Origin of the sequence: Mycobacterium hainanense, from assembly GCF_041890355.1 — a bacterium.
Classification (GTDB): Bacteria; Actinomycetota; Actinomycetes; order Mycobacteriales; family Mycobacteriaceae; genus Mycobacterium; species Mycobacterium hainanense.
Map to the genome: position 1 here is coordinate 968567 of NZ_CP169059.1, position 111287 is coordinate 1079853.

Below are 111287 nucleotides of genomic sequence, written 5' to 3' on the forward strand. Positions count from 1 at the left end.
GCACCGCCGCCGGCCCCGCCCGTTCCTTCCGATCCGGCACCGGCAGACACAGCCGGCGGCGGAGGACCCCAGGCTGCGCCAAGCTCGTTCGGAGCCAACGCATCTAAACCCGCGCCCTCGGTCGTGGTGGCAAAGTACGATCCGCGCACCGGTCGTTATGTCGGCCCGGACGGCAAGCTGTATCAGCAGTCGGACCTAGTTGCCCCGAAAGCACCCAGGACGTGGAAGGACATGCTGCCCACCTGAATTCGCCCCGACATGAAGCGGCCCGCGGGACGGGCATGCGGCTACGGCCGCAGGGTCACGACAGCTGGTCCAGGCGCAACGGCATCGTGATATCAAGCCAATTGTTCTGCCCGCATGCGCCGCTTGGGCCTACCGTCTTGTCCTTGCCGGCGAAGACGCGCGACCCGATTTGGAATCCACCATTGTCGTTCACCGGGTAGAAAAAGAAGGCCTGCATCCCGGGGAACGCGGTACCGTCCTCACACCGTTCCCAGTTCGGCACTTCGTGTTTCACCTTCCACATCTCGCCATCGTTCATATACATGGGCGCGCTCCAACCCTGGTCGCTGGTCACCGTGCCGTGGCACTCCTGGGTCGTCTCGCAAGACGAGCTGATGGTCCATACCTGGTAGACCGTCGGTTCGCCGAAGTACTGATCGTTTCTCTGGGCCCAGTCGCCGATGGACGTGGCACGGTAAGTCCCGTTGATCGCCACGTCTTCCTTGGTTATAGCTTTGGCCGGGGGTCCGGTGCTCACACCGCCGAAGGCGGTGAGAGCCACCAGCGTTGCGGTGCTGAGTGTTTTGACTGGACGCATCGGCTGCTCCTCGAACCGCGTAATCCGAGAGTGTCTATGGCACCTTTTCGCCGTCGGTTGCGGCACTCTCGAGCGATGACGTTACACCGCTTCGGGCCGCCGGTTAACGGTTAGTGCAAGATCGGCAGCGCTCACCCGGAGGGGTCGAATTTCGCGATCAGCCAGGACCCGTTGACTTTCGACAACGTGACCAAGACGCTGCTCTGCGTGATTTCAGGATCCTTCTTGTGCTCACTTTTCGTCGTCTGGTCGACGAAAACCAGCACCACGGCCGAATCGGGATGCAATTCCGAGACTGCGGCCCGAACCACCTTGGCCGACGCCGTCAGTTGTCCCTTCTGCGCCGTCGGCGCGACGACATCGTCGCTGAACTTGCTGTAATACGCCAGAAGGTCGCCGGTGAGATGTGACTTCGCGTTACTGAAATCGCGGTTCAAATGGTCATAGGAGTACGACAACACCGCGACGGCACCATCTGACGCTGCCTGGATCGCCCGGTGCGCTGCCACATCGCCGACCTGCTGATCCGGCCGGTACAGGATGAAGTACACGCCGGCGGCGACTCCCAGCGCGGCGATAACCAACGTTGTCGCAACGATCGAACGCCACCTTGCCGAGTACCGGCGGGCCCGGCGCCGGACCTCCGCCAGCCGGTGAGAGCGCGCCGGTCGCACTCCAGCGGTCGCCAGTCCGTCCTCCTCGGCGGGTGAAGTACCTGCGCCGTCAATCGCCTTTTCGGTCCCGTCCTGCGGTGAGCCGGGTTCGACAGTCATCGCACGAATTCGACTTTCGACATCTTGAGCTGGCCGCCGTCGCGGTCCATATTGACGCTGAGCCGAAACAAGGCGGGCGGCGGTTTGGCGTTGTCCGGCCCAATGGGATCGGTCTTCGCCGCCACAAGCACGACTCCCGAATTGTCGCTCAACGACTGGACAGCGACGGCTTCGATGGTGACCTTGGTGCCGACCTTAGTCTCCTCGGCCTTCTTGACCATCAGGGGCGACAGCACGGAGAGCTGATCCTTCTGGTCGCCCGTGGAGGCATCGATGGTGCGCTGGACACTCTCCTTGGCGTGATCGGGGTCAATCGACATGAAGGCCGTAATCCCTTGCCGTGCGGCCGCACTGAACTCCGCGGCGAGTTGGCGATTATGCACCGCGGTGTGGTGCTGCTGCAGCATGTAGCCGCTCGCGGCGAGAGAAGTGGAGAAAAGAACGATGCCGACGCCGGCGGCTACGGTCTTCCGCCCTGGGCGCCGCAGCCACCGCGGCCGCCTGGGTCGTCGCGGCACACGGAGCCGTTTCCGGGTCTGCGCCGCGGACCGCGGCTCGACGTCGTGGGCGTCGTCCTGCGCATCCCCGGTTTCGGCTGCCCCGCGCAGCCTTTCCAGGCGCGCCCGAGCCGCCTCGGCGCGCGCTTCGGCCTTGGCAACTTCGTCGTCTTCCGGGTTCCCTCCTGATGCGGCCGCTTCGTCGCCACTCTCAGCCCCTGCGTTTGACTGTGGTTCGCCGGGATCGGTCGCATTCCTCGGGTCGCCACAATCGTCGGTGTTGGGTCCCACCGGATCGTGCACGGGGAGGAAGCTTATCACTTTGACCTGGGCTCAACGCCGTCATGGGACCGCTGCCTTGTGCCTCTCAGATGCGGAACTGATCCTCCCGGGACGGGACGGAGTGGCGTTCGAGACGGCCCGGTGTCCACCACCGGTCGGCCCAGGTAAGGTTCTCCAACTAGGAGAATTTTCCTTTCGGGTGTGGCAAAGTAATTGGGTGCGATCAATCGTGGCTCTGGTTGCCGCGTTGCTCGGCGCCGGTGTGATGGCGGCGCCGCCAGCCATGGCCGGGCCGACCGTCTGCGACTACCCCGCCTGCACACCGGGCATCATGCCCCACCAGGTGCTGGGTGCGCCTTGTGAAAACACCACCTACTACGCCTTCGGTGTCGCCGACGGATACGTGTCGTTCGCCTCGGAGCCCGGACGGCTGATGTTCTGTGGTTCACCCAGGAGGTACCAGCCCCGATGGTTCCGCTCACCTCCGATGGCGGGGGTCAAGGAGGAAAACGCAGAGTGCCAGAACTATCTGAACTACGTCGCGCAGGCACCTGACGGTCTCTTCCTGATTTGTATTGCGCACGACGGCATAGCGAGTTGGGTCCGCGCCGACACGTAGCACTCATTCGGGGGACTGCCGGGGCAGTCCGAGCAGCCGCCGGCTCAAGTCGGTGACCCTGGCGAGCAACGTCTCGTCATCGATGTCGGCAACGAGCGGATGCATGACGGCGGTGCTGAGCGCGCCGGAGAACATGGCCGCCTCGATCCGCCCGTCCAGGCCCGCATCGCTCAGCAGCACCCGGTAAAGCCGGTCCATGAAGGCTTGAAAAGGCTTGTGCTCGGCCAGCAACCGGACCACGACCGGATCGAATTGCAGCGTGCGCACCAACCGCCGGTCGCGAACGGCCATCTCAATCACGCTTACCAACAAGGCATCTCGTGCTCGCGGGCCATCGTCGTACGCTTCGGCCTCCTCGAGTGCCGGCTCCAGCCGGCCGAGTTCGCGCTCCGTCACCGCGATGACGATCTGCTCTTTGGTCCGGAACTGGTGATAGACAGCAGCTTTGGTGATACCGACCGCGTCGGCGATCATCTGCAGCGACGTACCGCTGACACCGTGCGTGGCGAACAGGTCCAACGCGGCATCGAGGACCCGCGTCCGGGCCGGGCTGTGTTCGATCAGCCAGAAGTGCTCAGCGGTCACCGGTCGCCGTGCTGCTCCCACGCACCGAGACTAGACGACTCTCTTGACCGAAGCTAGCCGATCGGCTAGCTTCGCAGATTAATCGCGTCCAGTAGGTGATCTCGCAGGGGAGGGGCCGATGTCCGACGTCGAGGTTGGCGACGCCCGGCGCCCGGGGTTGAGGGGGACCGCGCCGCGGCGGATCGACGGCGAGTTGATCCTGCTCTGGACGTTGCCGGTCGCCTTGATCCTCTGGATCGCCGCATTCTTCCTGTTTCCGGGGTTCAATCCGCCGATGTCGCCGACGATGCCGGCGGAGCAGGTGGCCGCGTTCTATCGCGATCCTGCCCACCTCCCGGAGATCCGCTACAGCATGATCTTGTTCAACTGGTTCGGCGTGTGCCTGGTGCCGATCCTGGCGCTGATCGTCTTGCAGATCCGCAGGATGGCGCACCGGACGCCGATCTTTTCCTACGCGATGCTGGGCTGCGTCGCAGGCGGTCCGACGCTTTTCCTCGTTGCTAACGTGTGCTGGCTCCTGGCCGCCTTCCGCCCCGAACGCAGCCCCGAGCTGACGCAGCTGCTCAACGATTTTGCCTGGATCACCTTCACCATCCTGGTGCCATTCCTGATTGGGCAGAGCGTAATCCTGGCGCTGGCAATTTATTTCGACTCCCAGCCGCGTCCGGTCTTCAGCCGCTGGGTGGCGCACTTCAACCTGCTGGTGGCCGCCGCGCTGGTGCCGGCGGCGTTCGTAGGTGTGTCCTTGACGGGCCCGCTCGCCTGGAACGGCATGTTGTCGTTCTGGGTGAAGAACGTCGCGATCGCGGTCTGGATCGTCGTGATGGGCGTCGTGTTGGGCCGGGCGATCTATCGCGAGCGGGCCAAAAACCCAAGAACTGCTGAGAAATTGGTGGATGCATGAGCGCGGTTGTCGCGCCGCAGGCATCCCCGGACACGCCTCCTTCGGGACCCCTGCATCAACGAATCGGCTGGCATCTGCGGCGCGACCCCAAGCGAGAACTGTGGTTGGCGTGGGCGATCCTCATGGTGTTCTACGGCCTGTTCTTCCCGATGTTCTTCATCGTGGCGCAAGTCCAGCCGCCGCCGGCGCCGACTTGGGACCTCGCGACGCAGGCCCACTGGTTTTCCGAACGCCACCTCGGCATACCCGTCGGGTTCGGCGTCATCTTCGCCATCAGCGGCATGATCGCGGTTAACAACGCTCTCATCGCGTATTCGATGCGGCGCATGTCGGTCAGCCGTGCGTTCGGGTATTCGTATCTCATCATCTACTCGCTCAGTGCGGTTCCCGGCATGCTGCTGCTGAACATCGCCCTGATCGTGGGCACGCTGCGTCCGCAGCGAAATCCCGAAGCCCTCGGCTGGCTCTACGATTTCGCGTTTCTGTCTTTCGACGGCACCATGGGCGTCTTCCTGATCGGTTCCCTGATCTGGATGGTCGCGATCCTGCTCGACCGGAATCGGGTCTTCCCCAAATGGTTCGGCTATCTCAACCTATGCAACGCGCTCACCGAGGTTGTGGTGGCGCCGTGCTGGATCTTCCGGCGCGGCGTGCTGGCATGGAACGGTCAGATTGCGTGGTGGCTGGACATGGTCGTGTTCGGCGTCTACCAAGTCACTTTCATCGTCATGCTGTTCCGGATGATCCAGCGCGAGGACTTCGGCACCGGGCCCCTCCCAGAACACAATCGGGAAAAGGTGCCCGCGTGATGACCGACATGGCCGAGAAGCAACGGTCCAGATTCGTGCCCGGACAGCCGGACATGTGGGCGTTCGTGCTGTTCGAAACATTGCTCTTCACCGGCTATTTCGGCTTCTATCTGTTCTACCGCGCCCGAAACCCCGAGCTGTTCCTGCATGCGCAGTCGCAGCTCGACCTGAGGGTCGGCGTGTTCAACACGCTGGTCTTGCTGCTGAGCTCCTGGTCGGTGGCGCGGTGCGTCCAATCGGCTCGGGCGGGCGCCTACCGTGCCGCCCTGCGGGACGTGTTCATCACCGCCGCGCTCGCCGCGGTCTTCCTCTTCTTCAAGGTGTTCGAGTGGGCCCGCTTGGTGCGCCTGGGCAATGGACTGGACAGCAACGACTTCTTCACCTACTACTTCTTCCTCACCGGCATCCACTTCGTGCACCTTCTGATCGGCTTCGTCGCCCTCGGCGTCATCGTCTACCAACTGCGCGCGACGGCACGGAATGCCCACGACACACAAGAAACCCAGCGGCTCGTCGAAACCTGCGCCACCTACTGGCACACGGTCGACTTCCTGTGGGTGCTCATCTTCGCGCTGCTCTACGTGGTGAGGTGATCTCCGATCAAGTTCAACAAACGACTGCTGGTGGTGTGGACGGTCTTGGCGGCTCTGACCCTCGGCTACCTATGGCTGGACCACTCCGCAGGCCATGCCGGGACGCTGAAATCCAACGCGGTGGTCACATCCAGCGTCATCGTGATCGCACTTGTCAAGGTGCGCATCATCTTTCGCGAATTCATGGAGGTACGAAACGCCCCCGTGCTGCTGTGCAGGCTCACCGACGCGTGGGTGCTGCTGATGGGCGTCGCCCTGCTCAGCTGCTACTTCACCGGAATGGCGATCTGACTCAACCCACCGACGCGACGGCGTCCGCAGTCGTGAAGGTGAGGTGGAGTTCGCTCAGGCCGCGCAGAATGTACGTCGGCTCGTAGGTGTAGCGACGCTCGGCGGCGGGCCCGTGATGGGCCTCGTCGATCTCGATGTGGGGCATCCGGTCCAGGATCCGCTCGATCGAGACGCGGCCCTCGACGCGGGCGAGCGGACCGCCCGGGCAGGAGTGGACACCCCGGGCGAAGGCCATGTGCTCGCGAACGTTCTTGCGGCGCAGGTCGAATTCGTGCGGGTTGTCGAACCGCCGAGGGTCGCGGTTCGCGGCGCCGGGCAGGACCATCACCACGGTGCCGGCGGGGATGTCGACGCCCCCGATGGTGGTGGCCTTGCGCGCCAGCCGCGAGTCGCTCTTGACCGGGCTGTCCATCCGCAGCGATTCCTCGATGAACCCGGGGATCAGGCTGCGGTCCTCGCGCAGCTGCTGCTGGATGTCCGGCCGGTCGCCGAGCACCTGCAGCGCGGCGCTGAGCAGCTTGGCGGTGGTCTCCTGGCCGGCGGCGAAGAGGAACGTCGCCGAACGGACCACCTCGATGACCGGGGGCGTCGAGCCGTCCGGATACTTCGCCGACGCAAGCGACGTCAGCACGTCGTTGCGGGGCTCCCGCCGCCGGTCCTCGATGTAATTGCAGAACTTATCGTCCAGCCACTCCAATGGGTTGATGCCGACCGACTGGTGGTCGAGCGCGCCCACTCGCGCTTCGGGGCGGTCGGCGCCCAGGACGGTGCGGAACTCCTTGTGGTCCTCCTCCGGGACGCCGAGTAGGTCGGCGATCACCAGCGTGGCGAACGGCTTCGAGTATTCGGCGATGAACTCGCACTCGCCGTTTTGTAGGAACTCATCGAGCTGCCGGTCGGCCAGGCGCCACATGAACTCCTCGTTCTGCTTCAGCCGGCTCGGGGTCAACAGCTTGGCGAGCACCGACCGGGCCTTGGTGTGATCCGGCGGATCCATGGTGACCATGTGCTCGAACATGGGGAAGGAGCTGCGGTGCGCGTCGATCTGGTGGCTGATGTCGTCGCCTTCGGGCGTGAAGGGCAACGGCGGGAAGGGGCCGCCGAGCGCGACGATGTTCGAGAACGTGTCGGGGTCCTTGTAGATCTCGCAGGCTTCGTCGTAGCCCGTCACCGCGACGACGCCATAGTGAGGCAGCCGCAGCACCGGGTTCTGACTGCGCAGGTAATCGAAGTAGGGGTGGGGATCGGGTACCAGAGACGGGTCGGTGAAGAAGTCGATTGACTCGTAGTCGCTCATCGGATTGCGTCTCCCTGGGCTTGGATTGCCGGCTGTGTTCGGCGGCAGGCTGTGGCGCCGCGCGATTTCCGAACCGAAATATGCTGAGCACCTGCTTAGCATGGCGGTAATGTCAGGGTCAAGGTCGCAACGCCCGGGCGCCGCGCTGACCTGGCTACGATTTGATTGGGTCGACACCGGAGTCTCGAGAGCATGGAGGGACGGCATGACATCTGCTTCTGCGGTCCGCCGGATAGGAGCGCCGGACGCGAAGAATCGCGGCCTGTTGCTCGACGCGGCCGAGCAGCTGATGCTCGAAGAGGGCTATGCCGCCGTGACGTCGCGCCGTCTCGCGAACAAGGCCGGGCTGAAACCGCAATTGGTGCACTACTACTTCCGCACCATGGAGGAGCTGTTTCTGGAGGTCTTCCGCCGCCGCGCCGACGAAGGACTGCAGGCGCAGGCCCAGCTGCTGCAATCGCCGCAACCATTGTGGGCGCTCTGGCGGTTCGGCACCGACCCGGCGTTCACCCGGATCTCGATGGAATTCATGGCGTTGGCCAACCATCGCAAAGACATGCGTCGCGAAATCGCTTACTACGCCGAGCGTTTTCGCGAGGAGGAGCGCAAAGCGGTAGCCGCGGCGTTGCAGCGCTACGGCGCCGAGAACGACGACGTGCCCGCGGTGGTCTGGACGGTGCTGATGAGCAGCTTGTCGCGGATGCTGGTGCTCGAGCAGGCGATCGGCATGTCCGGCGGTCACGCCGAGACCGTGGAGTTGGTCGAGAAATACCTGCGTCGCCTAGAAGGCGAGCCGCAACCCATCGAAGGTATCCCGCCGACCTGGGTGGTTCACCAGTTGCGCAGCGAGCAGAGCACGCCTTTCGGGCCGTCTTTGGATACGACGACGGCGCCGTCTACCGCCAAGTCGCAATGAAGGTTCGGCGTCCCGGGTTCCGTACCGGTGCTCGCGACGACCATCGCATAGACGTCGGGTTTCGATAGGTCCAGCTCGTAGCTCCACGGCTTGCCCGGCGCGATGTCGACGTCGACGTGCGGTGTGAACGAGTAGGGGTTGTGGCTGTAGTCGGCGAACTTAGCCGGTTCGTGGTCCAGGTAGAAGATATCGGTGTAGATCGGATTCTGCGCGGTGACGGTGTACTTGACGTGGTGCATCACCGGGTCGGCCAGGGCGTGACCGGCGCCCACGAATGAACCTGTCGCACCGATCAGCACTGCCGACAGGGCCGCGCCTCCGAGGCCCAACCGTCTGCCCGTCATCTCACTCCTCCGGCTGCCCGTCCCGCACTCGTGGTGCGGTTCATGACCCGCTCCGCGGCCCGCCAGTGTGCATCGGCGACCCATAGCCGCGCAAAGGATGCTATCGCTTCGTCGGCCGAAACCCCCCTGATTACGCGCTTTATCTCGCTCGCCGGGTGCCGGGCCAGCGACCTGGCAACCGATTGCCACCCTGCGTCGAACTCCGCGCGCGGCACCACCCGATCGACCAGGCCGATTCGTTCCGCCTCGGCCGCCGTGAGGGCGGTTCCGGTGCCGGCCAGTAACAGCGCCCTGCTCTTTCCAACGAGCGCGGCCAGCCGCTCGGCGCCGCCCCAGGCCGGCATGATCTCGAGCTCCACCTGGTTGAACGCGATCTTGATGTCGTCGGCGGCCAGCCGGATGTCGGCGGCGACCGCGACCTCGGCGCCGCCGCCGAAGGCGTGGCCGTTCAGCGCTGCGATCACAGGCGCCGGGAAGCTGGCCAATTGGTCGCATATCGCCCGCATCCGCTTGGCCATCGCCGCGGCGTCCTCTTCGGTCCGCAGTGCGCGCAGCTCCTTGAGGTCGCCACCCGATACGAAGGCCCGATCACCCGCGCCCTTGATCACCAGGGCTTTGGCGCCCGCCGCCGCGTCGAGCGCCTTCTCCAGCTGCTGCATGGTGTCCAGGGCGATGGCATTGCGCGCTTGCGGGCGATCGATGGTCAGCACCGCCAACCCGTCGTCGATCTCCAGGTCCACCATGCGTTGTTCGCTCCTCGGATGAGAACGCACGATATTGGCATCCTCTCGGTGCGACAATAACATCGTCGTCGCAGGCCGAAGGGCTATCGTCAACGAAGACAGGGGTGCTCGGTGCTGGATCGAAGCGTAGCCAGGGTCGCGGCGGCGCTGGCCGTCGCCGTACTTGCGGGTTGCGCGTCGCGACCGCCGACCCAGATCGCCAGCACGGCGTCGGTGACTGTCGACGGTAACGACCGGACCTTCCACATCGTGGAGTGCGGCCAGTTGCAGTGGACCCGGACGATCGAGATCGGCGGCAATTTCGCCGGAGCCAAGGTCGTCATCGACGAAAACGCGCAACCCGCCACGGCGGAGTCCGTGCGCATCCAGAACTTGGGCGGGTTCAGCGGAATGTACTCCCGCGGCGACGGCGGCAACGCCGACCTGAGCGTGACCGGTGACAAGTTCACCCTCAGTGGCACGGCCAACGGCTACAAGACCGACAAACCCGGTGAGCCGGCCACCGCGACCTTCAAAATCGTCGTTACGTGCTGACCGCTTGAAAGCGCGTCGGCGGGCAACGTTGCGATTCGGCGCCCGTAGAGAATAGTATTCTCGTAAATCAAGAAGGAGGATTCCATGGGCCAGTTGTCGCATCGTGAAGACGTCCCGTTTCCGATCTTTGACGCGGACAACCACCTCTACGAGCCGCCGGAGGCGCTGACCAAGTACCTGCCCAAGGCCTATAAGGATTACGTCCAGTACGTGCAGATCAACGGTCGGACGAAGATCGCCATCCGCGGCCACATCAGCAACTACATCCCCAACCCGACCTTCGAGGTCGTCGCCCGGCCGGGCGCCTGGGAGGAGTACTTCAAGTACGGGAACCCGGACGGCAAAAGCAAGCGCGAGCTGTTCGGTGAGCCGATGCGCGCGATCCCGGCGTTCTTCGAGCCCGGCCCGCGGCTGGAGAAGATGGACGAGCTGGGCCTGGACCGCACCCTGATGTTTCCGACGCTGGCCAGTCTGCTCGAGGAGCGATTGCGCGACGACCCGGTCGCCATCCACGTCCTGATCCACGCGCTGAATGAGTGGCTCGACGACGTCTGGGGCTTCAACTACCAGAACCGGATCTTCACCACCCCGGTCATCACCTTGCCGATCGTCGAGAAGGCGATCGAGGAGCTGGAGTGGGCGGTCAAGCGCGGTGCCCGCGCCATCCTGATCCGCCCGGCTCCGGTGCCCGGCTTCCGCGGCCCCCGGTCGTTCGCCTTGCCCGAGTTCGATCCGTTCTGGGAGCGGGTTGTCGAGCACGACGTGCTGGTCGGCATGCACTCGTCCGACAGCGGCTACTCCCGCTACACCTCCGAGTGGGACGGCGCCGAACAGGAAATGCTGCCGTTCCAGACCAACGCCATGGGCATTCTCAACGAGTGGCGGCCGATCCAGGACGCGGTGGGTTCGTGGGTCATCCACGGTGCGCTCTACCGCCACCCCAAGCTGAAGGTCGCGATCGTCGAGGCCGGTTCGAAGTGGATGACCCCGTTGCTTGACGGCCTGGCCGAGGTCTTCCGCAAGGCCCCGGAGGCTTTCCCGAGCGACCCGGTCGAGGTAGTCAAGAACCGGATCCACGTCAGCCCGTTCTTCGAGGACGGCATCGACGACCTGATCAGCCTCGTCGGTGTGGATCAGGTCTTGTACGGCTCTGACTGGCCGCACCCGGAGGGGCTGGCGGAGCCGACGTTCTACGTCAACGCGCTGTCACACCTGTCCGTCGACGACCAGGCGAAGATCATGGGTGGCAACCTCGGTCGACTCGTCACGGTGTGACATACCGGCCAATCGAACGCGGCCGGCGACAATGCAGAGCGCGAAGCGCGATGAGGAGGAGTCGGCCAATCGAACCTCAGTGGGAGACCATCCCCGAGATGGTCTTGAGCGCGGCGGACCGCTTCGGCGACGCGGAAGCGGTCGTCGACGGTCCGCTGCGCTTCACCTTCACCGACATTGTCCACCGGATTCGTTGTGCGGCAGGCGCTTTTGCCGAGCTGGGCGTCGACAAGGGTGATCGCATCGCGGTTTGGGCGCCGAATTCCGCGGAGTGGATCATCGCGGCCTTCGGGCTGCTCACCGCGGGCGGTGTGCTGGTGCCGGTCAACACTCGGTTCAAGGCAGAGGAAGCGGGCGACATCATCACCCGCAGCAAAGTCAAGGCCGTCCTGGTCCAGAAGGGCTTTTTGGGCCAGGACTACACGGCGCCCGCTGGCACGCCCGTCATCGATCTGAAGTCCGACTTCCTTTCCAGCGGTTCACCGTTCGAGCGAGCGGTGAGCGGCGGCGACATCGCCGACATCATCTTCACCTCGGGCACGACCGGCCGCCCGAAGGGCGCGATGATGAACCATCGCCAAACGCTGCGGATGTACCAGGAATGGGCGACGCTCGCCGACCTGCGCCAGGGTGACCGCTACCTCCAGATCAACCCGTATTTCCACACCTTCGGCCTCAAGGCCGGGCTGATCACCTCGTTTCTGCGTGGCGCGACAATGCTGCCGGTCTCGGTGTTCGATGTCGACACAGTGGTGGAACTTATTGCGCGCGAACGCGTCACGATGCTTCCCGGACCGCCGACGCTCTACCACTCCCTGCTGACCGTTGCCGACAAGTCCAAGCTGGCGACCCTACGGGCCGGCGTGACCGGTGCCGCCGACATCCCTGTCGAACTGGTCCGTCGCATCCACGACGAATTGCCGTTCCAGACGCTGATGACCGGATACGGGCTCACTGAGGCGGGCAACGTCACGCTGTCGCTGCCCGGGGATTCGTTCGAAGACGTCGCCACCACCGCGGGCGTGCCCTGCGAAGGAGTCGAGGTGCGCATCGCCGACGATGGCGAGGTGCTGGTCCGCGGCTACGGCGTCATGCAGGGCTACCTCGACGACCCGGAGGCCACCGCCGCGGCGATCGATACCGACGGGTGGTTGCACACCGGCGACCTGGGCCGCCTCGATGCGACGGGCCGGCTGCGGATCGACGGCCGCAAGAAGGACATGTTCATCGTGGGCGGGTTCAACGCCTACCCGGCGGAGATCGAGGGTTATCTGATGGAGCACCCGGCTGTGGCACAGGCCGCCGTGATCGGGGTTCCCGACGACCGCCTCGGGCAGGTCGGCAAGGCCTTCGTGGTTGCGAAATCCCAGGTTTCCGAGGATGACCTGTTGGTATGGTGCCGGGAGCGGATGGCTGGTTTCAAAGCGCCGAGATCCATCGCGTTCCTCGACGAGCTGCCGCTCAATGCGACCGGGAAAGTGATGAAGGATCAACTCCGTTGAGCGACGGCGACATTCATTCGATGGTCATCGCATCGGACTATCGTGTCCCCGACCCCAGCCGGGTATGGCCGTTGCTCGAGCGCAGAAAGGCGGCCCTGGCCGACATCGGCGCCCACCACGTGCTGGTCTACACCTCGACGCATGACCACGGCCGGGTGCTGGTGATGATCGGCGTGCACAGTCGCGAGCCGATCGTCGAGCTGCTGCGCTCGCGCGTGTTCTTCGAATGGTTCGATGCGGCCGGCGTCGACGACATTCCCGCGGTGTTCGCCGGCGAGATCGTCGACAGGTTCGTCCCGGAGCCACCGGCGAGTCCGCAGGCGCCCGGCGTCGTCGTCGTCGCCATCGCGTCGGTCCACGATGTGTCGACGCTCACCGCCGAAATGGCCTCGGCCGCGGACAGATTCGTCGCGGCGGGCATCCGCAAGATGTGGATCTTCCAGGCCTTCGACGACGAGCACGAGGTGCTCATCATGTCGGAGCTGCCCGACGAAGAGAGCGCGCGACGCTGGATCGACCATCCCGATGTCGCGGCCGAGTGGATGGCCGGCGCGGGAATGGGTGCCTACCCTCCGCTATTCGTCGGCCGATTCACGAACATGATGCGCATCGAGGCGGACTGAGCGGCCCGCTGGAATGTTCGTGTGCCTGTGTAACGGAGTCACCAGCCAAACGGTGACCGAGGCGGTGCAGGCCGGGGCATGCACCACCAAGGACGTCGCCCAGGCCTGCGGGGCCGGCGCCGACTGTGGGCGCTGCCGGCGAACCGTCCAGGCGATGCTGCGCTCAGCGGATCCGAACGGCGCCCCGAGCCGGTCCTGACGCGCCTTATCGGCGAACGCTGCCGTCCGGTGACATCGGCTGGACGAGTTCCTCCAGCAGCGGCGGGATTTCGAGCCGCGGCAGCACCACCTCGACGAGCACCATGCTGTCCCGGTGCTGTGCTGCGGCGGTCAGTGCGTCGTCGAGCTCACCGTAGGTCCGCACCCGAAACGCCAGGTGATCGGCGACCCCTAGCGCGTTGGGGATCTCGGTCCACTTCCAGTTCACGATGTCGTTGTAGGGCGCGGTTTCTCCGTGGATGGCCCGTTCGACGGTGTAGCCATCGTTGTTGACCACCACGATGACCGGGGACAGCCCTTCCCGCGAGAAGTTGCCGAGCTCTTGGACGGTCAACTGCGCGGCGCCGTCACCGATCAGCAACACCGTGCGCCGGTCCGGATGTGCCACCCCAGCCCCCAGCGCCGCGGGCAGCGTGTATCCGATTGAGCCCCAGAGCGGTTGGCCGATGAACGTCACACCCTGGGGCAGGCGGTGGTCGGCCATGCCATAGAACGAGGTGCCCTGGTCGGCGAGGACGACGTTGCCCGGTGTGAGGGCCACGCAGAGGCGGTCCCACAGCATCTCCTGCGTCAGCGGTTGATCATGCGGCGGGGGCGGGGGCAAGGCCTCGGCGGGCGGCGAGGCCACGGCCGGCGACGTGATCGCGCGCCGGGTCAGGATGGTGGCCAACGCCTCGAGTGCGGCGCCCATCTCCAGCGGGGCGAAGACCTCGCCGGCCACGGTGCTCTGATACTGACCGACGTCGACGGTGCGCGCCGGGTCGATGCGCTGGCTGAAGAAGCCGCTGACCATGTCGGTGAACACCACGCCGGCGGTCACCAACACCGGCGCCTCTTCGATCGCGGTGCGCACCGCGGGGGCGCTGGCCGACCCGGCGTAGATCCCCAGGTAGTGGGGTGAGCTTTCGTCGAGCAGGCTCTTACCCCACATCAGCGTCGCGTAGGGCACCACGTCGGCCGCCAGCAACGCCTCGAGTTCTTTGACCACCTGCAACCGGTGCACCAGCAAGTCGGCCAGCACGGTCAGCTGGTGGTCATCGATGAGCTCGGAGGCGGCCTCGACGAACATCGACAGCGCGCGCGGACTGGTGCCGCCGGTGTAGCGGGGCAGTGGGGCGCCGGGCGGTTCGGTGGGGAAGCGGGCCACGTCGGTGGACAGCAGGATGTAGCCGGGCCGCTTCTGCTCGCGCACCTCGGACAGCACCCGGTCGATCTCGCGGCGGGCGGTCGCGGGCATCAGGTTGGCCTGGGCACAGGTGATCTCGCGACTCACGCGAAGGAAATGTTCGAAGTCGCCGTCGCCGAGCGAGTGGTGCAGCGCGCGCCGGGTGCCCTGTGCGTCCTTGGACGGGCCGCCGACGATATGCACGACGGGCACCTGCTCGGCATAGCTGCCCGCGATCGCGTTGGCCGCCGACAGTTCACCCACGCCGAAAGTCGTTACGACCGCGGACATTCCGCGCAGCCGACCGTAGCCGTCTGCGGCGTAGCCGGCGTTCAGCTCGTTGGCGTTGCCCACCCAGCGGATCCTGCGGTGGGCGACGATGTGGTCGAGGAACTCCAGGTTGTAGTCACCGGGAACGCCGAAGATCTCGGTGACGCCGAGTTCGGCGAGGCGGTCCAACAGGTAGTCACCGACGGTGTAGACGGGCTGGTGGTCAGGCACAAGCACGACGGTACCTCGGTCGAATTCATTCCGGGGGGCACGCCGCTTCAGTATCGTGCGGGCCATGGCACTCAAAGAATCCCGCGACATCGTCATCGAAGCCAGTCCGGCGGAGATCCTGGACGTCATTGCCGATTTCGAGGCGATGCCCGAGTGGTCGGAACCACACCAGAGCGCGGAGATCCTGTCGACCGCTGACGACGGGCGGCCCAGCCAAGTGAGGATGAAGGTCAGGGTCGCCGGGATCACCGACGAACAGGTGGTTGCCTACACCTGGGCGGCCGACGCGGTGAGCTGGACGCTGGTGAGCTCCTCGCAGCAGAAGGCGCAGGACGGCAAGTACACCCTGATACCGCAGGGGGACGCGACGCTGGTCAAGTTCGAGCTGCTCGCGGACCCGAATGTGCCACTGCCCGGCTTCGTCCTGAAACGGGCAGTGAAGGGGACGATCGATTCCGCCACCAAGGCGCTGCGCGAGCGGGTGCTGAAAGTGAAGAAGGGGCGCTAGTCGCGGTGGGCGGCGGCGGCCCCCTGGCCGGGGTGAAGGTTATCGAGCTCGGCGGAATCGGCCCGGGCCCACACGCGGGGATGATGCTTGCCGACCTAGGCGCCGATGTGGTGCGGGTGCGGCGGCGGCGTGGCGATCGCGAGCGCGGCGAAGCCGGGCGAAGCGGGTCGCCACCAAGCAGGCGTGGCGATCGCGAGTGCGGCGAAGCCGGGCGAAGCGGGTCGCCACCAAGCAGTCGCGACGATGCCGGCCGAGGACCGGGATCTGCTGCACCGCGGTAAACGCATCGTCGACCTGGACGTCAAGACGCAGCCGGCGGCGCTGCTCGATCTCGCCGCGAAGGCCGACGTGCTGCTGGACTGTTTCCGGCCGGGAACCTGCGAGCGACTCGGCATCGGTCCCGACGAGTGCGCGGCGGTCAATCCGCGCCTGATTTTCGCGCGGATCACCGGCTGGGGGCAGGACGGGCCGCTGGCCCGGACCGCGGGCCACGACATCAACTACCTGTCGCGGACCGGCGCGCTCTCCGCGCTGGGTTACGCCGACCGGCCCCCGATGCCGCCGCTGAACCTGGTCGCCGACTTCGGGGGCGGCTCGATGCTGGCGCTGCTCGGAATTGCCGTCGCGCTCTACGAACGCGAGCGTTCGGGCCGGGGGCAGGTCATCGACGCGGCGATGGTGGACGGCGTCAGCCTGCTCGCCCAGATGATGTGGACCATGAAGTCGACTGGGGCGCTGCGGGACCGGCGCGAGTCGTTTCTGCTCGACGGGGGCGCCCCCTTCTACCGCTGCTACGAGACCGCCGACGGCAAGTACATGGCCGTCGGCGCCATCGAGCCACAGTTCTTCGCGGCGTTGCTGGCCGGGCTCGGCCTGTCGGCCGACGAGGTTCCCGGCCAGCTCGACGTCGCCTCCTACCCGCAGATGTACGACGTCTTCGCGAAACGTTTCGCCGGCCGGACCCGTGACGAGTGGACGGCCACCTTCGCCGGCACGGATGCGTGCGTCACCCCGGTGCTGACGTGGAGCGAGGCCGCAGCCGACGAGCACCTGAGGGCACGCTCCACGCTGATCACCGCCGACGGCGTCGACCAGGCCGCGCCCGGCCCCCGCTTCTCGCGCACCCCGGCGGCACCGGTCGGGCGGCCGCCGGCGGCCACTACGCTCCTGACCGAAATAGATTGGTAAGCCGCGTTTTACGCCGAACCGATCCGCCTGCGGGCCGACGTTGCTAGGTTGAACTCAGTGGCCGTAAAAGCATCACGCGAATTTGTCGTTGACGCGCCGCCCGAAGTGGTCATGGAGGCGCTGACCGATGTCGGCGTCCTGTCATCGTGGTCGCCGCTGCACAAGAACATTGAAGTGATCGACCGTTATCCCGACGGTCGGCCCCACCACGTCAAAACCACCATCAAGATTTTGGGGCTCGTCGACAAAGAGATTCTGGAATATCACTGGGGACCCGACTGGGTTGTTTACGACGCCAAAGGGACTTCCCAGCAGCACGGTCAGCACGTCGAGTACAACCTGACGCCCGAGGGTGTCGACAAGACGCGGGTGCGCTTCGACGTGACCGTGGAACCCGGTAGACCGATGCCCGCCTTCGTCGTCCGCCGGGCCAGCGAAAGCGTCCTCGACTCGGCGGTAAAGGGATTATGCGAATTGGTAAAGCGCGTCAATGGTGCAGCCGAGTCGGAATAGTCGGCGGCTCGCATTTTGCTTTCGGGACCGCCTGAGCGCTTGCTAACTTATTCGCAGTGGCCGTTCAAGCATCGTCGGAAATTGTGATCGACGCGCCCCCGGAGGTGATCCTCGAGGCGCTGGCCGACATGGACGCCGTGCCGTCATGGTCGTCGGTGCACAAGCGGGTGGAGGTCGTCGACAAATATCCCGACGGGCGCCCCCACCATGTGAAGGTCACCATCGCGGTGACCGGCATCCACGACACCGAATTGCTCGAATACCACTGGGGTCCGGACTGGATGGTGTGGGACGCCGCCAGGACCGCCCAGCAACGCGGTCAGCACGGGGAATACAACCTGAGCCGCGTGAGCGACGACAAGACGCGGGTCCGGTTCACCATCACGGTCGAACCCTGGGCGCCGCTGCCCGAGTTCTGGGTCAACCGGGCGCGCAAGAAGATCCTGCACGCCGCGCTGGAGGGCCTGCGAAAGCGGGTGACCGAGGGCTACGGCCCGGCCGAGTAGCCGGCCGGTCACCGCAGGACGGCCAACCGCCTGATCGCCTCGTCGAGGGTGTCCTCGCGCTTGCAGAAGGTGAAGCGCACCAAGTGATTCCACACTTTGGCTTGGGCCGAGGCGTGCGCGGCGGCGGGGTCGCAGAACGGCGACAGCGGAATGGCGGCCACCCCCGCCTGCTGCGGAAGTGCCGCGCAGAACGCGGCGCTGTCGTCGTAGCCCAGGGGCCGCGGGTCGGCGCACAGGAAGTACGTGCCCGCGCTGTCGTGCACCTCGAAGCCGATCTCGGACAGCCCCGCGGCCAGCCGGTCGCGGCGGGCCTGCAACGAGGCGCGCAGCTCGGCGACCCACGCGTCCTCGGTGTCGAGCGCCAGGGCGACGGCCGGCTGGAACGGCGCGCCGCCGACGTAGCTCAGATATTGTTTGGCCGCCCGCACCCCGGCGATGAGTTGTGCTGGGCCGCAAGCCCATCCGATCTTCCAGCCGGTGCAGTTGAACATCTTGGCCGCGCTGGAGATGGTGACGGTGCGCTCGGCCATGCCTTCGAAGCCGGCCAGCGGCAGGTGCCGGTGGTGGTCGAACACCAGGTGTTCGTACACCTCGTCGGTGATCACCAAGAGGTCGGCGGCGACCGCGACCTCCGCGATGGCGGTCAGCTCGGCGGCGCTGAGCACCGTGCCGGTCGGGTTGTGCGGCGAGTTGATGATCAGCGCGCGGGTGCGTGGCGTCACGGCCCGGCGCAGCGCGTCGGCGTCCAGGGCGAAGCCGCGGCCGTGGGGGACCAGGGGGACGGCCACCCGGTGCGCGCCGGCCATCGCCAGCACGGGCGAGTAGGAATCGTAGAACGGTTCGACGAGGAGGACCTCCGAGCCGGGCTCGATCAGGCCCAGCACCGCGGACGCGATGGCCTCGGTCGCCCCGACCGTCACCAGCACCTCGCTGTCGGGGTCGTACTCGATGCCGAAGTGCCGTCGCCGCTGGGCGGCGATGGCGTGCCGCAGCGACTCCACGCCGATGCCCGGGGGGTACTGGTTGTTCCCCTCGGCGATGGCATCTTGGGCGGCCTTCAACATGGCCGCGGGGCCGTCCTCGTCGGGGAAGCCCTGGCCCAGGTTGACCGCACCGACGCGCGCGGCCAGCGCCGACATCTCGGCGAACACCGTGGTCGCGTATGGACGCAGCCGCGACACCGTCATGCTGGTCGAGCTTAGGGTGCCGTCCTGCTCGAGCGTCACGCCAGTGTGACGCCCGCGGGCCGCGGCCACGCTGGCGTGACGCTCGCGAGCGGGAGATCGCCGGGCTCGGCGGACGGGACCAGCGGCGATCGGCCCAACCAACAGGTTGGCCGGGCACTTTGTTAGGGTGCGGTATCCGGACCTACCTTTGATACGGATCCGAAACCCACTTGTGAAGAGGAACTCGACATGTCCGAAGAAGCCTTCATCTACGAGGCCATCCGCACGCCGCGCGGCAAGCAGCGCAACGGTTCGCTCAACGAGGTCAAGCCGGTCAACCTCGTGGTTGGCCTGGTCGACGAGCTGCGCAGGCGTAACCCCGACCTCGACGAGAACCTGATCAGCGACCTGATCCTGGGCGTGGTGTCGCCGGTCGGCGACCAGGGCGGCGACATCGCCCGCACCGCGGCCCTGGTGGCGGGGCTGCCCGAGACCACCGGCGGCGTGCAGCTCAACCGCTTCTGCGCCTCCGGCCTGGAAGCCGTGAACACCGCGGCACAGAAGGTGCGGTCCGGCTGGGACGACCTGGTGCTGGCCGGCGGTGTCGAGTCGATGAGCCGCGTTCCGATGGGCTCCGACGGCGGCGCGTGGGCGACCGACCCCGAGACCAACTACCGGATCGGCTTCGTGCCGCAGGGCATCGGCGCCGACCTGATCGCGACCATCGAGGGCTTCTCCCGCGAGGACGTCGACGCCTACGCGCTGCGGTCGCAGCAGAAGGCCGCCGAGGCCTGGTCGGGCGGCTACTTCGCCAAGTCGGTGGTGCCGGTGCGTGACCAGAACGGTCTGGTCATCCTGGACCACGACGAGCACATGCGGCCCGACACCACCATGGAGGGCCTGGCCAAGCTGAAGACCGCGTTCGACGGCATCGGCGAGATGGGCGGCTTCGACGACGTGGCGCTGCAGAAGTACCACTGGGTGGAGAAGATCAACCACGTCCACACCGGCGGCAACAGTTCCGGCATCGTCGACGGCGCCGCGCTGGTGCTGGTCGGCTCCGAGGCCGCGGGCAAGTCGCAGGGCCTGACCCCAAGGGCGCGCATCGTCGCCACCGCGACCAGTGGTGCCGACCCGGTCATCATGCTGACCGGCCCGACCCCGGCCACCCGGAAGGTGCTCGACCGCGCCGGGCTGACCGTCGACGACATCGACCTGTTCGAGCTGAACGAGGCGTTCGCATCGGTGGTGCTGAAGTTCCAGAAGGACCTCAACATCCCCGACGAGAAGCTGAACGTCAACGGCGGCGCCATCGCGATGGGCCACCCGCTGGGCGCCACCGGCGCCATGATCACCGGCACCATGGTCGACGAGCTCGAGCGCCGCAACGCGCGTCGCGCGCTGATCACGCTGTGCATCGGCGGCGGCATGGGTGTCGCCACCATCATCGAGAGGGTTTAAGACCATGGCAGAGAACACCATCGTTTGGGACAAGGACGACGACGGCATCGTCACGCTGACGCTCGACGACCCCACCGGGTCGGCGAACGTGATGAACGAGCACTACAAGGAATCGATGCACAAAGCCGTCGAACGCCTTGTGGCGGAGAAGGATTCGGTCACCGGCGTGGTGATCACCAGCGCCAAGAAGACGTTCTTCGCCGGCGGCGACCTCAAGAGCATGATCACCGCCGGACCCGAGGACGCCGGTGACGTCTTCACCGAGGTCGAGGACATCAAGCGCGACCTGCGCACCCTGGAGACCTTGGGCAAGCCGGTCGTGGCCGCCATCAACGGCGCCGCGCTCGGCGGCGGCCTGGAGATCGCGCTGGCCTGTCACCACCGCATCGCCGCCGACGTCAAGGGCAGCCAGCTGGGCCTGCCCGAGGTGACGCTGGGCCTGCTGCCCGGCGGCGGCGGGGTGACGCGCACCGTGCGGATGTTCGGCATCCAGAACGCGTTCATGAACATCCTGTCGCAGGGCACCCGCTTCAAGCCCGCAAAGGCGAAGGAGATGGGGCTGGTCGACGAGCTCGTCGGCTCCGTCGAGGAACTGGTGCCCGCCGCCAAGGCGTGGATCAAGGCGAACCCCGACTCGCACGAACAGCCCTGGGACAAAAAGGGTTACAAGATGCCCGGCGGCACCCCGTCCAGCCCCGCGCTGGCCGGCATCCTGCCGTCGTTCCCGGCGCTGCTGAAAAAGCAGCTCAAGGGCGCGCCGATGCCCGCGCCGCGGGCCATCCTGGACGCGGCCGTCGAGGGCGCGCAGGTGGACTTCGACACCGCCACCCGCATCGAGAGCCGCTACTTCACCCAGCTGGTCACCGGCCAGGTCGCCAAGAACATGATCCAAGCGTTCTTCTTCGACCTGCAGCACATCAACGGCGGCGGGTCGCGGCCCGAGGGCATCGAGCCCGTCAAGATCAACAAGATCGGCGTGCTGGGCGCCGGCATGATGGGCGCGGGCATCGCGTACGTGTCGGCCAAGGCCGGCTTCGACGTGGTGCTCAAGGACGTCAGCATCGAGGCCGCCCAGAAGGGCAAGGGCTACTCGGAAAAGCTTGAGGCCAAGGCGCTTGAGCGGGGCAAGACCACCGAGGAGAAGTCCAAGGCGCTGCTGGACCGCATCACGCCGTCCGCCGACCCCGCCGACTTCAAGGGTGTCGACTTCGTCATCGAGGCGGTTTTCGAGAACCAGGAACTCAAGCACAAGGTGTTCCAGGAAATCGAGGACATCGTCGAGCCGAACGCGCTCCTTGGATCGAACACCTCGACGCTGCCGATCACCGGTCTGGCGACCGGGGTCAAGCGTCAGGAGGACTTCATCGGGATCCACTTCTTCTCACCGGTGGACAAGATGCCGTTGGTCGAAATCATCAAGGGCGAGAAGACTTCCGACGAGGCGCTGGCCCGCGTGTTCGACTACACGCTGGCCATCGGCAAGACCCCGATCGTGGTCAACGACAGCCGCGGTTTCTTCACCAGCCGCGTCATCGGCACCTTCGTGAACGAGGCGCTGGCGATGCTGGGCGAGGGCGTGGAGCCCGCGAGCATCGAGCACGCCGGCTCGCAGGCCGGCTACCCGGCGCCGCCGCTGCAGCTTTCCGACGAGCTCAACCTGGAGCTGATGCACAAGATCGCCGCGGCCACCCGCAAGGGTGTCGAGGACGCCGGCGGCACCTACGAGCCGCATCCAGCGGAGGCGGTCGTTGAGAAGATGATCGAAATCGGCCGCCCGTCGCGGCTGAAGGGCGCGGGCTTCTACGAGTACGTCGACGGCAAGCGCACGCGCCTGTGGCCGGGCCTACGGGAGACGTTCAACTCCGGCAGCGCTGAGATCCCGTTGCAGGACATGATCGACCGCATGCTGTTCGCCGAGGCGCTGGAAACCCAGAAGTGCCTCGACGAGGGCGTGTTGACCTCGACCGCCGACGCCAACATCGGCTCGATCATGGGCATCGGCTTCCCGCCGTACACCGGTGGCAGCGCGCAGTTCATCGTCGGTTACCAGGGTCCGGGCGGTATCGGCAAGGAGGCCTTCGTGGCGCGGGCGCGCGAGTTGGCCGCCAAGTACGGCGACCGGTTCACCCCGCCGGACTCGCTGACGTAGGGTCACTGGTCGCGAAAGCCCCCGAAGCGCTTGTCTTCGGGGGCTTTTGCGTTGCCGTCGCAACTGGTTATGTGTCGCGGCGTTGGAAGAGGTAGTAACGCGCCGGCGTCTTCTCGGCGCGATCCAGCTCGCGCTCGTCGCCGGCCGACAGCATTGTCCACGTGGGCGCGAAGCGTCGTTCCATCTCGGTGTGGTCGACGCCCCGCACCCCCACCCGACCGCCCGGAACAAAAGCGACGATCAGCAGCCGCGCTCCGGGGGCTGCCACGGCGCTGATCTCCCGGACATACGCGTCGCGATCGGCGTCGCTCATGTTGTGCAGGCAACCGTTGTCGACGATCAGCTCAAAGTTCGCGCCGATGCCGATCCGGCTCAACTGTGTGACGTCGGCCTGGACGAAGTCGACCGCCGCGCCGGCGGCGCCGGCCTTGGCGCGTGCCTGCTCGAGGGGCTTTGCGACGAAGTCGACCGCGGTGACCGTCCAGCCGTGCTGGGCGAGATAGATCGAGCAGTCACCGGTTCCGCACCCGACTTCCAGGGCCGCGCCCGGGGCGAGCGCCGGCGTGTCGGCCGTTCCCTCGACCAGGTTCCGCAGGCTCTGCGCGAGCGGGTGACCGTCCCAGGGGGTGAAGCCGATGCGATAGAAAATCCGAAACAGGGTGTGCTTGGAAGCCATGGCCTTACAGTAGGCGTCGGCTAGAGGGCGGCGGCGATTCGGCGCCATTGCTCGCGTGGAAGCGCGTTCGGATCCTCCAACAGCACTTGCACGCACACGTGGTCGGCGGATTCGAGCGGATCACCGTATCGCAGCTGACTGCTCCAGATCCCCACACCGGCTAGTTCCATCGGCGGTTGTTTCTTTCGTTCGCTTGGAGGTCGGTCGCGCTGTAGTCGGGTACCCGCATCGAGTCGTGCATTCGGACGCCTTTGGCATTCAGTTTGGCCAGCGACCGTGACAACGAACCGGGCATCGCCGAAGCCAGTTGCGCTCCCCGGGTCAACGCCCACACCCCGAGCCGCGACCCGGGGATGATTCCCTTGGCGGCGCCGCGGGCGAACGCGCGGCTCTGATGCACCGGCTGGCGCATCTGCAATTCATAGGCGGAGAACGCGCGCAGGAGGTCGCCGTCCGCCTGGGCGAGTTCGCCGGCCAGCACGTAGGCGCCGAGCACCGCGAGGCTGGTGCTGCCGCCCACCGCGGGGCCCGGGCAGTATCCGGCGTCGCCGACGAGGGTGACGCGCCTGCGTGACCACCGGTCCAGTCGCAACTGGCTGATGGAATCGAAGTAGAAGGCGGGCGTGCGGTCGACTTCGGCCACCCATCCGTCCACCTGCTCGTGCATGTTCGCAAACGCCGCGCGCAACAAGTCCTTCTGCCGCAACGCATCCCGGTGGTCGTAGTCGAGCTCACGGTCGCTGCGGAACAGGAATACGGCGCGCGCGTCGTCGAGGTGCTCGGCGGTGTAGATGGCGGCGAGGCGCCCGACGCCGACGTGGCAGGTCATCTCGCCGCGGCCGGCGAGAGCCTTGGGTGCCGACACCACCGCCAGATAGCCACCGAGGAACCGGGTGAGGGCGGCTTCGTCGCCGAAGGTCAGCTGCCGGACGTTGGAGTGCAGCCCGTCGGCACCGACGACGACGTCGAACCGCCGAACGGGGGCATGCTGGAACGTCACCTCCCCGTCGTGGTCGATCGAGGTGATCGTGTCACCGAACAGGTACTCGACGTCGTCGCGACCGGCGGCGTAATAGATTTCGCTGAGGTCGTCGCGCATGATCTCCACGTGCCGGTCCGACGTGGCGGCGTAGATCTTGCTGAGGTCGATCTGAAGGGGCCGCGCGCGGCCTTCCCGGTGCATGACCATGCGGTTCGTTCCGGTGGCGAGCGCTTCGATCCGGGGCAACACGCCCATCTCGGCCGAGATCTCCATCGCGGGACGGAACAGGTCGACGGCGTGGCCGCCGGTCTTGCGCAGCGTGGACGCGCGCTCGACGACGGTGACGTCGAAGCCATGACGGGTCAGCCAGTAGGCCAGCACGGGGCCGGCGATGCTGGCACCGGAGACCAGTACACGCATGCCGACCTCCCGCTAGCTTGACGATGGGTAAGCCTAGCGGGCGGTTGGGCCTTTGCCGATCGCTCGGGACGGCGTCAGGCCGTGCTCTGGTCTTGGGCGTTCTGCGTGAAGATGTCGCCGGAGGTCTGACCGTTGTCGTTGACGAAATTGGTGTCATCCGTGGCGAAGGCGAGGGCGGCGACGATCGCGGCGCACGCGAAGATGGCCCGGAAGGTGGGCCCGACGGTTGTCATGCATCAGGTCTACGGCTGCAATCTCAGCGGCCGCTGGGCGTGACTTATCGATCCGTTGTGAACAGTTGCGGCTAAAGTCCAGTGCTATGCGCTTCGGTCTCTTCATCCCGCAAGGCTGGCGAATGGATCTGGTCGACATCGAACCGGACCGGCACTGGGCGGTGATGCGGGACCTGGCGACCTATGCCGACCACAGCGCGTGGGATTCGCTATGGGTCTACGACCACTTCCACACCGTCCCGCTGCCGACCAGTGAAGCCACCCACGAGGCGTGGTCGCTGATGGCCGCGTACGCGGCGGTCACCTCGCGGATCAAGCTCGGTCAGATGTGTACCGCGATGAGCTACCGCAATCCGGTGTACCTGGCCAAGGTCGCTGCGACCGCCGACATCATCTCCGGCGGGCGCATCCAGATGGGCATCGGCGGCGGCTGGTACGAACACGAATGGCGCGCTTACGGTTACGGGTTTCCGTCGGCGGGCGTCCGGCTGGGCCGGCTGGACGAGGGCGTGCAAATCATGCGGGACGCCTGGCGCGACGGCAAGGTCAGCTTCGACGGTAAGCACTACCAGGTCGACGGCGCGATCGTGTCCCCCAAACCCCTGCAGGACAACGGGATTCCGCTGTGGATTGCCGGCGGAGGCGAGAAGGTCACGCTGCGCATCGCCGCGGAATACGCGCAGTACACCAACTTCACCTCTGAACCCGAGGCATTCGCGCACAAGTCCGAAGTCCTGGCCCAGCATTGTCAGCGGCTGGGTACCGACTTCGATGCCATCGTGCGTTCGGCCAACTTCAACGCCGTTGTCGGAACGTCGGACGCCGATGTGAAGGACCGGCTCCTGCGGGTCCGCGACCGCCTTGCTCGCTATGTGCCCGAGGCGGCCGCGAATGCGATGCTCGCCCCCGGCGGCGGACCCGATTCGGCGACGGGCACGCCGGAGCAGGTGATCGAGCGGTTGGCCGAGCTGCGCGACCTCGGCTGCGAATACGCGATCTGCTATTTCCCCGAGGCCGCTTACGACCGCTCCGGCATCGAGTTGTTCGAGCGCGAGGTGATTCCCGCCCTGAGTTAGCGCGTCAGACGTCGGAAGTGGCGTACCGCTTCTTGACGGGGGGCGCGGCGAGCAGCGGCGGCAACTCGGTCAGTCGGCCGTCGCCGGCGCGGAAGGCGCGGTAGGCCTCGTCGTGTTCGACCGTGTCCCACAGCTCGTAGATCAGCCAGTGGGCCGCGTCGTCCTCGTCGACCAGCACGTCGGTGCGAAGGTTTCCGGCGAAGGCCCGGGTGTCCCGCAACGCCCGGCCCATAACGTCGCGCGCCTGCGGCACCGAGTCAGGCTTGAACTGCAGTTCGAGTATCACGGTGACTGGCATGGTCGTCTCCTTGGTCGCGACGGCGATCCCAACATATCTGCCGGGCCGGCACCCGGGCCGGCCACCAAACATGAGAATGCGGTTTCCAGTTTTCGGAACGCTGTTATACCGTTCAGTGAGCAGCATTCTGTTGGCGCTTCCGGAGGATTCCCTGATGCAAAAGGCACTCGCCCCCGAGATCTCTACCTGGCCCGATGAGAGCCCACAGCTGATCGGCAGCCGGTGCGGCAGTTGCGGGGCCACCACCTTCCCGGTCCAGCAGTGGTGCCCGCGCTGCAGCCTGGGGGAGATGACCGACGTGCTGCTGCCGCGCCGCGGAACACTGGTCGCGTGGACCACCCAGGGCTTTCCGCCGGGGGCCCCGTACGCCGGCCCGACGGGCAAGGACTTCGTCCCGTTCGGCGTCGGGCTGGTCCAGCTCGACGACGTGATTCGAGTCGAGGGTCGGTTGACCGAGAACGACCCGGCCAAGCTGCAGTTCGGTCAGGAGGTCGAGCTGACCATGGTCCCTCTCACCACCGATGAAGAGGGCAGCGAAATCATGACCTTCGCTTTCCAGCCGGTCGCCACCACCTAGCAAGAGGGAGTCTGAGATGACCAACGATGTCGCCATTATCGGCGTGGGCTTGCACCCGTTCGGCCGGTTCGATAAGACCGCGATGCAGATGGGTGCGGAGGCCATCCAAGCCGCGCTGGCCGACGCCCGGGTGGACTGGAAGGACATCCAGTTCGGCTTCGGCGGCAGCCACGAGGTGTCCAACCCGGACGCCGTCACCCGCCTGGTCGGGTTGACCGGCATCACGTTCACCAACGTGTTCAACGCGTGCGCCACGGCCGCCAGCGCCATCCAGCAGACGGCCGACACCATCCGGCTGGGCAAGTACGACATCGGCATCGCCATCGGCCTGGACAAGCACCCCCGCGGCGCGTTCACCGACGACCCGGCCAAGCTGGCGCTGCCGCAGTGGTATGCCCAGAACGGGCAGTTCGTCACCACCAAATTCTTCGGGATGAAGGCCAACAAATACCTGCACGACCACAACATCTCGCAGGCCACCCTGGCCAAGGTGGCCGCGAAGAATTTCCGCAATGGTGCGCTGAACCCGAATGCCTTCCGGCGCAAGCCGATTTCCGAGGAGGAGATCCTCAACTCACCGGTCCTTAACTACCCGCTCACGCAGTACATGTTCTGCGCGCCCGACGAAGGGGCCGCCGCGGTCGTCATGTGCCGGGCCGACATCGCGCACAAGTACACCGACAAGCCGGTGTATGTGCGCGCCTGCGAAATCCGTACGCGCCGCTACGGCGCCTACGAGGTGCACGCCACCTTCGCCCCGCTCGACGGCGACGTCTCCCCGACGGTGTACGCGGCCAAGGCGGCCTACGAGGCCGCCGGGATCGGGCCCGAGGATGTCGACGTGGCCCAACTGCAGGACACCGACGCCGGCAACGAGGTGATCCACATGGCGGAGACGGGCCTGTGCGCCGACGGCGAGCAGGAGAAACTGCTGGCCGACGGCGCGACCGAGATCCACGGCTCGATGCCGGTCAACACCGACGGCGGGTTGATCGCGAACGGCGAGCCGATCGGGGCGTCGGGGCTGCGGCAGATGCACGAGCTGGTGCGGCAGCTGCGTGGCGAGGCGGGGGAGCGTCAGGTGCCCGGCAATCCGCGCGTCGGCCTGGCGCAGGTCTACGGCGCACCGGGCACCGCGTCGGCGACCATCCTGTCGCTGTAGTTCACCGCTTCGCCGCCGGTCCGGGACCATGCGTGCGTCCCGGAATTTGATATCGCCGGTGATATCAAATCCGGCGAGCGTCATATCGTCGAGAGCGCTGGGCACACGGCTATGCGGCGTATTCGGGCAATGCGATGTCGTCGCGGAACTCGCTCCGGACGATCCGGTCGGCCAACCGCGGAATGTTCAACAGCCTTGACCCCTGATTGCGGATCCATAGGCCCGGCAACGTTTTCGGCGCGAACATCGAGGCGAATGCGCGCGCCGACCGCTGTCTTGCCTCGACGATCGGACGCAGCCGTCGCTCGTAGCGACGAAACGCCGCCGCGTGATCTGCTCCGGCGCGGTTTAGTTCGCCCGCCAATATGTAGGCCTCTACCATCGCCAGCCCCGTCCCTTCGCCCGCCAGCAAGGAAACCGCGGCCGCGGCGTCACCGATGAGCGCCACTCGACCGTCCGACCAGCGATCCATGACAATTTGGCTGGTGCGATCGAAGTAGACGTCGGAGGCGCCGTCGAGTTGGCGCAGGATCTCCGCGCATTCCCAGCCCGCGTTGCCGAAGACCTGATGCAGGATTGCCTTGGCTTGCGGTACATCTCGTGGATCGGGGCCGCGCATGTGATCGGAGGTGAAAACGAAAAGGAACATGGTCTTCTCGCCGCGCATCGCGAATCGGGCGATCATCCGGCCCGGCATCGTATAGGCGATGTAGACGAGCTCGTCTCGCGGCAGATAACCCTCGGCTTCGAATGCGGCGACTCGGTAGCCGAGGTCGGTCTCGAATCGGGATTGGGAGCCGAATACCAAGCCCCGCACGGGCGAATGGATGCCACCCGCACCGATGAGCAGATCGAACTGCCGTAACCCGCCGCCGTCGAGTGTGACCCGTATCCCGCGGTCGTTTTGCTCGATCGCCGAAACGCTTTCACCGAACAACGTTTCGGCCCGGCTGTCGATGGAGCGATAGATCATGGCCGACAGATCACCGCGGGCCACCGTGACGAACCGGCCGCCGACGTTCCGCCGGAACGATTCGGCCGCAAAGCCGCCCACACGCCGCGAATGCCGGTCCACGAGTCGCACCTCGCGCACCGCATAACCCGCGGCGTGCAACTCGGCGGTCAGTCCCATGCGTTCGGCGACGGTATACCCGCCGCCCCAGAAGTCCACGACATAGCCGCCGGTGCGCAGTCGCGGCGCCTTCTCGATCAAGGTTGGCTCGTGGCCGTACCGGGAGAGCCAGTACGCGAGCGTGGGGCCGGCGATGCCGGCGCCGACAATGCCGATTCTCATGGGCCCATCTCTCAGCAGCGAGCTGGACCTACTATAGCACTAGGAAACAGTTGCACTAAGCAACCTTGAGTGCGTTGTTCCCGGCGATATCAAATTTGGGCGACCGGCCCATGGGGCCGGAGAGTTGAGGGCTAAATCGCCGGGCCCAGCAGGTCGTCCGCGTCGCGGATGATGTAGCCGTAGCCCTGCTCGGCGAGGAAGCGCTGCCGGTGCGCGGCGTACTCCGCGTCCAGGCTGTCGCGCGCCACCACGGAGTAGAAGATGGCGCCACCGCCGTCGGCCTTGGGCCGCAGTAGCCGGCCCAGCCGCTGGGCTTCCTCCTGGCGCGAGCCGAAGGTTCCCGAAACCTGCACCGCCACAGAGGCTTCCGGCAGATCGATGGAGAAGTTGGCGACCTTGGACACCACCAGTGTGTTCACCTCGCCCCGGCGGAACGCGTCGAACAGCTCCTCGCGTTCCTTGGTCCGGGTCGACCCCTGGATCACCGGGGCGTTCAGCTCGGCGCCCAACTCGTCGAGCTGGTCGAGGTAGGCGCCGATCACCAGCGTCTGCTCGTCGGGGTGCCGGCTGAGCACCGACTTCACCACCGCGATCTTCGAATGCGCCGTCGAGCAAAGCTTGTAACGCTCTTCGGGTTCGGCGGTGGCGTACATCATCCGCTCGTTGTCGGTCATGGTCACCCGCACCTCGACGCACTCCGCGGGCGCGATCCACCCCTGGGCCTCGATGTCCTTCCACGGCGCGTCATAGCGCTTCGGGCCGATCAGGGAGAACACGTCACCCTCACGGCCGTCCTCGCGGACCAGCGTGGCGGTCAGGCCAAGGCGTCGCTTGGATTGCAGGTCGGCGGTCATCCGGAACACGGGCGCGGGCAGCAGGTGGACCTCGTCGTAGATGATCAGCCCCCAGTCGCGGCTGTCGAAAAGCTCCAGATGCCGGTACTCACCCTTGGTGCGGCGGGTGATCATTTGATACGTCGAGATCGTGACGGGCCGAATCTCCTTGCGCTCTCCCGAATACTCGCCGATCTCGTCCTCGGTCAGCGAGGTGCGCGCCACCAGTTCGCGCTTCCATTGCCGTGCCGCGACGATGTTGGTGACCAGGATCAGCGTTGTCGCGCTGGCCTTGGCCATCGCGGCCGCGCCCACCAGCGTCTTGCCCGCCCCGCACGGAAGGACCACCACCCCGGACCCGCCGGCCCAGAACGATTCGGTAGCCATCTGCTGGTAGTCGCGCAGATGCCAACCGTCCTGCGCCAGGCTGATCGGGTGCGCCTCGCCGTCCACGTAGCCCGCGAGATCCTCTGCGGGCCAACCGATCTTGAGCAACATCTGCTTGACCCGGCCGCGCTCGCTGGGGTGTACGACGACGGTGTCGTCGTCGATGCGGGCGCCGAGCATGGGAGCGATCTTCTTGTTGCGCAGCACCTCCTCGAGCACCGCGCGGTCCAGGCTGACCAGCGTCAGGCCGTGCGCCGGGTGTTTGACCAATTGCAGGCGGCCGTAGCGGGCCATGGTGTCGACGATGTCGACCAGCAGCGGCTGCGGCACCGCGTAGCGCGAGAAGCTGACCAGCGCGTCGACGACCTGTTCGGCGTCGTGGCCCGCGGCGCGGGCGTTCCACAGCGCCAACGGCGTGATGCGGTAGGTGTGCACGTGCTCAGGCGCGCGCTCCAGCTCCGCGAACGGCGCGATGGCGGCGCGCGCCGCGCCGGCCTGCTCGTGGTCCACTTCGAGCAGCACCGTCTTGTCGGACTGCACGATCAACGGGCCGTCAGTCAATGGCCCAACTCCTTCTCATCGTCTCGCGGGCGGCTGCCGCAACCCATTATCGGCCGTTGGCCGACACCACCGACGTGATGCGGTGGATGGCGAAGTCGCGCAGCCGCCCCGACGCCGAGTCGAACGCGGTCAGCTGACCGCCCCGAACGGTGATCGGCGACACAACCCGCTGGGTGGCGACACCCGCGGCATCCAGATAACCGATCACCAGGGTGTCTTGTTCCCTGGCCGCGCGCTGCAACAACGACATGGTGACCGCCGGGTCGGCGCGATTGTTGCCGAACGGTGCGGCGGTCACCTTGCGTAGCACTGCGACCACCGCGTTGAGGCTCTCGCTGTTGGGGCGCGGCATCGGGCGGTAGGGCCGGCGCTGCTGGGGCGTGGGGACCCGGGCGCCGCGGGGGCGGACGTCGACGATGGCGCCGGTGGAGTCCTCGGCCGCCGGGGCGAAGCCCGCCGCGCGCAGCGCGATCAACACCTCGGCGATCGGCGCCGGAGACACCGCGACGGTCGGGGCCAGGGCGCGCAGTTGCACCCCTTCCGTCGCGGGCGCGGCGACGGCCTGGGCCAACAGCGCGGGATCCTCGCACCGCACGAACGAAGCGGCCATGCCGATCCGCAGTTGACCATGCCGTCGCGCGACGTCGTCGATCAGATAGGTGAGCCCCTGCGGGACAGGCGTTTTGGAATGCCTGGTAAACAGGCCATGCATCCAGTCGCGGGTCTTTCCCACGTCGAGCGCGTGCCGGATCGACTGTTCGCTGATGCGGTACACCATCGCGGTGCCGGCCGATTCGACCGTGGCCACCGCGGCCAGGTCCTCGGCGAGATCGCGTTCCAGTGGCCCCGGCACGACGACGGTCAGGTCAGCCTGAACCAGGAAGTAATCGATCGGTTTCGGCAGCGCCCGCGCCATGGCGTCGACCGCGGCTTTCGAATCGGCGTCGTCATCGAGCAGCGCGCGGCCGGGGCTGCTGAGCGCCCCGCGACCTACCAGGCCCAGCGCGTGGCTCTCGGCCAGCAGATCACCCACGGGTCCGGGCTGGAGCCGCTTGGCCCAGCGGGGGCGTCGCCAGATCAGTGCCGCCGACGCGGAGACCGCGTTGACACCGGCGCCCGGGGGCAATTGGGCCAGTGTGCCCAGCAGCAGTCGGCGATCCAGCGGCGCGGCCGTCGAATACAGCGCATCGTTAAGGGCGCCATAGGGTTTGGCGTCGGGACCGCGGCTGCCGATCAGGGCCGGACGGCTCGGCAGGTCCAGCCAACTGCTGGCCAGCAGCTGCCAGCGCTCGGCGGTGGGCAGCGCCGTGAACCGGTCGGTGGCCACCGTTGGCGCCCAGAAAGGTCCATCAAGGTTGGGGCCGGTGGCCGGTGGTGGGTCGGGCATCCCGCTGGCGATCAAACCGGCCGCGGCCGCCAACTCGAGGATCAAGCCCAGCCGCGATTCCTCGATGCCCGTCGTCTTGCTGAGCCGCTTGACGTCACGGATCCCCAATCCGCCGCTGCGCAGCTCGGGTACCGGTGCGGCCGCCAGCGTTTCGATCAGGACCTCGAGTTCTCGCAGCAGGTCGATGGTGGCCCCCGCCGCCGCCGCGTCGGCGTCGTCGGCGGTGGTGGTCGACACCACCGGATCGGGTGCGGTCAGCTGCATCGGGCCGGGTCGTTCGCCGCGCAGCACCTGCGCGACGTGGCGGGGCAGGATCACGGTCTCGGCGTCGATGCGCCGCAGCAGTCCCATCGCCAACAGCTGAGGCACCGGTCGGTCCGCGGGGGCCCCGGGTGCGGCGTCACGGGTGCGGCCCATCGGGGAACCCTCGAGGAGCTTCTCCAGCACGTCGAGCTGGGCCTGGTTCAGGTCGTCGATGAGGCCTGCGATCTCTTCGCCCGTGCGGGAGGCGTCCTCGAGGGTGACTTGGCCCGGGTACCAGGGCAGCGCCGTGCCGGCGTCCGGCGCGATGCGGAGCGCCGCATCGCCCCAGACCAACGCCCGGTCGCGGAGGTCGTCCAGCGCGCCTACCACGTCGGCCTGGCGAGCGCGCTCACCGATCAATGCCAACAGTTTCGTCGTCGGGACCGGCGTGGTGTCGGCCTGGAGCACCAGCAACGCGTCGAGCACCGCGAGGCGCAGAAAGTCGAGCTCGTCGGTGGCGGCCTTGACCGACTGGCGGGCCTGAGCGCGCGCGGCCAGTGCGGCGATGCTGCCGGGCGGGGGCTGGGCGAGGTCCGGCCTCAGCTCTAGCAGTCGGATCAGCCGCTCGTCGGGCAAGTCGGCCAGCCACGACCCCAGCGGGATGTCCGGGGTGTTGTCGGTCATTGCTGACCAGCGTAAAACAGTCGGCGGGTCGCACGTAGGCAACGATGTCGGCGGCTCCTCGGCCGAACTGCCGGTCTTGCACGACACGCGCAACAGCGACCTGTCAGAATGGACGGCGTGGCTGACACTGCTGAGGGCAAAGCCCGCAAAACGAGGTATGTCGACAACGGGTGGCCGACGACGGACCCGGACGACCATGCGGTGAGCGAACTCGTCACAGACCGGACGGGCGCGTTGTCGCCGTTCGGCGAGCTGGTGTTCCCGCTGCCCTCCACTGAGCTGCCCTACCTGCACCCGGTCACGGTCGTTAACCGGTAGGCGCCAGGATGGCTAAGGCCTCTGAGGCCGCCAAGCCCCCGGCGACCTGGGCATCGGGAGAATCCGGCCCGGGCGCGCTGTCACACCTGGACGACCGCGGCGCGGCGCACATGGTCGATGTCAGCGGCAAGGGAACCACGAAACGGACCGCCGTGGCCGCGGGTGCCTTGCACACTTCCCCGCACGTGGTGGAGCTGATCTCGGCCGGGGGTCTGCCCAAGGGCGACGCGCTGGCCACCGCCCGCGTGGCGGGCATCCTCGCGGCCAAGCGCACCAGTGAGCTGATCCCGCTCTGCCATCAGTTGGCGCTCACCGGAGTCGACGTGGATTTCACCGTGGGGGCCGCCGACATCGAGATCACCGCGACGGTGCGCAGCACCGACCGCACGGGGGTGGAGATGGAGGCCCTGACCGCCGTCAGTGTGGCCGGCCTGACGCTCTACGACATGATCAAAGCCGTGGATCCCGCCGCACGCCTCGACGACATCCGGGTGCTGCGCAAGGAAGGCGGCAAGACGGGGACGTGGGTGCGGTGATGAGCACCCGATCCGCGCGCGTCATCATCGCCTCGACCCGCGCGTCGGCGGGAGTTTATGACGATCGCTGCGGGCCGATCGTCGCGGAATGGCTTACAGAGCGCGAGTTTTCGTTCGCCGATCCGGAGGTGGTCGCCGACGGGGAGCCGGTCGGCGAGGCCCTGCGCAAGGCGGTCGATGACGGCGTCGACGTCGTCATCACATCGGGCGGTACCGGCATCTCGCCCAGTGACAGCACACCGGACCAGACCGTCGCGGTGCTGGACTACATGATCCCGGGTCTGGCCGACGCTATCCGCCGGGCGGGCCTGCCGAAGGTGCCGACCTCGGTGCTGTCGCGCGGGGTGTGTGGTGTGGCGGGGCGGACCCTGATCGTCAACCTGCCGGGTTCGCCCGGCGGGGTGCGCGACGGCCTGGGCGTGCTCGACGACGTGCTCGATCACGCGCTCGATCAGCTCGCCGGTGGAGACCACCAGCGATGACGCTCGTCGTCCGCGCGGCCATGACCGATCACCCGATCTTTTTGGCCGAGCACGAAGAGCTCGTGGCCCATCAGTCGGCCGGGGCCGTCGTCGGCTTCGTCGGCATGATCCGCGACCACGACGGCGGGCGGCGGGTGGTTCGGCTGGAGTACTCCGCGCATCCGTCGGCTGAACAAGTCTTGGCCGAGGTCGTCTCCGACGTCGCGGAGCAGTCGAGCGGGGTGCGTGCCGTCGCGGCCAGTCACCGGATCGGGGTGCTGCGCATCGGGGAGGCCGCGCTGGTGGCCGCCGTCGCGGCCGACCACCGTCAGGCGGCGTTTGCCACCTGTGCCCTGCTGGTCGACGAGATCAAGGCGCGGCTACCGGTATGGAAGCACCAGTTCTTCGACGACGGAACCGAAGAATGGGTGGGCTCGGCGTAACGGCGTAGCGATTGGAATGCCGGCACGCCCCGAAGCGCAAACGTTCGAGGCGTGCCGGGCAGTCTGGTGGGGGCGCCTCAGGTGGCCGGCGACGGCTGGGCGATCGCGTCGAGCGCGTCGTTGCCCCGGATGTCCTGAGCCCGGATGGCGTCCCAGAGCTGCTTGGTGTAGCCGGCCGAGGAAACATCCTGCGGCATGTTGGCCGGGACGAAGCCGTGGAAATCGGTGTCCACGGCCGGCGCGTCGGCCGGGGGTGCCGGGGGCAGGTCCGCCGGGGGTGCCGGGGGCAGGTCCGCCGGAGGCGCCGGGGGCACGTCGGCGGGCGGCGCCGGCGGCATGGCGTCGGCGGGCGGTGCCGGGGGCAGATCCGCCGGAGGAGCCGGCTGGTCGAAGCCGGTCAGCTGCACGGGCGGCGCAGGCGGCGGCGGGGCGTCTGGCGGGGGTGCGTCGGCGGGCGGGGGAGCCAGGGGCGCCGGCTGCCCGTTGATACCGGGCGCATCCAGCGGCGCGTCCAGGCCGGCCGGCGCCGGAACCTCGCGCGGGGACGGGCCGGAAAGCGGGCCACCACACACCGGCCACGCTCCGCGGCCCTGGGTGGCCAGCACGCGCTCGGCGACGGCGATCTGTTGTTCCTTGGTGGCCAGTTCGGCCGACGGCGCGTACTGGCCGCCGCCGTGGGAAGCCCAAGTGCTCGAGCTGAACTGCACGCCACCGTGGTAGCCGTTGCCGGTATTGATTGCCCAGTTGCCGCCGGACTCGCAACGGGCTACTTGATCCCATTCGCCGTCGGTGGCCGCGGCCGCCTGGCCGGCCAGGGCGATGCTGCCGCCACCGAGGACCGCGCCGGTGACGGCGATCTTGGCGACGCTGATGTTTGACGTGCTGGGCTTACGGTGACGTCCACTCATAGGCCGAAAAAAATCCTCTCTCGTCACGCGCCTGCGAGGTCAGCTGTCGGGTTCGGGTTGGAGAGGCCACCCGGCCGTTGTCGCGTCCGCTCGGGAGCGACCTCGGCTTCACCCCTAGGGGCCGCACGCGGCCCCAATCCGATCACGGTGGACCGGTGGGTCCCCCGTCTCCATCCACGTTGGTCAGAGGGCCCCGCCTATTGGATGGAGCTCGGCGCGATAGGAGGGGAGGTCCGCCAATTCGGTTGTCTTGGCGAGCCTTCCGAGAAAGGTAGCGGGTTCTGTCGGCCCCGTCACGTTGCGCGAAACCCGGCGTTTCCCTCTCGGCCATCTGGGAAAACGTTCCGGACATTCGGTATCCGCGCAGGTCATAGCGCTCGATATCCGAGCGTGATTACGCCGTTATCTTTCCGTTACGTGAGATATTTCACAGTTTCACCCGCCGGCGAAGGGGGGTAGGACGTCGATCGTGTTTCCGGCGCGTAACGGTGTGGTCTCGTCGCGCACGGCGACCCCATCGCACAGGTAAGAACATCTGCCCAACACCGCGGCGAGTTGGGAGCCCCGCACGGCGAGGCGCTCGACCAGCTCGGCCACCGTGGTGCCGGGCCGCACGACCACCGTTTCCGACTCGGCTCCCGCCGCCGCCCGTGCGGCCGCGAAATAGCGCACCGTCACCTGGATCCCGTCTTGCTGGACGGCATGACCCATGGGGCTAGCCACCGATCGCGCTCATCGGACGGTCGGGCTGGACGAAGCTCGGGTCGTTGATCCCGTGACCGGCCGGCTTGCCCCACATCGCGACCCGCCACGCCGCTTCGATCGCGTCGTCGGAAGCGCCGGTGCGCAGCAGGCTCCGAAGATCGGTCTCCTCGGTCGAAAACAGGCAGCTGCGGACCTGACCGTCGGCGGTCAGGCGGGTGCGATCGCACGCCGAACAGAAGGCGTGGGAAACCGACGCGATGACGCCGAACTTTCCGCTCGGCGTGCCCGGACCCGTGTCGACCAGCCAGAGCTCGGCGGGCGCCGAACCGCGCGGCGCCGGGTCGGGACGGAGCCGGAAGTGGGGGCGCAGCGTGTCGAGCACGTCGTCGGCGCTGAGCGCGGCGCCCGGACGCCATTGGTGCCCCGCGTCCAGCGGCATCTGCTCGATGACCCGCAGTTGGTGGCCGCGCTCGAGACAGAATCGCAGCAATTCGACGACGTCCTCCCGCCCGGTGAGCGGGTCGAGCACGGCGTTGACCTTGACCGGTGTCAGGCCGGCGGCGTGGGCCGCGGCCAGGCCGTCGAGCACGTCTCCGAGCCGATCCCGGCGGGTGATTGCCGCGAAGTGTCCGCGATCCACGCTGTCCATCGATACGTTGACGCGGTCCAGGCCCGCCCGGGCGAGCCCGGCCGCCCGTCGCGCCAAGCCGACGCCATTGGTGGTCAACGAGATCTCCGGGCGGGGGCGCAGGCCCGCCACCGCGGCGACGACCTCTTCGAGGTGCCGCGCCAACAGGGGCTCACCACCGGTGAACCGCACGCTGGTGATGCCCAACCGGCTGACGGCGATCTGCATCAGCCGGGCCAGCTCCTCGGGCCGCAGCAGTTGCTCGCCGGGCAACCAATCCAGGCCTTCTGCCGGCATGCAGTAGTTGCACCGAAGATTGCAGCGGTCGGTCAGCGAGACCCGCAGGTCGGTGGCGACCCGCCCGTAGGTGTCCACCAGCGGGCCCGTGGTCGGGGCGTTCCGCGCGGCTGCGGCGGCGCGGCCCGGCACCGTCGGCACACCCAGCGCGGTCAGCGTCATGCGGCCATTACCTGGGAGGGCGAACTGGCGGGAACGATCTGCTTGCCCAGCGGCATCAACGACACGGGGATCAGTTTGAGGTTGGCCAGCGCCAGCGGAATGCCGACGATCGTGGCGGCCATCGCCAGCGCGCTGACCACGTGGCCGATCGCCAGCCACAATCCGAACAGCAGCACCCAGATGACGTTTCCGATCAGCGCCCCCGTGCCTGCGGTCGGCTTGTCGACGATGGTGCGGCCGAACGGCCACAACGCGTACGAGGCGATGCGCAGCGACGCGAAGCCGAAGGGAATGGTGATGATCAGCAAGAAGCTGACGAGCGCCGCGAGCAGGTATCCGGCGGCCATCCACAGGCCGCCGAACACGAGCCAGATGATGTTCAGGATTAGGCGCATCTCTCCTCCACCGGTACCGCCCAGCGTACCCAGTGGGCGATAACGGGGGTGCTCGTTAGGCAAGCATCCGAGTAGGATCAAGGACCAAACGGCGTCCTGCGCAGGCGGGACGCTTATTGTGTTGGCCATTCTATTGATCCGTTAGACAAGCAGGTGAGACCAGTGCCGACCGGCAAGGTTAAGTGGTACGACGCCGACAAGGGGTTTGGCTTCCTGTCGCAAGAGGACGGCGAGGACGTGTACGTCCGCTCGTCGGCGTTGCCCGCTGGGGTCGAGGGGCTCAAAGCGGGCCAGCGCGTGGAGTTCGGCATCGCCTCCGGGCGGCGTGGGCCTCAGGCGCTGAGCCTCAAGCTGATTGAGCCGCCGCCCAGCCTCACCAAGGCTCAGGGGCGCCGCGAGACGACCGCCGAGCACAAGCACAGCCCCGACGAACTGCACGGCATGGTCGAGGACATGATCACGTTGCTGGAGAGCGCCGTGCAGCCCGAGCTACGCAAGGGCCGCTACCCGGACCGCAAGACGGCTCGACGGGTTTCCGAGGTGGTTCGCGCGGTCGCCCGCGAGCTCGACGCCTAGCTCGCGGGCGCCGTTCGTCGGCGCGGGGCTGGGGCAGAATTGTGGCCATGGCCGCCTACGTCGCCGGAAAAGGTGACTTCAACCGAGACACCAACTACATCACCACCCGCGTCACCGCCGACGGGCGCGACGGCTACCCCGTGGAGCCCGGCAGGTACCGGCTGGTCGTCGCCCGCGCGTGCCCGTGGGCCAACCGCGCGATCATCGTCCGTCGGTTGCTGGGCCTGGAAAGCGTTCTGTCGATTGGCTTTTGCGGACCCACGCACGACGAACGCAGCTGGACGTTCGATCTGGACCCCGGGGGCGTGGACCCCGTCTTGAAGATCCCTCGGCTGCAGGACGCCTACTTCAAGCGCTTCCCCGGCTACCCCAAGGGCATCACGGTGCCCGCGATCGTCGACGTTCCCAGCGGCGCGGTCGTCACCAATGACTTCGCGCAGATGACCCTGGACTTCTCGACGGAATGGACCGCCTACCACCGCGACGGGGCACCGGAGTTGTACCCCGAGCGCCTGCGCGCGGAGATCGATGAGGTGAACAAGCGGGTCTACACCGAGATCAACAACGGGGTGTACCGCTGCGGTTTCGCCGGCTCGCAACAGGCCTACGACGCGGCCTACGACCGGCTGTTCGCCGCGTTGGATTGGGTCAGCGATCGCCTGGCCGACCAACGATATCTGGTGGGCGACACCATAACCGAGGCCGACGTGCGGTTGTTCACCACGCTGGCCCGCTTCGACCCGGTCTACCATGGCCATTTCAAGTGCAACCGAAGCAAGCTGAGCGAGCTGCCGGTGTTGTGGGCGTACGCGCGCGACCTGTTCCAGACACCCGGGTTCGGCGACACCGTCGACTTCGTGCAGATCAAGCAGCACTACTACATCGTGCACACCGACATCAATCCCACCGGCATCGTGCCCACGGGGCCGGACCTGTCGAGCTGGCTGTCACCGCACGGCCGGGAAGCGCTGGGCGGCAAGCCCTTCGGCGACGGGACCCCTCCCGGGCCACCCGTCGAAGGGGAGCGGGTACCCGCCGGGCATGGCGCGTGAGTCGAAGTGCTTTTCCTGGCCCACCGTGAACTCGTTGGGCCGTGAAAGCATTGTTTCGCCCAACAACCCGACGTTCGGCGATCCAATGCTCAATACGTAAGGCGCACCGACCATTCCGCGTGGGGGACATCGCGCAACTCACCGGAGGGATCCATGACGAGCGTCAGCAACTGCACCACTATCCCGACCACGCGCCCGCGGTGGGGGTCGACCGGCGGGATGGTGACGGCGAACCGGGTGCCCGGCCGAAAGATGGTGCTGGTGGTGTTGGTTGGGTCCTCGTAGACCTGCAGCAGCCGCCACGGTGCCCGGTAAATCGCGTCGGGCACCGAGAGTTGCACCGGGTAGCGCTCGCTGACCTTCAGCTCACCCTGCGCCTGGGGCGTGTCGCAGTCTTCGAGGTTGAGCACGCTGCAGTAGAGGTACGGCCCCACCCTCGCGAGGTGACCGTGCGAATACGCGCTGATCTCGGGGCGCTGCGGGCCGGACGGGCGCACCAGCAGCCAGGTACCCACACCGACGGCCACGCACGCCAGAGTCATCAGGCCGGCCAGCAGCACGGCCACACTGCGTTTCACTCGGGCACCACCGCCGGGCGGCCGGGACGGACGCCTTCCTGCTCCACCATGACGGGCCGGTTACCTCCGAGTCCGGGGATCAGCGAGTTCCCTTGGTAGCTAACGAGTGTCTGCGCCAATCCGAGGATCAGCAGGGCGGTGACGGCGGTGAAGCCGACCCACAACTCGGTGTACACCAGGACGCCCACGGCGCCGCCGAGCACCCAGGCCAGCTGCAGCGTCGACTCCGAACGCCCGAATCCCGAGGCGCGCGATTCCTCGGGCAGATCGTTTTGCAGTGAGGCGTCCAGCGAAGCTTTCGCGATGGCGCTCGAGCCCGAGGTGACCAGCGTGGCGATCACGGCCGCCACGAGCGTGCCCGCCACCGCGGCCGCCAGCGCGACCGCCGAGACCGCCAGCGTGCAGCGCACCACCAACACGGCAGGCCGGCCCAGCTGCAGGCGCGCGGCGGCGAAGTTGCCGGCGAAATTACCGATGCCTGCCGCCGCGCCGATCATCCCGAGCATGCCCAGCTGAACCCAGCCGTTGGCTTGATGCGCCTTGGCGACGAACGCCGGGTACAGGAACAGGAAGCCGACCATGACCTTGATGGTGCAGTTTCCCCACAAGGAGGTAATGATGTTGCGGCCCAGCGGTTGCCGGAGCGTCCCCCTGACCTTCTTGACTTCGTGGTGCCAGCTGCGCCGCTGCGGTTCGCCGTCCTGGCGGTAGCTCAACGTGGCGGGCACCTCACCGGCCGTCACCTCGACCCAGCGCGGGATCCGCATCGACAGCGAGGCGCCGACGACCGTGACCGCGATAACGACGAACAACGCGCCGGGCAACTTGAACAGGTGGGTGCAGACGAACTCCACGCCCGCGGCGATCGCCCCGCCGGCGATGGTGCCGCCGAGCAGACCGAACACGGTCAGCCGCGAGTTCACCCGCACCAGGTCGATGGTCGGCGGCATGACGCGTGGCGTGACGGCGCTGCGCAGCACGCTGAACGATTTGGAGAACACCATCATGGCCAGGGCGCACGGATAAAGCACCCACGACGGGTAGCTTCCGGTGGCGCCGTCGTAATTCATGATCAGCACCAGCGCCAGCGCCGTTCGCAGGACGAACGACCCGGCGAGCGCGACTCGCCGGCCGTGCTGCAAACGGTCCAGCGCCGGGCCGATGAGCGGCGCGATGACCGCGAACGGGGCGATGGTGATCAGCAGATACAACGCAACCCGGCCCTTGCTCTCCCCGGTGGCCGCCGCGAAGAACAGCGTGTTGGCGAGCGCGACGGCCATCGCGGCGTCCACCGCGAAGTTGGCCACCACCGGCCACGTCAGCGCCGTCAGGCCGGACTTGTCGGCGCCGTCGGCGGTGGCGGCGCGTTGCACCATCCAGTACATCCGCGACCCCATCTCGCGGCTGCGCAGGGCGGCGGCGCGAGTGACGGTGATCCGTTCACCGGGGGCGGCAGGGCGGGGGGCCGGTGTGTCGTGTTGGTCGGGCTCCGAATGCTGGCCGATCGGCGGCAGATAGCGATTGGCGCTCGGCATCGGCGGTGGCCGGCGCCTACGCCGATCGGCGGCATCGTCGGCGGGGTAATTTGCCGTGCCCGGATGCTGATTGCCGGCCCCGTTGCGGGGCCGGTGACCCGGGGTAGAGGCCACGCGGCCCGGATCATCACGCCGCCGTCCAGACACGTTGGAGATTCTCCCCTATGCCGACGGCAAGCGTCTGCAGGTAACGGGGTGTGGCTCGCCAACCTAGTATTGGAACCGCAATGGAGAAAGAGGACACCTTGACCGGACCCAGCGAGCACTCCGCCGGGGCGACCGTGGCCGACTGGCCCGAAGGGTTGGCCGCGGTGCTGAAGGGTGCGGTGGACCAGGCCAGGGCCGCCGTCGTCGAGTTCAGCGGCGCCGAGACCGTGGGCGATTACCTGGGCGTCAGCTACGAGGACCCGGCCGCCGCCACACACCGGTTCCTTGCGCATCTGCCTGGCTATCAGGGCTGGCAGTGGGCCGTCGTGGTCGCCGCCTATCCCGGTGCCGACCACGCCACCGTGAGTGAGGTGGTGCTGATTCCGGGCCCGACGGCGTTGCTGGCACCCGAGTGGGTCCCGTGGGATCAGCGGGTGCGGCCCGGGGACTTGAGCCCCGGGGACCTGCTGGCGCCCGCGGCCGACGATCCGCGGCTGGTTCCCGGCTACACGGCCAGCGGCGACCCCGAGGTGGACGAGACCGCCGCCGAGATCGGTCTGGGCCGGCGCTGGGTCATGAGTGCGTTCGGCCGCGCGGAGGCGGCCGAACGATGGCACACCGGAGAGCACGGTCCCGACTCGCCGATGGCGCGCTCGACCAAACGGGTGTGCCGCGACTGCGGCTTCTACCTGCCGTTGGCGGGATCGCTCGGTTCGATGTTCGGCGTGTGCGGCAACGAGCTGTCGGCCGACGGGCAGATCGTCGACAAGCAGTACGGTTGCGGCGCGCACTCGGACACGCCGGCTCCCGCGGGCACCGGTTCACCGATGTACGAGCCCTACGACGATGGCGTGCTCGACGTCCTGGAGCCGCCGGCAGAGCCGGCCGAGGCTTCGGAGCCGGCGGCCGCGGACGCGCCGACAGAGGAAGCGGAATCCGAGCCCGCAGAGTCCGAGCCCCACGATGGCCCGCAGGCGGAACCGGACTCGGTGACACCAACTTCGGAGACGCCCGAACCCCGGGCCGAAGCGCCGGATCCGGAGGCCGAAGCACCGGATCAGGAGACCCAAGCCGAGGCGCCGGAGTCGGGGCCCGAGGCGGACTAGGCCTTTTCGGCGGCGGCCTTGATCTTGGCCAGCGACGCGTTCATGCCGTCGACCAATTCGCGTTCGAAGTTGGTGGTCCCGCCGAACAGTGCGTTCACCGACAGGTTGGAAAACGCGGTCACGCCGTTCTCGGCATGGCGGCTCTCGATCACCCGGGTGCCCGTTTCGGTGGGCTGGAGTTCGTAGCTCCAGATCGTGTTGTTGGTGTTGACGCGAAACGCCAGCTTGGTCTCGGGGATGACCTCGACGACCGTCGAAGTGGTCGGCCAGAACATTGCGTTACGGCGATTGATGTTGAGCGTGCGGGTGCCCTGCCGCAATGGACCGAACGTCTTCATCCAACGACATTGCGGGCTCCACTCCGGCATCCGCCGGAGATCGGATATCAGCTCCCACACCGTGGAAACCGGTGCGTCGATGTCGATTTGGGCTTGCAGTAGCGGGGCTACCATCGATCCCTCCCGTGTCCCTGGTTGCGAAAACTAGCCGTGGTCGAAATAGTTTTCGAGTCCGACCTGTGCACCACGTGCGCCCCGACGGGCTTCCGCGAGTTGTAACACGAAGATGCTCGTGCCCAGCACTGTCACCCCGAGCCCGGCCAGCGTCAGCGGACGCCAGCTCTGCAGGGACGGCACAAGGAAGGCGGCGGCCGCCGCGACCACCCAACCCAGCGCGCCGACGGCGAGGAACGGCCACGCGTTGAGCAGCGCAGGCGGCAGCGGCGGAGGCTCGCGGTGTGGGCCGGGTTCAGCAGGCATCGCGATTAACATAGCCGCCGCCGCGCGGCGCCAAAACACCCACATGCGCGGCGGGGCGGACCCAAAACGCCTGCGCCGCGCCGGTTGAGCGCCCGCCCAGCGGTTCGGCGCTATCCGGCGCGCCCAGCGGTGAGGATCAGAGCCCGTCGTTCACCGTTTCGTATCCCGATTTCCTGAGGTTCCGTGTAACCTCGCGCCATGCCTGACAGCGATGCGCGGCTGGCCAGCGACCTGTCGCTGGCGGTCATGCGGCTCGCCCGCCAACTGCGGTTCCGAAACCCGTCGTCGCCAGTGTCGTTGTCCCAGCTGTCGGCGTTGGCGACGCTGGCCAACGAGGGCCCGATGACGCCGGGCGCGCTGGCGATTCGCGAACGCGTCCGGCCGCCGTCGATGACCCGCGTGATCGCTTCGCTGGCCGACATGGGCCTGGTGGACCGCGCCCCGCATCCCATCGACGGACGGCAGGTGCTGGTCTCGGTCTCCCAGTCCGGCGCCGAGCTGGTCAAGGCGACCCGGCGCGCGCGTCAGGAGTGGTTGGCCAAACGGTTGGCGACGCTGGACAGCGAACAGCGCGACACCCTGCGCAACGCGGCCGACCTGATGCTGGCCTTGGTCGACGAAGGCCCGTGAGCCGCGGGATCGATGGTCTGAACGTTCAGGACGTCGCCGATCCCGACGACCCCCGGCTCGACGATTTCCGCGACCTGAACAGCGTCGACCGCCGTCCCGACCTGCCGTCGGGCAAGGGTTTGGTGATCGCCGAAGGCGTGCTCGTCGTTCAGCGCATGCTGGCGTCCCGGTTCACCCCGCACGCCCTGCTCGGGACCGACCGACGGCTGGGCGAGCTCGCCGACGACCTCGCGGGCAGCGCCGTGCCGTTCTACCGAGCCTCCGCCGACGTCATGGCCCGGGTGGTGGGCTTTCACCTGAATCGGGGTGTGCTGGCGGCCGCCCGCAGGGTGCCGGAGCCCGGCCTCACCGAGCTGGTCGAGCGCGCCCGGACCGTTGCGGTGCTCGAGGGCGTCAATGACCACGAGAACCTGGGCTCGATCTTTCGCAACGCGGCCGGCCTGGGCGTGGACGCGGTGGTGTTCGGCAGCGGTTGCGCCGACCCGCTTTACCGTCGCGCCGTGCGGGTCTCCATGGGCCACGCCTTGTTGGTCCCATACGCGCGGGCGCCCGACTGGCCCGCGGACTTGGGGACGCTGAAAGACAACGGATTTCGGCTGCTGGCCATGACTCCGCACGGCAAGGCCTGCGCTCTGCCCGAGGCCATGGCGGCCGTCGGCGACGAACGCGTCGCGGTGCTGGTGGGCGCCGAGGGGCCGGGGCTCACGCCGGCCGCCTTGCGCTTGAGCGACGTGCACGCGCGCATCCCGATGTCTCGCGGCACCGACTCGCTCAACGTCGCCACTGCGGCCGCTTTGGCGTTCTACGAGCGGGCTAGGCTCGGGTCGTGAGCGACGATTCCGTGCCCTGGGCAACGGGTTTGACGGTTGCCGGGTTCGTCGCCGCAGTCACCGGGGCCGCCATCGTGGTGTTGAGCCTGGGACTGGTCCGGATCCATCCGCTGCTGGCGGTCGGGCTCAACGTCGTCGCGGCGGGCGGGCTGGCGCCCACGCTATGGGGTTGGCGGCACAAGCTGGTGCTGCGCTGGTTCCTGCTGGGCGCGGGGATCGGGGTGGCGGGAGCCTGGCTGACGCTGCTCGCGCTGACGCTGGCGCGGTAGCGCCACCATCGGTCTAGCGCTGTCCCCCCGAGCGCACGCCGAGCAGCACGTCCTCCCAGGCGGGGATGACCGGCTTACCCCGGCGGGTGTGCACCGGCTGCTCCGGGGGAGCGGGCTGCTCTTCCGGAGCAGCGGCGGCCGGCTTCGCCGGCTCCTCGAAGTCGACGTGGGACACCCGCGCGAGCGGCCGCAGCGGACGGTCGAAGTTCGGGTCGATCAGCTCCTTGGCCGCGTCGTCGATGGCGGTGACGGTTCCGCCGTGCGCGCCGGGGGCATAGGAGAAGTGTGCGATGTTGTCGGACCGGCCGGCCTTCCAGGCCAGCTGCACGGTCCAGCGGCTGTCCTCGTTGCGCCAGGCGTCCCAGCTGAGCCTGTCGGGCTCCAAGCCGCGGGTCACCAGGGCGGAGCTCACCGTCTCCAGCAGGGTGAGGACCGCGGGGCCGTCGGCGAGCACCGGATGAGCGGCCGTTGCCAACTCCGCGGCGCGCGCGCGTTCCAGCAACACCGGATGCGCGAACCGGCGGACCCGTGAGATGTCGGAGCCCGACGCCGCGGCCACCTGCTCGACCGACGCGCCGGCCCGGATTCTGGCTTGAATCTCTTTAGGGCTCAACATGTTTGTGACCTGTATGTCGAGTTGCGGTTGCTCCGGCGACGCGGTCTCGCCGCGCACGGCGGCTTTCAGCTGATCGTCGATCGCGAGCTTGAACGGTCCCCCCCGGTCGCCGGCTTCACAGATGATGTGTTTGCCGTCGGCATCGACCCCGACCATTTTGAGTTCCCGCATGGTTTCTCCTCGCAGGCTCCGTGCAGGTCGACGGACCCGTCTCGTGCGCACTCTAGTTCAGCTAACGCCCACAACCGGTGCTGACACGCTGGGCGGTTGCGTGCCGATTGCGAGGTGGACGGTGCCGGGCTAGAGCCTCTCGACCACCCAGTCGATGCACTGGGTCAGGGCGCTGACGTCGTCGGGGTCGACGGCCGGGAACATTCCGACCCGCAACTGGTTGCGGCCGAGCTTGCGGTACGGCTCGACGTCGACGATGCCGTTCGCCCGCAAAATCTTCGCGACCGCCGCGGCGTCGACGTCGTCGACGAAATCGATGGTGCCCACCACCTGGGAACGCAGGGCGGGATCGGCGACGAACGGCGTGGTGTAGGGCCGCTCCTGGGCCCAGGAATACAACCGTTGGGACGAGTCGGCCGTGCGCTTGACGGCCCACTCCAGTCCGCCGTTGCCCAGCATCCAGTCGATCTGCTCGGCCATCAGCGCCAGGGTGCCGATCGCCGGGGTGTTGTACGTCTGGTTCTTCAGGCTGTTGTCCACTGCGATCGGCAGCGACAGGAAGTCGGGGACCCAGCGACCGGATCCGGCAATGGACTCCACCCGCGCCAGGGCGGCCGGGCTCATGATGGCCAGCCACAGGCCCCCGTCGCTGGCGAAATTCTTCTGCGGCGAGAAGTAGTAGGCATCGGTCTCGGCGATGTCCACCGGCAGGCCGCCCGCGCCGGAGGTCGCGTCGATGGCGACCAGGGCGTCGCCCGAGCCGGCGGGGCGGCGGATCGGCACCGCCACACCGGTCGACGTCTCGTTGTGCGCCCAGGCGATCACGTCGACCGAGGGGTCGCTTTGCGGCTCGGGTGCGCTGCCGGCATCCGCCTTGATGACGACGGGGTCCCCGACGAAGGGATTGCCCGCGACCGCAGAGGCGAACTTCGAGCTGAACTCGCCGAAGGACAGGTGCAGCGAGCGCTTGTCGATCAGCCCGAACGCCGCCGCGTCCCAGAACGCCGTCGCGCCGCCGTTGCCGAGGATGACCTCATAACCGTCCGGCACGGAGAATAGCTCGGCCAGCCCCGACCGGACCCGCCCCACCAGGTTCTTGACTGGCGACTGCCGGTGCGATGTGCCGAAAAGCGGGGCCGCCGTGGTCGTCAACGCGTGCAATTGTTCGGGCCGCACCTTGGAAGGGCCGCATCCGAAGCGGCCGTCGCGGGGTTTGATGTCGGAGGGAACCTCGAGCTGGTCAGCCATGCCCTTCAGGGTAGTGAGCGCAGACGACCGGTCACGCAGCGGTCCGAGCGTCGGCCGCCGCTGCCGGGGCAAAACGCCTGGCCGCGTGAGGTGAGGGGTTTCGTGCCGTGTGAGGCAGGGCACACTCAAACCCTGACCACTGGTCAGGCCACAGTGTCCGCAGGGGGTCTGGAAGATATGCGGTACCTGCGGTACTGTCTGGACATAGCACGTCCAAATGTAAACCTCGCTGGGGAGGGTTGGATATGGCCAGGACACGCATGGTTCGGCGTTGGCGCCGCAATATGGAGGTGCGCGACGACACCGAGTACGTCAACACGCTCGCCACACTGTCCGAGGGGTCGGTGCGACGGAACTTCAACCCCTACACCGACATCGACTGGGACTCGCCGGAATTCGCCGTCACAGAGAACGATCCCCGGTGGATCCTGCCGGCGACCGACCCGTTGGGTCGTCATCCCTGGTACCAGGCGCAGTCCGACGAGCGCAAGATCAAGATCGGCATGTGGCGCCAGGCCAACGTCGCCAAGGTGGGGTTGCACTTCGAGTCGATCCTGATCCGCGGCCTGATGAACTACACGTTCTGGGTGCCGAACGGGTCCCCGGAATACCGGTACTGCCTGCACGAATCGGTCGAAGAGTGCAACCACACCATGATGTTCCAGGAGATGGTCAACCGCGTCGGCGCCGACGTCCCGGGCATGCCGCGCGTGCTCAAGTGGCTCTCGCCGTTGGTTCCGCTGGTGGCCGGTCCGTTGCCGGTGGCGTTCTTCATCGGCGTGCTCGCCGGCGAGGAGCCGATCGACCACACGCAGAAAAACGTTCTGCGCGAGGGTAAGTCGCTGCACCCGATCATGGAGCGGGTGATGGCCATCCACGTGGCCGAGGAGGCGCGGCACATCTCCTTCGCCCACGAGTTCCTGCGCAAGCGGGTGCCGCAACTGACGCGCCGACAGCGATTCTGGACGGCGCTGTACCTGCCGCTGACGATGAAGGTGCTGTGCCGCGCGATCGTGGTGCCGCCCAAAGCATTCTGGCAGGAGTTCGACATCCCGCGCGAGGTGAAGCGGGAGCTGTTCTTCCGTTCGCCGGAATCGCGCAAATGGCTGAGCGACATGTTCGGTGATGTCCGGATGCTGGCCCACGACACAGGGCTGATGGAGACGCGTTCCGCGCGGCTCATGTGGCGGCTGTGCAAGATCGACGGCAAGCCGTCGCGTTACCGCAGCGAGCCGCAGCGTCAGCACCTGGCCGCGGCGCCGGCCGCCTAGGCCCCGCTCAGGTAATCGCCTATGCCGCACGTCATCACCCAGTCGTGCTGTAACGACGGGTCCTGTGTTTTCGCCTGCCCGGTGAACTGCATTCACCCCACGCCCGATGAGCCCGGCTTCGCCACCGCGGAGATGCTCTACATCGATCCGGTGGCGTGTGTGGACTGCGGCGCGTGCGTGAGCGCCTGTCCCGTCGGCGCGATCGCGCCGGACACCCGGCTGGACACCAAGCAGTTGCCGTTCGTCGAGATCAACGCATCCTTCTACCCGGAGCGACCCGAGGGCGAGAAATTGCCCCCGACGTCGAAGCTGGCCCCGGTGATCCCGGCCGCCCAGGTGCGTGCTCGCCGCCGGCCGCTGACCGTGGCCATCGTCGGGTCGGGGCCCGCGGCCATGTACGCCGCCGATGAACTGCTCACCCAGCCTGGCGTGCGGGTCAACGTCTTTGAGAAGCTGCCGACGCCCTACGGTCTGGTGCGCGCCGGGGTGGCGCCCGATCACCAGAACACCAAGCGAGTCACGCGGCTATTCGATCGAGTCGCCGGTCACCGCCGCTTCCGGTTCTACCTCAACGTCGAAGTCGGCAAGCACCTGAGCCACGCCGATCTGCTCGCCCACCACCACGCCGTGGTGTACGCCGTCGGGGCCCCCGACGACCGTCGCCTGGCCATCGAGGGCATGGGTCTGCCGGGCACCGGAACCGCTACCGAATTGGTTGCGTGGATCAACGGGCATCCCGAGTTCGCCGGTCTGCCAGTCGATCTCAGCCACGAGCGGGCGGTGATCGTCGGCAATGGAAACGTCGCACTAGACGTGGCCCGTGTGCTGACGGCGGACCCCGACGACCTGGCCCGCACCGACATCTCCGATCGTGCGCTGGCGACGCTGCGCGCTTCGGCGGTCCGCGAAGTGGTGGTCGCCGCGCGGCGCGGCCCCGCCCAGTCGGCGTTCACGCTGCCCGAACTGATCGGCCTCACGGGCTCGTCCCATGTTGTGCTCAGCGCGGCCGACCACGAACTGGTGGCGGCCGACCTCGCTGCCACGACGGACGGCCTGACGAAACGCAAGCTGGAGATCCTGACCGCGCTGGGCGACGACTCGTCGCCGGCCCAGGGAAACGGGCGACCGCGGATCCGGCTGGCCTACCAGCTCACCCCGAAGCGGGTCCTGGGTGGGCAACGCGCCACCGGGGTGGAGTTCGAAGTCACCGGCGGCGAGGAGTTGCGCCGGCTGGACGCGGGCCTGGTGCTGACGTCAATTGGCTACCGCGGCAAGCCGATTGCGGGTCTGCCGTTCGACGAGTCGGCGGCTGTCGTTCCCAACGACGGTGGGCGGGTGGTCGACCCCGCCTCCGGGGAGCCGGTGTCCGGCGCCTACGTCGCGGGTTGGATCAAGCGCGGCCCGAGCGGATTCATCGGCACGAACAAATCGTGTTCGCTGCAGACCGTCCACGCCCTGGTCGCCGACTTCAATGCCGGCAGGCTCGGCGACCCGGTCGGGGAGCCCGAGGCGCTGGCCGAGCTGATGCGCGACCGCCAGCCCGACGCCGTCGATGCCCGTGGCTGGCGCGCCATCGACGCCGCCGAGATCGCCCGCGGCGGCGCCGACGGCCGGCCGCGCGCCAAATTCACCGAGGTGGCCGACATGCTTGCCGCCGCTGCCACCGCCGGGCCGCCGCCGCGGCGCCGGCTGCTGGACCGCCTGCTCGGCTAGCCGGCGCCCTGCCCGGCCATCGCCGCCTGGATCTCGTCGTAGCCGACCTCGCGGACCGGCTGTCCCATCGACCAGTGGTGGCCGAACGGGTCCGCGACCACGCCGTAGCGGTCACCCCAGAACTGATCGTCCAACGGAGCGACCACGGTGGCGCCCGCGTCGAGCGCCCGCTGGAACTTGGCGTCGACGTCGGTGACCGTCAGGTGGATGGTGACCGGGGTGCCGCCCAACGACTTGGGCGTCATCGACTTGCCGCCACACACCTCGGGGAAGTCGTCGTTGAGCATGACCAGAAAGCCGTTGATGCGCACCGCGGCGTGGACCAGCTTTCCGTCCGGACGAGGCACACGCCCGATCTCCTCGGCGCCAAAGGCCTTGACGTAGAAGTCGATCGCCGCGGCCGCGTCGCCGACCACCAGGTGCGGGGACAGGGCGGGTTCGATGTTGATCGCCATTGTGGTTCTCCTTGCTGTCGGTTCCCAGGCCGGCCTCGGGCGGGCAGGCCCGCGAGTTATGACTGCGCCCGCGACACAAACTCATCGCGGCGACACTCATTTAATCGCGGGGCACCGACAACAGGGCGCGCCTCAGGCGTGGGTAAGGCTGCGGTCCCAACCCTCGACGGATTCCGGGCTGCGCGGTCCGGGTCCCACATAGATGGCCGACGGGCGAACCAGCTTGCCCAGCCGCTTCTGCTCGAGGATGTGCGCGCACCAGCCCGCGGTGCGCCCGCAGGTGAACATCGCGGGCATCATGTTGGCGGGGACCTGGGCGAAGTCCAGGATCACCGCCGCCCAGAACTCGACGTTGGTCTCGATGGCGCGGTCCGGACGGCGCTCGCGCAGCTCGGCCAGGGCCGCCTGCTCCAGCGCGACCGCGACCTCGTGGCGCGGCGCGCCGAGCCGCTCGGCGGTCGCGCGCAGCACCCGCGCCCGCGGGTCCTCCGCGCGGTAGACGCGGTGTCCGAAACCCATCAGCTTGTCGCCGCTGTCCAGGATCCTCTTGACCAGGCCGCGGGCGTCGCCGGTGCGCTCGACCTCTTCGATCATCGGCAGCACGCGGGCCGGCGCGCCACCGTGCAACGGTCCGCTCATGGCCCCGATCGCCCCAGACAACGCAGCCGCGACGTCGGCCCCGGTCGAGGCGATCACGCGCGCGGTGAAGGTCGAGGCGTTCATGCCGTGTTCGGCGGCCGACACCCAATAGGCGTCGATCGCCTCGACGTGCCGCGGGTCCGGCTCGCCCTGCCAACGCGTCATGAAACGCGCTGTGACGGTTGAGCATTCGTCGATCACCCGCTGGGGAACCGCCGGCTGGTAGATGCCGCGGGCGGACTGCGCGACGTAGGACAGCGCCATCACCGACGCCCGGGCCAGCTGATCGCGCGCCGTGGTGTCGTCGGTGTCGAGCAGGGGCCGGTAGCCCCAGATCGGCGCCAGCATCGCCAGGCCCGCCTGCACGTCGACGCGCACGTCGCCGGTGTGGATGGGGAGCGGGAACGGCTCGGCGGGCGGCAATCCGTGGCCGAACTTGCCGTCGACCAGCAGGGCCCACACGTCACCGAAGGTGACCTGCTGGTTCACCAAGTCTTGGATGTCGACGCCGCGGTAGCGCAGGGCACCGCCGTCTTTGTCCGGTTCTGCGATCTCGGTCGTGAAGGCGACCACGCCTTCCAGGCCGGGGACAAAATCTTCGGGGACCACAGTCATAGGCAAAATTCTCGCACCCCACCCTCGGGCCGACGCTACCGGCCGGTAGCAAGCCCCGGTAGCGTTGGCGCGATGGCAGGACCAGACCCCGACCACCTGCAAAGGATGCGCGTGGAGTACGGATCGGTGGAAAAGGACGGCAGTCCCGATCTCGACGCGGATTGGCTCGACGACGGCTGGGTTGCCTTGTTGCGCAAATGGATCGACGAAGCCGAGCGGTCCGGCGTTGCCGAACCCAACGCGATGGTGCTGGCCACCGTCGCCGACGGCAAGCCGGCGAGCCGATCGGTGCTGTGCAAGAGTGTGGACGAGTCCGGGATCACATTTTTCACCAACTATGACTCGGCCAAGGGCGCCGACCTGGCCGCGACGCCGTACGCGGCGGTGACCTTTCCCTGGTACCAACTGGGACGGCAGGTGCACCTTCGCGGTCCGGTGAGTAAGGTCACGCCGCAGGACACCCTGGACTACTGGTCCAAGCGGCCGCGTGGCTCTCAACTGGGCGCTTGGGCCTCGCAGCAGTCCCGGCCGATCGCGTCGCGCGCGGCGCTGCTCGACCAGCTGGCGGAGGTGACCGCGCGGTTCGCCGACCAGGATCAGATCCCGGTTCCGCCCGGCTGGGGCGGTTATCTGCTCGCTCCGGAGTCGGTCGAATTCTGGCAGGGGCGGGAGAACCGGTTGCATAACCGGATCCGGGTCACCGGCGATCGGGTCGAACGCCTCCAGCCCTAGCCCGAGCCCAGGGTCGGTGCGACGCCGCAGACTCGACCCCGGGCAGGCGCGCGAACGCGACAACGACTACCTTCACCTATAAGCACCTAGTCAGGGCAGCCATACCAGCCAGAGCGCAAAGGGGTTCTCGTGGCCGACACCGACGACACCGCAACTCTGAAGTACCCGGGGGGCGAGATCGATCTCGAAATCGTTCACGCCACCGAAGGTGCTGACGGCATTGCGCTCGGTCCCCTGTTGTCCAAGACCGGGCACACCACCTTCGACAACGGCTTCGTCAACACCGCCGCCTGCAAGAGCGCCATCACCTATATCGACGGCGACGCCGGGATTCTGCGGTACCGCGGCTACCCGATCGAGCAGCTCGCCGAGAAGTCGACCTTCATCGAGGTCAGCTACCTGCTGATCTACGGCGAGCTGCCCGACTCCGACCAACTCGCCGAGTTCACCAAGCGGATCCAGCTGCACACCATGCTGCACGAGGACCTCAAGCGCTTCTTCGACGGCTTCCCCCGTAACGCCCACCCCATGCCGGTGCTGTCCAGCGTGGTGAACGCGCTGAGCGCGTACTACCCCGACGCGCTCGACCCGATGGATAACAACCAGGTCGAGCTGTCGACGATCCGGCTGCTCGCGAAGCTGCCCACCATCGCGGCGTACGCCTACAAGAAGTCCGTCGGTCAGCCGTTCCTCTACCCGGACAACAACCTGTCGCTGGTGGAGAACTTCCTGCGGATGACGTTCGGGCTGCCGGCCGAGCCGTATCAGGCCGATCCCGAAGTGGTGCGGGCGCTGGACATGCTGCTCATCCTGCACGCCGACCACGAGCAGAACTGTTCGACGTCGACGGTGCGGCTGGTGGGGTCGTCGCGGGCCAACCTGTTCACCTCGATCTCCGGTGGCATCAACGCCCTGTGGGGGCCGCTGCACGGCGGCGCCAACCAGGCGGTGCTCGAGATGCTCGAGCAGATCCGCGAAAGTGGCGACGACGTCAGCGAGTTCGTCCGCAAGGTGAAGAACCGCGAAGAGGGCGTGAAGCTGATGGGCTTCGGCCACCGGGTCTACAAGAACTACGACCCCCGCGCCCGCATCGTCAAGGAACAGGCCGACAAGATCCTGGCCAAGCTCGGCGGCGACCCGCTGCTGGACATCGCCAAGGAACTGGAAGAGGCGGCGCTGACCGACGACTACTTCGTCGAGCGCAAGCTGTACCCGAACGTCGACTTCTACACCGGGCTGATCTACCGGGCCCTGGGCTTTCCGGTCCGGATGTTCACCGTGCTGTTCGCGTTGGGCCGGCTGCCCGGCTGGATCGCGCACTGGCGTGAGATGCACGACGAGGGCGACAGCAAGATCGGCCGTCCACGCCAGATCTACACCGGCTACACCGAGCGCGACTACAAGACCATCGACGCGCGCTAGTCAGAGCGCGTCGAGTCACAGCGAGGCCAGCACCGACATGGCGGCGTTGTGCCCGCCGATGCCCGAGACCGCACCCCCGCGGCGGGTGCCCGAGCCGCACAGCATGATCCGCTCGTGCGCGGTGGCCACTCCCCACTGCCGCGCCGGCGTGTCCAGCGGGTCGTCATCGTCGGCGAACGGCCACGCCAGGCCGCCGTGGAAGATGTTGCCGGCAGTCATCCGCAGCGTGCGATGCAGGTCGAGGGTGGTCGTCGTCTCGATGCAGGGGCGTCCGTGCGCGTCGGGCAGCAACAGTTCCTGAATGGGTTCGGCCAGAACGGAATTCAGGGACGCCAGCACCGACTCGGTCAGCCGGTCGCGCAGCGCGCCGGAATAGGTGCCGTCGAACAGCGAGTGCGGGGTGTGCAGGCCGAACACCGTCATCGTGTGGGCGCCCGACTCGCGCAGGTCGGCTGACAAGATGCTCGGGTCGGTCAGCGAATGGCAATAGGCTTCGCAGGGCAGCGGATCCGGAACATGCCCGGCGGCAGCCCGCGCGTACGCCGTGTCCAGTTGTGTCCATGCCTCGTTGACGTGAAAGGTCCCGGTGAACGCCTGCTCGGCCGTCACCGCGTCGTCCCGCAACCGGGGCAGCCGCCGCAGCACCATGTTGACCTTGACCTGCGCTCCCTGGGCGGGGGCGGGCGGTCGTTCCCCGAGCAGGCCGGCCAGCACCGTCGGCGTCACTCCCGCGAGGACGAACCGGGCCCGGATGACCTGCTCCTCGTCGCGGGCACGGAACCGGACCAGACCGTCCGGTTCGACGGCGTAAACCTCGACGCCGGTGGTGATTTCGGCACCGTGACCGACGGCAGCGGCTGCCAGGGCCTCAGTCAGCGCGCCCATCCCGCCGACCGGGACATCCCAGTCCCCGGTCCCGCCACCGAGCACGTGGTACAGGAAGCAGACGTTCTGGATCAGCGACGGGTCGTCGAGGCGGGCGAAGGTTCCGATCAGCGCATCGGTCGCGATCACGCCGCGGACGACGTCGTTGCCGACGGCCGCGGCGATGGCACGCCCGATCGGCTCGTCGATCAACGCGTGCCACGCGGCCGCCGCATCGCCGCCTGCGGCGACCCGCCGGCGCGCCTGTTCGCGAGTGCACAGCGGTTCCAGCAGCGTCGGCCAGAGCCGCTGGGTCACCAGCCGGCAGCGTTCGTAAAAGGCGGCGAACCCGTGCTCGTCGGGGCCGGCGCCGATCGCGGCAAACGCGTCGCCGGCCGCCCCGATCAGCAGCCCGCGGCGACCGCCCGTGGCGGGATCCGGCGTGTAGGAGGAGTACCGTCGCCGGGCCAACCGCACCCCGGCGCCCAGGTCGTCGCCGATGCGGGGCGGCAACAGGCTGACCAGGTAGGAGTACCGCGACAGCCGCACACCGACCCCGTCGAACGCCCGCGCCGAGACGGCGGCTCCGCCGACGTGCCCGAGCCGCTCCAGCAACCGCACCCGTAGGCCCGCCCGGGCCAGGTACGCCGCGGCCACCAGGCCGTTGTGGCCGCCGCCTATGACGACGGCGTCGACATCCGCGGCGTGGCTCAGCTCAGGTAGCCCTCGACCTCGTCGGGCGGCCGCACCTCGGCCTCGCGAGGGTCACCGCCGCTGTCGCGCAGCGCGCGACGCTGCCGCAGCAGGTCCCAGCACTGGTCCAGCTCGACCTCGAGCCGCCGCAGGCGTTCGTGCTCTTCCGATTCGGAGATGTCGCGTTGTTGCAGCTGCGCCCGCAAGGCTTTCTCCTCGGAGACCAGGTCGCGGATGTGTGCCAGGGTTTCGTTGTCGGTCGGTTTCTTGCCGTTGGCCATCGCTCCAGTGTGCCCGACCCGGCAGGGGCCGGCTCGGTAGGTCACCCGTGGCCGGCCGCGCGGACAGGCGTCCGCGCGGAGCCCATGAAAAGTGTTGTGCCCGTGACGAAGTCGCGTTAGTTCGGGCCGGGGAGCCGCAGCACCAGTCGGGCGCCGCCCAGCGGGCTGCTTTCCAGTGCCGCCGTCCCGCGGTGCAGGTGGGCCTGCTGGGCCACCAACGCCAGCCCCAGCCCCGAGCCCGAATGCGAGGCGGTCGACCCGCGGGAGAACCGCTCGAACACCACGTCGCGTTCGTCTTCGGGCACGCCGCTGCCGTTGTCGTCGACGGCGATCTCGACGCCGGCGCGCGAGGTGACCGCCGAGAGCTGGACACGGGTGGCGCCGCCGTGCTTGACGGCGTTGGCGATCGCGTTGTCCACCGCCAGGCGCAATCCGGCCGGCAAGCCGACGATGATGCACGTCGGCGACGGCACCAGCGACACGTCGAGGTCGGGGTAGATGCGCATCGCGTCGTGGGCGGCACGGTCAAGCAGCTCGGTGATGTCGACGGGCACGTGATCGTCGGAGGTAGACAGTTCGCCCTGGGCCAACCGTTCCAGGGCGCTCAAGGTGGCTTCGATCCGGGACTGGGTGCGGATGACGTCGCTGAGCACCTCCTTGCGTTGGTCGTCGGTCATATCCAGCGTGGACAGCACCTCGAGGTTGGTGCGCATCGCGGTCAGGGGGGTGCGCAGTTCGTGCGAGGACACCGCGGCGAAGTCGCGGGCCGACGCCAGCGCCTCCTTGGTCCGGTTCTGCTCGTTCCAGATGCGCTGCAGCATGCCCCGCATGGCCTCGGCGATCTCAACGGCCTCGGTGGCGCCGTGCACCTCGACCCGCGGTGCCTCGTCTCCCGCGTCGATCGATCGGGTCTGCTGGGCGAGCTGTTTGAACGGCCGCACGGCGAACGCGGCCAGCGACCAGGCGAATACGGCGGCCGCGCCGATGGCGAAGCCACAGATCAGCAGCACCCGCCGGTGCAGGTTGTTGGTCTCGGCGAGGGTCGCCTCATAGGTCGCGCCCACGGCCAGCGACGTGGGCTCCGGCGCGGGAATCGTCACCGTGCGCACCCGATACCGCACCCCGTTGACGTACGCGTCGCCGTAGTCGACGTCCAGCTTGGGCAGCGTCACGTTGGAATTCGACGTGACCAGGTCGCCGCGGCGGATGGTCATGATGGCGTCGTTGTCGTTGGGGGAGCGCGGGATTTCGTGGAGGCCGCGCGGCAGAAAGGGGATGGCGAAGCCCGCGGCCTCGTCGAGGCGGCGGTCCAGCCGTTCTTTGCGATCGTTGGTGATGCCCACCCAGACGACCACGCCGACGATGAGTACGGGAATGGCGGCGCCGATGACCGTCGCGACCACAACCCGGGCGCGTAGCGACGGTGTACGGGTCAGGATCCGGGACAGAAAATTCATGGCCGCCTGGTTACTGCATGCGCAGGACGAACCCAACTCCGCGGACCGTGTGCAGCAGCCGGGGACCGCCGTTGGCCTCGAGCTTGCGGCGCAGATAGCCGATGAACACGTCGACGACGTTGGTGTCGGCGGCGAAGTCGTAACCCCACACCAGCTCCAACAGCTGCGCGCGGGACAGTACCGCGGTCTTGTGCTCGGCCAGCACGGCCAGCAGGTCGAATTCCCGCTTGGTCAGGTCGACGTCGACGCCGTTGACCCGGGCGCGCCGGCCGGGAATGTCGACCTCCAGCGGGCCCACGGTGATGGTCTCCGAGGAGGAGGTTGCGGTCGCGCCGCGGCGGCGCAGCAGTGCCTTGACCCGCGCGACGAGCTCGGCCAGCACGAACGGTTTGACCAAGTAGTCGTCGGCGCCGGCCTCCAGGCCGGCCACCCGGTCGTCGACCGAGCTGCGGGCGGAGAGCACGCAGACCGGCACGTCGTTGTCCATCGCCCGGAGCGCGGTGACGACGCTGACGCCGTCCAGCACGGGCATGTTGATGTCGAGCACGATCGCGTCCGGGCGGGTCTCGGTGGCGCTGCGCAAGGCTTCGGCGCCGTCCACCGCGGTCGACACCTCGAATCCGGACAACCGCAGGCCGCGTTCCAGCGAGGCGAGCACATCGGAGTCGTCGTCGACGACCAAGACGCGAGGCGAAATCCCACCAGTGTCCATGCTGCCCATCTTGCCTGATTGTCGGACGGGACGGTGCCGTGGATGGTCCGCCGGTGCCCAAATGGTTACGCTTTCGACGCTGCGCCGAAACTGCCGGCTGGTATCGGCGTGCGGACGAAATGGGATGCCGTCCATCGGGATTCGCTCGGATGCGGCAAGTCGTGCCGCGTGCGTGCGGGTTTGGCTGATTGGGCCGGAGTCCGCTCGACCGCACCGCCGGCCGCCGGGGCGCGCTGGGGCTGGGCGCGATCTCAGGGCAAGCCGATGCGGCGGTAACGCCGCAATCGGGTGGCCAGCCGCTCGCCCGCCGGTAGCGCGCGCAGCCCGTGCACCTCGGCGGCGATGGCGCGCGAGAGTCGCTGGCAGAACTCGACCGGTTCGTCGGCGGCATCGGGGTGCTCCGGCACCACGGCGTCGACTATCCCCGACGCCAACAGATCTCGCGACCGAATGCCTTGCGCGGCAGCCAGTTCGGGCGCGTGATCGGTGTCGCGGAAGACGATCGCGCTGGCGCCTTCCGGCGGCAGGGGCGCCAGCCAGCCGTGCAACGCGGCCAACACCCGATCGGCGGGCACCATCGCCAGCGCCGGCCCGCCGCTGCCCTGGCCGAGCAACACCGACACCGTCGGGGTATCGAGCGTGACCAGCTCGGCCAGGCACTGGGCGATCTGGCCGGCCAGCCCGCCCTGTTCGGCCTCGGCCGACAACGCGGGCCCCGCGGTGTCGATCACCAGCACCAGCGGCAGGCGCAGCTCGGCCGCCAGGGCCATGCCGCGCCGGGCCTCCCGCAGCGACGCGGGGCCCACCATCCCGCCCGTCACGCGCTGCTGTCCCAGGACCACCGCGGGCTGACCGGCGAAGCGGGCCAGGGCCAACAGGGTCGTCGCCGCTTCCCCCAGCCCCGTCCCCGACAGCAGCACCAGATCGGTGGCGCCGTGGCGCAACAGCAGACCGACCCCCGGGCGGTCCGGGCGGCGCGACGCCACCACGGAGTCCCATGCCGGCACGTCGGGGATCGGTTCGGGCGGCGGCGCCGCCGGTAGCGGTTCGGGCGGATCGGCGATGACGGTCAGCGCGCGGCTGAGCATCCGGCGCAGCTCGTCAACGGCGGCGACACCGTCGATCACGCCATGACGGTGCAGGTTCTCCGCCGTCTGGACCCCCTCGGGGAAGGGTTCGCCGTAGAGCAGCTGGTACACCCGGGGCCCGAGAAACCCGATCAGGGCACCTGGCTCGGCGACCGTGACGTGGCCCAGCGAACCCCACGACGCGAACACTCCGCCGGTGGTCGGGTTGCGCAGGTAGACCAGGTAGGGCAGGTGGGCCTGCTTGTGCAGGCGCACCGCCGCGGCGATCTTCACCATCTGCAGGAAGGCGACGGTGCCCTCCTGCATGCGGGTGCCGCCGGAACTCGGCGAGGCCAGCAACGGCAGGCCCTCGGCGGTCGCCCGCTGCACCGCGGCGGTGATCCGTTCGGCCGCAGCCACCCCGATCGAGCCGCCGAGGAAGCCGAACTCACACACCACGACCGCCACCCGCCGCCCGAAAATGCGGCCCTCGCCCGTCAGCACCGATTCGTCCAGGCCGGTGGCCGCCCGCGCGTCGGCCAACTCCCGCGAATACGCCTCGCTGACCGGGATGGCGAGCGGGTCTCCGTCCCAGCGGACGAAGGAACCGTCGTCGAGCACCGCGTCGCGCAGCTGAGCAGCCGTGATACGACTCACGACACGAGGCTATATAGGGTGGCAGCCATGATCGGTGTTACCCAGGCCGAGGCCGTGCTGACGATCGAGCTGCAGCGGCCCGAGCGCCGCAATGCGCTCAACTCCGAACTCGTCGAGGAGCTGCGGGAAACCTTCCAGAAGGCCAGCGACGGCACCGTTCGGGCCATCGTGCTGACCGGCCAGGGCACCGCGTTCTGCGCCGGCGCGGACCTGAGTGGCGACGCGTTCGCCGCCGACTACCCCGACCGGCTCATCGAGCTGCACAAGTTGATGGATGCCACGCTGATCCCGGTGATCGGTGCCATCAACGGCCCAGCGATCGGCGCGGGCCTGCAGCTGGCGATGCGATGCGATCTACGGGTCGTCGCGCCGGAAGCATTCTTTCAGTTTCCGACCTCGAAATATGGCCTGGCGCTGGATAATTGGAGCATCCGTCGGTTGTCCTCGCTGGTCGGTCATGGGCGCGCCAGCGCGATGCTGCTGACCGCGGAGAAGCTGACGCCCGAAGTGGCCCTGCAGTGTGGATTGGCCAACCGCATCGGGACACTGGCCGACGCCCAGGCCTGGGGCGCCGAGATCGCGGGCCTGGCACCGCTGGCGATCCAACACGCCAAGCGGGTGCTCAACGATGACGGTGCCATGAACGACTCGTTGCCGGTGCACAAGGAGCTCTTCGACAAAGCGTGGGCGAGCCAGGACGTCATCGAAGCCCAGGTGGCCCGCATCGAGAAGCGACCGCCGAAGTTCACGGGGGCCTGACCGTCATGCTGCGGGGGGCGCTGCGGCTGGCCGCGGGCACGGCGTCGCTGGCGGCCGGCAGCTGGGTGGTGCGGGCGCTGCACGGCGCACCGGCGGCCCTGGGCGCGCACCCCGCCGCGATCCGGGCGGTCGCCGAGGGGTCACCGAACTACCGCGACGGCGTATTCGTCAACATCGAACCCGCGTCGGACTCCCTGGACCGCGAGGAACTGCGGCTCGTCGTCTGGGAGCTGATCGGCAACCGCGGCGTCGGCCGGCCGGCCTCGCCGATTCCGTTGGCCGCGCCGGCGATCTTCGACGGTGATCCCGGCCGCCTCGCGGTCAGCTGGTTCGGCCACTCGACGGCGCTGCTGGAAATCGACGGTTACCGGGTACTGACCGACCCGGTATGGAGCGACCGCTGCTCACCGTCGGATATCGTCGGGCCGCAGCGGCTGCATCCGCCGCCGGTGCAACTGGAAGGGCTGCCCGCCGTCGATGCCGTGGTGATCAGCCATGACCACTACGACCACCTCGACATCGACACGGTGACGGCGCTGGCCCAGACGCAGCGGGCCCCCTTCTTCGTCCCGCTCGGTGTCGGTGCCCACCTGCGGGCGTGGGGGATCCCCGAGCATCGCATCGTCGAACTCGACTGGCACCAGAGCGGCAAGGTCGACGAGCTCATCGTGACCTGCCTGCCGGCGCGGCACTTCTCGGGTCGCTTCCTGGATCGCAACACCACGCTGTGGGCGTCATGGGCCTTCGTCGGCCGGAATCATCGCGCATACTTCGGTGGCGACACCGGCTACAGCAAGAGCTTCGCGCACATCGGTGAAGAGCACGGGCCGTTCGACCTGACCCTGCTGCCCATCGGGGCCTACAACTCGGCCTGGCCGGACGTGCACATGAACCCCGAGGAGGCGGTCCGGGCGCACCTCGACCTCACCGAGGCCGGGCTGCTCGTGCCGATCCACTGGGGCACCTTCCGGCTGGCCCCCCACCCGTGGGCCGAGCCGGTCGAGCGGCTGCTCGCCGCCGCGGACGCCGAACGGGTCAACGTCGCGGTGCCCGCCCCGGGCCAGCGCGTCGATCAGACGACGCCGCTGAAATCGAACCCCTGGTGGCGGCTCTGATTCGGGGGCCCAGCTACCTCCCCACGCTAAAGTTCCGCCATGACGAAACGCGCGGCCGCGGCCGCCGTCACGGTGCTGTTCGGCATGACCGGATGCGGGCCGGCTCAACCCGCCTCCATCCCGCCCGCGGTCTCTGACGCGCCGCCCAACGAGGTGTCCGGCGTTGCGATCCCCGCCGGCCGCATCGACGGCGCGGTCGCGAAGGTCGACGGGCTGGTCGGCGACCTGATGAAGAGCACCGGCGTCCCGGGAATGGCCGTGGCCATCGTGCACGGTGGGAAAGTTCTGTACGCCAAGGGCTTCGGCGTCAAGGACGTCAGCAAGGGGCAAGGCCAAGGCAACAGGGTGGACGCCGACACCGTCTTCCAGTTGGCGTCGGTGTCCAAATCGGTCGGGTCCACGGTGGTCGCGCACGAAGTCAGTGACAACGTCCTGGCCTGGGACACCCCCGTCACGTCCAAGCTGCCGTGGTTCACGCTCAGCGATCCCTACGTCACCAGCCATGTGACCGTCGCCGACCTCTATTCGCACCGTTCCGGGCTGCCCGACCACGCGGGCGACAAACTCGAGGACCTGGGCTACGACCGACGTCAGACCCTTCAGCGGCTGAAGTTCTTGCCCCTGGCCCCATTTCGGGCCAGCTATGCATACACCAACTATGGGGTGACGGCCGCCGCCGAGGCGGTGGCCACCGCGGCGGGCAAGTCATGGGAGGACCTGTCGGATGAGGTGCTCTACCGCCCGCTGGGGATGACGTCGACCAGTTCCCGGTTCGCCGACTTTCTCGCCCGGCCCAACCGCGCGGTCAACCACATCAAGGCCGGCGACACGTGGGAGGCACGATTTCAGCGTGATCCCGATCCTCAGTCGCCCGCGGGAGGCGTCAGTTCGTCGGTCAACGACATGGCCCGCTGGCTGATGATGTTGCTGGGCAAGGGAACTTACGACGGGCGGCGGATCGCGTCGCCGGAGGCCTTGCTGCCCGCCACCAGCCCGCAGATGGTGTCGGCGCCCGCGAAGACGCCCGGGGCGCGCTCCGGGTTCTACGGATACGGCTTCAACGCGTCGGTCGATTCGTCGGGGCGCACCGAATACAGCCACTCGGGCGCTTTCGACCTGGGCGCGGCGACGAACTTCGTGGTGCTGCCCTCGGAGGACCTGGCCATCATCGCGCTTACCAACGGCGCGCCCTACGGCATCCCGGAAACGCTGACCGCCCAGTTCATGGATCTTGTTGAGTACGGCCAAATCCGCGAGGACTGGGGCGCGCTGTACAAGAAGGCGATCGGCTGGCTCAACAACCCGGAGGGTGCGCTGGTCGGCCGGCGACCACCGGCGAACCCCGCCCCGGCCAGACCGCTCGGCGACTACGCCGGCGAGTACGCGAGCGACTACTGGGGCCCGGCCGCCGTCAGGGAACGTGACGGTGCCCTGCAGCTGGTGATGGGACCGAAGAACCGGTCGGTGACCCTGACACATTGGGATGGTGACACCTTCACCTTCGGTCTGACCGACGAAAACGCTCCGCCGGGAACGATTTCCAAGGCCGTGTTCTCCGGCAACACTCTGAACCTGGAGTACTACGACACCGACAAGCTGGGGACGTTCACCCGATGATCGCCGGTCTGACCGATGCCGAGGTGGCGCAGCGGGTCGCCGAGGGCAAGAGCAACGCTGTCCGCGAACGCGCCACCCGCAGCATCCCGGACATCGTGCGGGCCAACGTCTTCACCCGGATCAACGCGATCCTGGGCGTGCTGTTGCTGATCGTGCTGACGACGGGATCGCTGATCAACGGGATGTTCGGCCTGCTCATCGTCGCCAACAGCGTCGTCGGCATGGTGCAGGAAATCCGGGCCAAGCAGACCCTGGACGCGCTGGCGATCGTGGGACAGGCGAAACCGTTGGTGCGCAGGCGATCCGGGACGCGGACTCTGCCGCCCGCCGAGGTGGTGCTCGATGACATCATCGAACTCGGGCCCGGCGACCAAGTCGTCGTCGACGGCCAGGTTGTCGAAGAGACGAGCCTGGAGGTCGACGAGTCGCTGCTGACCGGGGAGGCCGACCCGGTCGGCAAGGCCGCGGGCGACGCCGTGCTGTCCGGCAGCTTCGTCGTCGCCGGGACGGGCGCCTACCGCGCCACCAAGGTCGGGCCGGAGGCCTACGCCGCCAAGCTGGCCGAGGAGGCCAGCAAGTTCACCCTGGTCAAATCCGAACTGCGCAACGGCATCAACCGGATCCTGCAGTTCATCACCTACCTGTTGGTGCCTGCCGGCCTGCTGACGATCTACACCCAGTTCTTCACCACCCATGCGGGCTGGCGGCAGTCGGTGCTGCGGACGGTGGGTGCGCTGGTGCCGATGGTGCCCGAAGGGCTGGTCTTGCTGACATCGGTCGCGTTTGCCGTGGGGGTGGTCCGGCTCGGCCAGCACCGGTGCCTGGTGCAGGAGTTGCCCGCCATCGAGGGCCTCGCCCGGGTCGATGTGGTGTGCGCGGACAAGACCGGCACCCTGACGGAGAGCGGCATGCGCGTGGCGGGGGTGGAGGAATTCGAAGCGGCGCAACGGGACAACGTCGAGGACGCGCTGGCGGCGTTGGCCGCCGCCGACCCGCGTCCCAACGCCAGCATGCAGGCGATTGCCGAGACCTATCAACGGCCACCCGCCTGGACCGCCACGGCGACCGCGCCGTTCAAGTCGGCGACCAAGTGGAGCGGGGTGTCCTACGGGGACCACGGAAACTGGGTGATCGGGGCCCCGGACGTGCTGCTCGACCCGGCGTCGGCGGCGGCGGAGCGGGCCGAGCGCATCGGCGCGCAGGGGTTGCGGGTGTTGCTGGTCGGCACCGGCGACGTGGCCGTCGACCACGCCGACGCCCCCGGCCGCGTCACCCCCCAGGCCCTCGTGATCCTTGAGCAGAGGGTGCGCCCGGACGCCGCGGAAACGTTGGACTACTTTGCCGAGCAGGGTGTTTCGGTGAAGGTGATCTCCGGGGACAACGCGGTGTCCGTCGGGGCCGTCGCCGACAAGCTCGGCCTGCGCGGTGAGACGATGGACGCGCGCCGGCTGCCGTCGCAGCCCGCGCAACTGGCCGACGCGCTGGATGCCTACACCACGTTCGGCCGGGTGCGGCCCGACCAGAAGCGGGCGATCGTGCACGCCCTGCAATCGCACGGGCATACCGTCGCGATGACCGGCGACGGCGTCAACGACGTGCTGGCCCTCAAGGATGCCGACATCGGCGTCGCGATGGGCGCCGGCAGCCCGGCGTCGCGCGCCGTCGCGCAGATCGTGTTGCTGGACAACAGGTTCGCCACCCTGCCGTATGTCGTCGCCGAGGGCCGGCGGGTGATCGGCAACATCGAGCGGGTCGCCAACCTGTTCTTGACCAAGACCGTCTACTCGGTGCTGCTGGCGCTACTGGTCGGCATCGAATGCCTGTTCTCGAAGGCGATCAAGGCCGACCCCCTGCTGTACCCGTTTCAGCCGATCCACGTGACGATCGCGGCGTGGTTCACCATCGGAATCCCGTCGTTCATCCTCTCGCTCGCCCCCAACAACGAACGCGCCTATCCGGGCTTCGTCCGGCGGGTGCTAAGCTCGGCGCTCCCGTCCGGGCTGATCGTCGGCGCCGTGACCTTCGCGTCCTACCTGCTGGCCTACCACGGCCGGCACGCGACCTTTCAGCAACAGGAGCAGGCGTCCACCGCGGCCCTGATCACGCTGCTGATGACGGCGCTGTGGGTGCTCGCGGTGGTCGCTCGCCCCTATCAGTGGTGGCGGGTCGCGCTGGTCATCGCCTCGGCCGCGGCCTACGTCGTGATCTTCAGCATCCCGCTGGCCCGCAAGGCGTTCCTGCTCGACCCCTCCGACGTGGCGGTGACCTCGACCGCCGTGGGGATCGGCGTGCTGGGCGCCGCCGCCGTCGAGGCGATGTGGTGGATCCGGGCCCGGATGTTGGGCGTGCAGCCGCGGTTGTGGCGCTGACCACCCGGAGCGCGGGCCCGCGGGATTAGTAGGATTCCCGGCGGGGAAAGGACGGGGTATGGGATTCCTGGACAAGGCCAAGGACCTGTTGTCGCAGAACGCCGACAAGGTCGAGACGGCGATCGACAAGGCCGGCGAATTCGTCGACGACAAGACGCAGGGCAAGTACTCCGACACCATCCACAAAGTGCAGGAAGAGGCCAAGAAGGCAGCCGAGGCCGCGGCAAAAGGCGACAACCAGAACTGAGCTCATGGCGAAACTCTCCGGATCCATCGACGTCCCGTTGCCACCCGAGGTGGCCTGGAAGCACGCCTCGGACCTGTCCCGCTACAAGGACTGGCTGACCATCCACCGGGTGTGGCGCAGCAAACTGCCCGACGACATCGACAAGGGCACGGTCGTCGAGTCGATCGTCGAAGTCAAGGGCATGTACAACCGGATCAAGTGGACGGTGGTGCGGTACAAGCCGCCGGAAGGCATGACGCTCAACGGCGACGGCGTCGGCGGCGTGAAGGTCAAGCTGATGGCGAAGGTTCAGCCCGCCGAGGAGGGCTCCATCGTCAGCTTCGACGTCCATCTCGGCGGCCCGGCGCTGTTCGGGCCGATCGGCATGATCGTCGCCGCCGCCCTGCGGGGCGACATCGACACGTCACTGCAGAACTTCGTGACGGTGTTCACCCGGCCCGACCCCGGCATGAACGGACACGACAGCGGTAGCCGCTGATCGTCGAGCGCCCCGCTCGCCGAGCATCACGCTAGCGTGGCGGATGTCGTCGGGCGCCACGCTAGCGTGACGTTCGATCGCACAGGGCCGGGTCCGAGTCGGTTAATCTCGCTAGCATGACTCGCCGGCTGCGTCCTGGTTGGCTGGTGGCGCTTTTCGCGTTGGTGATCTCGGCCAGTGCGTGGCTGCCGTGGCTGACGACGGCCGTCAACGGCGGGGGCTGGGCCAACGCCATCGGGGGCGCGCACGGCAACCTGGAACTTCCGCGTGGGTTCGGCGCGGGCCAGCTCATCGTGCTGCTGTCCTCGGCGCTGCTGGTCACCGGCGCGATGGTCGGACGCGGCCTGTCGGTGCGGCTGGCTTCGGTTGGCGCACTGTTGATCTCGCTGCTGATCGTCGCCCTGACGGCGTGGTACTACAAGCTCAACGTCAATCCGCCGGTGTCGGCGCAGTACGGCCTCTACGTCGGCGCCGTGGCGGCGGTGTGCGCTGTGGCGTGTTCGATCGCGGCGGTCATCACGGCGGTGGCTTCGCGGCGGTCCGGCCGCTGAGGATCTAGGGCGACGGGAACTCGTGTTTGCCCGAGCTGGCGCTCTCGCGGGGTTCGTTGACGCCGAACACGAAGGGTGCGAACACGATTTCGCGGCCGTCCGGGTCGCGGTAGGTGACGGCGCCCGTCGCCTCCCAGTACGGATGCTGTTCGACCGGCTCGTGTCCCGCGGCCTGCAGCCGCGCGATCGCCGCCTGCTGTGCCTGGCGGTCGGGGAAGTAGAGGCAGAGCTGCTCGTGGTGGTCGACCGCGACGGGCTCGACGGACTCCACGATTTCCAGGGTCAGGTTCCAGCTGGGTAGGCCGAAGATGGCGCCGTTACTGCCGTAGCTTTCGCCGAACGTCTCGAAGAGCGGCAGCCCGACGACCTCGCGGTAGAACCGCACCGTGTCTTGGAAGTTCGACGATCGGCGCGCGAACCGGATGCCGCCGATCGGCGCCAGCTGCGGCGGCCAGTGCGTGGTGCGGCGGGGGTGGTGGGCCATCACAGCCCGACCGCTTCGGCCGCCGACTCCGCGGTGGGCCAGTGTCGCAGCTGTTCCCCGGGTGCCCACGTGGAATGCGTGCCGCTGGAGATGCGCTCGGGCAGTTGAAGTTTGCACACCGGTCCGTCGGCGATCCGGCCGGCGTCGAAGACCACGCAGTAGGAGGCGTCGGTGTTCATGTCGGTGGTGAGCGTGACGAGGTAGCCGTCGTCTTCACCGATGGCGCCGACCCGCGGCGCCATCGCCGTCTCGCTTCCGTAGACACCCTCGCCGAAGCGGAATTCCTGCTGGCATCCCGTCTGCAGGTCGTGTTTGACCAGCCCGTCGAACAGGAACCAGCCGGGTTTGCCGGTGGCGGCGTAGGCGTAACGGTAGGCGCCCGCGGCGTAGTCGGGGTTGATGGTGCCGAACTCGGTGACGGAGTCCGACAGCCGCTCCTCCCGCACGGCGCCGGTAATCAGGTTGAACCGCCAACGGTGCAGCCGCGACTGCAGACGGTCCAGCGCCAGGAAGCGAAACAGCTTGTCCCACTTCGATCCACCGGTGTCGGCCGGCGAAGGATCGCCCTCGAAGAAGCCGTCGAGCACGATCTCGTCGCCCTCTTCGTACGCGTTCACGAAGTGCAGCACGAACGTCGGGTCCGCCTCGAACCACCGAATGTCGCCCGGGCCACCCCGGCGGGGGAGGATCGCGAAGCGCGACGGGATGTCGGGATAAAAGCGCGGCACGTGCACGTCGTGTTCGAGCAGGGCCGGATCCCAGAACAACGGGAAATCGTTGAGGATGACGTAGTTTTCAGTGAACGCCATGTCGTGGGGCAGCCGCGGTCCGGGCAGTTGGATGTCGACGTAGTGGACCAACTCGTTGCTCTGGTCGACGACGCCGTAGCGCATGTAGGGGTCGCGCTTGCTGTAGCTGAAGAACAGCAGCTCGCCGGCCTTGGCGTCGACCTTGGGGTGCGCGGACACGCCCCAATCGGTGGGGAACCGCCCGTTCCAGGTCTCCTTGCCCAGGGTTTCGCCCGAATACGGATTGATCCGGTAGAGGTCGCCACACTGGTAGAAGCTGGTCAGCGCGACGCCCCGGTGCACGATGACGTCGGTGCTCGATGCGTCCTTCATCCGGGTTCGGGCGCCCCAGCCCTTCTCACTCTTGGCCAGTTGCACCGGCTCGGCGAGCCCCGGCCACAGCGGCTCGCCGGCCTCGTTCTCCGCCAGGAAGCCGTCGGTCCGCACGAAACGGTTGCGGTAGAACGCCTTTCCATCGCGGAAGCCGACCATGTGCAGCATGCCGTCGCCGTCGAACGGATGATAGGTCTTCAGCGCCGGGTGCAGCGGGTTCTCCGTGTTGCGCAGGTAGATGCCATCCAGGTCGCGCGGGATCTCCCCCTGAACGGTGGTGAGATCGTCGGCGTCCCACTCGGTGGTCTGGGGACGCCACGGTCCGGTCCGGTACGGGTGGTCGTCGTCCTCGGGCAGGGTGGACAAGAACTTGCCGACGATCGCGACGTCCATGTCACACACCTTCTGCCGTGCTGACAACGAAACTCACCGTGGTGGCGGTGCTGCCGCCGAAATTGAGGGTGCCGAAGGTCTTGGCGCCGTCGACCTGATACTCGCCGGCCGCGCCGCTGACCTGTTTGGCCGCGTCGAGCAGCATGCGCACGCCCGAAGCACCGACCGGGTGGCCGCCGCCGATCAGCCCGCCGCTGGGGTTGATCGGCAGCCGGCCGCCGATTTCGATCTCGCCGTTCTCGATCGCTTTCCACGACTCACCCGGGCCGGTCAACCCGATGTGGTCGATCGCCAGGTACTCGCTGGGGGTGAAGCAGTCGTGCACCTCGTATCCGTCGAGGTCGTCGAGGGCCAGGCGCGCGCGCCGCAACGCGTCCTGGACGGCGGCCCGCACATGCGGAAGCACGTACGGGTCGTCGGTGGCTCGGTCCAGCTTCTGGCGGAGGCCCAGTCCCACCGTGCGGTGCCCCCACCCGTCGATGCGGCCGATGGGGCACGCGTCGGGATGAGCGCGCAGGTAGGCGTCGCCGACCAGCACCAATCCCGCGCCGCCATCGGTCATTTGGCTGCAGTCGAAGCGGCGCAGCCGACCCTCGGTGATGGGGTTGGTCGTGTCGTCATCCGTGATGGGTTCGGGGACCGTCCAGTCGCGCGTCTGGGCCTTGGGGTTGCGCCGCGCGTTCGCGAAGTTCAGCTGCGCGATGGCTCGCAGGTGCGCGTCGTCCAACCCGTAGCGCCGGTCGTATTCGTCGGCGACCTGAGCGAACATCGACGGCCACAGATAGCGGGCGCCCGCCCCCTCGTGACCCGTCCAGGCGGCGGCACCAAGGTGCTGGGCGGCGGTGTCGCCGGGCACGGTTTTCTCGAGCTCGACCCCCAGCACCAGCGCCGTGTCGTAGGCGCCCGACCGCAGATCCGCCATCGCGGACAAGGTCGCGATGCTGCCCGACGCGCACGCCGCCTCGTGCCTGGAGGCGGGGGTGTCCCAGAGGTCGGCGCGGACCGTGGCCGGCATCGCACCGAGGTGGCCCTGGGCGGCGAACATTTCGCCAAAGGCATTCCCGACGTGCACCACCTCGATGTCGGCGGCACTCATCTTCGCCGCCTCGAGCGTGCCGTCGACGACCTCGGCGGTCAGCGCGGCGAAGTCGCGGCCCTCTTTGGTCAGGTTGCGGGCGAAGTCGGTTTGCCAGCCGCCCAGGATCCACACGGCCGCCGAGCCATCCATACGCCGCACGGTACTCCTGGATCGCGTCGACGTTGAGGCCTATCCGGGTGGACATGTGTCCCAGAAGAGGGGCGGCCCCGTCGGCTCTCGGGCTGAACCGACGGGACCTAGGCGGACGCGAAGGCCGGCCGACGCGTTCGCCTCTCATGGAACATTGCCCCGGATGGCGGTCGACAAACATGCGGAGTCGACCTTGGTGCCCCGTTCGGCGGGGCGACCGGTCGTGGGGTCGCGTCGGCGCGCGACTCAGACGGCGCCTCCGACGAGCTCGGTGGGGTCGGGCCCGTCTGGCTGACCTGCCGCAATGCCCAACTGTTTGCGGGCGTCGGCCAAGTCGATCGTCGCCAGGTCGATGCCCTTCGTCTCCACGGCGGTGAGGACGGCCACGGCGCTCACCGCGGCGGTGGCCGCCAAATACCAGGAGATGGGTACCGCGGATTTGTAGGTCTCGAGTAGGCGCACCGCGATGATCGGTGCCAGCGAACCGGCCACGATCGAGGTGACCTGGTAGCCGAGCGACACCCCGGAATAGCGCATCCGCGTGGGAAACATTTCGGCCATGGCCGCGGGCTGCACCGCATACATGAGGCCGTGGATGATCAGGCCGAGGACGATCGCCGACAGAATGATCGCGTTGCGGCCGCTGTTCATCATCGGGAATGCGAAGAAGCCCCAGGTGCAGGCGCTGATCGCGCCGATGAAATAGATTGGGCGCCTGCCGAATCGGTCACTGAGGCGCCCGGCCAGCGGAATGATGACGAAGTGCACCGCGTGCGCCACCAGCAGCCACCACAGGATGGTCTTGGTGTCGGTGTGCACATGGACTTTCAGATAGGTGATGGAGAAGGTGACGACGAGGTAGTACATGGTGTTCTCGCCCAGCCGCATGCCCATGGCGGTGAAAACGCCACGCGGGTAACGCTTTAACACCTCGGCCACGCCGACGCGGGCGGTACTGACCCGCTCCAGCTGTCGCTGCGCCTCGAAGAAGATCGGCGCGTCCGTCACTTTGGTGCGGATGTAATAGCCGATCAGCACGACGATCGCGGACAGCCAGAAGCCGATGCGCCAGCCCCAGCTCAGGAACGCCGAGTCAGTGAGCGTCGACGTAAGCACCAGCAGCACTACCGTGGCCAGCATGTTTCCGCCGGGCACGCCGGCCTGCGGCCAGCTGGCCCAGAAACCGCGACTGGACTTTGGGCTGTGCTCGGCGACCAGCAGGACCGCCCCGCCCCACTCGCCGCCGACGGCGAATCCTTGCGCGAACCGCAGCATTACGAGCAGCGCGGGGGCCCAGTACCCGATCTGACCAAAGGTGGGCAGGCATCCCATCGCGAACGTGGAGACGCCGACCAGCAACAGGCTGAGCTGCAGCAGCTTCTTCGGCCGTACCGGTCGCCGAGCTGGCCGAAGACGATTCCCCCGAGCGGGCGGGCGGCGAAGCCAACGGCGTAGGTCACGAAGGCGGCGAGGATTGCGTCGAGTTCGTTGCCGCCCCGCGGAAAGAAGACCTTGCTGAAGACAAGGGTGGCGGCGGTGCCGTAGAGGAAAAACTCGTACCATTCCACGACCGTGCCGGCCATCGAGGCGGCGACCACGCGGCGCAGGTACGCCTGGGTTTCGAATAGATTGCCACGCAGGCCTTTACGATCACTCATCGGTCGCCCTCCTTGGCGGCCGCCCACCCGTGGCGCCGACCGGGTTTGCCTAGACCGGCGATATCGCTGGACCGCGGCGATAGTGGGTGTGCTGGCGGATGGGAGCGTACTCGTCGGGGGCCCTCGGCGCACGGGGTCAGCGGCGGTGGCCCGGGCGCCCGATGTGGCCGTCGGCTCCGGAGTCCCAACGCGTCACGGAAGAATCACCCCGGACACCGGGCTGGGAACGCCCGCGAACGACGAACAAGCGTCGCCCGGCCGCGACCAATCGCGGGGAATTCCTAGGCGCCCACGACGGGAAATGGCATCCGGCGGGTGGCGCTTCGCCGTTAGCCGAACAGGTACGGGAGCTAATCGGCGGTCCGCGCGATTGCACTGCTCGGGGCTGCGTTGCGACACGGTCACGGATGGATACCTATCGTCGCATCACTAGTCACAACAACCGCTCTAATCACTATCGTCACATGAGCCAACTGCGGACGTCAATGCGGTGTCCCGCCGCTCGAAAGGTGTTACATGTCGGCGATTCTTCGAAGTGTGTCGCTCTCGGTGGCGTCGGCGGCCGCAGTCGGACTCGTCTTCGTGGTCGGGCCCGCGCCGATGGCCTTTGCCACCCCGTGTGGCGCACCCGAAGCGAACGTGGAGCCGCCCGTCGCCCCGCCGGCGATGCCCGCACCGCAGCCGGTCGTTCAGCCGCCGACCGGCCGCCGACCGACGCACACCAATGACCAGGCACCCCTGCCCAGGCTGGGCCCGCTGATCTCCCAATTCCTCAAGCCGACGACTCCGGGTCGCCAGGTCGCCCCGATGAGACCCCAGGCCGAGGTCCTTCCGCCCGGCCCCAATCCTCCCGTCCCCGGCCTGCCGCAGCCGCCGAACGCCGGCCAACTGCAGCCCAACGCCGCCCCGGTCCCGCAGCCGCAGCCGGCCCCGCCGCCGCCCTCGATCGCGGGCGCGCCTACGTCGCTCGTCGACTGGGTGACCGGCCCCGACGGCCCGAACAAGACTTTGCAGCGATTCAGCATCTCGGGTACCGACCTCGGAATCGCCTGGGACAACGGCGATCCGGTGAACCGCCAGGTCCTCATGGCGTTCGGGGACACCTTCGGCTACTGCAAGGTCAAGGGTCAGCAGTGGCGCTACAACACGTTGTTCCGCAGCTCGGATCACGACCTGTCGCACGGCATCCACATCGCCGACGGCGTCCCCAACGACCGGTACTCCGGGTCACCGGTGTGGACGACGAGCCTGTCCAAGCAGGTCGTCAACACCATCCACAAGGCCGCGCACGAGACGGGGATCATCCCGACCGCGGGCATCTCGATCGGCCGGACGCAGTACATGAGCTACATGTCCATCCGGCAGTGGGGCCGCGACGGCGAATGGTCGACGAACTACTCGGCGATCGCCAGGTCCAATGACAATGGCCAGAACTGGGGAATCTTTCCCACCTCGATCCGAACGGCCTCCGCGGACGCCATCCCGGGTGCCGGGTTCACTCCCGGCAATGAGAACTTCCAAATGGGTGCGTTCATGAAGGGCAACGACGGTTACCTCTACCAGTTCGGCACCCCGTCGGGTCGCGGCGGCGCGGCGTTCCTTTCGCGAGTGCCACCGGGCCAGTTGCCGGACCTCACCAAGTACCAGTACTGGAACGGCGACGAGGGCGGCCGCTGGGTGCCCAACAACCCGGGCGCGGCGACGCCGATCTTCCCCGGACCGGTGGGCGAGATGTCGGCCCAGTACAACAGCTATCTGAAGCAGTACCTGGTGCTTTACACCAACGGCGGTAGCAACGATGTGGTGGCGCGGACCGCGCCGGCCCCGCAGGGACCGTGGAGCCCCGAGCAACCGCTCGTGTCGTCGTTCTCGATGCCAGGCGGCATCTACGCGCCGATGATCCACCCGTGGTCGTCGGGCCGGGATCTCTACTTCAACCTGTCGCTGTGGTCGGCATACGACGTGATGCTGATGCACACCGTCTTGCCCTAATCGTGACCGTGTCGCACCCCAAATAGTCAGCAAAGCAGGCGCACCCTGAAGAAAGCGGGGGCCCAGCGAGAGAGGAGATCGGCGATGATCACCTTCGAAAATCCGGCCACGTCGACCGCCAGCAAGCCACGGCGGCCAGACATCGAAGTGCGCATCGAGAGTGTGCACCGCAGAGACGGCGCCGTCCGCCTGGGCATCTTGCTCGACGGGCGGATGGCCACATAGCCGAGCGCGTCGCGGCCGGCCCCAAGGGCCAGGGCAATATATACGCGTGAGTTGGGCGAAGCGCGAAGCCAGGGCGCTCGCGGAGACGAGTCTGACCGGCGACGCGTTGCTCGCTGAGCTGGAAGACTATGTCCGCGCGGACAATCCGCAATTGACGGACGTCCGGCTGGAGCGGGCCACCCCCACCGAGGAGTACGACACCGGCGTGGAACCGCCGAGGCGGTGGTACGACGTCACCTACCTGGCCGACGACGGCGAAGGGTACGGGCTCAGGCCTTGAGTGCCGATTTGAATGCCCTCTGTCGGCGGTGGTGACTGCTGGCCGGGCGATCGCCCTAGTTGGTGCTTGGTGGTGGTTGGGGTTGGAAGGGGTCGTACCACCACCAGTCGGCGCGTTCGCCGAGGGGTCCCGGGCACGGGGGGACGGTGGGCGGCGGTTGGGTGGGTGGGCGCGCCAGCGATCCGGCGCTCAGGGGTCGGCCGGCGCTGTCGGTGACGGTCAGGGCGTCGGCGGGTCCGGTGATGGTGATGCCCCCGCAGTGGTGCAGCCGGTGGTGATACGGGCAGACCAGCACGAGGTTGGCCAACTCGGTGGGGCCGCCGTCTTCCCAGTGTCGGATGTGGTGGGCGTGCAACCCTCGGGTCGCGCCACAGCCGGGCACCGCGCATGTGCGGTCGCGGTGTTCGAGTGCGCGGCGCAGGCGTCGGCTGATCAGGCGGGTGGTTCGGCCGGCGCCGATGGGCTGGCCGTCGCGGTGAAACCACACCTCACAGGTGGCGTCGCAGGTCAGGTAGCGGCGTTCGGCGTCGGACAGCAGCGGACCCAGATGCAGCGCCGCGGTGTGGGTTTCAGCGTCGACGTGCACCACCACGGTGGTGTGCTGTCCGTGCGGGCGGCGGGCCGCCTCGGCGTCCCATCCGGTCTCGACCAGGCGCAGGAAGGCATCGAGGGTGTTGGGGAACGGCGGCGCACCATCGCAGGCGGCCTCGCCGTCGCCGCGGTCGCGCTTCCACTGGGCGATCAGCGCGTCACGATGAGTCGCCAACGCCGCGTCGAACGTCGCCGCCTCGTCGCGGGGCAGCTTGATCCGCCAGCAGCTGCCCTCCTCGGTGGTGGTCTTACTGATCGAGCGCTCCGGCTCGAGACGGGCATCGGGCTCGGGCCGCGGTTCCAGCTTGACCGCGGTGCGCAGCTGATTGACCGTGGCCACCGCGGCCAGCTGGGCGTAATGCTCATCAGAGCCCTCACCCGCCCGCGCCGCGACGACGCCGACCTGATCCAGCGACAGCCGCCCCTCCCGCATCCCTTGGGCACAGCGCGGGAACTCCTCGACCCGGCGCGCAACGGTGGCAATCGTGTGCGCGGTGGTCGACGACAATCCCAGTTTCCAGGCCACCAACGCCGCGACCGAGCGCGCGCCGGTCATGCCGCACAGCTCATCACGCTCGATCTCGGCGACCAGGTCCACGATGCGCCCATCGATGGCATTGCGCTGACCGGCCAACTCCGCCAACTCCTCAAACACCACCTCCAAACGCTCTTTGGGGCTCACCGCCACAGAGCCCGAAGATGCTGCCGAGGACATGACCCCATCATCGCAGCGCGGTACGACAAGTCTGGGCTGTCTAATCCGCTGCGCGGTCTAGGAGCGCGGACTCCCTGTCGAAGTCGCCGCGCCGGTCAGGCTCTGCGTCAGTCCGATGCGCTCTGCCTCGCGAACCGCTCAGCCGTCGTGTACAGGGCCGCGGGGCGGTTGCCGTGGTCGTACACGATCGTGACGACGCTGCCGTCGATGTCGACCAACATCGTTTGCTGACGGCCCCATGAAACTCACTTCCTGCGTCTGTCACACTGTCGGCGACAAGTTGCAGTTGACGGAGCGGGGCTCATGACAGAACCGGAATCAAAACTGCGCCAACGCACCGACGGGCGACTCGACCGGTCTCGTGATCCCGCCATCCTCGACGCTGCCCTGGCCGCCCTGGCCGAGCATGGCTACCACGCCACCAACATGAACGACATCGCCGCGCGCGCCGGCGTGGGAAAGGCCGCAATCTACCGGCGGTGGTCATCCAAAGCCGCGCTGATGACCGACGCTTTGGTGTACTGGCGACCCGACCTGCTCAGCGTCGATGTCCCCGACACGGGCAGCTTGGAAGGCGATCTGGACGCCCTCGTCGAACGCGTCAAACGCAACGACAGCGGCCTGGTCAGCAACGACCTGGTGTTGCGCGTCGCAATGGAAGCCGCACACGAACCCGAACTTGCTTCTGCGCTCGACGACCTCATGCTGGGCAAAGGCAAACGCACGATCACTGCGATCTTGACCCACGCCGCCGATCGCGGCGAAATATCCGCCGACCGAGACTGGTCGCTAGTGGCCGACGTACTCCTAGCGATGGGTCTGCTGCAGGTTGCCCGCGGACAAAGCGTCGACGCCGATTTCGTACGCCGGGTCATCGACGCCGTGATCCTGCCCGCGGTGCGCGCTCCGACGAACAGCTAATCTTCCGGCTCTGAAGACCCCTGCTCCGCCACGATCAACTCCCTCATCCAGGGAGTGTCAAGGATCAACCGAAGTAGGTGTCACGCATCGGCCGAGGTCATACGGGCCTTAAGTGCCCCTGTTCAGAGTCGGCTGAGTTTGACACTCATGTTGTGTGTCAGGCGCCTGCGCTATGCCTGCGGATCCACCCGATCTAGCTCCTCGAGACGATCGACGAGGGGTGGGAGGCGATCTCGATCGTCGGACGCGGAACCGGCCGGTGTCGCTGTCTACGCCGCCATCCGCGACGAAATCCCCGACCGCGTCTCCGATGGCGACGCGGAAGAACCGCCCTTACGATCGCGACGACCGATATCGTCCTAGTCACTCGAGCCGAAAAGAAACCTGTCGGCGATCGCATGCTCGTTGCGAATGGACATCTCCTGGGCGGTGTTGAGCCAGAGTCCCTCGAACCCGGCCGAGTGCATGCCCGCGTGGATGGCGCCGATGTTCCTCAGGTCCTGTGAGGGCAGCTCGCCCCAGCCATCGTGGTCCTGCCACCGCTCGAAGACCTGCCACTGCGTCTCGGGCACCTCGCCGGGCGCGAAATGCTCCAGCGAGAACATCTCGAACGTGCACCGATTCGGGTCTTCGGCGTCGGGCAACATGCGGTATCCCAGCAGGCAGGACTTCTCGACCAGGATCACCATGGTCGGAAACACATGCCAGTCGCCGTTCCCCGCGAAGTATTGCTCCATCGACATCCGCGGGAAGTCAACGCCTTCGGCGCGGGCAAGTTCCTCGCACATCTGGTGGTACAGGACAAACGGTGGGACGTCGCCGGGCTCCATCGCGGCCAGCTTTTGCGCGGCCCGGTAATCTCGCTCGGTGACCAGCGACCCGACCTCGAGGTATTGGTATTTCATCGAATTCGCGAACACCTCTGGTCGCGCCGCCTGCTCTTGGCGACCCTTGTCGCGGCCGACATGCTCGGGACGCTGCGTGTAGACGAACCGCGAGTGGTTCTTATAGGTGATGGTCGGGGTGTAGGGAGCGTAGACGTATTCTTGCGGCGCTGCGGGCTCCGCTGACGGCCGCGGTCCCTGCGCCGATCGCATCGTCTGCGGATGGGTCCCGGGCGTGTGATAGCCCTCGATGAAAGCGTCGATCACGGTCTTGTAGTTCGCCGGCAGGAACGTGCGTTTGCGCCAGCGGTAGCGCATGTCCTGCAACCGAAATGGAGCCAGCGCGGTCGGCAGTGGGTCCAGCCACTCGAGCAGATCCGGCGGGTCCTCGGCCATGCTCACGAAAACCCAGCCACCCCACGTCCCCACGGCGACGGGACGCAGGCCCCACTGCTGGCGCGGGCGCGGTGCGAATTCGTCGCGACATGGGACGAAGGAGGACCGACCGTCCAATTCATAACGCCAGCCATGGAATTCGCAGCGCAGCTCTTTGTTGGCCGAGCAACCGCTGCCGCGGACGACCTTCATGCCGCGGTGGGCGCAGGTGTTGTGGAATGCCTTGATGCTGCCGTCCTTCTGGCGCACCACGGCGATGGACTGCCGGCCGATCGTGTACTCGTAGAAGCAGCCGGCGTCCGGTACTTCCTCTTCGCGACACGCGGGCTGCCACACCCGGGTGAACAATCGCTCCAGCTCGAGGTTCAGGAATTCCGGGTCGATGTACCGGCTCTTGGGCACGAAAGTCTCACCGCAGGCGAACTTTTGTGGCACCCGCTCGGTGGCAAGCTCGGTCATTGTCGCACTTTTCGTCGGTTCAGCTGGACGGTGGCTTGTCAAAGATGTTGGGATACAGCACCGCTTCCTTGAACGACGTCTCGATCTCGGCGAATGCGGTCGGGATGTCCCACGTCCCCGACGCCGAAACGATGTCGCGTTCGACGACCGGATTGGACATCAGGCTGATCCGCCCATTCCCGGCGAAGATCACGCGCCGGTTGAGCCAGTCGGACTGCTCGCTGGCCAGATACACGACCGGCGGCACGCAATTCTTCGGCGAAAGGCGAACGTTGGCGTCCGAGTAGTCCATGCTGCCGCCGCCTTTGATGCCCTGCGTCATCCGGGTGCCCGCGATGGGGGCAACGGCGTTGCAGCGCACCCCGTAGTTGCGCAGTGCGTTGGCGCACGAGAAGGTCAGGCCGACGATGCCCATCTTGGCCGCGGCGTAGTTCGGCTGGCTCGGCGCGCCCTGCAAGCCCGACATGGATGTGAAGGTGATCAGCCGGTACTGCCCGCCGCGATTCTCCCGCCACCAGGCCGCCGCGTGGCGCGTGACGTTGAACGTCCCTTTGAGGTGCACCGACACCACCGCGTCCCAGTCCTGCTCGCTCATCTTGAAGACCATGCCGTCCCGAAGGATCCCCGCGGCGTTCACCACGACGTCCAAGCCGCCGAGCGTCTCGGCGGCACGGCCGATGAGATCCGCGCACGCGGCGAAGTCGGTGATGTCGGTGGTATCGGCGAATGCCTTGCCGCCGCGGCTCGTTATCGCCGCCGCGACGCTTTCGGCCGGACCGGAGTCGTGTCCGGTCCCGTCGACGCCGACGCCCGCGTCGGAGACCAGGACCGTCGCGCCCTCGGCGGCCAAGCCCTCGGCCACCGCGGCGCCGATTCCCCGCCCGGCCCCCGTCACCAACGCGGTCCGTCCGTCCAACACACCCATCGTCATCCAACCCCTCGTGGCCTCGCGTTAGAAAAGAGCATACAGAACATGCAAACAATATCTGTATAGCTGTTTAGTAGTTCACTCGAACCCCCACTCGGCATAGCGGCGCTCCAACTCGGCCATCGCCTCCGGGCCGCCGCGGGCGCCGCGTTCCTTCATGAAATTGAACTCGTCGTCGCGCCACACGAGGTTGCTGAACACCGTGTGGCCCATCGGAACCCAGTCCCCGAACTGCGCCATCCCGACGGCGTGCCAGAACGCGATCAGGGCGTGCTTTCCCACCATCAGACCGTCGGCCGAGTGGTGAGCGATCGCGCGGGCATACCGCAACACCTCGTCGCGGAGCCGCTCGGCGGGCACCGCCGACGCGGCTACCCCCCACTCACGTAGTTCGTGCGCGGTCACCTTGCGGCCGGTGATCATCGCCTCGTAGCCGCGGTTGGGTCCCATCTTGAGCAGCGCGAGCGGCATAGCCGTGGAGAACCCGGCGAACCCGATGCGCGCCTGGGGGCGGGCAACGTACATGTCATCCGAGACGACCAGAATGTCGGCGGCCAGCGCCAGATTCATCCCGGCGCCCAGCGTGGCGCCCTGGCAGCCGGCGATCACCGTCTTCGGGAACTCCAGCCAATTGGTGAGGTGCCGGTGCAGCCGTCGGGCATTGCCCAGGCGCGCGGTCTGCGGCAGTCGCTGGCCCTTGCGCAGTCCCGCTTCTTCCACCGGGAGCCGGCGCACGTCGTCGCCGCTACAGAAGTCCTTGCCCTCGGCCAGCAACACGACGACCTTGACCTGGTCATCGTCCTCTGCGCGGTCCAGCCGCTCCTTGAAGAGTCGATGCATTCCGGGAGACAGGATGGCGTTGCGCCGTTCGGGCCGGTTGATGGTGATCTGCGCGATGTGCGGTTCGACAACCTCGTAGCGGACCCAGTCCTCATCGACCTCGAATTCGCCTCCAGCGGCGGAGTCGGTGGCCATAAGCCCTCCTTCGCGCGTTGGCAGTACATAAGTACAGTAGTCGATCAATTGTCACATCTGGTGATACGGTCGGCGAATGCCAACATTCACGGTCACCAAGCGGCTCGCCGCGCCACCGGACGTGGTGTGGGCCGTTCTTGCCGACTTCGGCAACGTCGACTGGATCCCCGGACCCAGCGATGTCAGGGTCGAGGGCGAAGGGCCCGGCATGCGGCGGTTCATCGCCGCGAGCACTGAGAGGCCGGTCATCGAGACCCTCGTCTGGATCAAGCCCGAGGAGCGCGCGCTGTCGTACGAGATCGCCAACAATCCGATGCCGGTCAGCCGCTTCGTGGCGGTGAACACCGTCTCCGAGAATGCGGATGTCGCCGGGGAATCCATCGTAATGTGGGACGTCGACTACGAACCCATCGGCGATGATGCCGCGGCGCGCGATGCCATCGAGTCCGTCTACGGCTTGATGGCGGGCTGGCTTGAGGATTTCGCCATAGCCCGCGAGATCAGATAGAACACTTAGACAGAAAGTGTCTAATAGTTTAGGATTCTTCAGGTGATTGATCCTCTCGATCTGGTACTGATCAGCGTCGACGACCACACCGTGGAGCCGCCCGACATGTTCGTCGGCCGGGTGCCGAGCCGTTTCGCCGACGACGCACCGCGCATCGTCGAGGACGACGACGGCATGTGTTTCTGGGTGTACGACGGTCTGCAGCTGCCGAACATCGGGCTCAACGCCGTTGTGGGCCGGCCCAACGACGAATGGGGATTCGAGCCGTCGCGATTCAGCGACATGAGGTCAGGGTGCTACGACGTCGACGCACGGGTGAACGACATGGACGCCTCCGGTGTGCTTGCGTCGCTGTGCTTCCCGTCGTTCCCGACCATCTCGGGCGCGCTGTTCACCTATCGCGGGGACCGCGACGTGTCCGAGGCGATGGTGCGCGCCTACAACGACTGGCACATCGAGGACTGGTGCGGCCGGCATCCCGACCGGTTCATCCCGATGGGGATCCTGCCGTTGTGGGACGCGAGCCTGGCCGCGGCCGAAGTGCGGCGCCTGGCGGGGCGGGGCTGTCGCGCGGTGACGGCTCCACAGCACATCGGGAGCTACGGGCAGCCGCCCTGGCAGGATCCGCACTGGGATCCGTTGTGGGAGGCGATCTGCACGGAGAACACGGTCGTGAACATCCACATCGGCACGGGCGGCGGATTGCCCGTGCCGTCGGACCTGACCACCTATCTGGCCTACAACTCGATGCTGCCGATCGACACCCAACGCTTCGTGGCCGACCTGTTGTTCTCACCCATTGTTCAGAAGTTCCCGTCCATCAAGTTCTCGCTGTCGGAAGGCGGCATCGGGTGGATCCCGTTCCTGCTGGAGCGATTCGAGGACATCTACTCGCGCCAGCGGGCCTGGACGGGAGACGATTTGGGTGACGGGCTGAGCCCCAGCGACGTGTATCGCCGCAACTTCATGTCGTGCTTCATCCGCGACCGGGTCGGCATCGAGATGCGGGAGCGCATCGGAGTGGAGACCATCTGCTGGGAGATGGACTACCCGCATTCGGACAGCAGCTGGCCGGACGCGCCCGAGCAACTCGCCGCCCAGTTGGAGGGCTGCACACCCGACGAGGTCGAGGCCATCACCTGGCGTAATGCGGCCCGCGCCTTCGGCTACACCGGCGTCGAGCGACGGGGCAGGGAACATTGCACCGTCGCGGCGCTGCGGGAAAGAATCGCCGGCCTGGATCTGTCGGCGCCGAAGGTGGACGCCGGCCGCGCGCCCAGGGCGGGCGCTACCGCGATCACATACGGCGACATGAAGGTACGGATGGCGTCGATCCTTCGCGGTGGGGCGTGACCGAACCGGATTACGGGGTCGTCCTCACCGGGGCCGATCGGCGATTCCGCGACGAGGTGTGCGGGTTTCTTGCAACGGCGTTGACCTCGGACGTGCGCGGCCAGGGCCGCGACGAGATGGATCGATTGAGCCGAATGCGCCTGTGGCAGAAGCGTCTTCACGACGCGGACTTGGCCGCGATCTCATGGCCGTCCGAATTCGGTGGTCGCGCGGCCACTCCGGTGCAGCAGCTCATCTTCAACGCCGAGATGGCCGCCGCGCACGCTCCAGAGCCCATCAACCGCAGCGCCGTCAATCAGCTCGGCCCCACGATCATTCAGTGGGGTACCGGCGAGCAACGCCAACGCTATCTGCCGAAAATCCTTTCGGGCGACGAGGTGTGGTGTCAGGGGTTCAGCGAACCCGACGCGGGCAGTGATCTCGCCGCCCTGAAGACCAGGGCCGAGATCCACGGCGACGAGTTGATCATCACCGGGCAAAAGGTCTGGACGTCCAAGGCGCAATACGCCGACTGGATCTACATCCTGGCACGCACGGATCCCACGGCGGACAAGCACCAAGGAATCAGCTACATCCTCGTACCCTTACGCACCAGCGGGATCGAGGTGCGCCCGATCCGCCAGATCACCGGGCAGGCCGAGTTCAACGAGGTGTTCTTCGATTCGGTGCGGGTGCCGCTCGCCAACGTGCTCGGTCCGCTGCACGGCGGTTGGCGGGTGGCCAAATCCACGCTGGGCTACGAGCGCGTAGGACAGAGCCGCACCCATCGGATCGAGCGGCGGCTGACGATTCTGATCAGGATGGCGCAGGAGCGAGGAGCGCTGGGGCACGAGGGCTGCGGTGACGACTACGTGGCCGATCGGATCGTCGGTTTCGCCGCGCGGGTGGAGGCGCTGCGTCAGATCTCGGCCCAGGCGACGGCCGCCGGCGTCCGCGGTGTCAGTCCCGGACCCGAGGCGTCGGTGGCCAAGCTGCTGACGTCGGAAGTCGATCAGGAGATGGCCAACTTCGGGCTGGACCTTGCCGGGCCGGGTGGCACCCTGGAGCGCGGGTCCGCGGGGGCGACGAACAACGGGAACGTCGCACGGAGCTACCTGCTGATGCGGGCGGCGACCTTCGGTGCGGGCACATCGGAGGTTCAGCGCAACGTGATCGCTGAGAAGCTGCTGGGACTGCCGCGTGACCCCTGATGGCCCGTCGTCGCTGAGCGAACTCGCACGCAGCGCGGCCGAACTCGAGCAGTTGCGGGCGTCGGCCGATGACGCCCTCCGAAAGGTGTGGTCTGCCAGCTCTTTTCGGGGCCTGCTCGATGGCCCCGGCGCGGTGTTCGACCCGAAGCTGTGGCAGACGATCGTCGAGGCCGGGTGGGCCGACGTGTTGGTTAGCGAGGCCGCCGGGGGCGGAGGGGGCGGGCTCCGTGATCTGTGCGTGCTGACCGAGGCCGCAGGCGCGGCGTCGGCCCCTGCCCCGCTTGCGATGGCGGCGGCCGCGGGATGGTGCGAGAACCGCTGCGCCGACGGGATCGGTCTGCTGCTACCCGAGCGCGGAGAGCGCACCGCGGCGGGCGTCTCCGGAGTGTGGCCGCTCGTGCCGTTCGGTGCGGTCGCAACTAAGTTGTTGGTCTGCGCGGGCGACGGAGAGTCTGCCGTGCTAGGGGTCGTCGACCCGGCGGAGGCGGGCGTGGTGCGCGAGCCGGTGACGCCGCTGGATCACAACCCCGGCGCACGAATCACGCTGAGCGATGCGCCGATTCAGGTCCTAGAGACTGGGCCGGGTGCGGTCCGGCGCCACGGTGAAGCCGCGCTGCGCGGCCTGATCGGCCGGGTGGCCGAGTTGGTTGGCATCGCGGCGGCCGCCAACGAGGCCGCAACCGAGTACGCGAAGCTGCGCGTCGCGTTCGGCCGCCCGATCGGCGCCTTCCAGGCGATCAAGCACCGCCTGGTCGATCAGCGGTGCGCGATCGAGATCGGGCGTGCGCTCGTCAATCGCGCCGCCGACGCCTGCCAACACGGGCATCCCGAGGCCCCCGCACTGGGCTCCCTCGCCGCCTACTGGGGCATCGACGCGCTGCGTACCGTCCCCGAGGGCGCCACCCAGGTATTCGGCGGCATCGCGTACACGTGGGAGCACGATGCCCACGTTCATCTCCGCCGGGCGGCCAGCGCCGCGGGAAATCTCGGTCAGCGCGCGCACCACCGCGACATCGTCACGCGCTGGCTAACGGGGCGCTATCCGGTGGAGCAGCCGGGAGGTGACGGGTGAACTCGTTCCTCTCGGGTGTCAAAGTCCTTCAGGTCGGCGACGGGATCGCCGGTGCGGCGGCCACGTCGCTGCTGGCGAACCTCGGCGCCGAGGTGAGTAAGCTCGGCGGCGGTTTCCCGCCGCCCCGGGTAGGGCCGATGATCACGGTTGGAGCCGCATCGGTGCCATTGGTTGACGTGGTTCTCGATCGTGGCAAGCGAGTCCTGCAATCACCAAGCGACACAGCGGCATTGATCGACGCACACGACATCGTGATCGTCGACCACGACGCCGCGATCGACCTGCCGCAGGCCAGAAACGCCGTGGTGGTGAGCGTCAGCCCATTCGGCCTGACCGGACCGCGCTCCGTCGAGCGGGGTGGTGAACTGATCGCCCAGGCGGCAGGGGGCATGCTCGCCACGATCGAGGGCTCCGACGGGACGCCGGTGCCCGCCCCCGGCTATGTCGCGCTCAAGGCGGCGGGCGCGGTGACGGCGCTGGCGGCCTTGCACGGCCTCGATCGGCGCAACGCTACGAGCGCGCCGGTGAGCGTGGATGTGTCGGTGCAGGAGGCGGTCGCATTCACCGCGGCCCTTCCCGAGTGCGCCCACGTGCTGTACTCCTGCCCGGGAAGGGCGGGCAGCGGGCGTTACCTCGCCCCGTCGGGCTTGTTCGCCTGCCGCGACGGACTGGTGCGCATCACCGCCGTCGAAAATCATCAGTGGACCGGCCTGTTGGTGGCCTTGGGTCATCCCGCATGGGCCACGGGCCTAGGCGAACGAGCCGCCCGGATAGAGCACGCCGATTTGATCAACCACCACGTTGGGGCGTGGGCGGCGACGCGCCTCAAGGAAGACTGCGCAGCCCTGTTGCAGGCCAACGGCGTGCCTTCGACGCCGGTGAATACACCCGCGGAAATCCTGGCGTCGCCCCAATTCGCTTCTCGCGGAGCGATTTCGGTGACTCGACTGGGCGGTGCTGCCCTGTCCGTACTGGCCCCCCCATGGGCGACGCGCCCGGGCGGGCGATTCGGACGCCACCGCACGGGCCGGCTGAACGAGCTGCGAGTCGCCGAGCTGACCCACGTCCTGGCCGGGCCGATAGTCGGCGCGTTGCTCGGTGGGATGGGTGCCCGGGTGCTGCGACTGGAAGACCGCGACCGACTCGACATCTACCGGCGCACCGGACCGTTCGCCGCAGGGCGGCCCGGCGTGGAGCGCGGCGCGTATTTCGCGGTGGCCAACCACTCCAAGCGCAGCGCGCTGATCGATCCTGGCCGGGCGACGCAGGACGTCGCCGCCGCCCTCGAGGATGCCGACGTGCTGATCGAGAATGTCGGCGCGGCACGGCTGACCCGGCTCGGCGTCGACCCCGTCGAAATAGCCGACTCGGGCCGGTTGGTGATGCGGGTCTCGGGTTTCGGGTCGACGGGTCCCATGGCCGGATACCGCGTGTACGCCAACAACGTTCAGTCCTACGGGGGTCTCGCCGGACTCACCACGGGATCCGACGGGTCGCCGGCGCGGCTCGGCACGGTCATCGCCGACCCGCTGTCTTCGGTGGTGGCCGCCACCGTGATCGCGGCGTGGGCGCTCGGGCCTGCCCGCGACTCCGGGGCGGTGATCGATCTGTCGATGGCCGAGGTGGTGGCGTCCACGGTGGCCGAATTCGTCGCCGCGGCCTCGGCCGCCGAGGGGGTGGTGTCCAACGGTGGGGCCGCCGCGCGGGGCGGCGTCTACCGTAGCGCCGATGACCGCTGGGTGGCGGTCGAACTCTCGGCTCCCGCGGACTGGGCGCGCCTGACGGAGTTGGCCGAGGAACCCGACCAGCTCGCCGCGCTGATCGCCGGCGCGCCGGCCGGCGAGGCGGCAGCGCGCCTGACGGCCGCCGGGTTGCGCGCTGCGGTCGTCCAACGCGCGGAAGACCTGGTGAACGACCCCCACCTGGCCGCGCGGGGATTCTTCCCGGAGATCACCCACCCCGATCCGGATATCACCACCGCGCGCCTGGTCGGTCTCCCGTGGCAATTCACCGGGCAGGGCCCGATCCCGCTGGCGCCGCCGCCGGCCCTGGGAGACGCGAATGCCCGTCAGGAGAGGATGACAAGTGCCGGCTGATCCACGCAGTGATGAGACTGCGACGGTGTGGGCGTCGACGTTCGTGCCGTCGAGGTCGCCGATTCCCGAGTTCGGCCAGGAGGGCTACTCCGTCGCATGGGTCGACACCTGCGATGGCCGGGTGCAACTCCTGGTGTCCGGGCCGCGGCCCGGGCCCGGTGCCGTTGGCCGAATCGTCGAGCGGAAGCTTGGCGAGGCTGAAGTGCTGCTCTTCGAGGCGGATCCGGCGTGACGGGCGTCCACGTCGCGGGCGTCGGGCTCACCCCGTTCGGCAAACACGGCGACACCGCGATCGCCCAGTTCGGGGTGACGGCCGCTCGGCAGGCGCTCGAGGACGCGGGTTTCGGCTATGACGCCATCGGCGAGGTCTTCTGCTCGTCGTCGATGGCACCGCCGCAGACCGGGCTGAAGGTCGCGCATGCGTTGGGACGCAGCGGGATCCCGGTAACCGCGATCGAAAGCGCTTCGGCGGGAGGCATGGTCGCCCTGCGGCATGCTGTGTGGGCGGTGGCGTCGGGCCGCTGCGAGGCGGCGTTGGCGATCGGCTATGAGAAGACGACCGCGCTCGAGCCCGGCGGGGTGGTACCGGCGGCGGTCGATTTCTGGGACCGGTTCCCGCCGCAGATCCACTACGCGATCGAGGCCAATCGCTTTCTGTACGAGGCGAACTGCGCGCCGGATGTTATCGGTGCCGTCGCGGCTAAGTCGTACAACCAGGCGCGCCTGAATCCGCTGGCGGCTCGGCGCAACGACCACGAGGTGACCGTTGAACAGGTGATGTCGTCGCGGATGATCGCCGAGCCGCTAACCAAGATGATGTGTCACGCCTCGGTCGACGGCGGCGCCGCGATCGTCGTGACGTCCGGACAACGCCCGCGGTCCGTGGCGATCAACGCCATCGAGCAGACGAGTTGGCCCCGCGACCCGAGCTGGCCGCTGGCCGGTCCGTGCGTCGGTCCGCCGTCGCAAATAGCCCTGACGGCACGGCGGGCTTTCGCCGCGGCGCAGGTCGCGGCGAATGACGTCGGAATCGTTTCCCTACATGACATGTGCGCCAGCGAGGAGGTCACCGCGCTGATCGCACTCGGCCTCGTCGACGTCAAGGACGTCGCCGAACTCGTCCAGTCGGGCGGTTTGGGATCCAAAGGCAGGCTGCCGACCAACACCGACGGCGGCTGCCTTGCCCGCGGGCACGCGTTCGGTGCGACGGGACTGGCCCAAGTCGCCGAGGTGGTGACTCAGCTTCGCGGAGAGGCGGATTCGCGGCAGGCCGCGGATCCCCGCGTCGGGCTGGCGCAGGCGATGGGCGGCGGTGGGTCCTGCGTGGTGGCCGTACTGGGTCGGTGATTCGGCCCTCAGCCGGGCTCTTCGTAAGACCGGCCGAGAAAGCGCTCGACGACGGCGCGTTCGTCGGCCGGGTCCTTCAGCGGCCACCACCACAGCGCCAGGAACGCCCGGATAAGCCATTGGGCGGCAAGTGGATCTGCATTGTCGGATCCGAGCATGTCATAGGCGAGCGCGGTGACAGCGGGGGAGTTCGTGAGCCACTCGCTGCGCGGCAGCGCCGGTGCGGTCTGCGTGAGCTGAGCCAACGGATCGGAGCGCATGCGCTGCAAAGCCAGGATGGTGGCCGTCTCCACTCGTTCGCGGCCGGTCAGGTCTTTGATGGCCTCGCGCACGGTATCGACGATGCGGCTTGCCTGGAGGGCAACCACCGCGTCCCTGATAGCCACCTTTCCGCCGGCGTGCCGGTAAATCGTCGCCGGTGAGCAGTGGACCGCTTCGGCCAGGCTCTCGATGGTGAACTCGTCGTATCCGACGTGCGAGATGAGGTCGGCGGCGGCCGCATAGATCCGTTCGGCGGCTGCGCTGCGGCGATCCCGCCCCACCAGCCAGTCGTTGTGTGCCATGCAACCCTCCCGTATAGCCAACAAAAACTTCTCTCAGCCTGAGAATTATCGGCAACAATTCTCAGGCTAACGCGCTGGTCCTCCCTCGCAAGGGGTTTGGGGTGCACGGACGGCGCGGCGGGGGGCTTATCAACCTTTCCTCGCCCTATTGACCGCGCCGACGGTCACCTTCAGCCTGGGTCTATGGCGGTCTTGAGCGACCCGGTCGATTTCTTCGGTGCCGAGGCTTTGCAGGATCCGTATCCGATGTATGACCGGATGCGCGCGACGGCCCCGGTGCATCGCATCGCCGATTCCGACTTCTATGCCGTGTGTGGCTGGGACGCGTTGATCGAGGCCGTCACTCGGGTCGAAGACTTTTCGTCCAATCTCACGGCAACCATGATTTTCCGCGAGGACGGCAGCATCGCAGCGTTGCCGATGATGGAGGCGGGTAGCCCCAGCCACGCCCTGGCCACAGCAGATGATCCGACGCACGCGCTGCACCGCAAGATCTTGCTCCCACACCTGTCCGCGCGCAGGGTGCGGATCATCGAGGAATTCGCTGCGGAGACCGCCGAGCGCCTGTGGGAGGAGAACCTGCACGAAGGACGCATCGAATGGATGAGCGCGGTGGCGAACCGGCTCCCGATGATGGTGGTCGCAAAATTGCTGGGCCTGCCCCATGCCGATGTCGACAAACTGATCCGGCTGGGTTACGCCACCACCACCCTGCTCGACGGCGTCGTCACCGAGGGGCAGCTCGCAGAGGCCGGGGTTGCGGCGTTCGAACTGTCCGCGTACGTCATGGAACATTTCGACAAGGCGGATACCGCGGACGAATCCGGGCTGATACCGGACATGGCCGCCCGCTACGCCTCCGGCGAGGTGGACCAGGCCGTGGCGATGGGCATCATGCTCACGCTGTTCAGTGCCGCCGGCGAGTCGACCGCCTCGTTGTTGGGCAGTGCGGCATGGATTCTCGCTGACCGCCCCGAGGTCCAAGAGCGGATTCGCGAAAACCCGGAATTACTGAACAATTTCATCGAAGAGACACTGCGCTACGAGCCGCCGTTTCGTGGCCACTACCGCCATGTGTGGCGCGACACCACACTCGGCGGCGTGGAGGTGCCGGGGAATGCGCATCTGATTCTTTTATGGGGAGCCGCCAACCGCGACCCCGAGCACTTCGAGTCGCCGAACGAATTCCTTCTCGACCGCAGCAACGGGAAGGGGCATGTGACGTTCGGCAAGGGCGTGCATTTCTGCGTCGGGGCGGCCCTGGCCCGGTTGGAGGCTCAGATCGTGTTCAAGATGCTACTGGAGCGCACCACCTGGATCGACGCGTGCGACGTCGGAGATTGGTTGCCCAGCATCCTGGTCCGGCGACGGAAGCGTCTGGAGCTGGCCGCCCGGTAGAGGCCTACGACACGGGTGTCAGCGGCCGAGTAACTGCGCCAGCGGTATTAGCGGCTGCACGCCGCCACTGCGATTGAGAACTGGTTCTAGCAGACGCATTTGCCGCATGATGCGGCGGTGAAACAGCCGAACGAGTTCGGCGTCCATGTTCTCGGGCGCGCGCAGCACGAACGCCTCCAGGGCCTCGTCGCCCGCACGCCAGTCGGCGCATCGAGAACCGAGCAGGCGCTCGATATCGTCAAGGTTTTCGGCTTCGATGGCGGGACCGTGTCGGCAGAGGTCGGCAACGTAGCGCGCGGTTTGCGCGGTCTGATGCCGGCGGAAGCGCTCAATCTCGGTCTCGGCCGCCAAGTCCTCGATGATGGGCGCCAAGGCGTCGACAAGGCCGCCCTGGCGGACATCTGCCGCCCGCGGGAGTAGGTAATCGTCGAGGGCGACGCCCTCGAAGGCGGCCATTGCTTCGACTGCGTTGAGCGAGCATTGCCAGAACCACTCCACATACTGCAGCAAGTCGCTCATCGGAAAAGGATTGTGCAGGATCATGACCAGCGAAAGAGGCGTCGTCAGCGCGAACTGGGCGGTGTGGAACTCGACCACCGGCAGGTCCAGTTGTGCACCGGAGACCTCCTCATAGCGCCGAAACGCCCGCTCTAGGTCGCCGAGGGGCTCGGAGATGTCGCGCAGGCGCAGCCCTGCCAGGTCGTGGGCGGTGTCGCCGAGGTAGGCCAGCTCGACGTCGAGCAGTCCGGTCACACGACCCTCGGCGAACATGAACTGTCCGGGATCGCCCAGTACGAAACGAGGGTCGAACCGATGCTCGGGAACGTGGCGTCGGATCCAGCCGATGCCGAATTCCAGAAAAGGCTCCGGGCGTTTTTTGGTAGACCGGTACCGCGACACGGACTCTTCGAAGCTCGACAACGCATGCTGCTGAGGGTCGTTGGGCATTTTTAGCCCGACGGCCAAGAACTCACTTGGATCCAGCCGATGGATCCGCGCAAGTATTTCCATGTATTCATCGATGACCGAATTACGTTCTGCTGTTGTGGGCGATGTCGACAGATTGGTGTCGCCCGGCAGGCGATCCATCACGATGGCCGGTGGCGTGTCGATCCGACCGTGGATGTGCGGAACCGGGATCCCCTGCTTTTCCAGGGCTTCAAGGACATCTGCCTCGCGATAGGTGGACAACGAGAACTCCATGCCTTCGCGGTCCCCACGCACATACAGCGGCACGATTACGCCGTCGCGTTCAACGTCGGCGAACCAGGCTGGGCGCCAACGTGGTTGGCGTTCGAAGGTTCGGACCGGCCCGATATGGCCTTCCAGCCAGCCTCGTACCGCCTCGTCGGGTTTCACGGTTATCGCGGGAGCTAAAAGCCCATTTTCAGCGCGGCGCCGGCGTCGACGTACATCTGCAGGCCGGTGACGTAACGCGACTCGTCGGACGCGAGGTAGACCACGGCGTGCGAGATGTCCTCGGGCTGCACCCACGGCACCGGCATCGCCTGAAGTATCGGGTAGACCACAAAGGCCTCGTCGTGGGTCGGAGCCTCGAGGTCGGGCCGAAACGTCTTGTACATCATCGGGTTGTTCATCATCGCGGTGTTGACGTTCGTCGGATGCACCGCGTTAACGCGAATCTGGCGCGCCGCCAGCGTCATAGCCATCGATTTGACCCAGTCGCGGACGAATTTCTTGGCCAAACCGTAGCCGAGCCCCCCAGGGCCCGCATTGCCGCCGCCGTTGTACATGTCGTGTTGGGGGACGAGGCCGGCGATCGAGCCGGTGGCAATGATCGACGCGCCGGTGCCTAGATGGTCGAATGCGGCGTTGACGGTGTTGATGACGCCGAGAAAGTTCACGTCGAAGACATCGCGGAATGCCGGATAGCCTTTGTGCTCTCCGTGCGGGCAGATGCCGGCGTTGGCGACGACGATGTGCAGCCCGCCCAGTTCGGCAACGCCGTCATCGATCGCCTTCTTCAGGGCCGCCCGATCCCGCACATCGGCCACCGCGGTGACGACGCGTCGTCCTGCCTTCTCCACCAACTTCGCCGTCTCGTCGAGGTCGCCCTTGCGTGCCATCGCGTAGTCGTTGGTCGCAATGTCCTCGCAGATGTCCAGGGCAATGATGTCAGCGCCCTCGTCGGCGAGATGGACTGCGTGACTGCGTCCTTGACCGCGCGCGGCGCCCGTGACGACCGCTACTTTGCCGCTGACTCGATTCATGTGCTTCCTCCGTTGGTGGCTCTTTCGCCGTCAGGCCATGAAGGTCGTCTTGGTCACGCGATGGTTCCGCTGTCTTTGAGGGCAATGATGTCGTCCCAGTCCTTGCCCAGTTCGAGTAACAGCGCTTCGGTATGTTCCGCGAACTCCGGTGTCGGGCCGAGAGCAAACGGTGTTTGATCGAAAAGCACCGGGCTCGAAACCAATTCGCGGGCACCGCCGCTGCCATTAATGGGCACGATGACGCCGTTCGCCCTGACCTGCTCGTCGGCCGCGACATCCATCGTGTTCTGTACGGGCGCCCACTGCCCTTCGAAACCGGCCAGCGCTTCGCGCCAGTGCTCGAGCGTGTGACTCCCGAGTACCTTGCGCAGCATCGCGGTTGCCTGCGCCGCATTGCGGGTTAACAGCTCATGGCTTGCAAAGCGTTCGTCGGCGGCAAGCTCGGGGACCCCTACCCGCGCACAGAAGTCCGCCCAATAGCGGAAAGCTTGCATCATCGACAATCCCATGTAGCGACCGTCGCCGGTGCGGTAGAAGCCCACCAGCGGATTGTGCGGGGCGACGTTGGCCCCTGCGGGGGTTGCCCGCCACGGCTGCCCGGAGATCAGCGCTGCGTTGACGGCCACCCCCATCGCCCACACCCCCACTCCGAGCAGCGACACATCCACGACCTTGGCCTCACCGGTTCGTTCACGCGCGAACAGCGCCGCCGCGACTCCGCCTGCGATTGTCATGCCGCCCATCGAATCTCCGTAGGCCGGTCCGGGTTGTGCGACGACGCCTGCCATATCGGGCGGGGTGACGCTTGCCGCGCTACCGCCGCGGCTCCAGAAGCCCGTCATGTCGTAGCCGCCGATGCCCGCCTCGTCGCCGAGCGTTCCGTATGCGCTGCCCCGCACATAGACGATGTCGGGATTGGCCGTCCGCAAATCATCGACGTCGATCCGCAGTTTGGCGCGGGCGTCGGGCAAGAAGTTCGTCAGGAACACGTCGCTCGTGCGCGCAATGTCCATCAGCAGTTCATGGCCGGCTGGCGTCGAAATATCCAGGGCGATAGATCGTTTGCCGCGGTTCGCGTGCTCCATGACGGGGTTGCGATCACCGGCGATCTGCACGTTGCCGAGCTGCCGTAGGCCCCGCTGGGCATCACCGGTGCGTGGATGTTCGATCTTCAGTACGTCGGCGCCCCAGTCCGCCAGCACCGCGCCGGCGGCCGGGACGAAGGTCCACTGCGCAACCTCGAGGACGCGTACGCCCGCCAACGGATTGTTCATGCGCATCCTTACCGGCGAGACGATGGTTGACGCGCGCGGCAAGCTGGCCTCGCTGCCATGTCAGCGATAGTCCAGGGTGACAGGCAGGTGGTCGTGCGTGTGCACCAATGTCGACACGCGGGGCACTCGGTCACCGACCACGTGAATGCCCTTGGCCCGCCGCGCTACTTCCTCCAGCAGCAGACGAGCTTCGCGTCGAGCCAGCGCGGCGCCCATGCAGAAGTGCTCGCCGACTCCGAAGCCGAGGTGATTGGCGGCGTCCTTGCGGTGGATGTCGAACTGTTCGGCGGTCGGGCCCCAGTGCTCCTGGTCGCGGTTTGCGGACGCATAGGCCAGCAGCACCCCGTCGCCTTCCTTGACCTCGGCGCCGCCCAGACGAACGTCGCGGGCCGCCTGCCGGGCCATGCTCATCACCGGCGTCCAGTAACGCAGCACCTCCTCAACGGCGTTGCCGCTGAGGGCTGGATCGGCGAACAACGCCGCCGATTGGTCGGGATGAGTGTCGAGACAGTCGGCGATTCCCGCGATCAGACTCTGCGTCGTCTCACTGCCGGCGGCGAGCAAGGTGAGCGCGTAGATCATCACCTGCATGTCGTTGAAGGGTTCTCCGTCAATGGTCACCTGGGAGAGCATCGTGAGCAGATCGTCCTGAGGACGCTCCTTGCGTTCGGCGACGAGGCCCATCAGATAGGGCCCGATGTGTTCGAAGATGAACGCGTAGTCCTCATCGCTCGCGGAGCCGCCACCGACGTTGGCGATCGTGGTCGCCCACCCCGCCACCTTGGGCCAGTCTTCTTCGGGCACTCCCAGCAGGTACGCGAACACATACACGGGGATGGGCTCGGCGACCCGTTGGATCCAGTCGAATTCACCGTCCGGGAGGTCGTCAAGCACGTCTTTGACCACCTGGCGCACCCGCGCCTCCATCTTGGCGACCGCGGCCGGTGTGAACCGCACGCCGACAGCCTTCCGGTGCACCCGGTGCATCGGCGGATCCATGAACATGATGCCGCGGTTCCCGTACCCCTGAGGGTCGCGTCCCTCCCGGTGCGCGATCAGATCCATCATGATCCCAACGCGCTCCGACTTGAACTTCTCGGGTCGAGCCGAGATACCCTTGATATCTTCGTATTTGGTGATGACCCAGAATTTTCCCTCGTCGTACCAATGCACGGGGTCGTGCTCGCGCAGCTGCGCGAACGTGGCGTTCGGGTCGCCGAGGTAGAACGCCGGTTCGTCGAACCGGGCGGCTGTGATCGTCACCATAAGACTGAACAATAGAACATCAACTGTTAATCTGCGAGCACGGCCCTTACATCCGGAGCCGTCCGATCGCGTTGGCAGCAGAACAAATAATGTTTTATTGTTGCATGGTGACCGCCGGTTTGTCCCACCTTCGCGTGTGCGACCTGGGCGGTCAACTGGCCGGTGCCGGGGCGACGAAGATCCTCGCGGCCTTCGGCGCCGAGGTCATTCGCGTCGAAGACCCTGCAACGCGGGGGATGTGGGATGCATTGCGCGGCGTGGGCCCGTTCGTCGACGAGCGTCGGGGCGTGAATCTGGGCGCCGGCTTCAACAACCACAACGTAGGCAAGCTCGGGGTGACCATCAACCTGCGTCTCGCGGCCGGCAAGGAGTTGCTGCGTGAGCTGATCGCCGTCTCCGACCTCGTCTGCGAGAATTTCGCGGCAGGCGTGCTGGACAGGATGGGTTTTGGCTACGACGAGCTGCGCCGGATCAAGCCGGGCATCATCTACGTCTCCAACTGCGGCTTCGGCCACACCGGGCCGTACCGGGACTTCAAGACCTGGGGTCCGATCGTCCAGGCGCTGAGCGGGTTGACCTTCACGGCCGGGCTGCCCGACGAGGAGCCGGCGGGATGGGGCTACTCCTATATGGACCACATTGCCGCCTACTACATGACCGTGGCGATACTGGCTGCCCTGCATCAGCGCGAGCGCACCGGCGAGGGCCAGCATATCGATTTGGCCACGGTGCCGGCCGGTATCGCGATGCTGCCCGCCGAGGTGCTGGACTGGACCGTCAACGAGCGGTCCGCCCGCCGGCCGGGGCTCCCGGACGGTAACCACGCCGACTTTGGCGAGATGGCCCCGCACGGGATCTACCCCTGCCTGGGCGAGGATCGGTGGATAGCCATCGCCTGCCGCGACGACCGGGACGTCGCGCTGCTGTCCAAAGTCCTCGACGAACCGCGGCTGACGGACGACCGGTTCGCCACCTTGGAGCAGCGGTTGCTCGCCGCCGCCGCACTCGACGAACTCGTAGGCGCGTGCACCCGAACGCGCGAAGCAACCGCGCTCTCAGGCGAACTCAGCGCGGCCGGCGTTCCGGCGAGCGTCGTCAAGTCGCCCCGGGAACGGATCGACGAAGACCCGGACGTCGCCGAATGGGGACTCTTCCCGACCGTGACGCATCCCGAGATCGGGACGGTGCGCGTCGAGGGCCTTCCTCTGCGAATGTCGGCCTCGCCGTGGAGCATTTCTCGGGCCGCCCCGTGTCTGGGCGAACACAACCGGAGCGTGCTCGGCGGACTGCTCGGGCGCAGCGATCAGGAGTTGGACGACTTGACGAAGCAGGGTGTGATCTGAACGCGCTGAGCGGGCTCCGCGTCGTCGAGGTCAGCGGCCAGTTCACCCCCGTCGGGGGAAGGCTGCTCGCCGAACTCGGCGCCGAGGTGGTCGTCGTCGAACCTCCCGACGGATCCTCACACCGGTCGCGACCGCCGTTCGCGCACGACAACATCGGTGCGGACACCAGCCTGCGATGGTGGAGCGGCAACGTGGGCAAGCGGTCGGTGACCGTCGATCTCGACTCCGCGAAGGGTGTCAGCGCATTGGGGCGCCTGATCGCTAGCGCCGACATCGTGATCTCCGGGGCCGGCCCCGTCGGCGATGCCCGGCACCCGTCCTTGATCTGGGTGGCGGTCACCCCCTTCGGGCTCGACAGCATGCGGGCCGACCAACCGGTCACCGATCTCACCATGCTCGCCGGCGGCGGTCCGGTCTGGAACTGCGGTTACGACGACCACTCCCTGCCGCCGGTCCGCGGCGCCGGCGAACAGTCGGCAAACATCGCCGGTCTGTATTGCGCGATCGGAGCGCTGGTGGCGCTTGCGCACCGCGACCAGACCGGCCAGGGTCAGCTCGTCGACGTCAGCGTCAACGCGGCCTGCAACGTCAGTTCCGAGCAGACGACCTACCACTGGCTGGTCAACAGCGAGACGTGCGTCCGCCAGACCGGCCGTCACGCGTACTTCACGCGGAGCCAACCGACCCAGGTCCGGTGCGCGGACGGTGCCTACGCCACCACCGGCGTGCTGCCCCGCAAGCCGCCCGAATTCGCGAACCTGCTGAACTGGCTCGCGGACCTCGGCCTGACCGACGAGCTTCCCGAGGCGGTGTTCTTGGAAATGGCCGCCTCTCGCGACAAGCCGGTCGACATCGCGATGATCGGCGCCGACGACGAGACCACCGCGATCCTGACGGCGGCCCGCGACGCGATCACCTTGATCGCTTCCCGGATGCCGGCCCACGAGTACTTCCTGGAAAGCCAGCGACGCGGATTCCCCGCCGGAGCGGTGCTGTCACCCGATGAGGCCTTCGAGGACGAACACGTTGCTGCCCGCGGGTTTCACGTGCCGGTCCAGCACCCGGAATTGGGGGAGACCTTCCGCTATCCGGGCACGCCATACCTGTTCAGCGCCAATCCGGCAGGCAGCCCGGTACGGCCACCCCTGCTCGGGGAACACAACGCGCTGCTCGACGAACTTGACGACGACACCGCATGACACCCGGTGACCGCCTCACCCATATCGGGCTCTGTGTCAGCGATCTCGAAAGTTCCGTCCGATTCTATTGCGCGGCGCTGGGATTCGACGAAAGCGGTCGCCTCCGGGTCGACGGGGCCGAGACGGCGCAGCTGCTGGGCGTCCCAGGGCTGGTGCTGGACCTGGTCTACCTGCAACGCGACGGATTTCGCCTCGAGTTGCTCAGCTATCCGGTACCGGGCGTGCTGGAGAAGCGCCGGCCCCGCCGGATGAACGCCGTGGGCTTCACGCACCTGTCTTTCCGCGTCGACGACCCGGACGCGTTCGTCGCGCGTATCGAGCGCCTGGGTGGCCAAGTCCGACCGGAACGAACGGTCACATTCGAGGGCGGAAACAGGGGATTGATGGCCACCGACCCCGACGGCAACTGGATCGAGTTGATCGAGCGCACGCCGCCGGGCAGCTGAGCAATTAGTCACTCAGCGTCCGATTGTTCATCGCGATGATAGAGTCGTGCTGTGCCAGCGACCAGCGAGTTGATGTATTCGCCGTTCTCCAAGGCGATCTTCGACGATCCATACCCGGTGTACCGGAGATTGCGGGACGAGGCGCCGGTCTACCGGGACCCGGAGAATCGGTGGTGGGTGCTGTCCAGGTTCGACGACGTTTCGCAGGCCCTTCGGGATTGGGAGACGTTCTCGTCCAAACGCGGTCCGGCACCGGAGAACCCGGACGATGACGGGCGCAAGTACTCGGTGATCTCCATGGACCCGCCCCGCCACGACCGCATTCGCGGGGTCCTCAAGGGTTTCTTCACGCCAAAAGCGGTCGCCGCCATGGAATCTGCCCTGCGGGCGGTGGTCAACACGCACCTTGGCCGGCTGCGACCGGGCACCACCGTCGACGCGATGGAGGCCTTTGCGTTCTCGGTCCCCACGGACGTGATAGGTGATCTCCTCGGCGTGCCGCACAGCGACCGCGCGCAGTTACGCATCTGGTGGGAGGCCTTCCTCACCCGGGAGGAAGGGCAGGTCGCGATGCCGGCCCAAGCCATCGAGGCAAACCGCCTGATCAGCCAGTACATCGGTGACCTGATCGAGCGGCGCCGCACCGACCCGGGCGACGACCTGATCAGCATCGTGCTGCAGGCCAGCTTTGAGGATCCCGAAGCCGGCGGCCAGCGCGCCTTGACCCCGCACGAGGTGCTGATGTTCTGCAATCTCCTGTCGGCCGCCGGCTCGGAAACCACGCAGAAGCTGATCTCCAACGGCCTCGTCGCGCTGGCCGAGCACCCCGAGGAGTGGCATCGCATCGTGAAGGACCGCAGCCTCGTTCCGGTCGCGGTGAACGAGGCGCTGCGCTACGACACCCCGAGCCACTGGGTGGCCCGCACCTTGACCCGGCCCGTCGAGCGTCACGGCGTCACGATGCATGCCGGCGACTGGGTGCTGCTGCTCCTGGGCAGCGCCAACCGCGACGAACGGCGCTACCACGATCCCGACCGCTTCATCATCGACAGGCCGCGCGGCACCGACGTTTATTTCGGGTGGGGGATCCACATCTGCCTAGGGCAATGGTTGGCGCGCCGGGAGGCGCAACTGGTGTTCGAATACATCGCCGACAGATTCCCCGATTACGCCATCGGCGCGCGCGAACGCGTGCTCACCGCGACGGTGCGCGGATACACCAGCGTGGAGATGACCCTGCGCTGACCATGGAGATCGCCTTCACCGACGAGCAGCAACTGCTCCGCGACACCGCCGCGCAGCTGGGGGAGAGCCTTGGGGTTACCAGTGCGGACGCGATCCCGACCGGCGAGGCGCTCGACGCCCAGTGGCGCCGACTGGTGGATCTCGGTGTGCCAACGCTGCGTTCGCCGCGCCTGTGTGGACTCGAGGCGAGCGGCGTCGAAACCATCATCGTCATCGAAGAACTCGCCAGGACCCTCAGCGCCGTGCCGGTGGCGGGCCAGGCGGTGCTGGCCACCGAACTCTTGGAGGCGGCCGGAGCCGAGAAGGAACTGGAGCTCATCGCGGAAGGCAGCCTTCGGCTGGCGCCGGTACTGGTCCCCGACTTGATGGGCTTCGGCTCGGCTCACCGACCTGGGGTGGCATTCGACGCCGCGGGCGCCACCCACGGACTACTGGCCACCCGCACCGACGGACAACGCCGGCTCATGTGCGCACCGCTGGGCGCTGCTGACCCGCGCGGACTGGACCTGACCCGTGAATTCCGTTGTTTGCCAGCCGATTCGGCCGCCCCGGCGGTGGTGACCGGCGAGGCCATCGATGACGAACGGTGGCAGCGGGTGGAGTCGTTGGCGATGAGCGCCATCGCCGCCGACCTGGTCGGCATCATGCAGGGTGCCCTGGACGACGCGGTGCGCTACGCGGGGGAGCGGGCTCAATTCGGGGTGAAGATCGGCTCGTTTCAGGCCGTCGGTCATCTGCTCGCCGATGCCCTGGTGCAAGTGGAGGGCGCCCGGAGTTGCCTCTGGCACGCCGCGTGGGCGATCGACCACTTGCCGGCCGACGAGGCCCGCCTGGCGGCGATGACGGCCAAGGCATACGCCTCGGCCGCGGGTCGGCAGGTGGTGGAGACGACGGTTCAGGTCTTCGGTGGCATCGCGATCACCTGGGAGCACGTTTCGCACCTGCGGCTGCGCCGGACTCTGTTGGACCGGCGGTTGTTCGGCGACGAGACGCTGCACTACGAGGCCATCGCCGCGCTGCGGCTGGCGAATCGGGAGCTCGCTTAACGATGGACTTCAACGACAGCGCACCCGAAGCGCAGTTCCGCGCCGAGCTCAGGCAGTGGCTGTCCGAGCATGCCGCCGACGCAGCGGTCCCCGACGACCCGGCCGCCCGGGCGGACGCGCAAAACGCCTGGCATCAGACCCTTTACGAAGCCGGATACATCGGGTTGTCCTTCCCTGTCGAATATGGGGGCCATGGTAAGGCGCCGGTCTACGAGGCGATCCTCAACGACGAGCTCGGGCGGGCCGGCGCCGCGCCCATCGAGGGCGTCGGTCACCTGAGCAACGCGTTGCGCCTGTTCGGGACGAACGAGCAGCGCGACACGCTGCTGCCCGGCCTGTTATCCGGCCGCGTGCGCTGGTGTCAGGGCTTCTCCGAACCCGAGGCCGGATCCGACCTAGCCGGTCTCAAGACCCGGGCCGATTTCATCGGTACCGGCGGGCGCGAGATGTTTCGCGTCAATGGCCGCAAGATCTGGACGAGCTTCGGTGCGGTCGCCGACTGGTGCTTTCTGCTGTGCCGCACCGAGCCGGAGGCACCGAAGCACGCGGGCATCTCCGTGTTGCTGGTGCCGATGTCGACGCCCGGTATCGAGGTGCGCCCCATCATCAACGCCGCGCGCAACCGCGAGTTCACCGAGATCACCTTCGACAACGTGGACGTTCCCGCAAGCAACCTGCTCGGCAAGCGCGGGGAGGGCTGGTCCATCGCCAACCAGCTGCTTGCCTACGAGCGCGGTCCCAGCGACATCAACTGGATCGGCCGCCTCAAGACGCAGCTGCGGCGCCTCGAGGACGACGTTCGCGTCGGCTGGCTCGAAGACTCGCCGTCGGCGCGGGCCCGGCTCGGGCAGGCCTATGTGGAGTTGCGCGCGCTGCAGATCAAAGTCATGAGATCGCTCACGGAGCGCCAAAACGGCAAGCTTCCCGGGCCCGAAGGGTCGGTGGACAAGTTGCTGATGACGCGCGCCGACCAGTTCTTCGCCCACGCCATGATGGACCTGTCGGCCACTGGCCCGCTGCTCACCGAAGGCCTGGAATGGGACATCTACGTATGGTCGCGCGCCGCCAGCATCTACGGCGGGACCGCTCAAATCCAGCGCAACATCGTCGCGCAACGGGTGCTGGGCCTGCCGCGGGCCTGAGCGGGCTCGGTCAGCCCTGCGGGCCCCCGGTCAGGTGCTTGTAGGCCTCCTGAAGCCCCGCGAGTCGTCGCATCAGGGTTTCGTCTTTGTCGTCCGACGCGCCCAGTTTGGCAGTGACCTCGGCTATTTCGGCGGCAAGGCGTTCGGCCGCCTCACCTTTCGTGAGCAGGTCCTGATCTGACCAGTCGTCGTGCGGGATGCGTGACTGTGGGGTGTCGGGTTGTGTCATGGTTCTCCTTGATGTGCCTGTTCGTTTGAGCTCCGGCCACGATCGGCGCTATAGTCAACTAGTCACAATCTGTTCACTTGTACCGTATCGCACGACTTCGAGAATCGACTCCCACAATGCCGCTGCAACCTTCGATGAAGCTTCTGTCCGTCGACGACCACCTGATCGAGCCACCGCAGGTCTGGGCGGACAGGCTGCCGAAGAAGTTCCTCGACGACGGTCCCCGCATCGTCGATTTCCCGCGCGACGGGGCCCCGCCGGTGCAGCAGTGGGTCTACGAGGGCCGGCCGTATCCGAACATCGGGCTGAACGCGGTCGCCGGCAAGTCGCCCGAGGAGTTCGGTGTCGATCCGATCCGCTACGCCGACATGATCCCCGGGTGCTACGACCCGAAAGCCCGACTGGCGGACATGGACATCGACGGAGTGCACGCCATGCTGTGCTTTCCGTCCTTCCCGCGCTTCTGTGGCACCGTGTTCTTGGAAGGCGAGGACAAGGAACTCGCACACCTGTCCGTGCAGGCATGGAACGACTTCTCGCTCGACGAGTGGTGTGCCACGGACCCCGCCCGGTTCATCCCGATGGCGATCACGCCGCTGTGGGACCCGGCGCTGATCGTCGCCGAGATCGAGCGGGTGGCGGCCAAGGGCGCGCGGGCGATCGGGCTGCCGGACAACCCGACCAACCTGAAGCTGCCCAGCTACCACACCGCGTACTGGGAGCCGGTGTGGTCGGCGCTCGAAGAGACCAACCTGACCGCGGTGATGCATTTCGGCAGTGGCGGATTCCCACCCCAGACCGCACCCGAGGCGCCCTTCGCGGTGATGATCACGTTGATGGGCACCACGTCGATGGCTGCGGCGACCGAGCTCATCTTCTCACCGGTGTTCCACAAGCACCCGAACCTCAAAGTCGCGTTCTCCGAAGGCGGTGTCGGCTGGATGCCGTACCTCGTCGAGCGCGCGGACTACGTGTGGCGCAAGCACAAGTTCTACCAGAACATCCATCCCACGGTGGCGCCGTCGGACTTGTTCCGGCGCAACATCTCCGGATGCTTCATCGAAGACGAAGTCGGCATGTCGATGCGCCACCAGATTGGCATCGACAACATCACCTGGGAATGCGACTACCCGCACTCTGACTCGTTCTGGCCCAAGAGCCGCGCGCGCGCCGAGGAGATGCTCGCCGACGTGCCCGACGAGGAGGCCGCCAAAATCGTCGAACTCAACACGCGGCGCTGGTATGCGTTCCCCGAGGACGGCTTCAAGTCCTGCACCGCGGATGCCGGATGGCGTCCCAACGGCGGCAACCCGCCACAATACGACTACGACGAGGTCATGGCGGGCCACGGTGGCATCGGATTGGAGACCTTCCTGAACAAGATGGAAGAGCAGAAGTCGCACAAGGTCTGAGCCGGCTCGCGCTGGCCGTGGTGACCCTCCGGATCATCGCCTTGCGTTGCCATGGAAGGAGATGTAGGCGGTTAGCACGTCGACCAATGCTTGACGATCCCGTGCAGTGTCCAATGGCATCGATGAAACAAGCTGTGCCACAACGATCCCCCTTAGAGTAGCCCAGATTAGGTTGCCGATCTCGGTGGCGTGCTGGGGGTCTAGGCCCTCACCGAGGTGTCGTCCCAATTCGGTCAACTGGCGCATCACGTCCGTGAGGTGTTTGTTGACGGCCTGCTGGCGACCGGACCGTGTGGAGATCAGAATCTCCAGCGCCGCCATCGATGTGGGGCTGGAGAACGCCTCCCACGCAGCATCGACGACCACTTGGGTACGCTGTTCGATTGGGAGGCTCGAGATCACAGCGGGCAGTCCGTCGAGGACGTCGACAAGTTGGCCAAACCCCTGGTTCACCACGGCGATGAGCAGGCCATCTAGATCGCCGAAGTGATACTGCACCACACCCCATGTGACGCCAGCCCTTTCGGTGATACGGCGGACACTCGGTGCGGCGAAGCCTTCGTCGAGGATGTAGCGGACGGTTTCGTCGATGACGGCTTGCCGGGTCTGCTCTGCGCGCAATTGATTACCGCCCGGTGGCCGCCGAGGTTCGATCGGCATGCCTGTTATGTCACCACATGATGCCGCTGGTGTAGTCGAGCGGACGCAGGTCGTGGGCCGCGAGAATGCCGGCCGGTGCCCGGCAGACCGTTTCGATGGCGTTGAGCGGCCGCGCTGCGGTGGCAACCACTCCGCCCACATTGTGATCGGTGCTTGATCCGCCGACGTGGGTGTTGATCTCGATACCGGGATCACCCTCGACGACGACACGGTGTACCCCCGGACGTCCGTCCGGGGGATAGGGCCAGTGTGGTGCCGCCACCTCGGTCAACCGGTTCACGTGCTCCATGGTGATTGCGACGTGCCCGTCGCGGATTCCTTCCACTCCGAAGCGCACGGCCGCGACCTTGCCCACGTCGACGTTCATCATCGTGCACGAGATCGGTTCGGGCGTTACCCATTTCTCGTGACGTTCGCGCACCTCGTCAAGTTTTATGCCGAGGTCGGCGGCCAGGCTGCGGACCTGGATGCCCCACATCGAGGCCAGTACGCCTGGCGCAAACAGGATGGGCTGGTGGTCCCGGTCGGTGCCGAAGCCGAAGCTGACACCGGTGAACTCGGCGTCGTCGTAGCTGCCGTAATCGCAGATCTCCTGGACCGTGACGGCGGTGGCGCGCCCAGCCAGGCTCAGCGCGGTGTAGACCAGGGTGTCCCCTGAGAAGCCGGGGTCGATGCCGTTGATGTAGAGCGTTGAATCGCCGTCGCGGCAAGCTTTTTCGAGTGGTTGACGCAACCATGCATCGGTGAAGTCGGGTGCGACCAGCCAGACGAATGATGACCCGACGACGTTGGTGCCAGCCCGCAGGAATCGTGCGATCTCCTCCATCGCCTCGGCAGGGCGGGTCTCGGCCTGCGAGGTGTAAACCACGCAGTCGGCGGCCAGGGCCACCAACGCCTCGACATCGTCGCTGGCGATCACGCCGGTGGGCTTGTCGAGCCCGCACAGCTCGGAAGCGTCGCGGCCCGCCTTCTGCGGGCTGGCCGCGTGCACGCCGACCAGCTCGAGGTCGGGCCGCTCGATGATGAGGCGCAGGGCGTGTACACCGACGTTGCCGGTGGAGAACTGGATGATGCGACGTCGTGTCATGGCTGTCCTTCAGAGCAGGTCGGTGATGGTCTTCAGGCCCGCGTCGTACAACACGCCAGGTAGCATGCCGCCGTCGATCTCGATCGTGGTGCCATTGATGAAATCTGCTGCGCCGGAAGCGAGAAACACGCACGTGCGGCCGACCTCTTCGGGTTCTCCGCCGCGACGCATCGGAACGTTGACGAAGTACTCGCTGCCGGTCGGATCGTCTTTGGGGAGTACGAAAGACCGGAAGTTCTCGGTGATGGTCGGCCCGAGCGCGACGCAGTTCACCCGAACGCAAGGACCCCACTCCTGGGCCAGCGAACGCGTCATCTGGTTGAGTCCGGCTTTGGCGGCCCCGTAGGACACCAGCGTCGGGGACCCCGCGGGATGTCCGGCCCCGCTGGAGATATTGATGATGCAACCCACGCCATCTTGGGTTTTCATCTGCCGATAGGCGCGAATCGCAAACCATAGCGGACTGATCAGGTTCATCTGTACTGCAAACGCATGGAACAGGGCGCTGCGCTCGTAGTCGTCATCACTGGCCGGCGCGCCTTGGATACGAGACACCAGCGCCGGGACGGCGTCGACCGACGGCGACGGCACGGTTCCGCCCGCGTTGTTGACCAGGACGTCCAACCGGCCATAGGTGTCGGCGACCCACTGCACCAGTTCGTCGATGGCACAGTAATCGGCTTGGTCACAGACCTTTTGGGCTGACCGCCGCTCCCATTCGGGGTTGGTGTCCGTGCCGGGCAGAGTATCGAGGGCCGTTCGTGAGCAACCGATCACGGTGGCGCCGGCCCGCAGCAGCTCGTGGGCAATGCCCACCCCGACGCCCCGGCTCGTGCCGGTCACAAGAGCGATCTTCCCGTCAAGTTCTCCCATGCTCAACTCCAATCTGGTCAGGGAAGGTCGGTGGAGAGAAACGTCAGCGGCAGTCCCAGCACCGTCATTTGGATTTCGTCGAGCTGCCAGCCGTCTCCGTCGCGGTGCTGCGAGAAATCCGTACCACCTTCGTATTTGCGCGCTATCTGCTCTGCTGTCGGCGCGTCATCGACGCGCAGCGCGAGGCTGTACACCCCATCACCGTGCGCGTTGAGGAATCGGCGTACCGGATTGTCGGGGTCGGCCCCATTGGGTGCGACCAGTTCCACTCCGCGGGCCCAGTCCAGCAGGACGTGTAATCCGACGTCGTCGAGATCGAACTCCTGGAAACGAAACCCGAGTTCGGAAAAGAACTGCGAGATACGCGCCAACCGTTCTGGCGCGACGGCAAGCACGGCGTGATGCAGAATCGGTCGTTCCTCGGATTCGGCCACGACAGAAGATTACAGCTGTTATGGTTTTGCGGATAGGTTTCAGGCGAAGCGAGGAGGAATTGATGGCCGAGCGTCAGCACAAGCGGTATCGCGTCGCGGTCTGGGCCACCGGCGGCGTCGGCCGCTACGCCATCCGGACGGTCATCGACCGGCCCAATCTCGAACTCGTCGGGGCTTGGGTGCATTCCGAGGCCAAGGACGGCCAGGACGTCGGCACCCTCGCAGGTATCGACCCGGTCGGAGTGCGCGCCACCCGCGACGCCGATGCCTTGCTGGCCTCTGGAGTCGACTGCGTGATGTACGCCGCACCGGCCGGTCCGCGGCCCGCCGAAGCCCTGGCCGACTTCTGCCGCATCCTCTCCTCGGGCGCCAACGTGGTCACCACCTCACTGCCCGGGTTGGTCTACGAAAAAGGTTCCCTCTCAAAGCGTTTCCTCGATCCCATCCGTGAAGCGACCGCCAGCGGGCGCAGTTCGATCTTCTCCTCGGGGATTGAGCCGGGCTTTGGCTGCGACCTCTTCCCAATCGCCTTGATGACCATGTCGCACAAGGTCTACTCGGTACGCGGCATCGAGATCACGAATTATTCCGAGTATCCGGTGCAGTGGGATGTGCGCGAACTTTTCGGGTTCGGCCAACCGCTGGACTACCAGGGCGGATTGAGGCAGCCGGGTGTGTTGAAGTGGGGCTGGGGCGCAGCGATCACGATGGTTGCCGACGCCCTGGGAGTCGACTTCGACGAAATCCGGGAGACATGTGATTTCCTGCCCACCCCCCGCGATCTGCACACCGCCAGCGGTCTGATCCCGGCCGGTACCGTCGGCGCGACCTACGCCAAGTGCGTGGGCGTCGTCGACGGGCACGAGGTGGTCAGCCTCGAGCATGTCGATCGGATGGCCGACGATCTGGCCCCGGACTGGCCCACGGGACGTACCGGTGCCACCGACGGAGTCTGGCGAGTACTGATCGACGGCGAGCCTTCGTTCGACGGCGAATTCGAGGTCGGCCACCGCAAGGGCGAAAGTGCCAGCGATCACGGACTTTTGGCCACCGGTATGCGTGCTGTCAATGCCATCCCATGGGTGTGCGAGGCGGAGCCGGGCATCGTTGACGCCTTGCACCTGCCGCTCACTACACCGCTGGGCGCCTTGCATCCCCGCGGCGACGGCGTCCCCGCCTTCTAGCCCCAACAGAAAAGGAGGCTCACCGATGAGCCCAGGACCGCTGGATGATCCGAACCGTTCGTACAAGGTCGTCGTGTGGGCGACCGGACGCGTCGGACGGTTGGCCATCCGTGCCGTCGCCGACCGCCCCAACCTCGACCTGGTGGGGGTCTGGGTGCATTCGGAGTCCAAAGACGGCAAGGACGCGGGCCAGATCGCCGGCATCGATCCGCTGGGTGTGCTAGCCACCCGCGACCAGGCCGCAATACTTGCCAGCGACGCGGATTGCATCATCTACACCGGGCCGGCAACCAGCCGCCCGCGCGAGGCGATCAGCGACTTCTGCCAAATCCTGGAGGCGGGCAAAAACATCGTCACCACGTCCGTTCCGGGTCTGGTCTACCCGCGGGGCTCGATCAAGCCGTCGACCGTGCAACGCATCGTCGACTCGGCGATCAAGGGCGGCAGCTCGATCTATTCGTCGGGCATCGAGCCCGGCTTCGGCTGCGACCTCATGGCTGTCGCGATGGCCTCGATGTCCAACCGCATCTACTCAATCCGGGGCTTGGAGATCACCGACTACTCGCGCGACAACACCGTCTACGAGATGCGTGAACTATTCGGCTTCGGCCAGCCGATGGATTACCAGGGCGGCATAGCGATTCCCGGCGTGATCACTTATGGCTGGGGCGCCGCGGTCACGATGGTCGCCGAATCGCTCGGTGTCCAGCTCGACGAGATCCGCGAAAGTCACGAATTCGCGCCGGCGCCCCGGCGTCTGCAGACCCTGTCCGGGGTGATCGAACCCGGCAACGTAGCGGGCGTCTGGTTCCGCTGCATCGGCATCGTCGACGGCGAAGAAGTGATCACGATCGAGCACGTGGACAGGATGGCAGACGACGTCGCGCCCGACTGGCCCAAGAGCCGAGCCGGCGGCATCGATGGGGTTTGGCGCGTGATCATCGAAGGCGAGCCCAGCTTCGACGCCGAATTCGAGACTGGCTTCAACCCCACCGAAGACTCCACCGACCACGGACTGCTCGCGACGGGTATGCGCGCCATCAACGCGATTCCCTGGGTATGTGATGCTGCCCCAGGGCTGGTCGATGCACTACACATGCCCCTGACGCCGGCGATCGGATCGCTCCGGCCACGCAAACAAGGGATCCTGACGATCGAAGGGCATCACGATACCCGGACGGGCTAGGCGACGTCGTCCCGACGGCACTCGAGGCCCGAACAGGCTGATGCGCTTTGACCTCATTCGACCGGTACGGCGATGTCGGTCGAATTGGCGCGACCGCGTAACACTTTGGAGTCGACGACCCGCCACCGCCCTGACTCCGCCTGACTCGCCATGACAAGTGCGGTGGCCGACGCGGCGACGCCGACCGACAGCTTGGCGACCTCGGTGAGCCGAGCCGCCTCGTTGACCGGGTCGCCGATCACCGTGTATTCGTACCGGCCAGGGTGGCCGACGTTGCCGGCCACCGCCATGCCGGCCGACACGCCGATGCCGGCCCTTATCGGCGCGCCGGGCGGATTCAGCAGCCTGTTGAGTTCACGCGCGGTCGCCAGCGCGTGCGAGGCGCATTCGACGTCGTCGACGGGAGCGCCGAAAATCGCCAGTGCGGCGTCCCCTTCGAACTTGTTGACAAGACCGCCGTTTTGTTCGACGACGTTCACCACCACCGCGAAAAACTCGTTGAGCGTAGCGAGCAACTCGTGGGGCTCCAGTGTGATGGCCAGTCGTGTCGAGCCCACCAGATCCACGAACAACACCGCGACGTCGCGGTTGACCCCGTCGAACTCGATCCGGTCACCCGCGCCCGCGAGTTGCTCCGCCCGACGAGCCACATCGTGGCCGACGTGGCGGCCGAACAGGTCGCGCAGCCGTTCGCGTTCCCGCAGCCCGGTCGCCATCGTGTTGAATCCCGCTTGCAGCAGTCCCAGCTCGGACGCGTCGAAAACGGCTACTGACACGTCGAATTCGCCGCGCTGAACCGACTGCATGCCGTCCCTGACCTCGTCGATGGGATCGGCGATGGTTGATGCGTTGAATGCGGCGACCACCAGGCCACAGGCCATGGCGCAACCCCCGAGTACGAGAACAACCAGCGCAAGCCGGTGCGCGGAGTACTCGACGAAGAGTGCGCTCGCGGCGACGAGCATGACCATCAGCGTCGGGATGCCGGTTCCGATCACCCAGGCGCTCACCGCGCGCAGCCGCAGACCCGGCCCCCGTGGCCGTGTCGGCGGGTCTTCGGTGAGCAGCCTGGCCGCCGTCGGCCGCAGCGCGATCTTGCACATCCAGTAGGACAGCGCGGTTGTCACGATGGCGCCCAGGATCATCGACACGCCCAGCGTTGCCGCCAGCCACGGTTTGCTGAGATTGATGAGCACGAAAACCACACTGGCCGTGGACCACACCGCCCCGTGGACGACGGCCATTCTCCTCGGTATGGCCAAGACGACGCGACGTGCGGTGGCGTCACTCGCGTCCGCCGGCAGGCTCATCCACAGGTAACCGCAGATCACCGCAAAGGGCAGGCTGATGGCGCAATAGCCCAGCGCCACAGCGATGTTGAGCAGTAACACATGGTGTTGGGCTAGCGCCGTGCCGGTCGGGAGACCCCACAGGGCCAGTGCGGCGATCACCGCCGCGCCGACAAGTGTTGGGATGACCGCGCCGGATATCACCAGTGGTCTTCCGGCGGGAGCGAATGGCGAGCGCAGCCGCTGCCGGACCGGCTTCACGGCGACGCCGGGGCAGCGCCCAGGCATTCCCGCCAGTTCTCCACCATGACCAGTCGCCCCGATGAGGCGAGCGTCATGAACAACGTGTCGCCATCGGCGCTCACGGCGACGTTGGTGGTCATCGGGTCGTCCGCCGGAATGGCGCCCAACAGCTCGCCGCTCGGCGACAAGACGGTGACGCCGCCCGTCCCGAGGGTCGCGACGAGGATCCGGCCGGCCGCGTCCACACATAGGCCGTCCGCCCCACCGATATTTAGCGGACCGCCGCTGGGCACCGTTGCCAGACCGCGCGCCCGCGACACCACTCCGGGGCCGTCGAGCGTGAATTCCCAGACTCGGCGCGTTCGCGTCTCGGCCACGTAGAGCAACGCCCCGTCCGGGGACAGGGTAACGCCGTTGGGCATCTCGAGTGGGTAAACGATCTCGCGAAGCCCACCGTCGACGGTGCCGTAGAGCAGGCCGGTCATGCCGCGGTTGCGGCTCCGCGTGACTCCGCCGTCGGTGACGTAGAAGCCGTTATCGCCGTCAACGCAGATGTCGCTGGGCCGCATCAGCGGCAGCGTGCTGCCTGAAAGCGCGGTGAATTCGGTGCACAGGGTGCTGACCTGACCGCCGGCCTCGATCAGCTGCAGCGCGGGAACGACGGGGTGATCGGGCGGCCCCACCGGCCGGAAAAGTCTTGCGCAGCCGACGAAATCGTAGGGCCACGGCCCGAGTCCGAAGGTGGAGCCGCCATTCTGGCAGACCACCAGCCGAGCGTCCGAAAGCCGAGCCACCCCGTTGGGGCCACCGCCGGTCTCGGCGACCGTCTCGGTGACGCCGTCGGGGCGGACGCGGGTGATCCTGCCGGCCGCCATCTCCGATACCACGACGGAACCGTCGTCGTAGACGACCGGGCTTTCGGGGAAGGAGAGCCCCCCGGCTAGGCAACGGCCGGAGCTCACGGCCGCGTTTCCCCGTCGCCTTTGCTTTGCCACCAAGCCGTGAAGGCCGGGTCGCTCAGCGGCAGGTCACCGACGCC

114 protein-coding genes, 4 pseudogenes and 1 riboswitch (2 of these 119 running past the window's edge) are annotated in these 111287 nt (G+C 67.3%); of the genes and pseudogenes, 63 read left to right on the top strand and 55 right to left on the bottom strand.

All coding sequences use genetic code 11. From position 1 onward, the window contains the following. On the top strand, positions 1-246 hold the 3' portion of the coding sequence (locus ACEL92_RS04620; protein ID WP_374024463.1) for an MCE family protein. It extends 1512 nt beyond the left edge of the window; only the last 246 of its 1758 coding nucleotides appear in the window; its start codon lies off the left edge, out of view; the stop codon is at positions 244-246. A gap of 55 nt (positions 247-301) precedes the next feature. Here ACEL92_RS04620 and ACEL92_RS04625 read toward each other — a convergent pair whose 3' ends face one another. The 3 genes from ACEL92_RS04625 to ACEL92_RS04635 all read right to left on the bottom strand — a co-directional run bounded on the left by ACEL92_RS04625 (position 302) and on the right by ACEL92_RS04635 (position 2396). After that, entirely contained in the window at positions 302-823 is a 522-nt protein-coding gene (locus ACEL92_RS04625; RefSeq protein ID WP_374024464.1) for a hypothetical protein, read from the bottom strand. 131 nt (positions 824-954) lie between these two features. Continuing rightward, positions 955-1596 (bottom strand): hypothetical protein, encoded by a 642-nt coding sequence (locus ACEL92_RS04630; protein WP_374024465.1) that lies wholly within the window; start codon positions 1594-1596, stop codon positions 955-957. Beyond that, positions 1593-2396, bottom strand: a complete 804-nt coding sequence (locus tag ACEL92_RS04635) for a hypothetical protein (protein ID WP_374024466.1) — start codon at positions 2394-2396, stop codon at positions 1593-1595. Before ACEL92_RS04635 ends, ACEL92_RS04630 begins: the two co-directional genes overlap by 4 nt. Positions 2397-2604: 208 nt before the next feature. On the opposite strand from ACEL92_RS04635, the gene ACEL92_RS04640 reads away from it, so the two are divergent. After that, on the top strand, positions 2605-2994 hold the full coding sequence (locus tag ACEL92_RS04640; RefSeq protein ID WP_374026077.1) for a hypothetical protein: 390 nt from the start codon (positions 2605-2607) through the stop codon (positions 2992-2994). A 3-nt stretch (positions 2995-2997) separates the two neighbouring features. Here the strand turns inward: ACEL92_RS04640 and ACEL92_RS04645 are convergent, their stop codons facing one another. Then, positions 2998-3600: a TetR/AcrR family transcriptional regulator gene (locus ACEL92_RS04645; protein ID WP_374024467.1), complete on the bottom strand. Its 603-nt coding sequence runs from the start codon at positions 3598-3600 to the stop codon at positions 2998-3000. Between the two features lie 97 nt (positions 3601-3697). On the opposite strand from ACEL92_RS04645, the gene ACEL92_RS04650 reads away from it, so the two are divergent. From ACEL92_RS04650 to ACEL92_RS04665, 4 genes are read left to right on the top strand one after another with little or no spacing between them, the layout of a single operon-like run. Beyond that, complete coding sequence (locus ACEL92_RS04650; protein ID WP_374024468.1) at positions 3698-4483, top strand: hypothetical protein; 786 nt, start codon at positions 3698-3700, stop codon at positions 4481-4483. Next, complete coding sequence (locus ACEL92_RS04655) at positions 4480-5292, top strand: hypothetical protein (RefSeq protein WP_374024469.1); 813 nt, start codon at positions 4480-4482, stop codon at positions 5290-5292. Before ACEL92_RS04650 ends, ACEL92_RS04655 begins: the two co-directional genes overlap by 4 nt. Beyond that, on the top strand, positions 5292-5885 hold the full coding sequence (locus ACEL92_RS04660) for a cytochrome c oxidase subunit 3 family protein (protein ID WP_374024470.1): 594 nt from the start codon (positions 5292-5294) through the stop codon (positions 5883-5885). Before ACEL92_RS04655 ends, ACEL92_RS04660 begins: the two co-directional genes overlap by 1 nt. Positions 5886-5891: 6 nt before the next feature. Next, positions 5892-6176 carry a cytochrome C oxidase subunit IV family protein gene (locus ACEL92_RS04665; RefSeq protein WP_374026078.1) on the top strand — a complete coding sequence of 95 codons (285 nt, stop codon included), beginning with the start codon at positions 5892-5894 and terminating at the stop codon, positions 6174-6176. Position 6177: 1 nt separating this feature from the next. On the opposite strand, the gene ACEL92_RS04670 is transcribed toward ACEL92_RS04665, so the two are convergent. Next, positions 6178-7473 carry a cytochrome P450 gene (locus ACEL92_RS04670; protein WP_374024471.1) on the bottom strand — a complete coding sequence of 432 codons (1296 nt, stop codon included), beginning with the start codon at positions 7471-7473 and terminating at the stop codon, positions 6178-6180. Between the two features lie 205 nt (positions 7474-7678). On the opposite strand from ACEL92_RS04670, the gene ACEL92_RS04675 reads away from it, so the two are divergent. Then, a complete protein-coding gene (locus tag ACEL92_RS04675; protein WP_374024473.1) occupies positions 7679-8389 on the top strand; it encodes a TetR/AcrR family transcriptional regulator in 711 nt (236 codons plus the stop codon). Here ACEL92_RS04675 and ACEL92_RS04680 read toward each other — a convergent pair. Together ACEL92_RS04680 and ACEL92_RS04685 are read right to left on the bottom strand one after the other, a co-directional pair. Then, the gene (locus tag ACEL92_RS04680) at positions 8305-8628 is read right to left on the bottom strand and encodes a hypothetical protein (protein ID WP_374026079.1); all 324 of its coding nucleotides are present in this window, start codon (positions 8626-8628) and stop codon (positions 8305-8307) included. The genes ACEL92_RS04675 and ACEL92_RS04680 overlap by 85 nt on opposite strands. Positions 8629-8729: 101 nt before the next feature. After that, the gene (locus tag ACEL92_RS04685; RefSeq protein ID WP_374024475.1) at positions 8730-9476 is read right to left on the bottom strand and encodes an enoyl-CoA hydratase/isomerase family protein; all 747 of its coding nucleotides are present in this window, start codon (positions 9474-9476) and stop codon (positions 8730-8732) included. A 111-nt stretch (positions 9477-9587) separates the two neighbouring features. On the opposite strand from ACEL92_RS04685, the gene ACEL92_RS04690 reads away from it, so the two are divergent. The 5 genes from ACEL92_RS04690 to ACEL92_RS04710 all read left to right on the top strand — a co-directional run bounded on the left by ACEL92_RS04690 (position 9588) and on the right by ACEL92_RS04710 (position 13609). Then, on the top strand, positions 9588-10010 hold the full coding sequence (locus ACEL92_RS04690) for a lipoprotein LpqH (protein WP_374024476.1): 423 nt from the start codon (positions 9588-9590) through the stop codon (positions 10008-10010). Positions 10011-10094: 84 nt separating this feature from the next. Next, the gene (locus tag ACEL92_RS04695) at positions 10095-11285 is read left to right on the top strand and encodes an amidohydrolase family protein (RefSeq protein ID WP_374024477.1); all 1191 of its coding nucleotides are present in this window, start codon (positions 10095-10097) and stop codon (positions 11283-11285) included. Between the two features lie 50 nt (positions 11286-11335). After that, positions 11336-12787 (top strand): FadD3 family acyl-CoA ligase, encoded by a 1452-nt coding sequence (locus ACEL92_RS04700; RefSeq protein ID WP_374024478.1) that lies wholly within the window; start codon positions 11336-11338, stop codon positions 12785-12787. After that, the gene (locus ACEL92_RS04705) at positions 12784-13410 is read left to right on the top strand and encodes a fatty-acid--CoA ligase (protein ID WP_374024479.1); all 627 of its coding nucleotides are present in this window, start codon (positions 12784-12786) and stop codon (positions 13408-13410) included. Before ACEL92_RS04700 ends, ACEL92_RS04705 begins: the two co-directional genes overlap by 4 nt. Positions 13411-13423: 13 nt before the next feature. Continuing rightward, entirely contained in the window at positions 13424-13609 is a 186-nt protein-coding gene (locus ACEL92_RS04710; protein ID WP_374024480.1) for a bacterioferritin-associated ferredoxin, read from the top strand. A 6-nt stretch (positions 13610-13615) separates the two neighbouring features. Here the strand turns inward: ACEL92_RS04710 and ACEL92_RS04715 are convergent, their stop codons facing one another. After that, complete coding sequence (locus tag ACEL92_RS04715; RefSeq protein WP_374024482.1) at positions 13616-15361, bottom strand: alpha-keto acid decarboxylase family protein; 1746 nt, start codon at positions 15359-15361, stop codon at positions 13616-13618. Here ACEL92_RS04715 and ACEL92_RS04720 point away from each other — a divergent pair. The 4 genes and pseudogenes from ACEL92_RS04720 (at position 15360) to ACEL92_RS04735 (ending at position 18010) form a co-directional block, all read left to right on the top strand. After that, positions 15360-15803 (top strand): SRPBCC family protein, encoded by a 444-nt coding sequence (locus tag ACEL92_RS04720; protein ID WP_374024484.1) that lies wholly within the window; start codon positions 15360-15362, stop codon positions 15801-15803. The two genes, ACEL92_RS04715 and ACEL92_RS04720, sit on opposite strands and share 2 nt — an antisense overlap. A gap of 5 nt (positions 15804-15808) precedes the next feature. Beyond that, a pseudogene (locus ACEL92_RS04725) lies at positions 15809-16991 on the top strand (CaiB/BaiF CoA transferase family protein). A 57-nt stretch (positions 16992-17048) separates the two neighbouring features. Further along, positions 17049-17504, top strand: a complete 456-nt coding sequence (locus ACEL92_RS04730) for an SRPBCC family protein (protein WP_374026080.1) — start codon at positions 17049-17051, stop codon at positions 17502-17504. Positions 17505-17560: 56 nt separating this feature from the next. Next, positions 17561-18010 (top strand): SRPBCC family protein, encoded by a 450-nt coding sequence (locus ACEL92_RS04735; protein ID WP_374024485.1) that lies wholly within the window; start codon positions 17561-17563, stop codon positions 18008-18010. Here the strand turns inward: ACEL92_RS04735 and ACEL92_RS04740 are convergent. Further along, positions 18006-19197 (bottom strand): annotated as a pseudogene (locus ACEL92_RS04740) (pyridoxal phosphate-dependent aminotransferase); the annotation flags it as partial. The gene ACEL92_RS04735 and the pseudogene ACEL92_RS04740 sit on opposite strands and share 5 nt — an antisense overlap. A 228-nt stretch (positions 19198-19425) precedes the next feature. Here ACEL92_RS04740 and ACEL92_RS04745 point away from each other — a divergent pair. After that, entirely contained in the window at positions 19426-20637 is a 1212-nt protein-coding gene (locus tag ACEL92_RS04745; protein WP_374024486.1) for an acetyl-CoA C-acetyltransferase, read from the top strand. A gap of 4 nt (positions 20638-20641) precedes the next feature. Continuing rightward, entirely contained in the window at positions 20642-22786 is a 2145-nt protein-coding gene (locus ACEL92_RS04750; protein WP_374024487.1) for a 3-hydroxyacyl-CoA dehydrogenase NAD-binding domain-containing protein, read from the top strand. A gap of 67 nt (positions 22787-22853) precedes the next feature. On the opposite strand, the gene ACEL92_RS04755 is transcribed toward ACEL92_RS04750, so the two are convergent. The 4 genes from ACEL92_RS04755 to ACEL92_RS04770 all read right to left on the bottom strand — a co-directional run bounded on the left by ACEL92_RS04755 (position 22854) and on the right by ACEL92_RS04770 (position 25097). Further along, on the bottom strand, positions 22854-23462 hold the full coding sequence (locus ACEL92_RS04755; RefSeq protein ID WP_374024488.1) for a class I SAM-dependent methyltransferase: 609 nt from the start codon (positions 23460-23462) through the stop codon (positions 22854-22856). A 20-nt stretch (positions 23463-23482) separates the two neighbouring features. Next, positions 23483-23632: a hypothetical protein gene (locus ACEL92_RS04760; protein ID WP_374026436.1), complete on the bottom strand. Its 150-nt coding sequence runs from the start codon at positions 23630-23632 to the stop codon at positions 23483-23485. Further along, a complete protein-coding gene (locus tag ACEL92_RS04765) occupies positions 23623-24864 on the bottom strand; it encodes an FAD-dependent monooxygenase (RefSeq protein WP_374024489.1) in 1242 nt (413 codons plus the stop codon). The genes ACEL92_RS04760 and ACEL92_RS04765 overlap by 10 nt, the downstream gene beginning before the upstream one ends. Before the next feature lie 74 nt (positions 24865-24938). Then, entirely contained in the window at positions 24939-25097 is a 159-nt protein-coding gene (locus tag ACEL92_RS04770) for a hypothetical protein (RefSeq protein WP_374024490.1), read from the bottom strand. 86 nt (positions 25098-25183) lie between these two features. On the opposite strand from ACEL92_RS04770, the gene ACEL92_RS04775 reads away from it, so the two are divergent. Continuing rightward, the gene (locus tag ACEL92_RS04775) at positions 25184-26173 is read left to right on the top strand and encodes an LLM class F420-dependent oxidoreductase (protein WP_374024491.1); all 990 of its coding nucleotides are present in this window, start codon (positions 25184-25186) and stop codon (positions 26171-26173) included. A gap of 4 nt (positions 26174-26177) precedes the next feature. On the opposite strand, the gene ACEL92_RS04780 is transcribed toward ACEL92_RS04775, so the two are convergent. Then, on the bottom strand, positions 26178-26471 hold the full coding sequence (locus tag ACEL92_RS04780) for a putative quinol monooxygenase (protein WP_374024492.1): 294 nt from the start codon (positions 26469-26471) through the stop codon (positions 26178-26180). Between the two features lie 154 nt (positions 26472-26625). On the opposite strand from ACEL92_RS04780, the gene ACEL92_RS04785 reads away from it, so the two are divergent. Further along, complete coding sequence (locus tag ACEL92_RS04785) at positions 26626-27048, top strand: Zn-ribbon domain-containing OB-fold protein (protein WP_374024493.1); 423 nt, start codon at positions 26626-26628, stop codon at positions 27046-27048. Positions 27049-27064: 16 nt separating this feature from the next. After that, positions 27065-28210 carry a thiolase family protein gene (locus ACEL92_RS04790; protein WP_374024494.1) on the top strand — a complete coding sequence of 382 codons (1146 nt, stop codon included), beginning with the start codon at positions 27065-27067 and terminating at the stop codon, positions 28208-28210. Between the two features lie 109 nt (positions 28211-28319). On the opposite strand, the gene ACEL92_RS04795 is transcribed toward ACEL92_RS04790, so the two are convergent. The 3 genes from ACEL92_RS04795 to ACEL92_RS04805 form a co-directional block, all read right to left on the bottom strand. Further along, on the bottom strand, positions 28320-29504 hold the full coding sequence (locus ACEL92_RS04795; protein ID WP_374024495.1) for an FAD-binding domain: 1185 nt from the start codon (positions 29502-29504) through the stop codon (positions 28320-28322). Positions 29505-29635: 131 nt separating this feature from the next. Next, a complete protein-coding gene (locus tag ACEL92_RS04800; protein ID WP_374024496.1) occupies positions 29636-31285 on the bottom strand; it encodes a DNA repair helicase XPB in 1650 nt (549 codons plus the stop codon). Between the two features lie 46 nt (positions 31286-31331). Further along, positions 31332-33599, bottom strand: coding sequence for a helicase-associated domain-containing protein (locus tag ACEL92_RS04805; protein ID WP_374024497.1), 2268 nt, complete (start codon positions 33597-33599; stop codon positions 31332-31334). Between the two features lie 117 nt (positions 33600-33716). Here ACEL92_RS04805 and ACEL92_RS04810 point away from each other — a divergent pair, with 117 nt between their 5' ends. From ACEL92_RS04810 to ACEL92_RS04825, 4 genes are read left to right on the top strand one after another with little or no spacing between them, the layout of a single operon-like run. Then, on the top strand, positions 33717-33917 hold the full coding sequence (locus ACEL92_RS04810; protein WP_374024498.1) for a hypothetical protein: 201 nt from the start codon (positions 33717-33719) through the stop codon (positions 33915-33917). 8 nt (positions 33918-33925) lie between these two features. Beyond that, a complete protein-coding gene (gene moaC, locus ACEL92_RS04815; protein ID WP_374024499.1) occupies positions 33926-34453 on the top strand; it encodes a cyclic pyranopterin monophosphate synthase MoaC in 528 nt (175 codons plus the stop codon). Beyond that, the gene (locus tag ACEL92_RS04820) at positions 34453-34935 is read left to right on the top strand and encodes a molybdenum cofactor biosynthesis protein B (RefSeq protein ID WP_374024500.1); all 483 of its coding nucleotides are present in this window, start codon (positions 34453-34455) and stop codon (positions 34933-34935) included. Before moaC ends, ACEL92_RS04820 begins: the two co-directional genes overlap by 1 nt. Continuing rightward, complete coding sequence (locus tag ACEL92_RS04825; protein ID WP_374024501.1) at positions 34932-35357, top strand: molybdenum cofactor biosynthesis protein MoaE; 426 nt, start codon at positions 34932-34934, stop codon at positions 35355-35357. Before ACEL92_RS04820 ends, ACEL92_RS04825 begins: the two co-directional genes overlap by 4 nt. 77 nt (positions 35358-35434) lie before the next feature. Here ACEL92_RS04825 and ACEL92_RS04830 read toward each other — a convergent pair whose 3' ends face one another. The 4 genes from ACEL92_RS04830 to ACEL92_RS04845 all read right to left on the bottom strand — a co-directional run bounded on the left by ACEL92_RS04830 (position 35435) and on the right by ACEL92_RS04845 (position 38452). Beyond that, positions 35435-36265 (bottom strand): transglycosylase family protein, encoded by an 831-nt coding sequence (locus ACEL92_RS04830; protein ID WP_374024502.1) that lies wholly within the window; start codon positions 36263-36265, stop codon positions 35435-35437. A 12-nt stretch (positions 36266-36277) separates the two neighbouring features. Continuing rightward, a riboswitch (cyclic di-AMP (ydaO/yuaA leader) is annotated at positions 36278-36492 on the bottom strand. A gap of 208 nt (positions 36493-36700) precedes the next feature. Beyond that, positions 36701-36976: a MoaD/ThiS family protein gene (locus ACEL92_RS04835; RefSeq protein WP_374026081.1), complete on the bottom strand. Its 276-nt coding sequence runs from the start codon at positions 36974-36976 to the stop codon at positions 36701-36703. Positions 36977-36980: 4 nt separating this feature from the next. Continuing rightward, entirely contained in the window at positions 36981-38057 is a 1077-nt protein-coding gene (gene moaA / locus ACEL92_RS04840; RefSeq protein WP_374024503.1) for a GTP 3',8-cyclase MoaA, read from the bottom strand. After that, positions 38054-38452 (bottom strand): YccF domain-containing protein, encoded by a 399-nt coding sequence (locus tag ACEL92_RS04845; RefSeq protein WP_374024504.1) that lies wholly within the window; start codon positions 38450-38452, stop codon positions 38054-38056. The genes moaA and ACEL92_RS04845 overlap by 4 nt, the downstream gene beginning before the upstream one ends. Positions 38453-38614: 162 nt before the next feature. Here ACEL92_RS04845 and ACEL92_RS04850 point away from each other — a divergent pair, with 162 nt between their 5' ends. Beyond that, positions 38615-39028, top strand: a complete 414-nt coding sequence (locus tag ACEL92_RS04850; protein WP_374024505.1) for a cold-shock protein — start codon at positions 38615-38617, stop codon at positions 39026-39028. Between the two features lie 47 nt (positions 39029-39075). Beyond that, positions 39076-40080, top strand: a complete 1005-nt coding sequence (locus ACEL92_RS04855) for a glutathione S-transferase family protein (protein ID WP_374024506.1) — start codon at positions 39076-39078, stop codon at positions 40078-40080. A gap of 89 nt (positions 40081-40169) precedes the next feature. On the opposite strand, the gene ACEL92_RS04860 is transcribed toward ACEL92_RS04855, so the two are convergent. Then, a complete protein-coding gene (locus ACEL92_RS04860) occupies positions 40170-40658 on the bottom strand; it encodes a DUF2771 domain-containing protein (protein ID WP_374024507.1) in 489 nt (162 codons plus the stop codon). After that, positions 40655-42307: an MFS transporter gene (locus ACEL92_RS04865; protein WP_374024508.1), complete on the bottom strand. Its 1653-nt coding sequence runs from the start codon at positions 42305-42307 to the stop codon at positions 40655-40657. Before ACEL92_RS04865 ends, ACEL92_RS04860 begins: the two co-directional genes overlap by 4 nt. Before the next feature lie 131 nt (positions 42308-42438). Here ACEL92_RS04865 and ACEL92_RS04870 point away from each other — a divergent pair. Continuing rightward, positions 42439-43221: pseudogene (locus tag ACEL92_RS04870) on the top strand (DUF3027 domain-containing protein); the annotation flags it as partial. Between the two features lie 221 nt (positions 43222-43442). Here the strand turns inward: ACEL92_RS04870 and ACEL92_RS04875 are convergent. Both ACEL92_RS04875 and ACEL92_RS04880 read right to left on the bottom strand, forming a co-directional pair. Beyond that, a complete protein-coding gene (locus ACEL92_RS04875) occupies positions 43443-43898 on the bottom strand; it encodes an SRPBCC family protein (protein WP_374024509.1) in 456 nt (151 codons plus the stop codon). Between the two features lie 30 nt (positions 43899-43928). Then, positions 43929-44204, bottom strand: a complete 276-nt coding sequence (locus ACEL92_RS04880) for a DUF2530 domain-containing protein (RefSeq protein WP_374024511.1) — start codon at positions 44202-44204, stop codon at positions 43929-43931. Between the two features lie 198 nt (positions 44205-44402). Between ACEL92_RS04880 and ACEL92_RS04885 the strand changes: the two genes are divergently transcribed. The 3 genes from ACEL92_RS04885 to ACEL92_RS04895 are packed head-to-tail and all read left to right on the top strand — an operon-like array spanning position 44403 to position 45933. After that, the gene (locus ACEL92_RS04885) at positions 44403-44834 is read left to right on the top strand and encodes a MarR family transcriptional regulator (protein ID WP_046184964.1); all 432 of its coding nucleotides are present in this window, start codon (positions 44403-44405) and stop codon (positions 44832-44834) included. After that, positions 44831-45664 carry a TrmH family RNA methyltransferase gene (locus ACEL92_RS04890; RefSeq protein WP_374024512.1) on the top strand — a complete coding sequence of 278 codons (834 nt, stop codon included), beginning with the start codon at positions 44831-44833 and terminating at the stop codon, positions 45662-45664. The genes ACEL92_RS04885 and ACEL92_RS04890 overlap by 4 nt, the downstream gene beginning before the upstream one ends. Continuing rightward, positions 45661-45933 (top strand): DUF2537 domain-containing protein, encoded by a 273-nt coding sequence (locus ACEL92_RS04895; RefSeq protein ID WP_374024513.1) that lies wholly within the window; start codon positions 45661-45663, stop codon positions 45931-45933. Before ACEL92_RS04890 ends, ACEL92_RS04895 begins: the two co-directional genes overlap by 4 nt. Before the next feature lie 13 nt (positions 45934-45946). On the opposite strand, the gene sepH is transcribed toward ACEL92_RS04895, so the two are convergent. Together sepH and serC are read right to left on the bottom strand one after the other, a co-directional pair. Further along, entirely contained in the window at positions 45947-46720 is a 774-nt protein-coding gene (gene sepH / locus ACEL92_RS04900; RefSeq protein ID WP_374024514.1) for a septation protein SepH, read from the bottom strand. Between the two features lie 129 nt (positions 46721-46849). Continuing rightward, the gene (serC, locus tag ACEL92_RS04905; protein WP_374024515.1) at positions 46850-47968 is read right to left on the bottom strand and encodes a phosphoserine transaminase; all 1119 of its coding nucleotides are present in this window, start codon (positions 47966-47968) and stop codon (positions 46850-46852) included. A 245-nt stretch (positions 47969-48213) separates the two neighbouring features. Here serC and ACEL92_RS04910 point away from each other — a divergent pair, with 245 nt between their 5' ends. Next, positions 48214-49239: a diiron oxygenase gene (locus ACEL92_RS04910; protein WP_374024516.1), complete on the top strand. Its 1026-nt coding sequence runs from the start codon at positions 48214-48216 to the stop codon at positions 49237-49239. A gap of 21 nt (positions 49240-49260) precedes the next feature. After that, complete coding sequence (locus ACEL92_RS04915) at positions 49261-50952, top strand: FAD-dependent oxidoreductase (RefSeq protein ID WP_374024517.1); 1692 nt, start codon at positions 49261-49263, stop codon at positions 50950-50952. On the opposite strand, the gene ACEL92_RS04920 is transcribed toward ACEL92_RS04915, so the two are convergent. After that, positions 50949-51407: a VOC family protein gene (locus ACEL92_RS04920; protein ID WP_374024518.1), complete on the bottom strand. Its 459-nt coding sequence runs from the start codon at positions 51405-51407 to the stop codon at positions 50949-50951. The genes ACEL92_RS04915 and ACEL92_RS04920 overlap by 4 nt on opposite strands. Before the next feature lie 132 nt (positions 51408-51539). Continuing rightward, positions 51540-52661 carry a citrate synthase 2 gene (locus ACEL92_RS04925; RefSeq protein WP_374024519.1) on the bottom strand — a complete coding sequence of 374 codons (1122 nt, stop codon included), beginning with the start codon at positions 52659-52661 and terminating at the stop codon, positions 51540-51542. Positions 52662-52733: 72 nt separating this feature from the next. Between ACEL92_RS04925 and pdxH the strand changes: the two genes are divergently transcribed. Both pdxH and ACEL92_RS04935 read left to right on the top strand, forming a co-directional pair. After that, complete coding sequence (pdxH, locus tag ACEL92_RS04930) at positions 52734-53393, top strand: pyridoxamine 5'-phosphate oxidase (protein ID WP_374024521.1); 660 nt, start codon at positions 52734-52736, stop codon at positions 53391-53393. A 129-nt stretch (positions 53394-53522) separates the two neighbouring features. Further along, complete coding sequence (locus ACEL92_RS04935) at positions 53523-54815, top strand: citrate synthase (protein WP_374024522.1); 1293 nt, start codon at positions 53523-53525, stop codon at positions 54813-54815. 15 nt (positions 54816-54830) lie between these two features. Here the strand turns inward: ACEL92_RS04935 and ACEL92_RS04940 are convergent, their stop codons facing one another. From ACEL92_RS04940 to ACEL92_RS04960, 5 genes are all read right to left on the bottom strand, one after another. Further along, on the bottom strand, positions 54831-56393 hold the full coding sequence (locus ACEL92_RS04940) for a phytoene desaturase family protein (protein ID WP_374026082.1): 1563 nt from the start codon (positions 56391-56393) through the stop codon (positions 54831-54833). Beyond that, positions 56390-56653, bottom strand: a complete 264-nt coding sequence (locus tag ACEL92_RS04945; protein ID WP_374024523.1) for a DUF2630 family protein — start codon at positions 56651-56653, stop codon at positions 56390-56392. Before ACEL92_RS04945 ends, ACEL92_RS04940 begins: the two co-directional genes overlap by 4 nt. 116 nt (positions 56654-56769) lie before the next feature. After that, entirely contained in the window at positions 56770-58110 is a 1341-nt protein-coding gene (locus tag ACEL92_RS04950; RefSeq protein ID WP_374024524.1) for an ATP-binding protein, read from the bottom strand. 10 nt (positions 58111-58120) lie between these two features. After that, complete coding sequence (gene prrA / locus ACEL92_RS04955) at positions 58121-58831, bottom strand: two-component system response regulator PrrA (protein WP_374024526.1); 711 nt, start codon at positions 58829-58831, stop codon at positions 58121-58123. Between the two features lie 242 nt (positions 58832-59073). Then, positions 59074-60546: a carboxyl transferase domain-containing protein gene (locus tag ACEL92_RS04960; RefSeq protein ID WP_374024528.1), complete on the bottom strand. Its 1473-nt coding sequence runs from the start codon at positions 60544-60546 to the stop codon at positions 59074-59076. A gap of 27 nt (positions 60547-60573) precedes the next feature. Here ACEL92_RS04960 and ACEL92_RS04965 point away from each other — a divergent pair, with 27 nt between their 5' ends. The 7 genes from ACEL92_RS04965 (at position 60574) to ACEL92_RS04995 (ending at position 67682) form a co-directional block, all read left to right on the top strand. After that, positions 60574-61305: an enoyl-CoA hydratase gene (locus ACEL92_RS04965; protein WP_374024529.1), complete on the top strand. Its 732-nt coding sequence runs from the start codon at positions 60574-60576 to the stop codon at positions 61303-61305. Positions 61306-61310: 5 nt separating this feature from the next. Beyond that, positions 61311-62420: an MBL fold metallo-hydrolase gene (locus ACEL92_RS04970; protein ID WP_374024530.1), complete on the top strand. Its 1110-nt coding sequence runs from the start codon at positions 61311-61313 to the stop codon at positions 62418-62420. A gap of 39 nt (positions 62421-62459) precedes the next feature. Next, the gene (locus ACEL92_RS04975) at positions 62460-64037 is read left to right on the top strand and encodes a serine hydrolase (protein WP_374024531.1); all 1578 of its coding nucleotides are present in this window, start codon (positions 62460-62462) and stop codon (positions 64035-64037) included. Beyond that, positions 64034-66406: an HAD-IC family P-type ATPase gene (locus ACEL92_RS04980; RefSeq protein WP_374024532.1), complete on the top strand. Its 2373-nt coding sequence runs from the start codon at positions 64034-64036 to the stop codon at positions 66404-66406. Before ACEL92_RS04975 ends, ACEL92_RS04980 begins: the two co-directional genes overlap by 4 nt. A 58-nt stretch (positions 66407-66464) precedes the next feature. Next, positions 66465-66653, top strand: a complete 189-nt coding sequence (locus ACEL92_RS04985; RefSeq protein ID WP_046182294.1) for an antitoxin — start codon at positions 66465-66467, stop codon at positions 66651-66653. A 4-nt stretch (positions 66654-66657) separates the two neighbouring features. Then, the gene (locus ACEL92_RS04990; protein WP_374024533.1) at positions 66658-67131 is read left to right on the top strand and encodes an SRPBCC family protein; all 474 of its coding nucleotides are present in this window, start codon (positions 66658-66660) and stop codon (positions 67129-67131) included. Between the two features lie 116 nt (positions 67132-67247). Further along, the gene (locus ACEL92_RS04995; protein ID WP_374024534.1) at positions 67248-67682 is read left to right on the top strand and encodes a hypothetical protein; all 435 of its coding nucleotides are present in this window, start codon (positions 67248-67250) and stop codon (positions 67680-67682) included. A 4-nt stretch (positions 67683-67686) separates the two neighbouring features. Here the strand turns inward: ACEL92_RS04995 and ACEL92_RS05000 are convergent, their stop codons facing one another. The 4 genes and pseudogenes from ACEL92_RS05000 to ACEL92_RS05015 all read right to left on the bottom strand — a co-directional run bounded on the left by ACEL92_RS05000 (position 67687) and on the right by ACEL92_RS05015 (position 72566). Continuing rightward, positions 67687-68166: a VOC family protein gene (locus ACEL92_RS05000; protein ID WP_374024535.1), complete on the bottom strand. Its 480-nt coding sequence runs from the start codon at positions 68164-68166 to the stop codon at positions 67687-67689. Further along, complete coding sequence (locus ACEL92_RS05005; RefSeq protein WP_374024536.1) at positions 68166-69680, bottom strand: carotenoid oxygenase family protein; 1515 nt, start codon at positions 69678-69680, stop codon at positions 68166-68168. Before ACEL92_RS05005 ends, ACEL92_RS05000 begins: the two co-directional genes overlap by 1 nt. A gap of 1 nt (position 69681) precedes the next feature. Continuing rightward, positions 69682-70908 carry an acetyl-CoA acetyltransferase gene (locus ACEL92_RS05010; protein WP_374024537.1) on the bottom strand — a complete coding sequence of 409 codons (1227 nt, stop codon included), beginning with the start codon at positions 70906-70908 and terminating at the stop codon, positions 69682-69684. A gap of 246 nt (positions 70909-71154) precedes the next feature. Further along, positions 71155-72566 (bottom strand): annotated as a pseudogene (locus ACEL92_RS05015) (MFS transporter). A gap of 516 nt (positions 72567-73082) precedes the next feature. Between ACEL92_RS05015 and ACEL92_RS05020 the strand changes: the two are divergent. From ACEL92_RS05020 to ACEL92_RS05030, 3 genes are all read left to right on the top strand, one after another. Further along, the gene (locus tag ACEL92_RS05020) at positions 73083-74558 is read left to right on the top strand and encodes a DUF4185 domain-containing protein (protein ID WP_374024538.1); all 1476 of its coding nucleotides are present in this window, start codon (positions 73083-73085) and stop codon (positions 74556-74558) included. A gap of 84 nt (positions 74559-74642) precedes the next feature. Beyond that, entirely contained in the window at positions 74643-74783 is a 141-nt protein-coding gene (locus tag ACEL92_RS05025) for a hypothetical protein (protein WP_374024539.1), read from the top strand. Between the two features lie 46 nt (positions 74784-74829). Then, a complete protein-coding gene (locus ACEL92_RS05030) occupies positions 74830-75063 on the top strand; it encodes a hypothetical protein (RefSeq protein ID WP_374024540.1) in 234 nt (77 codons plus the stop codon). Positions 75064-75118: 55 nt separating this feature from the next. Here the strand turns inward: ACEL92_RS05030 and ACEL92_RS05035 are convergent, their stop codons facing one another. Next, positions 75119-76369 (bottom strand): HNH endonuclease signature motif containing protein, encoded by a 1251-nt coding sequence (locus ACEL92_RS05035; protein ID WP_374024541.1) that lies wholly within the window; start codon positions 76367-76369, stop codon positions 75119-75121. Positions 76370-76672: 303 nt separating this feature from the next. Between ACEL92_RS05035 and ACEL92_RS05040 the strand changes: the two genes are divergently transcribed. Beyond that, positions 76673-77290: a TetR/AcrR family transcriptional regulator gene (locus tag ACEL92_RS05040; RefSeq protein ID WP_374024542.1), complete on the top strand. Its 618-nt coding sequence runs from the start codon at positions 76673-76675 to the stop codon at positions 77288-77290. Positions 77291-77649: 359 nt separating this feature from the next. On the opposite strand, the gene ACEL92_RS05045 is transcribed toward ACEL92_RS05040, so the two are convergent. The 3 genes from ACEL92_RS05045 to ACEL92_RS05055 form a co-directional block, all read right to left on the bottom strand. After that, a complete protein-coding gene (locus ACEL92_RS05045; RefSeq protein WP_374024543.1) occupies positions 77650-79029 on the bottom strand; it encodes a Rieske 2Fe-2S domain-containing protein in 1380 nt (459 codons plus the stop codon). A gap of 19 nt (positions 79030-79048) precedes the next feature. Continuing rightward, positions 79049-79960, bottom strand: a complete 912-nt coding sequence (locus ACEL92_RS05050; protein ID WP_374024544.1) for an SDR family NAD(P)-dependent oxidoreductase — start codon at positions 79958-79960, stop codon at positions 79049-79051. A gap of 75 nt (positions 79961-80035) precedes the next feature. Beyond that, entirely contained in the window at positions 80036-80932 is an 897-nt protein-coding gene (locus ACEL92_RS05055) for an enoyl-CoA hydratase/isomerase family protein (protein WP_374024546.1), read from the bottom strand. Positions 80933-81008: 76 nt separating this feature from the next. Here ACEL92_RS05055 and ACEL92_RS05060 point away from each other — a divergent pair, with 76 nt between their 5' ends. The 7 genes from ACEL92_RS05060 to ACEL92_RS05090 are packed head-to-tail and all read left to right on the top strand — an operon-like array spanning position 81009 to position 88498. Continuing rightward, on the top strand, positions 81009-81440 hold the full coding sequence (locus ACEL92_RS05060; RefSeq protein ID WP_374024547.1) for an SRPBCC family protein: 432 nt from the start codon (positions 81009-81011) through the stop codon (positions 81438-81440). Positions 81441-81482: 42 nt separating this feature from the next. After that, the gene (locus tag ACEL92_RS05065; RefSeq protein ID WP_374024548.1) at positions 81483-82793 is read left to right on the top strand and encodes an amidohydrolase family protein; all 1311 of its coding nucleotides are present in this window, start codon (positions 81483-81485) and stop codon (positions 82791-82793) included. After that, positions 82790-83983 carry an acyl-CoA dehydrogenase family protein gene (locus ACEL92_RS05070; protein WP_374024549.1) on the top strand — a complete coding sequence of 398 codons (1194 nt, stop codon included), beginning with the start codon at positions 82790-82792 and terminating at the stop codon, positions 83981-83983. Before ACEL92_RS05065 ends, ACEL92_RS05070 begins: the two co-directional genes overlap by 4 nt. Continuing rightward, positions 83973-85055: an acyl-CoA dehydrogenase family protein gene (locus tag ACEL92_RS05075; protein ID WP_374024550.1), complete on the top strand. Its 1083-nt coding sequence runs from the start codon at positions 83973-83975 to the stop codon at positions 85053-85055. The genes ACEL92_RS05070 and ACEL92_RS05075 overlap by 11 nt, the downstream gene beginning before the upstream one ends. Beyond that, positions 85052-87151, top strand: coding sequence for a CoA transferase (locus ACEL92_RS05080; protein ID WP_374024551.1), 2100 nt, complete (start codon positions 85052-85054; stop codon positions 87149-87151). The genes ACEL92_RS05075 and ACEL92_RS05080 overlap by 4 nt, the downstream gene beginning before the upstream one ends. Continuing rightward, entirely contained in the window at positions 87141-87383 is a 243-nt protein-coding gene (locus ACEL92_RS05085) for a hypothetical protein (RefSeq protein ID WP_374024552.1), read from the top strand. Before ACEL92_RS05080 ends, ACEL92_RS05085 begins: the two co-directional genes overlap by 11 nt. Next, entirely contained in the window at positions 87380-88498 is a 1119-nt protein-coding gene (locus ACEL92_RS05090) for a thiolase family protein (RefSeq protein WP_374024553.1), read from the top strand. Before ACEL92_RS05085 ends, ACEL92_RS05090 begins: the two co-directional genes overlap by 4 nt. 8 nt (positions 88499-88506) lie before the next feature. Here the strand turns inward: ACEL92_RS05090 and ACEL92_RS05095 are convergent, their stop codons facing one another. Continuing rightward, entirely contained in the window at positions 88507-89061 is a 555-nt protein-coding gene (locus tag ACEL92_RS05095; protein ID WP_374024554.1) for a TetR/AcrR family transcriptional regulator, read from the bottom strand. Positions 89062-89244: 183 nt separating this feature from the next. Between ACEL92_RS05095 and ACEL92_RS05100 the strand changes: the two genes are divergently transcribed. Then, positions 89245-90459 carry a cytochrome P450 gene (locus tag ACEL92_RS05100; RefSeq protein ID WP_374024555.1) on the top strand — a complete coding sequence of 405 codons (1215 nt, stop codon included), beginning with the start codon at positions 89245-89247 and terminating at the stop codon, positions 90457-90459. Positions 90460-90477: 18 nt separating this feature from the next. Here ACEL92_RS05100 and ACEL92_RS05105 read toward each other — a convergent pair whose 3' ends face one another. From ACEL92_RS05105 to ACEL92_RS05120, 4 genes are read right to left on the bottom strand one after another with little or no spacing between them, the layout of a single operon-like run. Further along, positions 90478-91818: a phosphotransferase gene (locus ACEL92_RS05105; RefSeq protein ID WP_374024556.1), complete on the bottom strand. Its 1341-nt coding sequence runs from the start codon at positions 91816-91818 to the stop codon at positions 90478-90480. 14 nt (positions 91819-91832) lie between these two features. Then, positions 91833-92690 (bottom strand): mycofactocin-coupled SDR family oxidoreductase, encoded by an 858-nt coding sequence (locus ACEL92_RS05110; RefSeq protein ID WP_374024557.1) that lies wholly within the window; start codon positions 92688-92690, stop codon positions 91833-91835. 53 nt (positions 92691-92743) lie between these two features. Further along, the gene (locus ACEL92_RS05115; RefSeq protein WP_374024558.1) at positions 92744-93964 is read right to left on the bottom strand and encodes a CaiB/BaiF CoA transferase family protein; all 1221 of its coding nucleotides are present in this window, start codon (positions 93962-93964) and stop codon (positions 92744-92746) included. Positions 93965-94024: 60 nt separating this feature from the next. Next, a complete protein-coding gene (locus ACEL92_RS05120; RefSeq protein ID WP_374024559.1) occupies positions 94025-95227 on the bottom strand; it encodes a cytochrome P450 in 1203 nt (400 codons plus the stop codon). A 107-nt stretch (positions 95228-95334) separates the two neighbouring features. Between ACEL92_RS05120 and ACEL92_RS05125 the strand changes: the two genes are divergently transcribed. Genes ACEL92_RS05125 through ACEL92_RS05150 form a run of 6 tightly spaced genes read left to right on the top strand, consistent with a single transcriptional unit; the run spans position 95335 to position 101651 of the window. Next, on the top strand, positions 95335-96573 hold the full coding sequence (locus ACEL92_RS05125; protein WP_374024560.1) for a CaiB/BaiF CoA transferase family protein: 1239 nt from the start codon (positions 95335-95337) through the stop codon (positions 96571-96573). Positions 96574-96578: 5 nt separating this feature from the next. Further along, on the top strand, positions 96579-97772 hold the full coding sequence (locus ACEL92_RS05130) for a CoA transferase (protein WP_374026083.1): 1194 nt from the start codon (positions 96579-96581) through the stop codon (positions 97770-97772). Continuing rightward, positions 97769-98218: a VOC family protein gene (locus ACEL92_RS05135; protein ID WP_374024561.1), complete on the top strand. Its 450-nt coding sequence runs from the start codon at positions 97769-97771 to the stop codon at positions 98216-98218. Before ACEL92_RS05130 ends, ACEL92_RS05135 begins: the two co-directional genes overlap by 4 nt. A 51-nt stretch (positions 98219-98269) precedes the next feature. After that, positions 98270-99463 (top strand): cytochrome P450, encoded by a 1194-nt coding sequence (locus tag ACEL92_RS05140; protein WP_374024562.1) that lies wholly within the window; start codon positions 98270-98272, stop codon positions 99461-99463. A gap of 2 nt (positions 99464-99465) precedes the next feature. Continuing rightward, a complete protein-coding gene (locus ACEL92_RS05145; RefSeq protein ID WP_374024563.1) occupies positions 99466-100509 on the top strand; it encodes an acyl-CoA dehydrogenase family protein in 1044 nt (347 codons plus the stop codon). A gap of 2 nt (positions 100510-100511) precedes the next feature. Beyond that, positions 100512-101651 carry an acyl-CoA dehydrogenase family protein gene (locus tag ACEL92_RS05150; RefSeq protein ID WP_374024564.1) on the top strand — a complete coding sequence of 380 codons (1140 nt, stop codon included), beginning with the start codon at positions 100512-100514 and terminating at the stop codon, positions 101649-101651. A 10-nt stretch (positions 101652-101661) separates the two neighbouring features. On the opposite strand, the gene ACEL92_RS05155 is transcribed toward ACEL92_RS05150, so the two are convergent. Then, on the bottom strand, positions 101662-101880 hold the full coding sequence (locus ACEL92_RS05155; RefSeq protein ID WP_374024565.1) for a hypothetical protein: 219 nt from the start codon (positions 101878-101880) through the stop codon (positions 101662-101664). Between the two features lie 116 nt (positions 101881-101996). Between ACEL92_RS05155 and ACEL92_RS05160 the strand changes: the two genes are divergently transcribed. Continuing rightward, on the top strand, positions 101997-103292 hold the full coding sequence (locus ACEL92_RS05160; protein ID WP_374024566.1) for an amidohydrolase family protein: 1296 nt from the start codon (positions 101997-101999) through the stop codon (positions 103290-103292). A gap of 33 nt (positions 103293-103325) precedes the next feature. On the opposite strand, the gene ACEL92_RS05165 is transcribed toward ACEL92_RS05160, so the two are convergent. The 4 genes from ACEL92_RS05165 to ACEL92_RS05180 are packed head-to-tail and all read right to left on the bottom strand — an operon-like array spanning position 103326 to position 106346. Continuing rightward, positions 103326-103952 carry a TetR/AcrR family transcriptional regulator gene (locus ACEL92_RS05165; RefSeq protein WP_374024567.1) on the bottom strand — a complete coding sequence of 209 codons (627 nt, stop codon included), beginning with the start codon at positions 103950-103952 and terminating at the stop codon, positions 103326-103328. Between the two features lie 10 nt (positions 103953-103962). Continuing rightward, positions 103963-105039 (bottom strand): dihydrodipicolinate reductase, encoded by a 1077-nt coding sequence (locus ACEL92_RS05170; protein ID WP_374024569.1) that lies wholly within the window; start codon positions 105037-105039, stop codon positions 103963-103965. A 9-nt stretch (positions 105040-105048) separates the two neighbouring features. Next, entirely contained in the window at positions 105049-105912 is an 864-nt protein-coding gene (locus ACEL92_RS05175; RefSeq protein WP_374024570.1) for an SDR family oxidoreductase, read from the bottom strand. 17 nt (positions 105913-105929) lie between these two features. Further along, on the bottom strand, positions 105930-106346 hold the full coding sequence (locus ACEL92_RS05180) for a hypothetical protein (RefSeq protein ID WP_374024571.1): 417 nt from the start codon (positions 106344-106346) through the stop codon (positions 105930-105932). 62 nt (positions 106347-106408) lie between these two features. On the opposite strand from ACEL92_RS05180, the gene ACEL92_RS05185 reads away from it, so the two are divergent. Beyond that, the gene (locus tag ACEL92_RS05185) at positions 106409-107530 is read left to right on the top strand and encodes a dihydrodipicolinate reductase (protein ID WP_374024572.1); all 1122 of its coding nucleotides are present in this window, start codon (positions 106409-106411) and stop codon (positions 107528-107530) included. A 25-nt stretch (positions 107531-107555) separates the two neighbouring features. Next, positions 107556-108716 (top strand): dihydrodipicolinate reductase, encoded by a 1161-nt coding sequence (locus ACEL92_RS05190; protein WP_374024573.1) that lies wholly within the window; start codon positions 107556-107558, stop codon positions 108714-108716. Between the two features lie 53 nt (positions 108717-108769). Here ACEL92_RS05190 and ACEL92_RS05195 read toward each other — a convergent pair whose 3' ends face one another. The 3 genes in view from ACEL92_RS05195 to ACEL92_RS05205 are tightly spaced (each overlapping or abutting the next) and all read right to left on the bottom strand, a layout consistent with a single transcriptional unit that may run on beyond the window. Continuing rightward, positions 108770-110293: an adenylate/guanylate cyclase domain-containing protein gene (locus tag ACEL92_RS05195; protein WP_374024574.1), complete on the bottom strand. Its 1524-nt coding sequence runs from the start codon at positions 110291-110293 to the stop codon at positions 108770-108772. Then, positions 110263-111210: an SMP-30/gluconolactonase/LRE family protein gene (locus ACEL92_RS05200; RefSeq protein WP_374024575.1), complete on the bottom strand. Its 948-nt coding sequence runs from the start codon at positions 111208-111210 to the stop codon at positions 110263-110265. Before ACEL92_RS05200 ends, ACEL92_RS05195 begins: the two co-directional genes overlap by 31 nt. Continuing rightward, a protein-coding gene (locus ACEL92_RS05205; RefSeq protein ID WP_374024576.1) for a nuclear transport factor 2 family protein crosses the window boundary here: on the bottom strand, positions 111207-111287 show its 3' end. Its footprint extends 456 nt past the window's final position; only the last 81 of its 537 coding nucleotides appear in the window; its start codon lies off the right edge, out of view — the gene reads right to left on this strand; the stop codon is at positions 111207-111209. Before ACEL92_RS05205 ends, ACEL92_RS05200 begins: the two co-directional genes overlap by 4 nt.

Bases quoted from the DNA above. Each gene is read 5' to 3' on its own strand.
- ACEL92_RS04625 (WP_374024464.1), bottom strand. From the start codon at position 823: ATGCGTCCAGTCAAAACACTCAGCACCGCAACGCTGGTGGCTCTCACC.
- ACEL92_RS04630 (WP_374024465.1), bottom strand. From the start codon at position 1,596: ATGACTGTCGAACCCGGCTCACCGCAGGACGGGACCGAAAAGGCGATT.
- ACEL92_RS04650 (WP_374024468.1), top strand. From the start codon at position 3,698: ATGTCCGACGTCGAGGTTGGCGACGCCCGGCGCCCGGGGTTGAGGGGG.
- ACEL92_RS04655 (WP_374024469.1), top strand. From the start codon at position 4,480: ATGAGCGCGGTTGTCGCGCCGCAGGCATCCCCGGACACGCCTCCTTCG.
- ACEL92_RS04660 (WP_374024470.1), top strand. From the start codon at position 5,292: ATGACCGACATGGCCGAGAAGCAACGGTCCAGATTCGTGCCCGGACAG.
- ACEL92_RS04670 (WP_374024471.1), bottom strand. From the start codon at position 7,473: ATGAGCGACTACGAGTCAATCGACTTCTTCACCGACCCGTCTCTGGTA.
- ACEL92_RS04675 (WP_374024473.1), top strand. From the start codon at position 7,679: ATGACATCTGCTTCTGCGGTCCGCCGGATAGGAGCGCCGGACGCGAAG.
- ACEL92_RS04680 (WP_374026079.1), bottom strand. From the start codon at position 8,628: ATGCACCACGTCAAGTACACCGTCACCGCGCAGAATCCGATCTACACC.
- ACEL92_RS04685 (WP_374024475.1), bottom strand. From the start codon at position 9,476: ATGGTGGACCTGGAGATCGACGACGGGTTGGCGGTGCTGACCATCGAT.
- ACEL92_RS04695 (WP_374024477.1), top strand. From the start codon at position 10,095: ATGGGCCAGTTGTCGCATCGTGAAGACGTCCCGTTTCCGATCTTTGAC.
- ACEL92_RS04700 (WP_374024478.1), top strand. From the start codon at position 11,336: ATGAGGAGGAGTCGGCCAATCGAACCTCAGTGGGAGACCATCCCCGAG.
- ACEL92_RS04710 (WP_374024480.1), top strand. From the start codon at position 13,424: ATGTTCGTGTGCCTGTGTAACGGAGTCACCAGCCAAACGGTGACCGAG.
- ACEL92_RS04720 (WP_374024484.1), top strand. From the start codon at position 15,360: ATGGCACTCAAAGAATCCCGCGACATCGTCATCGAAGCCAGTCCGGCG.
- ACEL92_RS04715 (WP_374024482.1), bottom strand. From the start codon at position 15,361: ATGGCCCGCACGATACTGAAGCGGCGTGCCCCCCGGAATGAATTCGAC.
- ACEL92_RS04745 (WP_374024486.1), top strand. From the start codon at position 19,426: ATGTCCGAAGAAGCCTTCATCTACGAGGCCATCCGCACGCCGCGCGGC.
- ACEL92_RS04750 (WP_374024487.1), top strand. From the start codon at position 20,642: ATGGCAGAGAACACCATCGTTTGGGACAAGGACGACGACGGCATCGTC.
- ACEL92_RS04755 (WP_374024488.1), bottom strand. From the start codon at position 23,462: ATGGCTTCCAAGCACACCCTGTTTCGGATTTTCTATCGCATCGGCTTC.
- ACEL92_RS04760 (WP_374026436.1), bottom strand. From the start codon at position 23,632: ATGGAACTAGCCGGTGTGGGGATCTGGAGCAGTCAGCTGCGATACGGT.
- ACEL92_RS04765 (WP_374024489.1), bottom strand. From the start codon at position 24,864: ATGCGTGTACTGGTCTCCGGTGCCAGCATCGCCGGCCCCGTGCTGGCC.
- ACEL92_RS04770 (WP_374024490.1), bottom strand. From the start codon at position 25,097: ATGACAACCGTCGGGCCCACCTTCCGGGCCATCTTCGCGTGCGCCGCG.
- ACEL92_RS04775 (WP_374024491.1), top strand. From the start codon at position 25,184: ATGCGCTTCGGTCTCTTCATCCCGCAAGGCTGGCGAATGGATCTGGTC.
- ACEL92_RS04780 (WP_374024492.1), bottom strand. From the start codon at position 26,471: ATGCCAGTCACCGTGATACTCGAACTGCAGTTCAAGCCTGACTCGGTG.
- ACEL92_RS04785 (WP_374024493.1), top strand. From the start codon at position 26,626: ATGCAAAAGGCACTCGCCCCCGAGATCTCTACCTGGCCCGATGAGAGC.
- ACEL92_RS04790 (WP_374024494.1), top strand. From the start codon at position 27,065: ATGACCAACGATGTCGCCATTATCGGCGTGGGCTTGCACCCGTTCGGC.
- ACEL92_RS04795 (WP_374024495.1), bottom strand. From the start codon at position 29,504: ATGAGAATCGGCATTGTCGGCGCCGGCATCGCCGGCCCCACGCTCGCG.
- ACEL92_RS04805 (WP_374024497.1), bottom strand. From the start codon at position 33,599: ATGACCGACAACACCCCGGACATCCCGCTGGGGTCGTGGCTGGCCGAC.
- moaC (WP_374024499.1), top strand. From the start codon at position 33,926: ATGGCTAAGGCCTCTGAGGCCGCCAAGCCCCCGGCGACCTGGGCATCG.
- ACEL92_RS04820 (WP_374024500.1), top strand. From the start codon at position 34,453: ATGAGCACCCGATCCGCGCGCGTCATCATCGCCTCGACCCGCGCGTCG.
- ACEL92_RS04825 (WP_374024501.1), top strand. From the start codon at position 34,932: ATGACGCTCGTCGTCCGCGCGGCCATGACCGATCACCCGATCTTTTTG.
- ACEL92_RS04830 (WP_374024502.1), bottom strand. From the start codon at position 36,265: ATGAGTGGACGTCACCGTAAGCCCAGCACGTCAAACATCAGCGTCGCC.
- ACEL92_RS04835 (WP_374026081.1), bottom strand. From the start codon at position 36,976: ATGGGTCATGCCGTCCAGCAAGACGGGATCCAGGTGACGGTGCGCTAT.
- moaA (WP_374024503.1), bottom strand. From the start codon at position 38,057: ATGACGCTGACCGCGCTGGGTGTGCCGACGGTGCCGGGCCGCGCCGCC.
- ACEL92_RS04845 (WP_374024504.1), bottom strand. From the start codon at position 38,452: ATGCGCCTAATCCTGAACATCATCTGGCTCGTGTTCGGCGGCCTGTGG.
- ACEL92_RS04855 (WP_374024506.1), top strand. From the start codon at position 39,076: ATGGCCGCCTACGTCGCCGGAAAAGGTGACTTCAACCGAGACACCAAC.
- ACEL92_RS04875 (WP_374024509.1), bottom strand. From the start codon at position 43,898: ATGGTAGCCCCGCTACTGCAAGCCCAAATCGACATCGACGCACCGGTT.
- ACEL92_RS04880 (WP_374024511.1), bottom strand. From the start codon at position 44,204: ATGCCTGCTGAACCCGGCCCACACCGCGAGCCTCCGCCGCTGCCGCCT.
- ACEL92_RS04885 (WP_046184964.1), top strand. From the start codon at position 44,403: ATGCCTGACAGCGATGCGCGGCTGGCCAGCGACCTGTCGCTGGCGGTC.
- sepH (WP_374024514.1), bottom strand. From the start codon at position 46,720: ATGCGGGAACTCAAAATGGTCGGGGTCGATGCCGACGGCAAACACATC.
- serC (WP_374024515.1), bottom strand. From the start codon at position 47,968: ATGGCTGACCAGCTCGAGGTTCCCTCCGACATCAAACCCCGCGACGGC.
- ACEL92_RS04910 (WP_374024516.1), top strand. From the start codon at position 48,214: ATGGCCAGGACACGCATGGTTCGGCGTTGGCGCCGCAATATGGAGGTG.
- ACEL92_RS04915 (WP_374024517.1), top strand. From the start codon at position 49,261: ATGCCGCACGTCATCACCCAGTCGTGCTGTAACGACGGGTCCTGTGTT.
- ACEL92_RS04920 (WP_374024518.1), bottom strand. From the start codon at position 51,407: ATGGCGATCAACATCGAACCCGCCCTGTCCCCGCACCTGGTGGTCGGC.
- ACEL92_RS04925 (WP_374024519.1), bottom strand. From the start codon at position 52,661: ATGACTGTGGTCCCCGAAGATTTTGTCCCCGGCCTGGAAGGCGTGGTC.
- pdxH (WP_374024521.1), top strand. From the start codon at position 52,734: ATGGCAGGACCAGACCCCGACCACCTGCAAAGGATGCGCGTGGAGTAC.
- ACEL92_RS04945 (WP_374024523.1), bottom strand. From the start codon at position 56,653: ATGGCCAACGGCAAGAAACCGACCGACAACGAAACCCTGGCACACATC.
- ACEL92_RS04950 (WP_374024524.1), bottom strand. From the start codon at position 58,110: ATGAATTTTCTGTCCCGGATCCTGACCCGTACACCGTCGCTACGCGCC.
- prrA (WP_374024526.1), bottom strand. From the start codon at position 58,831: ATGGGCAGCATGGACACTGGTGGGATTTCGCCTCGCGTCTTGGTCGTC.
- ACEL92_RS04965 (WP_374024529.1), top strand. From the start codon at position 60,574: ATGATCGGTGTTACCCAGGCCGAGGCCGTGCTGACGATCGAGCTGCAG.
- ACEL92_RS04970 (WP_374024530.1), top strand. From the start codon at position 61,311: ATGCTGCGGGGGGCGCTGCGGCTGGCCGCGGGCACGGCGTCGCTGGCG.
- ACEL92_RS04975 (WP_374024531.1), top strand. From the start codon at position 62,460: ATGACGAAACGCGCGGCCGCGGCCGCCGTCACGGTGCTGTTCGGCATG.
- ACEL92_RS04980 (WP_374024532.1), top strand. From the start codon at position 64,034: ATGATCGCCGGTCTGACCGATGCCGAGGTGGCGCAGCGGGTCGCCGAG.
- ACEL92_RS04985 (WP_046182294.1), top strand. From the start codon at position 66,465: ATGGGATTCCTGGACAAGGCCAAGGACCTGTTGTCGCAGAACGCCGAC.
- ACEL92_RS04990 (WP_374024533.1), top strand. From the start codon at position 66,658: ATGGCGAAACTCTCCGGATCCATCGACGTCCCGTTGCCACCCGAGGTG.
- ACEL92_RS04995 (WP_374024534.1), top strand. From the start codon at position 67,248: ATGACTCGCCGGCTGCGTCCTGGTTGGCTGGTGGCGCTTTTCGCGTTG.
- ACEL92_RS05000 (WP_374024535.1), bottom strand. From the start codon at position 68,166: ATGGCCCACCACCCCCGCCGCACCACGCACTGGCCGCCGCAGCTGGCG.
- ACEL92_RS05005 (WP_374024536.1), bottom strand. From the start codon at position 69,680: ATGGACGTCGCGATCGTCGGCAAGTTCTTGTCCACCCTGCCCGAGGAC.
- ACEL92_RS05010 (WP_374024537.1), bottom strand. From the start codon at position 70,908: ATGGATGGCTCGGCGGCCGTGTGGATCCTGGGCGGCTGGCAAACCGAC.
- ACEL92_RS05020 (WP_374024538.1), top strand. From the start codon at position 73,083: ATGTCGGCGATTCTTCGAAGTGTGTCGCTCTCGGTGGCGTCGGCGGCC.
- ACEL92_RS05025 (WP_374024539.1), top strand. From the start codon at position 74,643: ATGATCACCTTCGAAAATCCGGCCACGTCGACCGCCAGCAAGCCACGG.
- ACEL92_RS05035 (WP_374024541.1), bottom strand. From the start codon at position 76,369: ATGTCCTCGGCAGCATCTTCGGGCTCTGTGGCGGTGAGCCCCAAAGAG.
- ACEL92_RS05040 (WP_374024542.1), top strand. From the start codon at position 76,673: ATGACAGAACCGGAATCAAAACTGCGCCAACGCACCGACGGGCGACTC.
- ACEL92_RS05045 (WP_374024543.1), bottom strand. From the start codon at position 79,029: ATGACCGAGCTTGCCACCGAGCGGGTGCCACAAAAGTTCGCCTGCGGT.
- ACEL92_RS05050 (WP_374024544.1), bottom strand. From the start codon at position 79,960: ATGACGATGGGTGTGTTGGACGGACGGACCGCGTTGGTGACGGGGGCC.
- ACEL92_RS05055 (WP_374024546.1), bottom strand. From the start codon at position 80,932: ATGGCCACCGACTCCGCCGCTGGAGGCGAATTCGAGGTCGATGAGGAC.
- ACEL92_RS05060 (WP_374024547.1), top strand. From the start codon at position 81,009: ATGCCAACATTCACGGTCACCAAGCGGCTCGCCGCGCCACCGGACGTG.
- ACEL92_RS05095 (WP_374024554.1), bottom strand. From the start codon at position 89,061: ATGGCACACAACGACTGGCTGGTGGGGCGGGATCGCCGCAGCGCAGCC.
- ACEL92_RS05100 (WP_374024555.1), top strand. From the start codon at position 89,245: ATGGCGGTCTTGAGCGACCCGGTCGATTTCTTCGGTGCCGAGGCTTTG.
- ACEL92_RS05110 (WP_374024557.1), bottom strand. From the start codon at position 92,690: ATGAATCGAGTCAGCGGCAAAGTAGCGGTCGTCACGGGCGCCGCGCGC.
- ACEL92_RS05115 (WP_374024558.1), bottom strand. From the start codon at position 93,964: ATGAACAATCCGTTGGCGGGCGTACGCGTCCTCGAGGTTGCGCAGTGG.
- ACEL92_RS05125 (WP_374024560.1), top strand. From the start codon at position 95,335: ATGGTGACCGCCGGTTTGTCCCACCTTCGCGTGTGCGACCTGGGCGGT.
- ACEL92_RS05135 (WP_374024561.1), top strand. From the start codon at position 97,769: ATGACACCCGGTGACCGCCTCACCCATATCGGGCTCTGTGTCAGCGAT.
- ACEL92_RS05145 (WP_374024563.1), top strand. From the start codon at position 99,466: ATGGAGATCGCCTTCACCGACGAGCAGCAACTGCTCCGCGACACCGCC.
- ACEL92_RS05150 (WP_374024564.1), top strand. From the start codon at position 100,512: ATGGACTTCAACGACAGCGCACCCGAAGCGCAGTTCCGCGCCGAGCTC.
- ACEL92_RS05155 (WP_374024565.1), bottom strand. From the start codon at position 101,880: ATGACACAACCCGACACCCCACAGTCACGCATCCCGCACGACGACTGG.
- ACEL92_RS05160 (WP_374024566.1), top strand. From the start codon at position 101,997: ATGCCGCTGCAACCTTCGATGAAGCTTCTGTCCGTCGACGACCACCTG.
- ACEL92_RS05165 (WP_374024567.1), bottom strand. From the start codon at position 103,952: ATGCCGATCGAACCTCGGCGGCCACCGGGCGGTAATCAATTGCGCGCA.
- ACEL92_RS05170 (WP_374024569.1), bottom strand. From the start codon at position 105,039: ATGACACGACGTCGCATCATCCAGTTCTCCACCGGCAACGTCGGTGTA.
- ACEL92_RS05175 (WP_374024570.1), bottom strand. From the start codon at position 105,912: ATGGGAGAACTTGACGGGAAGATCGCTCTTGTGACCGGCACGAGCCGG.
- ACEL92_RS05185 (WP_374024572.1), top strand. From the start codon at position 106,409: ATGGCCGAGCGTCAGCACAAGCGGTATCGCGTCGCGGTCTGGGCCACC.
- ACEL92_RS05190 (WP_374024573.1), top strand. From the start codon at position 107,556: ATGAGCCCAGGACCGCTGGATGATCCGAACCGTTCGTACAAGGTCGTC.
- ACEL92_RS05195 (WP_374024574.1), bottom strand. From the start codon at position 110,293: ATGCCTGGGCGCTGCCCCGGCGTCGCCGTGAAGCCGGTCCGGCAGCGG.